Genomic DNA, 115,343 nt, shown 5'->3' on the forward strand with positions numbered 1-115,343 from the left:
GTGGTGGGCGGTACAAGACTCGAACTTGTGACCCATGCCTTGTAAGGGCATTGCTCTACCAACTGAGCTAACCGCCCCCGTTGAGAGGTGCGCATTCTACCGAATTCAGATGCCTTGTCAAACACTTTTATACAAACCGCACCCGTCGTCCACAAGTTGCTGATTTGTCTCGCAAATCACGCGCTAGCGGGTTATTTATTCCACCTCGCAACCAACGTTCATCAGGATCAGCTGTCTTCCGATAATGCCCGTCTGCAGCACGTTAGTTTTCTTCGGCGTTGCTGAGTAGAATGTGGCACCTTGTCCGCTCAATACTGTGTGGTGCTATGTCCAAGAACTCTCCAACCCTGTTGCCTGGGACCATCGCCTCGTTATTTTCCTGGATCGGCCATTATTTCAGGCCATGTGTCAGCCGGTCTTTCCTGGCCGGGTGCCTTTTCAGTGCCCTGCCCGGCGTCGCCCAACAGGCCAGCCCCGCCCCACAAGACAGCAGCGGTTACAGCAATATCTTGTGGCTGGTGATCACCTTGATGTTCCTGTTGCAAAGTTTGTTGATCATCGGTTTGCAACGCAGCCGCCTCAACAACAAGCGCGCCCGTAAAGCATTGAAGGAATCCCAGCGGGAGCTCGAGCACAAGATTGCCGAGCGCACCGAAAGCCTCCACCAGACCAACAACCGTTTACAGGATGAGATTGCACGGCATGAGGCAACGGTGTTGTTGCTGCGCGAAACCCAGGATTACTTGCACAGCATGATCAACTCCATGCCGTCGGTGTTGATCGGGGTTACCCACCAGGGTTATGTCACTCACTGGAATGCATCGGCGGCATTTAACACGGGTATCTCTCCCGATGAAGCCCTGCATCATCACCTGAACGAGGTGTATCCCAGCCTGCCGATCAGTGTGGCCACCATTAAAAAAACCATTGAAAGCGGCGTGCCTCTGGTCAACGAAAATATGCAACAGGGCCAGGGCAGCGAAGCACGCTACACCGACATGACTATTTACCCGTTAATTGCGGCCCAGGGCATTGGTGCGGTGATTCGTATTGATGACGTGACCATGCGTGTCAAGCTGGAACACAGGATGATCCAGAATGAAAAGATGTTGTCGCTCGGGGAATTGGCGGCGGGTATTGCCCACGAGATCAACAACCCTATCGGGGCAATCCTGCACAGCGTGCAAAATATCTATCGGCGCACCTCACCGGAGTTGGCGTCCAACCATGATGTGTCGAAAAATCTGGGCATCAGCGTAGAGCAAGTGCACGAGTATTTGCGCACACGCAATATCTACAGTTTTCTGGATGACATTAAAGAAGCCGGTGAACGGGCAGCCAAGATTGTCACCAACATGCTGGAGTTCTCCCACATCAGTAACCGCAATACCAGCCTGATGGATCTGAAAAGTGTCATTGATCACAGTGTTGAGTTAAGCATTAGCACGGGTGAATCCAAAGAACGTAAAGTTAAGCCTGCGAAAGTCATCAAGGAGATCAGCAAGGATTTACCCGGTGTGATGGGTTCGGCTCCTGAAATACAGCAGGTCATCCTGAATCTGCTACGCAATGCGCGGCAGGCGTTGGCCAGCGACCTGCAAAACAATGCCGAACCACAATTCAAGCCGACTATTACTATTCGCGCCTACACGGAAGCCTCCTACGTGGTTATTGAGGTGGAAGATAATGGCCCAGGCATGGAAGACAACGTTAAAAACCATATTTTTGAACCCTTCTACACGACCAAAGAAGTGGGCAAAGGTACGGGTCTGGGCTTATCGGTTTCCTATTTCATTATCACCGAGCACCACAAGGGCAAGATTGAGGTGGAGTCAACGCCGGGCAAGGGAACCTGCTTTACGATTCGTTTGCCCTTACCCGATAAAACCGCCTGACCCGGAAGCATCAGCATGAAAACAATAGAAAAATTCAGCACGAAAACACTAACTGCCCACCTCTTGTCCCCCCTGATCCTTGCCATCGCCCTGGTTTCCGGGTGTGCACAACAACCTGCCGTAACCCCCACAGAGGACCCGCGTCAATTGACTGACTTGGCAACTGATATCCTCACCAAGGCGGTCTATGTCAGCAGCTTATTTAACCAGTGCACGCCTTTGGGGGGCGAGGCTGAGCTTGAAGCCATTACGGTGCAACAGGATTGGATCGATAAAAACTGGCCGGCCATTATTGCCGCCGATCACTACTACACCAAGCAATTTGGTTCACAAGCTATCAGTTACAACGGCCAGCCTATTTCGTTAGCAGCGGTGTTGTTGGCCTATAACGCTAAAAAACGTGCGACGGATGAATTGAACCTCAAGCAACGGACCCTCACCAACCAGCAAAGAACCTGTGTGCGACGTATCCAGACCCTGGCACAGCAGGAGATGGACCTGGCTGCGAGCGAGCAGGCGCGTGCAGACCTGCTAGCCCTGCAACAACAATATACCGGTGATACCACCCGCGTTGTGCCGGTGCCCAGCCTCGCGGGAGACGTCACCACCGAGCGTGAGAATGGTCGCTCCTATTTTGTGTTATCTGAAGAATTTAAAAAGGAGTGTCCTGAAGGGCAATTTATTGTGCTGCACAACCAATGGCCCCGGGAAGCCTATGCGTCCTATTGCGGCGCAGTCCCTGTCTCGCTGGTGAGCTGCGAATGGGGCAAATGCACGACGCAACAACCCTGATGCAACCCTGGCGGCGGCGGGCTTTCCTGATCAATCTGGCGTATCATGGGCGGCGCTATGCCGCCTTGCGCGGTACCTCACCGTTATCATTGTTAGCCGAACATTGTTGACTAAACTATGCTCCACCCTCTCTTATGAATGACCTGCATGACTATTGATTCTTTCTCGCCCGAAGCCTACGAACAACAACTTGCCGACAAACTCAATCGCTTACAGCAGGATTTTGTTGAATTCTCATTGCCCGCCATCGACGTGTTTCGCTCGCCGATAAAACATTACCGCATGCGCGCAGAATTCAAGATGTGGCACGAGGGCGAAACGGTCAGTTACGCCATGTTCAAACCCGGTGAATATCGCAAGCCTTACCCGATCGAGAACTTTCCGGTCGGTTCAGAGCAGATTAACCACCTCATGCCGTTATTACTGGCTGCTATCCAGGGTACACCGGTATTGCGACAACGCCTGTTCCAGGTGGAGTTCCTGACAACGCTCAGCGGTCAGGCGCTGGTTACGCTCGTTTACCACAAAAAATTGAAAGACGACTGGCGGGAGGCCGCAACACAACTTCACCAGACGCTTGGCATCGCCATCGTCGGCCGCAGTCGCGGACAAAAAGAAGTGATTGATCGGGATTATGTAATTGAAACTCTCCAGGTCAACAATAAGATTTTTCACTACCAGCAAGTTGAAGCCAGCTTTACCCAACCCAACGCCAGGGTTTGCGAACATATGCTGGCGTGGGCGGTAAACAAAAGCCGTCACTTTGGCGGTGATCTGGTGGAGCTGTACTGTGGCAACGGCAATTTCACCTTGCCATTGGCGCAGAATTTTAACCGTGTACTGGCGACGGAAGTGGCGACCAGCTCAGTCAATTCCGCGCTTTACAATATCAACCTGAACCAGGCCACCAATGTCGCGGTGGCGCGTATGTCGAGTGAGGAATTTTCCCAGGCGTTGAATAAAGTGCGGGCGTTTTATCGCCTCAAAGATATCGACCTGGACAGCTATCACTTCAGTACAATCTTTGTCGATCCACCGCGCGCGGGTATGGACCCGCTCACCACCGATATTACCCAGGGCTTCGACAATATTATTTATATTTCCTGCAATCCCGACACGCTGCGGGAAAACCTGCAAACCATCACCAAAACCCACGACATCACCGACTTTGCGGTGTTTGATCAATTTCCCTATACCCACCATCTTGAGTGTGGTGCCATCCTGCGGCGCAAATAATAATTAAAATTCGCGCCCTTTAATGCGCACCGCCGCATCCAGCACAAAGTCGCGGTAACTGGCTTCGTGTTTCATGCGCTGCAAATCAAATTGCATCTGCTCCTTGCGGCTTAATTTTTTCCAGCCGTCCAGGATCGGGATGTGCTCGGTCAGGCTGCGCAATTGATAAAAGGCTGAGAACTCTTCGCGCACGTCATCGCCCACACCAAGACTGTCGAGTAATACTGAAATACGAATGCTGGCTTCGGTTAACGTTAAATCTTCGGATTGGGAAGCCTGGGCAAGGATCTGAATACTGCGATTGATATGCGCACGCTGCTCCCTGATTGCCTGTTCTTTCTCCGCCAGCAAGAGACGCTGCGCCTGGTTTTGTTTGCGCACTTTGTACAACAGCACCCCGGCAATCGCCGCCAGGATGCTCACAATAATCAAACCGATAATCAACAGGATGATTTCAAGACTCATGGGTAAACCTCTTATCAGATGGTGTCTTCCGGGCGTGGATCACTGTCGCTTTCGGTCGACTCATCCGGCAAGTCGTCCGGCAGTTCTTCAAGCAATTGCTCGTCGTCCAGCGGTGTGTCTTCGATCAATTCGCGATTGATACGCTTTTTGGTTTTCGCACCCAGACGGCGGATGTCGTCTACGCGCTTGACCAGGTTGCCGCGCCCGGTCTGCAAACGCTTGCGTGCGGTGTCGTAGGCTTCGCGGGTTTTGTCCAGATAGTTGCCGATGTTGTCGAGGGAATCCAGCAACAAAACAAACTGATCGTGCAGTGCACCGGCATCGCGGGCAATACGTTCGGCATTGCGATTTTGTTTTTCGTAGCGCCAGATATTTTCCACTGTACGCAGAATCGCCAGCAGATTGGTAGGGCTAACTAAGATGATGCGTCGATCATAAGCCTCATGAGACAAGCCCGGCTCATGTTGCAACGCGAGCAGAAAGGCCGCTTCAACCGGCACAAAGATAAACACAAAATCCAGTGACTTTACGCCATCGAGTTTTTCATAATCCTTGATGCTGAGTTGCTTGATGTGATTACGCAAGGACGCTACATGGGCCGTCAAATAGCGCTGGCGTTCCAGGTCATCGTCGGTATTACAGTATTTTTCGTAATCCACCAAAGAGACCTTGGCATCAATGATGATGTCTTTGTTCTCCGGCAGATGCACGATAACGTCGGGCATACGCCGGTTACCGGCTTCACTGGTGTAACTGATTTGGGTGTCGTATTCGCGGCCTTTTTGCAGGCCGGATTGCTCCAGCAACCGTTCCAACACCACCTCACCCCAATTACCCTGCACCTTGGAATTGCCTTTGAGGGCCTGGGCGAGGTTGATCGCATCTTCACCGATTTTCTGGGTTTGTTTTTGCAACTCCAGCACCTGGCCCGCCAGTCGGTTGCGATCAGCGGTTTCTTTTTCGTAGACGTCTTCTACCTTGCGGCGAAATTCGTTGAGTTGCAGGCGCAATGGGTCGAGCGTGGTTTCGAGCAGACTCTTGCTGCTGTTGGAAAATTGTTGCTGTTTGTGATCAAAGATTTTATTGGCGATATTTTCAAATTCTTTGCTCAAATCCAGTTTGGCATCCTGCAAGAGTTTGAGTTGTTCAGCAAAGTTGCGCCGTTCCTGTTCAAGCCGGGTTTTTAACTCCGTCAATTCATTATGCGCTGTGTGGGCCGCCTGCTCACTCTGACGCAACTGCTGTTGCACATCGCCCAGGAATTGCAATTTCTCACGCGCCGCCGCCAATTCCTGCCGCAGGTCGCCCAGTTGTTGTTGCTGTTGCGCGCGCAGATTTTCGCCCTCGCGCGCCAGGGATTTTAATTCATCTTGCTGGTTGCGCAGGTAATCGAGTTCGCGCGTCAGCCCCGCTTCACGCAGATCCCACGTGCTTTGGCGGTTCGCCAGTTCGGACTCGAGTTCACGGGTACGACTGAAGACGGCATCGTCGATGCGCCGACGCAACAGCAATACGCTGAGCAAAACGCCGATCAATAGCCCACCGAAGGTGGCGGCCAGCAAGATGATAGTGTGATTATCCAAAGGTCTTTCCTATTGCAGTTATCGGCCGGTGCCGGAATACTGGCCGTAATCCGGCCAGCGAGGCGCGCTTTGGTGCGGTAGTTCACTGAATCTGTGGATGCGCTTGTATACCGGGTGAATGGCCCAATACAATCGCCATCCCACGTATCCCTTGGTTCAAGGTATCATGTCTTCCACCGATCCCGCGCTCACCCGCAAGATCCGCCAGCTTTGTGCTGCCGGATACCAGCATTACGATGCCGGTGATTACAAGGCAGCGCTGCGGCTATTCTATCAAGCCTGGCTGCTTCTGCCCAAGCCGCAAACCGATTGGGTTGAAGCCGGCTGGGTATTGACGGCCATCGGCGATGGCTATTTTCGTTCCGGCCAATACCAGCCGGGCCGCGAAGCACTGCAATCCGCATTGTGTTGCCCGCAGATGGCGCAAGCGCCCTTTATCCACCTGCGTCTCGGCCAGTGCCTGTGGGAACTGGGTCTGTATGACAGTGCGCGCACGGCGCTGCTGCGCGCTTACGAGATCGCACGCATGGATATTTTTTCTGCCGAAGATCGCAAGTATTATTTTGCCATTGCCGGTTTGCTGTCCCGTCAGACATTAAACGAGCCATCGCCGGGTATCTCCAGTGAGCAGCACCAGAAACTTTTTAAAATCCAGGGAAATTAATCCGCTAAATGAACGCCATACAGCACAAGCCGCGCATCCTCGTCTTTGATTCCGGCGTGGGTGGCCTCAGTGTTATGCATGAAATTCAGCAACGCTTACCCCACTGCCAATACCTTTACGCCTCTGACAACGCCGCGTTTCCCTACGGCACAAAAGCTGAAAGCGAGTTAATTGCGCGCGTTGATCAGGTCCTGCACGCATTGTTGCAACATATTGAACAAGGTTATGGTCCGGTGGATATGATTGTGGTGGCCTGCAATACCGCCAGCACACTGACATTACCGCACATCCGCAGCCATTTCTCCCAACCGATTGTCGGTGTGGTGCCGGCAATTAAACCGGCCGCCTTACAATCGCGCAGCAAAGTCATTGGTTTGTTGGCCACACCGGCGACCGTGGCTCGACCGTATACCCATGACTTGATCAAAGAACACGCGGCACACTGCACGGTGATCTCTGTCGGCAGCAGTGAACTGGTGCAACTGGCCGAACAAAAATTGCGCGGTGAAATCGTTGCACCGGAAAAAATTGCCGCGATTGTAGCGCCTTTTTATACCGCACCACGCAGTACAGAACTGGACACCATTGTACTTGCCTGCACCCATTTTCCTTTGTTGAAAGATGAATTGCGCCACAGCTTGCCCGAGGGAATTCAATTGATCGATTCCGGCGAAGCCATCGCCCGGCGCGTGGAGTTTTTGTTGCAGCAACAACCGCCTGTTGCTCATACCGATGTTCGTCACGGTCATCTGGCATTGTTCACCAAGGCGACCCGCGATGTGGAATTATTACGTACAGCGTTGCGCGATTTTGCGCTGGAAAATATTGAGATTGTGGCCTGCTAAAAGCATCACAGGAAATTACCTGTGAGTGCTGACAGGCGTAGCCTTCGCCGGAGGGCGTAGCCATGGCAATAGTGCTGTGCGATGATAACGCCACTCCAATAATCGATGATTTGCACAGGTTCCGGCATGGTCGCTGCATTATTTGATATCACTCCCCTGCTCCCCGCCTTGCATGACGGCGACATTATTCTCACGGCCAATAATCGCCTGCGCAATCACATCCTGCGCGCTTATGGCGTGTATCAACAAACGCAGGGCAAAACGGTGTGGGCTGCGCCAGCTATTTATCCGCTGAATCAGTGGCTGCGGGAATGCTGGCACCAATTGCAGGATCAGGCGTACGCACCGAGCCAGGTGATGATTGCCAGCGCCTTGCAACGGCAATACCTGTGGGAAGAGGTCATCACGCATTCCAGTGTCAGCGACGCCTTGCTGCAACCGGAGCCCCTCGCCCAAAGCGCGGACAGTGCCTTGCGCAACCTCGCCTTGTGGCAATTAGGTGAGGCTGTTTTAACAGCATTTGAAAATCAGAATACCCTGCACTTCATGAGTTGGTCAGGAGATTTCAATACACGCCTTGCGCAGATGCAATTAATCACCGAAGAACAATCCTACGACATTATCGGCAACGCTTTTGCCGAGGGCGTGTTGTCACGTCCGCCGCGTATTTATCTGCAAGGTTTTGATGATATTCCGCCGTTGATCAATCACCTGTTACACCAGGCCACGCCGGAGATCCGTTTATTACCACCCCATCGCATTACAAATAATCGCATTGATCGCGTGAGCACGGTTGATGATGAAACGGAAATCGGCACGGCGGCGCTGTGGGCTAAACAAATACTGGAAGAAAATCCGGATGCTGTGATCGGAATCATCGTGCCCAACCTCGGACAATGTCGCGATCAGGTAGAGCGCTTGTTCACCGATGTCTTTGAACCGCTCGCAAAGATGCCGGACCAACCGCGTTACACCTTGCCGTTTAATTTTTCTGCCGGTACACCGCTCGCCGCCACGCCGATTATTCACGCCGCACTGGAATTACTCAACCTCACGCGCGGCCCCTGGGAATTGGACAGCGTGTGTGATCTGTTGCAATCACCTTTTTTTGGCGATGCCGAGAATGAATGGACGCTGCGTGCCGGAGTGTGTGACGCGTTACGCCGGCAAGGCAAGTTTATGATCAGTGCGACAGATTTGCGTTACCACTGTCGCAAACTGTCTGACGCGTTAAAAGTCACGGCGCCCGATAATGTTGCTGCGGGTTTGATCGCGTTGGAAAACCAGCGCCGCGGCAGTCTCGGCCAACATACCGCCGCCTACTGGGTGGATTTTTTTCAACAACAATTAACCTTGTTGAACTGGCCCGGCACACGTCGTCTTGATAGCCAGGAGTTTCAGCAAGTTAAACTCTGGCATCAGGTACTGGATGAATTTGCCACGCTCGACAGCACCGGTTTACGGCTCGATCACTACCACGCCTTGAAACAACTGCGCAACCTCGCCGGCAAGACGCCCTTCCAGGCGCAAACCCCGGACTCACCCATTCAAATCCTCGGTGCACTGGAAGGTGCCGGTTTGCGTTTCAGTCATTGCTGGGTGATGGGCCTGCATCATCGCCAGTGGCCGCCGGTCCCTGCACCCAATCCGTTGCTGCCGGTGTCGTTGCAACGGGATCACCAGATGCCTCATGCCAGCGCCGAGCGCGAATTAATCTTTGCCCAGGCGTTGACAGAAAATTATCGTCATTGTGCGGCGCAGGTGGTGTTCAGTTCTGCGCACAGCGATGCAGAAAATGAATTGCGGCCCAGCGCATTAATTCGCGATATACCTGAAACTGCGATCACGGCGCTGGTACCGGCGAGCCGCAATTGCACACAACAAAACGCACGCACCATTGCAGCGGTTAAACACTGGCAACTGGTGCACAGCGCTCACGGCCCGCGCCTGTTATTGAATGACCAACCCGTGCGCGGTGGCAGTAATCTATTCAAGCAACAGGCCGCCTGTCCGTTTAATGCGTTTGCGCGCCTGCGCCTCGGTGCTGAACAAATCAACGAACCCGTGGCAGGTTTTTCTGCCATTGAACGCGGCAACATGTTGCACGATGCCTTGGCTATTATCTGGCGCACGTTGGGTAATTCTCACCAGTTGCTTGCGCTGTCTGCCGATGAGTTACAACAGTTAATTAACACCGCCGCTGCCGAGGCCATACGCCCGGTGCAACAACACCGCCCGGCAGAACTGGGAAGCTTTTATTGCGCATTGGAGCAGGAACGGCTCGCGCGCTTGTTGAACGAGTGGCTGGAACAGGAAAAAACGCGTCCGCCGTTTAGCGTGATTGCCATAGAAGAAAAACACAGCGTGAATTTTGCCGGTTTGAACCTGCAACTGCGCATTGATCGCATCGATCAACTGGAAAACGGCGAACTGTTGTTGATTGATTACAAAACCGGTTCACCCAAATTAAAAAGCTGGCTCGGCGAACGCCCCGACGAACCGCAGCTGCCGCTTTATGCCGTGAGTCATCATACCCCGGTAGCCGCCATTGCCTTTGCACAAATCAATGCAAAAGCTGCACAGTGGATCGGCACCGGACAATTGTCGGTGGCTCATGACGGCATCCAGCCACCGCCACTCGAATGGCCGGAACAACTCGCTGAGTGGCAAACCTGCTTGCAGCAGCTCGCGCAGGATTTTATTGCGGGCGATGCACGCGTGGATTTTAAAGATCAGGCTGCCATGCAATACGCAACGGATTTAATACCACTCAACCGCGTGCTGGAGATGGACGCGGTCAGTGAACTGCTGGACGCGGGCCAGGTGCCCGTCGTAGAGGAGCAAGCATGAACCTCGAACACTTGCCCCACGCCAGTTTTGCACCCGACGCACCACCGGATATCGACGCACGCCGTGCCGCCCTTGATCCCACACAATCTTTTGCGGTCTCTGCACCCGCCGGCTCCGGCAAAACCGGCTTGTTGACACAACGGGTATTAACCTTGCTCGCCCATTGCGAGGCACCGGAAGAAGTGCTCGCCATTACCTTTACCCGCAAAGCAGCCGGCGAGATGCAGGACCGAATTCTGCAAGCTTTATGGCAGGCAGCGGAGCAACCGGAGCCGGACAATCCCCATGCACGCCTGACCTGGACCCTCGCACGCGCGGTGTTGCAACGCGACCGGGAATTACAATGGAATTTATTGTTCAGTCCGCAGCGCTTGCGTGTGCAAACCATCGACAGTTTATGCCGTTCGATCACCAAACAATTACCATTGGCCAGCGGCCTGGGTGCACAACCCGACACGCTGGATGACGCAGATAGTGCTTACCGTTTGGCTGTACGCGAATTTTTTAATTTGCTGGAACAGGATTCCCCGTTGCGCGACGACCTCGCACGTCTGTTGCGCCATCTCGACAACAACCTCGCCAGCATCGAAAACTTGCTCGTCGCGCTGCTCGCCAAACGCGAACAATGGCTGGAAGTGTTATTGCAGGCACGCCAACAACACGCGCGGGATTACCTTGAACAAACCCTGCATCAGGTTATTGTCGAGCACCTGCAACAGGTACAACACTGTTTGCAATTACATGCCAGCGAACTCTGTGCCATCGCTGATCAGGCTGCTACCAATCTGGAACAGGAAACACCACAAAAACATCGCATCCGTCATTTACTCGGCGTCACCGGCTTACCTTTGTGTGAACCGAAGGCGGTGGAACAATGGGTGGCGTTTACTGACCTGCTGTTAACCAACACCGGCAGCTATCGTGCGCGCCTGACCAAGAATGAGGGGTTTCCACCCGGCAAAGAAAGCGCCGCATTGAAAGAACGTTTTTCAGCTTTGATCGGCGCCTTGCAGGAAACCCAACCGGCGTGTGCCGAATTACTGCACGGCATTCGCGGTTTACCCACATCGGTTTACGAAGATGCGCAATGGCAATTGCTCGACAGCCTGACGCGCCTCTTACCCTTACTGGTTGCGCAATTAACCCTGGTGTTTAAACAACTCGGCGCTACCGATTACAGCGCAATTTCCCAGGCCGCTTTATTGGCCCTGGGTGACGACGATGCCCCCAGTGATATTGCGCTGCAACTGGATTACCGCATCCGTCATATCCTGGTGGATGAATTCCAGGATACCGCCAGCCCACAATTGCGCTTACTGGAAAAACTCACGGCGGGCTGGCAAGCCGACGATGGACGAACCTTATTTATTGTGGGCGACGGCATGCAATCCTGTTACGGTTTTCGTAACGCAAATGTCGGTTTATTTCTCGATGCGCGCCAGCGCGGGATTGGTACGGTGGATTTGCAGGCGTTGGATTTGCGTGTGAATTTCCGCTCACAAGCCGAGATCGTGAAGTGGGTAAACAGCACCTTTCATTGCGCTTTTCCAGCGCAGGATGATATCAGTCGCGGCGCGGTGAGATATTCACCGTCCATTGCATTCAATAAACCCTTGCCCGATACCGCAGTGACTTTTTTTGCCTGCACGTACACCAACGGTGACAAGAACGAAGACGACGAAGACAGTCTTCAAGGGAAACAGGACGCACAGCACAGCGAAGCACATCAGGTGGTGCAACTGGTGCAACAGGCGCGCCGCGATAATCCGGAGGGTACGGTTGCTATCCTGGTGCGCACCCGCACGCACCTCGCACAAATTTTACCGGCGCTAAGTGCGGCGGGGTTGCGCTGGCAAGCCACCGATATCGACAGTCTCGCCAGCCGCATGGCGATTGTGGACCTGATGTCGCTGACCCGTGCGCTCTTGCATCCCGAGGATCGTATCGCCTGGCTTGCATTGCTGCGCGCGCCCTGGTGCGGCTTGAATCTGCACGACCTCCATGCGCTGGCCAATGCCGATCTCGGCGAACTCAGCCCGCGTGTCAAGGAAAGTGGTTATCCGGTGATCTGGCAGCAACTGCAGCACCACCTTCATATCGACTCCTTAAGTGCTGCAGGAAAAAAATTACTCGCACGATTGATGACGGTTCTGCAATCCGCGTTGCGTCAACGGCGACGCAAGCCATTGCGCCAGTGGATCGAAGGCGTATGGTTGGCGCTGGGTGGGCCGGCGGTATTGCTCGACAGCAACGACAGTGAGAACGCGGCCAGTTATTTTGCGCTGCTTGAACGCCACGACGAAGGCGGCGGTATTCGCGATTGGCAGGCGTTCGACACAGCAGTGCAAAAACTCTTTGCCAAACCACGCGCCGACGCCGACCCGCGCTTGCAGGTGATGACCATCCACAAATCCAAAGGTCTGGAGTTTGATACGGTGATTATTCCGGGCCTGGATCGTTTGCCACGCCGCGACGACAACGAGTTGCTGATGTGGCAGGAACGCCTGGACGCCCAGGGCGAAAACCAGTTACTGCTCGGCCCGCTGGCCGCCACCGGTGAAGATCACAGCCCCATCTACCGGTTTATGCGCGCCGAAAAAGAAAAACAACAAGCTTACGAATCAACACGTCTGTTGTATGTTGGCTGTACCCGCGCGATACAACGTTTGCATTTATTGGCCTGTGTAAAACAAAAAGATGATGTCCTCGCAACGCCCAATAAAAACGCATTGTTGGCCAGTATCTGGGAACAGGTAAAAGCAGACGCGCAATTGTTATCGGTAAAGTCCCCACCACCCGCCCAGCAATTAACCCTGGCAATTGCGCAACCGGGTTTACAACACATCCTGCGTTTGACACCGGAATGGCAACTGCCTCAGCTCACCGATGTCAGCCTGCTCAAACAGTATCGCGGCCATGAGTACGATGATGATGAAAATCTGCCGGAACCGGAGACGCGCAGCAATCGCCTGGCTCGCCACACCGGCACGCTGATCCATCGCGCTCTGCAAGTGATCACCGAGCGCAATCAGGTACATGGATTAACTGAAGAAAATGTTACGCGTTATTTAAACAGCCAGACACCTTTCTGGCAGATTCAATTGCGTCAATCCGGCTGGATGGGTGCGGAATTGGCCCAGGCCATGGAACGTATTTATCAAGCGGTGCAGCACACTTTATACGACCCTAAAGGCCGGTGGCTGCTGGATCATTCCCACGAGCAAAGTGCTTGTGAGCTGGCGTTGTATCAACAGAGTGATCGTTTGCGTGAATCGATTATCGACCGCACGTTTATTGCTGAGGGTGTGCGGTGGATTGTGGATTACAAAAGCAGTGAACCCGTGCAAAACCAGACCGAAGCGGACTTTGTTGCGCAGGAAGTTGAGAGTTATCGCGAACAATTGGCGCGCTACCGTGAATGGTTTGCGGCGATGGATGGACGGGAGACGCGAACGGCTTTGTATTTTCCCGGGTTGAAGGAGAACCGGTGGGTTGAGGTGGAGTTGTGATAAGGGTGAGGACAATGTTGCAGAAAAATAAGTCGGATTGTAGGAGTCAATCCGACTTATTTTATAGTGTGGTGTCGGATTACGCTGCGCTAATCCGACCTACGGGATGACAACCACGGGTTATTAATAGGCCTGGGATTGTTTTTCCAGTTTTTCACGCAGCTTTTGTTCGTGTTCGGCGATCTCCGGGGTGACGTTATCACCGAAATCTTCCAGCTCATACACCGGGCGGATATCGATATCGGAATCTTCCAGCATGGGATTGGGGCAGCGTTTTACCCACTCGATAGCTTCTTCCATGGATTTTACTTGCCACATCCAGAAGCCGGCGATTAATTCTTTGGTTTCTAAAAAAGGACCGTCGGTCACGGTGCGGTTGTTACCGGAAAAATGTACGCGCACGGCTTTTGAGCTGGGCTGCAAGCCATCGCCGGACAGCATGATCCCGGCATTCACCAATTCTTCATTGTATTTTCCCATGGCTTCCAATAATTCGGTGCTGGGCATAATGCCGGCTTCAGAGCTGGGGGTTGCTTTGACGATAACCATCACTTTCATTGTGTTGTCCTCTTTCGTTTGATTATGGGGCTAATGTTAACGCGCTTCAGGCACGCAATGATAAAACTCATAACCTAGTCGAATGGTAGATGCTGGATTCGACAACCGGTAGGAAATTTTTTTAGGCGGAATGGGAATTTCCTGGAATGGCGTGGGAGTCGTCGGGATAGGAGGTGTGTTGGAGCAAGAGGTGTCGGATTACGCGGCTACGCCGCTAATCCGACCTACTGGTGAGAAAGACTGCCGTAGGTCGGGTTAGTGGCGCAGCCACGTAACCCGACACTAAAACGGTATTAAAACGAATACGTCACACTCGCACCAAACTCCTGCTCGGGATAACCCGCAATATCAAGGTAATCATTCACATAAGCCCGCACACGAAATTTTTCAAACAACCGCACATTGGCGTAGGCACTCAACCACTCCACATCATCGCCACCGGGAATGTAAGCTTGCTGGGTATTGGCACTGGCACCCAGGGTTAACCAGGGTGTGAATTTATAACCGCCGTCAACCGTGGCATAGGCGTAATTGTCGTAACCGTAATTAATCACTTCACCTTCTTCATCGCCCGGTTCCGAGTAAGCCACGCCTCCGGAAATCCATACATAACCCACCGCCACATAGCCCAACCAATTGCCTTGTAATCCACTCAAGGTGAAATCCAGGGTGGTATCGCGGGTGCCACTGCCGATCCCGGTATCTTCGTCGCCATTGTCCCATTTGTAACCCAGGCCGATGCTGCCCAGCCAAATGCCTGCATCATCCAATTGCGTGGTGCGGCGCGCGAACAGGGAGATATCGCTCATGCCCGACACCGAATCGCTCACCGCTTCCGGCTCTGTGGTTTGCTGGTCACAATAATCCAGTTGTTCACCAGTTACCCGGCCGCGATTGATCAACAGTTGCCGCTGCAAATCCGTCAGCGAACTTAACCGCTGGCAAATGCGCGATGGCGTCGGTTGAAAGCCGTTAACAAAATATTCACCTTCAATACTTTGCCAGGGCAGACTCAGGCTGATGTCCCATTTGCCCGCCTGCACATAGGGCTGCAGGCTGACGGTGTTCAGGTCGGCATCGCTGTTGTCGAAACTCTGGTGTTCGCGTTGTGCGCGCACGTCCATCCCCCAGTGTACGATGTCACCGCTTTGCGCCAGTGTCGGTGTGCTTACACAAACCAAACCCAAGGTTAAACAATATTTCCAGGAAGCAATTTTGTTATTCATGGTGAAACTCCTGTGTTACAGAAATTTTGAACAAAACTCGTCATCGGGAGTGAGCTTCACTCCCGAACATTCAATGTGGTTAAGGTTATTGCCGCAGACGCGGCAGGTTCAGTAAACGTTCGCGAGTCAATTGGCGCTGTTCGCGATTAAGATCACGAAAACGTTCGCGCAATTGATCACGTTGTTCCTGAGTCAGGGATTGCCAACGGTTACGCAAGGCATCCTGTTGTTCCACCGGCAAGGACTGGAACCATTGGAAACGCTTGCGCAAATCCTCCTGTTGTTCCGGTGACAAATTTTTAAAGGTTTCATAGCGTGTCCGCAGCGTCGCTTTTTCTTCATCCGACAATTGCTGCCAACGCTGGAAACGGTTCATGAGATTTTGGCGTTGTTCCGGTGACATAGTCTGGAATGTTTCCGCACGTACCAGCAATTGCTGACGCTGCTCAACCGGGAGCGAATCCCAGCGCGGTTGCATCGCCTGCAGCAATTGTTGCTGTTCTGCGCTCAGGTTTTTCCAGTCGGTATCCTCAGCCGCCCAGGCGCAGTTGATACCGGTTAACAAGATCATAATCAGCGTAAAAGTTTTCATGGCGATCATTCCTCCGCAGCGACTGATGAGTGCGGATTGCTGGTTGAAGAGTCTGCGGCTCGGGTTGCGTCCGCATTGTCCGGTAGTTGTTGCATTTGGGCGAACTCCATGGGGTCGATGACCTCCCCTTTTTCGTTGCTGAATTCCAGCATGTATTGCCAGAATTCGGCGGAAGGTGCTTGCACATCTGCCGCGTAAACGACGGAGCCGCTTAAGCACAAATAAAAACCGATATGCAGATAATTAGCTTTCAATGTCACTCTCCCCGATGGCTAATAACATCTCCATGTCGAGCAGCATTTGTGGATCTTCCTGCAAATAACTCATGTTGAGGTCCTGTGCATCCGGCTGGGGATTTGCCTGATCAAACTGGCCGACCATGGGTACAACAACCAACGCCGCCACACTGGCCGCGACTGCCAGGCCGCCCATCCATTCCCGTTTATAGGAGCGATGGGTGATCGCCGTGCGCCGCGCTCGCGCCAACTGCGCCAGGGTGTGCTCGTCCAGATCATCAAGACTGCGCTCCAGCGAGTCCGCCACCTGGCGACTGAGCTGCTCGTCGCGCTCGCTCGTGGGTTGATGAGGATCGTTAGTCATGGGTTTTCTCCGCCGGGGTTGTTCCGCTGTGATGGTTCATCGTCACTCAATGCGGCGCGCAAGCTGTGCAGCGCACGAAAATAATGGGTCTTCACACTGCCTTCGCTGCATTCCATTGCCTGCGCCGTCGCCGCCACATCAAAGCCCTCCCAGGCGCGCAGTGTGAAGGCTTGTCGCTGGCGCAGAGGCAAGGCTTCCAGCACCCGAATCACCCGCTCCACATCCCGCGCCCGGGCCAATAAATCGGCAGGATTGATCTCCTTTTCATCGGCGACTGCCAGCATGGGATCATCGGACTCATCATCGTCTGCCCTTGCTGACTGCCAAAACCATTTGCGCTGGCGTGTTTGCTGCCGGTGCCAATCCATGAGGCGGTTATTCAAAATCCGTTGAAACAGCAAGGGCCACTCTTCCTGCGGGCGAGCGCGGTAATGTTGCACCAGTTGCAACATCGCATCCTGCACAATATCGAGCGCATCTGCCGCGCGTCGGGTTGTCATCAATGCCGTGCGATATGCGCGTCGCTCTACCTGAGCGAGAAAACCATCCATGGTTTGCGGATGCCCTTCCGATTCAGCGGTTGCCGCATTGATGGGTGTGATTCTGGCAAGCATTCTGATTCCGTAAGTGAGATTGAACGAGCACCGTTTGTTGACCGACAGTTTAGCGACTATTTCTGTTGTACGCGCTGCACCGTTTCCCCCGGGTATCCGGGCACGACAGCTGCCTGCCGCGCCCGCGATATTTTACTCAGCCGCGCTGTCCACGCTACGCTCACGTTTGACGCTGGTGGTCGTGCTGGCCTGGCCATTGGGTCCGGACGCCGTCACCGATTTGGTCAAACTGCCCTCGTCTTTATTGACGCTGACATCAGCCGAGCGAGTGCGCGTATTGCCACTGGCGTCGGTATGACTGGACGTCCGGGTGAACCCGTCATCAGTACGCGCCAGCAAGCTATCGCCGGACACACTGGTGGTTTCTCCTTCACTATTGGTGCGCGTCGCTGACATCTCCTTGCTGATAGTCCCCGCCTCTTTATCGACGGTTAGCGAACCTGAACCGGAGCGGCTATTACCGGCAGAATCGCTGTAGTTGCTCACCCGCTCCAGGCCATTTTCCGTGCGGCTGATTACCCGCTCACCGGCATATGATGTGCCATCAAAGGCTATACCGGAGACTGTACGCGTGGCGACGCCGGCTTCATTGTCACGCACCATGGCGTTGCTGCGTGTGGTGGTTTCGCCTTGGGCGTTGGTGCGGGTGACTTCGCGGGTTGCGCCACTGTCGGTGGGACGGCGTTCGATCTGACGGGTGATGCTGCCATTAGCGGTGGCGTTGATAACGGTGCGGTCAAGAATATTACGTCGCTCAGCCTGGGCGCTGGTGGCGGCGACAGTGAGGACCAGTGCAATTGATAAGATGGACTTGTTCATGGTGATTCTCCTGATGGTTTCATTGGATGCGCGAGAGGTTTTTCGCGCTTTCAGGGGTATTAACGGGGTTGAGGGGAATCGGTTGACAGGGAAGTGACAAAAAATTTTATTTGGGTAGGAATATCGGGAACAGGGTCCGAGACACGCCGTGAATACTTCCGTGTAGGCTCAACGTCGGCATCCATGCCTCCGATGGTCTCGGACCCTGTTCCCGATATTCCTCTCTGCCAGCGAATAGGCAATGGGATATTTTTCTAAAAGTGTTGCGGAAAACCATGTACTAACACCAATTTTTACTATCAGCCCTTTAAATTCAATTGCCACACCCTATATATTCCATTGATAAAAACATCCACAATGAACGCCAGTTTTTCAGTAGAATAGCCGCGTACTTACCCTTTTCGACGGACGCATGTAATGACAGACGCACAAGTAGACGATCTCAACGTGGTATCTCAGGAATTGTTAATCTCGCCCGCTACACTCAAGCAGGAACTCCCTTTGAGCGATAAAGCCCGTGCCGTTGTGACCCAAGGCCGCGCTACTGTTCGCAATATTCTGGATCGCAAGGACCACCGTATTTTTGTGGTGATTGGCCCCTGCTCTATCCATGATGTTGAGGCGGCGAAAGATTATGCCCAACGTTTGCAAAAGCTCGCTGAGGAAGTCAGCGATACTATTTATATCGTCATGCGCGTCTATTTTGAGAAGCCTCGTACCACCGTGGGCTGGAAGGGTTTGATCAACGATCCGTATCTGAATGATTCGTTCAAGATTCAGGAAGGTTTGCATATCGGCCGCAAGTTGTTGCTGGATATTGCCGAGATTGGTTTGCCTACCGCTACCGAGGCGCTGGACCCGATTTCGCCGCAGTACTTGCAGGATTTGATCAGCTGGTCAGCTATCGGTGCGCGGACGACAGAGTCCCAGACGCACCGTGAGATGGCCAGTGGCCTGTCGTCGGCAGTGGGTTTCAAGAACGGTACCGATGGTGGCCTGACGGTGGCGATCAATGCATTGCAATCTGTGTCCAAGCCGCACCGTTTCCTGGGCATTAATACCGAAGGCCAGGTGTCGATCATTCACACCAAAGGTAATACCTACGGTCACGTGGTATTGCGCGGTGGGAATGGCAAGCCGAATTACGATTCGGTGAGCGTGGCGGTGTGTGAGCAGGAGCTGGCGAAGGCCAAACTGGTGCCGAATATTATGGTGGATTGCAGCCATGCCAACTCCAACAAGAACCACGAGTTACAGACCCTGGTGATGGAGAATGTGGCCAACCAGATTCTGGAAGGTAACCAGTCGATCATCGGTTTGATGGTGGAAAGTAATATCGGCGCGGGAAATCAAAGTATTCCGGCGGACTTGTGTGATCTGAAATACGGCGTATCGATTACCGATGCCTGTATCGATTGGGAAACCACCGAAAAAGCCGTGCGCAAGATGGGCGATACCATCAAGGATGCGTTAAAGAAACGTACCGGTGTGTGATGGGTAAAAGGTGATGAAAAAGCCCTCGCTTGTCGGGGGCTTTTTTTTGCCTCACAACATTGGGTTGTTTTGATGGGATTGGGTTTTGTTAATTTGATTACAACGGTTGCTTCGATTGGGTTGGGTGTCGGATTACGCTGCGCTAATCCGACCTACAGACAGGGGGCGTGCCAATATGTAGGTCGGATTAGCCAAAGGCGTAATCCGACATTCGCCGGCAAAATATAACGACAATTTATAAATTCACGTGGGCACCAAATTTCAATAACGTTCTGGTCAGCGCATCAAGCGCAAGCGCCACATCTTCCACCATCACCGATTCATCCGGATGATGGCTCACCCCGCCTTTACAACGAACAAAATACATCGCCACGTCAGTAATCTCGGCCATGGCCATGGCATCATGACCGGCGCCGCTCATCAGCCGCACCGGTTCGAGATTCATGTCTTCCAACACTTGAGCCTGCACACCCTGAATCCAGTCAGCGCATAGCACTGCCGGCGCGTTGTGAATTTCGGTCCAGTTACAACTGAGCTGCCGGCTTTTACAAATATCGGAAAATTCATGCTGAATTTTTGCGAGGGTTTCATCGCGCCGATCATCATCACCCGAGCGGATATCAATCGAAAAGCGCGCACGACCGGGAATCACATTTACTGCACCGGGCCAGACTTCCAATTGCCCGACCGTCGCTACCACACCGTTTTCGCGGGCAAGTCGTTCGATTAATTCCACACCCAATGCCGCACCTAATAACGCATCTTTGCGCATATGCATGGGTACCGTGCCTGCGTGGCCGGCATAGCCTTTTACATCAATATGAAAACGCCGCGCGCCGGCAATGGAGGTCACAATTCCCAGGGCATGGTCCGTGTCTTCCAGAACCGGCCCCTGTTCAATATGCACTTCAAGGTACGCGAGCAAATCCGCACTTTTTAACGCTGCCGTGCCGATGTGGTCCGGCTGTAAACCAAATTCCTTGAACGCATCTGCGAGTGAGATACCGTCGCGATCAGCGAGCGACCACCACGCCGGATTCCAGGTACCCGCCAGGGCGCGACTGCCCAACAAGGTACTGCCAAAACGTGTGCCCTCTTCATCACCGAAGCCGACAACTTCGATAGCAAACGGCAATTTGATATTGTCCGTGTGCAACTGTTCTACAGCCGCAATTGCTAACAACACACCAAGGATACCGTCGTAACGGCCGGCGTTGGGAATGGAATCCAGATGGGAGCCGAGCAACAAAATTTTTGCATCATCTGTTGCGCCGGCGTAATGCCCGAGCAAATTTCCCGCCGCATCCGTCCAGGTGGTCATGCCGGCCTGCTTCATCCACTCCGCTACTTGTTCATTGCAACGGCGATGCTCCGGCGTTAAATAAAAACGGCTGATGCCCTCCGGGCTCGCACTGATCGCGGCTAATTGATCGCACCAGTTCATAACCCGCGCAGCAAGGATATTGATATCAAGCATGAATTAACTCTTAATGCGTTACCGCATAATTCTGAAGCTGTTTAAGGAAGTGTGTTTTTTCAGCATCACTGATAAAACTGGCCGTAAAACTGTTATGGGCCAACTGCAATGCCTGGGCGCGCGTCATCGGAAACGCATCGGCCAGTGCAAAGAAATTATCATTCAGATAACCGCCAAAATAGGTGGGATCATCCGAGTTCACCATCACCCGCAACCCCGCATCCATCAAGGTAAATAGATTGTGATCCTGCATCTTGTCGTATACACATAAACGAACGTTAGACAGCGGACACACAGTCAACGGAATCTGCGTTTCGCGCAGATAGTTCATCAACGCCGGATCTTCATCCGAACGTACACCATGATCAATGCGATCCACCTTCAGCAAATTAATTGCCTCCCAAATATACGCCGGCGGCCCCTCCTCACCCGCATGAGCCACCACCCGAAACCCCTCTTCACGTGCACGGGAAAACACCTCAGTAAACTTACTCGGCGGATGCCCCATTTCAGAACTATCCAGCCCCACTGCAATAATCTTATCCTTCCACGGCAACGCCTGCTCCAGCGTCTGCATCGCGTTCTCCGCACTTAAATGCCGCAGAAAATCCATCACCAATTTAGAACTGATCCCCCACTCCTTCCGCGCATCCTCCATCGCCCGCAAAATCCCACTGATCACCGTATCGAAAGCAATACCACGCTCGGTGTGGGTTTGTGGATCAAACGACAGCTCGGTATGAACAACATTATCCTCTTTGCATTTGGCAAAATAATCCCGCGTCAGATCATAATAATCCTGTTCGTGCTTAAGTACCGAAGCACCTTGATATAACAGATCAAGAAAACTTTGCAGGTTAGTAAACTGATAGGCGGCTTCAATTTCTGCGACGGATTTGTAAGGTAGTTTGACGTGATTCCTTTCACCCAGCGCGAACATCATGGCTGGCGATAGCGCTCCATCAATATGCATATGCAGTTCTGCTTTTGGCATACCCGCCAAAAACTCTTTAGTGGCAATTTCTTCCAACCTGCCCACACCTTCAAAATCCGCACTTAAATTTTTCATTTCAATACTCCATTCTTGCCGACATGATTTCGGTACTTACCATGGTGACCATCAGCGACACGGATGTCGCTGTTGAGCCTACAGGGATGTATTTACGGCGTGTCACCATGGTAAGTACCGAATTCATGTTCACGCAAAAGTAAAAAAATTAGCACTTACAAAAACGGGTTTGTATATCTTAGGTAGTGTGTCAGGGAGTTCGGCATTTGTTATTGCGACACGCCGTGAATACTTCCCTGTAGGCTCATCAGCGGCATCCTTGCCGCTGATGGTCGCAATAACAAACACCGAACTCCCCCTAAGCTATTCCGCTGTAAGCGAGACAGAAAAAAGCAAAAGCGTTAAAGCCCTTCTTCAACATAAATAGCGAGCGCCCGATCCACACCCGCATTCGCCATCATCCCATGCCCCTGCCGCCGCAACACCGCCTCCAACGCCACCAACGTCTGCAACACCGCATCCTTCCGCGCGTTATAACCCATGGTCCCCACGCGCCAGATTTTTCCATGCAAAGGACCAAACGACGTACCAATCTCAATACCGAAATCATTTAACATTGAGCCGCGCACCGCCTCGCCCGCTACGCCATCCGGAATGTAAACACCCACCACGTTATGCATTTTGTGTGACTGATCACCGAAGAGTTTCATGTTCATAGCCGCCAAACCTTCGGTCATGGCGCGGCCGTGGATGCGGTGGCGTTCGATGGCGTTGTCGACGCCTTCTTCCAATAGAATGCGTGCGCATTCGCGGGCGCCGTACAGCATGGTGGTGGCTTCGGTGTGGTGGTTGAGGCGTTCTTCGCCCCAGTAGTCCATGATCATGCCCAGGTCAAAATAGTTGGAGGCGATGCGTAAGCCGCTGCCGTCTTTGTGGTGTTCGTTGCGAATGCCGGCTTCAACGTGGCGGCGTTTGCGAATGGTTTTTACGGCCTTGTCGCTTAAGGTTATGGGTGCGCTGCCGGAGGGGCCGCATAAACATTTTTGCAGACCAACGGAGACGGCGTCGAGTTTCCAGTCGTCGGTGAGGAATGGGTTACCGCCGATGGAAGCGGTGGCGTCTGAGTAAAATAACACGCCGTAACGCTCGCACATCTCGCCGAGGTGTTGCAGTGGTTGCAGCATGGTAGTGGAGGTGTCGCCTTGCACGACGGCCAATAGTTTGGGTTGTACATTTTTAATCGCGGCTTCAATTTCTTCCGGTGAAAAAACTTCGCCCCAGGTTTTTTCGATGCGATGTACTTCTGCGCCGCACCGTTCAGCAATTTCACAGAGCAGGTGACCGAAGCGACCGAAGATCGGCACCAGAACTTTGTCGCCCGGCTCAAGTAATGAAATCAATACGGCTTCAATACCTGCACGTGACGTACCGTCAATTAATAATGTCCACTGATTGTCTGTTTTAAAAACGCTGCGATACAACGCCATAGTGTCGTTCATGCATTGGGTCATGGCTGGGTCGTATTGGCCGACCAGTTGCGCGGACATGGCGCGCAGTACGCGCGGGTCGACAGTGATAGGGCCGGGACCCATCAAGAGTCGCGGTGGTGGAGAAAATGGCGTTAATAAACGAGCAGCAGGTTGAAAACGGTCGGACATGTCACACTCCAAAAAGCTGCATCAACATGCGACCGCCGCTGATGCAGAGAAAAATGGCGAATACTCTTTTTAACATCACCGCATCCAGTTTTGCGCCGAGCCAGGCGCCCACCGGTGCGAGTAAAACGGTCAGGGGAACAATCAGGGCAAAGCCCGGCAGGTTGACCATGCCGATCATGCCTTCCGGTGCATCCGCCGGTGTGTCGGCCAGAAGCATGGCGATAGCGCCGGGGATGGAGATCAATAATCCGAAGAAGGCTGCTGTGCCCACCGCACGATGGGATGGATAATTACAGGAAGTCAGTAGCGGAACGCCCAATGTGCCGCCGCCGACGCCCATCATTACCGAGAAGAAACCGACACTGCCCGCCATCACACCCTGCCCGGCCATGCCCGGCAGTTGTTGCGCGATGGGTGCGGCCTTGGCGCGAAACAGCATATTGGCCGCCACCAGCACCGCGACCACACCGAATACGCCGCTGACGATCTCGCCGTTGACACGCAAGGCGACCGTGCTGCCACAGATCACGCCAATCACCATAAACGGCCACCAGCGTTTTAGCAGCGCCCAGTCGACATTGCCACGTTTATGGTGTGCGCGCACCGATGAAATACTGGTCGGCACAATCACCAGCAAGGAGGTGCCGGTAGCGATCAGGATGGCGCTGGCGGGGCTGATGCCCAGCGTCTGCAATACAAAATAAAGCACCGGGACGATGACAATACCGCCGCCCACGCCGAGTAACCCGGCCAGGATACCCGCACAGGCACCGGTGGCGAGCATGGCAAGTATCAGGGGCAGCCACTCCCATAAAAATTCACTCATCCAGCCACTCCGACAGCCTCGCCCACTAACCCGGCGCCATTGCTGCGCGGATCACTGGCCGCGGCAACCCGGCCGTCGGCGGTGTGGACCACGGCACCGGCGTGACCCATTAATTCGCTGTGCGCAGGGACAGGTTTGATCATGTGTCCGCGCGCGCTCAGGGAATCCCCCAGAATATCCACCAAGTCCTGCTCCATCTTCAAATCGTGATTGTTGTCACCCCAGGTGCGCCCCAGTAGCCAGCGCCCGCGGCTGATGGCCTGCTCGAGAGACAGGCCGTCATACAGGTAGCGAGTCAGCAGTGCAGCCTGGGTTTGCGGCTGACCTTCGCCGCCCATGGTGCCGTAGCTGATACGGCGTCCGTCATTTAACAGCATCATCGCCGGGTTGAGGGTGTGGAAAGGTTTATAACCTGGCGCCAGCGCATTGGGGTGCTGCGGGTCCAGGCTGAAACTCACGCCGCGGTTGTTCCAGATCAAGCCCATCTCCGGAATAACCACGCCGGAGCCGAATTCCCAGTAAATACTCTGGATAAAGCTCACCATAACCCCGTTTTTATCCACGCAGCCCATCCACACGGTATCCCCCGGCGCAGCGGGTTGCGGCCAAGGTAAGGCTTGCAAACCCACCTGCCCCGCCAGTTGCTCAACGTGGCTGTCGGACAGCAGCTCAGGCCAGCGCTCGCTCAGGCGGCGCGGGTCAAGTACTTCGCGATCCCGTACCAGAAATGCCTGCTTGGTGGCTTCGATAAGTGCGTGGATGCGCACCGACTCATCCCAGCCCGGTTGAAACAACCGGTCGTAGATCGCCAGGATCAGCAATGACGCCAGCCCTTGGGTAGGCGCAGGCAAGTTAAAGCACTGACCGAGGCGGGTGGCTACTGACAGTGGCGCAACTTCCCGGGCGCGATAAGCTTGCAAATCGTCCAGCCGCAAGGGGCTACCGGCGGCCGTCAGCGCACGGGCGATGTCGTTAGCCAGTGCGCCGCGATAAAAATCGTCCAGACCGGCGTGAGCCAACTGCTCAATAAAGTCGCCCAGGTCCGGGTTGGTAAAGGTCTGGCCGGCTTCCAACAATTGGTTCCCTGGAGCGAATACCCGCTGAAACTCGTCCAAACGGGCCATCTCCATCATCACCTTGTGACTCGCAGCGGCCAGGCTGTCCGTCACGCGGATTCCGTGCTTCGCCAGGCTGATGGCTGGCGCCAGCAATTCAGGCAAAGGGATATTCGCCTGGGTTTCTGCGGCAATATCCCGCGCTCGCTGCCATCCGCCCAAAGTGCCGCAGACGGTCAGGGCGGCCAGCGGGCCGCGCCCCGGAATCGTCGTTTGCCGTTGATACTGGTACCACTCGATACTCGCCAGCCCCGCCGCCGGGCCGCAAGCATCAATGGCGCGCGGCGCTTCGCCGGGTTTATGGATCAGCCAGAAGCCATCACCGGCCAGGCTGTTCATGTGAGGATAAAGGACACTGATTGCCGCCGCAGCGGCAACCATGGCATCAATCGCACTGCCGCCGTCGCGCAGCACTGCCAGCCCTATTTCAGACGCTTGATAATGCGGTGCGGAAAATCCGATAGCTGTCATAGCATCACCTGTGCAATGCGCAACGAGGCCGCCCGATCCAGATGGGCGGCCAGCTCCAGTAAGGCTCGGTCAAAACCGGCCTGGCCCAATAGGGAAACGCCCGCTGGCGCCCCCGCCACACTGAGTACCGGTAGGTGGATCTGCGGCAAACCGGCCAGGCCAGCAGGCGCGGTGAGGCCCATCAACTGGCTGCGGTAGTTATCCATCCAGGTGGCATCGGCGCCCAGAAGCGGCGCGGGGCCCGGCGTGGTCGGCAACAACAATAAATCGACCCCTTCAAACCAATCCTGGATCTCAACCTGCAGCGCGAGGCGTTCGATCTGCGCTTCGCGTTCCTGGGCCGGGGTTAATTGGCTGCACCAGTCAAAGCGCGCACGGATGTCCGGCGCAAAATGCGGCTGGCGTTCGCTGATCCATTGACCGTGGGTCTGCCAGATGGCACGGCCCTGCAAGGTGCGAAAGCATTGGCTGGCCCGCGCCAGCCAGTCGGCGGACAAGCTCAGGCGTTTGAACACGCTAAGGCCCATCTGGTGGGTCAGCCAGGCTTCGTGATCCTCAGTCCACAGCGAAAAACCCTGAATCTCCGGCTCGATCACGCCCACCCGCAAGGGGCCTGTGGGCCACTGCGGCAGATCTTGCGGCAGCAATACCTTGCCTACGGCTTCCAGCAGCGTGCCATCGGCAGTCATCCAACCGACGGTATCGAACAGTGGTGCCAGGGGCACCATATGTTCCCGGCTCAATAAACCGTGAGTGGTGCGGATACCGAATAACCCGTTGTAACTAGCGGGCACACGGATCGAACCACCGGTATCCGTACCCAGCCCGATATCAATCTCCCCGGCGGCCACGGCCACGGCCGAGCCGCTGCTGGAACCGCCCGGCAGGCGATCAGGGCATTGGGGATTGAGGGGCGCGCCGTAATGGATATTCAGGCCGTTAAGGCTATAGGCCAACTCGTCCGTCTGGGTCTTGCCAACCAGCTCCGCACCGGCTTGCAAAAGATCAAACACAATGGGTGAAGTCTGTTGCGGCAGCGGATGGCTGGCGAGCCAATCCGGATTGCCTGCGCCGGTGGGTAGACCGGCAATATGAAATAGATCCTTGACGCCGAGCCGCAGCCCCGCAAGGCTGCCGGTCGCCAGGGTCGGCGCGGGAAAGTGACCGCGCCACGCATAGACGCGCTGATCAAACGACATCAAAACGTTTCCTGCCAGGGGGCCCTGCCCGATGCAGAGCCCACATTTTTACATCAGATCAACGCCAGTGGCGCCGACAAACAAACCGTTATTGCAGGTCCGCTGGAGTAGGAACCTTGTCTTTGTAGACATCCCAGTTGCCAAGGATCTTGTCCAGCACCGCCGTTCCTACAATATAGGCGGATTCGAGCGAGGCATCGAGCCCGGCGTAACCTTCGTTTTCCGCCAGCAAACTTTCAGCGGCGGTCACGCCCGGCGGCGGCATGGTGTAGTTGCTGCCGGTACGCAATACCATCACGCGGTTTTTATCCACCTTGCCGATGTTGTGCAAAAAACTGAGCGATAAAAACGTCCCCGTATCTTCCATTGCCGAGGTGACAAATTCGCCCTTACCTTCGCTCCAGTAATCCACCCACTTGTTGGCCCAGTCATTCATGATGGCGCCGTGCCAAAACGTCATCGCGGCCAACTGATCGCCCTTCAATACAAACGGCGGCTTTTGTGCGTTGGGATGTTCCGTGTAAAGCGCACGCGTATCCGCCAGGCCTGGCAAATCAGGCAAGCTGATGTCTTTGGTTAACTGGTACGCCCACTCGGTTAATTCCGGATTCAAACGCAGCATCTCACCCGTGGGTTCCGGTTTATTCGGGTCATAAGGTTTTTTCGTATGACGAGCAAAATAACCGGTTTCCCAATCTGCCGGAATTTCGCGCGCATCAATTTCGTGGGCAAGATCGCCATCCACCAGATATTCTGCCCAGGCCGCTGAACCGATGGACGCATCTTCCGGATCTATCCCGGCAATACCTGCCACCAGCCAATAGGCTTTGGATAAATCAAACCGCGGGTCCATCCCCAGCGCCATGGTGGCCGAGGTTGAATAGGCTGTACCGATACCTGTGACAATCGCTAACACACCGGTTTCCTCATTCATATAAATGTCATGAAAGGAATTGGGAAACGGAAATTTTTTGGTCAGCTTTTGCCGCTCTTTCCACAACTGGAATTCACCGGCTTTATCGCCTTCGTCTTCGCCGATTTCAAACATGGTCACTACCACAAACTTCACCGGGATGGGCGCTGGCTCTTTCGCCGATTGCGGTGCACAACCGGCCAGCAACAGGAACAACGACAGTATTACGGCAACAGAGAAACGCGGAGAGTTCATCATTCGTGATCCTTTTTCTTTTGCGAGGTCATTTCGGGGTGATTAATCAAGCCGTCGGACACACGGGGTTTACCCTGTAATGCCGCAACGCGTGGCAATGAGGCGAGGACGATGTCGAGGCTGAGCGGATTAATGCGCGGATACAATTCTTCCATCAGGGAAAAATCCCACTCACCCATACCTTCCGCCGGGTTGGAGATCACAATGATATTGGCGTAATTAATCCCGAGCATACGCGAATAGGTTATCTCAGTGCCAACACTCATGGTCACCATATCGCCGCCCCATTTTTGCATCATGTTAATTTCTGCAACGGTTTCAAAACGACCACCACGGGTTTGCACGATCACACCGCCATCGTGAACTTTTATGCCTTGGTATTGTTTGTCTTTTTTGGCTGACTTGACCGAGGCCACCGCCTTTTTGGTTTCATCCAGCAGGATGTTGCGGATATCAGTATCCATGGCCGGTACATAACGCGGCAGCGGAATGGCATTCGGGTCGCGATAGACTTCCGTAGGAATCCGCAAGGGACGGTCCACATTCATCTCAATAAAATCATCGGGAATAATGTAGTCGTATACACCCATTTTTTTATTGATCGCACCGGCCGTCGCACCGCCGATGGCTTCTTCTATGCCGAGGTCGTAAAGCGCTACCCAGGTTTCCAGCCATTTACCTTCGCCGTGAACATGCACGTAATAAAAGGGAATGCCCTGCCATTCGGCATAATAAATTTTGGGTGAGGTGCCGACTTTGGTTTCAATGGTGAATTCCTGTTTAATCAAGCCTTCACGGTGAAAAATAATATCGTTCAAAAAAGTACCGCCAAGCACCGCGATACGCGCTTTGGGTATATCCGCAGGAACAGCGGCATTGGCGGCGAACGGGAAGAACAGGGTGAGTGCCATAAGGGCCACAAAAGCTTTACATCGTGTTACCAGCATGGTTGGAGCCTTTTGATGAATAAATTTAAGGTGCGTTATTGCACGCTCGCCAATAATCAGGATTGGTTGCGAGTGATCCAGTTATGCTGGCGGCGCAAATCTTCGGCATATTTAAGCCAACTGCTCGCCTGCTTTTCCGTGTAGGCAAACGCGCGCGCTTTCTTGAAAGCGTCCATGCCCTGATCAAAACGGGTCTGCTCGGTCATGGCAATACCGAGGATTAACCAGGCTTTACCCGGCTCCTCCAATTTCATATCCAGCGCTTTGCGCAACGCCGCTTCAGCTTTTTTCCATTCCGCTTTTTCGATATAAATATTCGCAATGCGCAAATAGGGATCGCCTTCTTTCGTCAGCTGTGCCAACTCTTCGAAGGCAGTAATAGCCGGCGCATCTTCACGGGCAGCCAACCAAGCGTTCGCCAACAAATCAACATAGGTTTCGTCGTGTGGTAATGCTTCTTTTTGCAGCGCAGAATTCAGCAAGCGCGCACCATGCTCGGGAATACCCTGCGTCACCGCCAGTTGCACCATCGAGCGAATGGAATTTTCCTTTTGCAACACTCCCGCCTTCCAGGCCAGCTGCAAGGTCGCCAGCCCTTTAATTTCGTTGTCCATCAGCACATACACACTGGCTAATTGCTCCCAGTAATCTGCTTTTGTGGGCCACTTGCTTAAGGCACCTTTGAGCGCTTCGGCCGCTTGCGGATAATCTTTCAATTCAAAGTTGCAGGCGATCAACAATTGATACCAACTCTCGCGCGGTTCTTTGCCAGAGTCGATCGCCTGTTTCGCGTAGGGAATTGCTTGTTTGTATTTGCCGGTCTGCGCAAAAATATTCGCCATAAAAATCGCCTGATCCGGCGTAGGTGCTTCAAGTGTCTTAAACCACTCTTCCGCAAACACCAATGCCTCGTCATATTTTTCCTGCGCGGCATACAACTGGGCCACCATGTAACCGACGTTGTATTTGACGTTTTCTGGCAGACGGTTTAAGGCAAGGCTGCGTTTGAGATGGTCAATCGCCTGTTGATAATTGTTGCGGCCCATTTCGGTGTAGCCGAGCATTTGCAATACCAGCGCTTCGTCGAGGGAGTCTTTTTCGACTTCGCTGTGAAGTGTCTTGAGCGCTGTGAAGGCTTGATCGGTCTGGTTGGCGGAGATCATCTCCTGGATGCTGGTGAGTTCTTTGTAGGTTTTACTACTGACGGAGTTGGGGGCTGACCAGCTGTAGGCCGTTAATAGCAAGCCACCAATGAACAGGCTGAATTTTGCTGTGCGTTGGAGGCTGTTGGTGATTGATGTGAGTTTTTGATACATCTTTTATTCCCGAATAAATAAGTAAATGATGTGCTTACTTATAACTACAGAGTGTTTGTCCGGTGTGGGCAGGTATTGGGGAGCGGGGTGCGAGACACGCCGTGAATACATCCCTGTAGGCTCATCACCGGCATCCTTGCCGGTGATGGTCTCGCACCCCGCTCCCCAATCCCTGCTGTGCCATCTGATTTAAATTTTTCTGCTGAACAGTTAAAACTGCATTAAATTTTCCGACCATTTCCGCATATCCAATTAAGCACACAAACACATTCCAATATGGATCTATTTCTTTAAACAAGAGCGCTACAGATGTGAATTACTAATACGCTTTTCACTTCAAAGTCACGCGAAATACTTGCAGGAGGAATCCGGTGTTTTGTTCTGAGACCATCACCGGCAAGGATGCCGGTGATGGTCTCAGAACAAAACACCGGATTCCAAACACACCGCCCACTATTGCCCCAATTTAAACTCAATCGTCTGCCGCGCCCTCTGCGCCTCCGGCTTCCCGTTCACAATCTTCGGCCGAAACTTCCATCGCTGCATCGCCTGAATCGCCGCCTGATCAAACAAACGCGGCGGGTCAGACTCAATCACCGACACCTCAGCCACCGAACCATCCGGACGAATCGTCACCGCCATGGTCACCGAACCCTCAAGCTTCGCCTGCTTCGCCCGCTGCGGATACGCCGGCGGCACACGCACCACCGGAATCACATCCGTATCGAAACCCGCCATACCATCACCAGCCTGGAGCGTTCCCAAAAACGGACCCGAACCTTTGTTTACCGGTACACCGATCTTTGGCATATCCATGCTCAAATTGGTGTTCATGTTCATCATCTGGTTACTCAGGTCCGGGGCATCCGGCGGTGTCTCTGGTGGCGGTGGTGGATCGGGTAGACGACGGTCTTTGGTGTTGATGTCATCTTTTGAAGTATCCACCCGCACAAAATTTAAATAGGTGTGATTTTTATCCGGCTCTTCAAACAAACCGTCAGTCGCAATCAACACCTGCATCGCCACGAATATCACCAGGCTGAACAGTACCGCCGCGACCAGACTGGAGGAATATTTCGCTAGCATCAGTCATTCTCCGCCGCCACAGACACCGAGGTTGCGCCCGCCATGCGCGCCTGATCCATGACATCAATCAAGGTGCTGGTATTGGAATCCTGGTCGGCGACGATGATGACCGCTGCGCCGGGATTTTCTGCCAGGGATTTTTCCACGTTCGCACGAATCGCGCGTTTGTCGATCTGGCGTTTGTCCATAAAGATCTGGTTTGCGGCGCTGATGCCGATCTGGATGCTGTTGGATTCGGTTACCACAGCGGTTTCCGCTTCGGGCCGCGTCACGTCGACGCCTGATTCTTTTACAAAGGTGGAGGTGACGATAAAGAAGATCAGCATGATAAACACCACGTCCAGCATGGGTGTTAAATCGATTTGGCTTTCTTCTTCGTCATTGAGTAAAAAACGGTTGTCACTCATACATGTCTCACTTGTCGTTAAGGCGAAGGTTCGATATCGCTATCAGTGATACGTGGGCATCTCGGCAGCAGCGGTGCGCAGTTCGCGTTTGTAACGGCGATCCAGTTCGGTGGCAAAGGGAATCGCAAGCAGCGATATCACCATGCCTGCCATGGTTGGAATCGTCGCCGCGCTCACGCCATTGGCCATCGCGCGCGGGTTGCCCGAACCGAGGTAAGCCATCACTTCAAACACCTGGATCATCCCGGTTACGGTACCGAGCAGCCCGAGCATGGGCAGCAACGCAATCAATGCCGGAATCAATTTCAAATGCCGCAGCATCTGGCAATCCAGTTCCGATAACAGTTGACGACGATGCTGCTCGGCAAACCATGATGACTTATCGGCACGTGCCTGCCAGATGTCGATGTTGCGTTTACGCAGTGGTTGATACTCACGATAAAAAAACCAGTAGCGCTCGAAGATCACACACCACAACCAGAAGGACACAAAAAAGATCACCCACAATACATTGCCGCCGGTATTGAGAAAGTCGGTTAAGGAAGAAAATAGTTCCATGACGGCGACCTCCCCGATCAAGCCTTGGCTTTGGCGATATCAACGGCTTTATCAGCGATCATGCCGGATGCTTGTTCACCGATAACTTTGCTGAGTTGTTGCGCCCGGCTGCTAAGCATATTGCTCGACAGCAACAACGGAATCGCCACACACAAACCTTGCACAGTGGTAATCAACGCTTGCGAAATGCCGCCGGCCATTAATTTCGGATCGCCGGTACCAAATAATGTAATGGCCTGGAAAGTGCCGATCATGCCGGTCACGGTACCTAACAATCCCATCAAGGGCGCGATAGCGGCCATCACTTTAATCGTGGACAAACCTTTACGCAGTTCTGCCAGATCTTTAAAGATCACTTCGTCCAGTTTTTTGCCCAGCACATCGAGATCATTCAGGTGTTTGTTCTCAAAGTAAGCCTGCATCATGCGACCGAGAGGATTGTTGCTGGATGGGTGATCCATATCTTTTAACTGCGCATTCATGCGCTTTGAGATGCGTGACAACTTGATCATGCGTTCAATCACAATCAATATGCCGATAATGCCGAGCAGGATAATGGCATAGCCCACTTCCTGACCCTGTTGCACGCGTTCCATAAAGCTGGGTGATTGCACTAATAGCCCCAGCAAGGCACCCCGGGAAGGATCAAGTGCAAAACCGACATCGCCGCTGCTCGCTGAACTCAATGACGCAGCGGTTGAACGGACACTGCCACTTGGTTGGCGCGCCAGCTCAACCAATTGCTGACTGTCCGCCACATAGTTGAGGTATTTATCGTCAGTAACAATATTGAAGGTGCCTACGCGAGTCACCGGCGCGGTATAGGCTTCACCACTGGGTTTTACCACGCTGGCTTCAAAGCGCGTGACATTGGCTGATTCGGAAATCTCCTGCAGCATCAGCGTCCACAATTGCTGCATCTGTGGAATCGTTGGGACTTCTTTGGTATCGGCCAAAGCTTCGATCAGAGCCTTGCGTTCGGGGTATTCCACTGAGATCAATGAATCGAACAGCAACTGTTGCGTGTCGCCCGCCATTTGGCGAAACACACCGAAGAGTTCGCCCAGGTTGCCGGTGCGACGATCCAGTTGGGTAGTCAATTCACCCAGCTGAAGTTCGTTTGCATCGAACACCACTTTCATGTCATCGCGCAATTTTTCCTGCCGGGCCAGGTCGGCCTGTACTTCGGCCAGCAAGGCTTTTTGGTCGCTGGCAGCCGCGCGAAAACGCTGTTCACGTTCACTGTTATGTGCGGCTTCGGCACTAACTTCTTTACTGACTTGTTGATAGAGATTTTTCAGCGTATCGCTGGTTTGCGCAAAACTGATAACAGAAAAACCCAGCGCACAGATACTTAAACAACTACTGAAGGCAAATTTGACAATCGATTTCATAAACGGAATTCCTTACTGGGCAGGCGCGTTAACAGGAAGCGTCAGCAACTCCGGCGGAGTTTGCTTGCGCGCGATACGCAGACCGTCGCGCACGCTGGTGCGATAACCTGAGTCGAGTAATTCCCAGGCCCCACGGCTGTTATTCCAGCGGCCACTTTCGTTCCCATCCAGGGTTTGGTAAAACAGGCCAACGCGACCGATGCGCAAAAAATCTACCGTGCGCGCTTCGTTTTCAATCACCAGTTCACCGCGATAGGCTTCAATGGTGCGACCGTATTCCACTTCTACCAGATAGGCTTCCATGATGCGGCGATATTTTTCACCGGCGGTGACATCGGCGCGATCAATCAAGGTGCGCAGATTAGCCACACGATCCTGGCGCTCTTCTTTCAGAAAAGGCACATCCGCCGCTAACAATTGTTCAAGGGTTTCGGTCATCTTCAACATCAATGGCAGCGCACCGGTTTCGATGTTGTCAATTTCCGCCGTTTGTTTTTGAATGCTGGAAATCTCGGCTTTTTGCGAGGCAATCAGTTTTTCCATTTGTTGGTTATAGATCGTCAAGCTTTCCAAACGCTGTGACGCAATGCGGTAATTCTGTAAATCATCAGCCGTTTGATCAGCCAGGCTATCAATGCGTTTTTGACTCGTCACTGCACTTTTATCAATCGTTTCCTGTTGTTGCAGGCTATCTTCGACCGCCACCGCCGGCAGGGAAAACAGGGTAACTGCCATGAGCGCAGCCCCCAGGGGTTTACGAAAAACCATAATCGACCTCTGTTTAGTAGGGGGCCACAAACCTGAGGCCCCTTGACACGCAAACGGTTAGAACTTGAATGACGCGTTAGCGACGAAGTGACGCGGCAATTCAGGCAGTACGATGGTGCTGCCGAACAGGTCCGGGAAATTCGCGCGGAAGTATTTTTCGTCCGTCAGGTTTTTACCTTGCAAACTGATACTCCAGGTATCGGTGTTATAACTGATGCCGGCATTAAGCAAGGTGTATGAAGGTAGCTCCACTGCTTTGGAGAAACCGGAGTAGGTTGAATCGGCATGTACCGTGCTGGCGGTGATGCGATAGCCGTTACCGAAATCATATGCACCGGTCAGGCTGTACATATTTTCCGGGATACCGGATTTCAGCGCATCCGTTTCATTACCTACCAAGGTCAGACCTTGCATCACGTAGCCGTAAAACAGTGACGGATCAGTCACACCGGTCAGATCACCCGCACCCTGGAAACCAAACTGGGTGCCGCCATCCAATGCGGTGAGGTTGGTAATTTCCAGGTGAGTCATCGCTGCGGTGAGGGTGAAGTTACTAGTCACCAGGAAGCGAGTTTCAAATTCGTAACCCTCACTTTCGGTAGTGTTGTTACTCACCTGATCCTGCGCGCTGAAGTTGGTGCGGGTTTGGTTGAACCAGGCCGCGGAGAAATACAAACGGTCATCCAGGAAGCTGCCTTTGATACCCACTTCTTCCAATTCAGAATCGGCAATCGCATTACCGTCGGCAATCAGTCCGGGAGAAATCTCTGATCCCTGCCCCATCACAATGGTGGCCTGTTCAGACACAGTGACATAAGGCGTTAAACCAAACGGTAAGGTGTAGGACAAACTCGCTGTCCATGACACACCATCATCGGTTTCACTGGCTGTCACGCTGTCTGGTGTACCGCGAATTTTTTCACCGACTGATGTCGAGGTCATGTCGAGATAATCGTAACGTGCACCTACTAATAAACCCAGATTTTCAGCGATGGTGTAGTCCGCCAAAAATGCCAGACCGTAATCGGTATAATCACCCACCAGGTAATTGGAATAATCAGAATCAGTGACGGTTGCCAATAATTTGCGATCCAGCGCAGTGGAAGGGCCACTCAAATCGCGGCGGTCAAAGTATTCATAATCGAAATCGTCACCTTGTTGGAAATCGGTGTAACGAATACTGGGCGATATTTGATAACTGGCCTTTAACCAATCAGCGTGTTCTGCTTCAAAGGCGAAGATCAATTGATCTTCAAACGCGTAGCTGTCGACAAATTGCGAAAAGCCGTAGGCGTTTTCGTTGATGTTTTCCAGTTTTTCGTAGAAGGCTTTGTTGGTGATGGTAAAACTGTCGCTGACACTGTGAATCACATCGAAATACAAGGTGGTTACGGTGGTGACTAATTGATCTTCCGGTGAAACCAGGGTCTGGTTGCCTTTCAGTTTGGTGGTCCCTACGTTTTCCAACGCCCAGGCCGGGTCCATGTCGGCATTGGTGGCTGCACCGGCAGGTACAAAAAAGTTACTCGATCCTTCGGCAAAGGTTGCTTTCCAGGCATCGTATTCGTCTGGTGAATTGTAACCATCACCATCCAGATCCACTGCTTGTGCGGTACCGGTAATATAAGTGCCGTTATCAATCAGATCCTGGGTTAAACGGTTCCAGCCAGCCACCTGGTTGCCATCGTATTCGTGGTACATACCACCGAATTCAATGCGGGTGTTGTCAGAGAAATCCATATTAAAGGAAGCTTGCAGGATATTCTGGTCGGTACCGGAGTTGTCGTAGTAACTGCCAGAGTTTTCAGTTTCTGCATAGATGTAATAGCCGAGACTTTTTTCACCGATCGCACCGGGACCGCCCACTTCTGCTGACAATACATTTTTATCCCAGCTGCCGCGTGTAATGGAAATCTCACCGGCAGCTTTTTCCAGATATTGCCCGGTTTCAGCGCGCGCAGACTTGGGTTCGAAGTTCAGGTAACCACCGATCTTGGATGGGCCATAAATCGGCGAGGCGGGACCACGCACAATGTCGATACGATCTGTTGCACCAATCGGCGTGGGGTAGTTGCCGGGGTTGTTCACGCGACGCACACCACGGAAATACACCTCACCCGGTGTACCGCGCACATCAAGAGAACCGGCAACGCCGAAGAACGACTGGGTAAACGCACCGGGGGAAATTAATACCAGGTCATCAATATCGGTGATGTTGTAACTTTCCATCATGTCGGCACTGACCGAGGTCACACCGCGCGGTGTTTCGAGAATGGTTTTTCCAAAACCGAAAACCGACTTCACAGGCTCAGTTGGCATAACACCCATGGTGTCTTCCACCTGCCCTTCGGCAGTGTAGGTTTCCAGCTCGACAACTTCTTCCTGAGCCAGCGTAGCAGGTGCAGCGAGCACGCAACTGAGACTGATCAGCAGCGCGAGTTCTTTACGCTTGAAACAATTGTGTGTGGTCATAACGAGTGCACTCCAGAGGTCTAATAATATTTACTGTGACGCTGTTCAGGGTTTAGCAAGCCCCATGCCATTTCCTGTCTAACTGGTTACGTTTTTAAGATGGCAGATTTATTTCCTTTTAAATCAATCATCTGCAAGGCTTAAAATACAGTTCAATCGTTTATTAATCTAAAACTTCCGGATTTTTCAGCTCTCTCGTGGGTGAGCTGCCGGCCCTTGTTGAAGCATGATGCTGTGCCGTGCACCAAATCGTGGCTCGATTTTTTACACGGCGAACGGATTACTTAAATGTGCACACCTGATAGCGTTTGCAGGTAAAGCTGTAGGTCACCGGCGCAACATTTTTCAGGCCAGCAACACCACGCGCTTTAACGGTTTTTTCAAACTGGCTGATACGTTTGTTATAGGTATCGAGCAACCTGGCTTTTACCTCGTCTTCAACAAAACTGTATTGCAGGGAGTTACGACTGAGCAGCATCAACTCATCCCAGGACAGGTTAAATTCTTTCACTGCGACAAAAAATTCATCGGTAATATTGGAATCCCACATGCCGCGATCATCGGTTGATAACGCCACCGGAATGCCGAGACGCAAGTACTCCGGGAACGGGTGCTGGGAATATTTACTGACGTATTCCAGTAGGAGATTGGAGATGAGATTGATTTCGACCAGATAAGGACCGTGGCGCATTTGCCGCAGCAAATCGTTGTCGGTAATCAGGTTAACCCCGTGGCCGATTCGATCAGCCCCGAGCATTAAAGTGTCGCGGATATGGAAGTTAGGTTCATCCACCTCACCGGCATGCACGGACAAACGCACGTTGTTATATTTTTGGCGCAACTCGCGCAGGGTTTTGGTGAACCGCAGCGGATGGCCTTTATCATTGTCTTCCCGCCCGACCATATTGACTGCCAGATATAAATCGCGATTGCGCGATACAAAATCGTAGGCATTCACCAATTGTTGTTCAGCGTTGGGGGCAAAGCGCAGGATAGATTCCTGCAATCTGACTGTAACGCCAGTGGCTTTTGCGTCTGCCTGCGCAAGACGCTTGCGGTAAATATCGGCAACGTCATCAGCGGGAATCGGTGTGCCGTCCGGTTTGATAAAACCACCGGCCCCCATCATGGATTCGAGATAAATAAGTCCCTCATCACCAAAGGCTTTCATATTCAGGTACAGGATCTCGGCCATCATGTAAGGGCTGGCCATCAACTGGTCGAGGCGTTGCCAATGGGTCTGGAAAAATTCATCGCGCCCTTCGTGATCATGGGTCAAACGAATACTGTCCAACCACCCGGCTTTTTCGTCCGCACTCAGTTCTTCCAGGCGTTTGTATTCCTGCTTCTCACAATCCGGTAACTGGTCATAGGTGGATTCCAGCAGGTTGTTGAACAACAACAAATAAGGACGGCGACCAAATTCATTACCACCATAAGGGCGACAGTTGTTGATCTTGACTTTAGTGTAGAAACGATAGCCATGGGCTTTTTGGCTTAACGCCAGCTCATACCACCATTCGGAAAGGGCTGAACCACTCATGTGATTGTGCAAGTCGCCGCCCTTGGGCATTGCATATAAAAAGGTATAAAGCTCCTGATCAGACGCGCTTGATTTAAATTCTTCAAACCATGCATTATTTTTTGCCAAAGCAGCAGAGCTGGCCATGATCCATAAACAACCAACGAGCCAATGCACTGCCAGACTGTTTCTTAAAGACAGAGAAGATGACATAGGAAAATCCACACAAGAGAAGAGTTTTGGTTACAACAAAAAGAATGGAGAAATGCGAGGTGGGTTAATGCAATAGTGATACCAGATAGGTGATGCAGCGCCATTACTGCTATGGCGCGGGCAATTAGTTGTCCGAACGGTCGAGATTTGTCTAAAACTGGTGCATGGTTTGGCGAATTGCCCAGTAATATAGCGGGGACGTGCCTTTGGTTAAGGGAAATCCTGACCGTGACGCTGGCATAGAATTTGATTAGGTTGTGTAAGCGTTTTAGAGAGAGTGGTGTCGGATTACGCTGCGCTAATCCGACCTACGGGTAATATATAAACCACTCGGTTAACATGTAGGTCGGATTAGCGCAGCGTAATCCGACAAAGCACTCCAAAAGAATCACAAAAGCTACCAGTCAAACTGGTTCCTGATAAAACCCAACACAACGGAAATCTCATGAACGAAAAAACGCCCTACCCCCGCGATCTCATCGGCTACGGCGAACACCCACCTCACGCCAACTGGCCCGGCAGCGCGCGCATTGCGGTGCAATTTGTCATTAACTACGAGGAAGGTGGCGAGAATTGCGTGCTCCACGGTGACCCTGCCTCCGAGACATTCCTCTCGGAAATTATCGGCGCGCGCGCTTATGAAGCCCGTCATATGAGCATGGAGTCCATCTACGAATACGGCAGCCGCGCCGGCTTCTGGCGTTTGCATCGCCTGTTCAAAAAGTACCAGATGCCGGTTACCGTGTACGGCGTTGCCATGGCCCTTGAACGCAACCCCGACGCGGTTGCCGCCATGCTCGACGCAGATTGGGAAATCGCCAGCCATGCCTGGCGCTGGATAGACCATCAATTTATGCCGATAGACGTTGAACGTGAACAGATTCAAAAAGCGATAGACATTCACACCCGCGTGACCGGTTCCCGGCCGCTGGGTTGGTACACCGGTCGCGATAGCCCCAACACCCGTTCATTGATTATTGAACAGGGCGGATTTTTATATGATTCAGATTCCTATGCCGATGACCTGCCCTATTGGAACCACGACCATGGCCAGCCGCATTTAATTATTCCCTACACACTTGATGCAAACGATATGCGCTTTGCTTCGCTCCAGGGATTTAACTGCGGTGATCAGTTTTATACCTATTTAAAAGACAGCTTCGATGCGCTCTATGCCGAAGGTCACAGCACACCCAAGATGATGAGTGTCGGTTTGCATTGCCGCATTATCGGCCGACCCGGACGCGTCCAGGCACTGGAACGCTTCCTGCAATATATTTTGAAATTTCAGGACACCTGGGTTTGTCGGCGTGTTGATGTTGCGCGGCACTGGCATGAACAACACCCGCCGAAGCGCATTACCGAGTGAAGTAAATAATGAAAAAAAGATTGGTATAAAAGAGTAAACAGCCCGGCGACAGCCGGGCCGTATCCAGCGAATCAAGCAAACGCCAAATTAATCAAACTCTACATTAAGCAACCTGTCGCGCATGCTTCCCTTCGGCCAATTCCTCCAGCACTTTTTTATTGAACGCGTCCAGGTCTTTTGGTGTGCGGCTAGTGACCAGACCTTTATCCACAACAACCTCTTTATCTACCCATTTTGCGCCAGCATTACATAAATCATCTTTTACTGACGGATACGACGTCATGGTTCGACCGTCCACCACACCGGCACTGATCAACACCCAAGGCGCGTGACAGATAGCTGCCACTGGCTTGTGCTGTTCGAAAAAATCCCGCGTGAAGCGCAGCGCATCCTGATTGGTCCGCAAGCTGTCCGGATTATACAGACCGCCAGGGATAACCAGCATGTCGTAGTCTTCCGCTTTAACATCAGCCACTACTTTATCCACTGGGCAAGTACCGCTCCAGTCCTTATTGGACCAGCCGCGAATCTCACCTTTTTCCAACGACACCACATCCACCTTCACACCCGCTTCGGTCAATGCCGCTTGAGGTGACTTTAATTCCGATTCCTCAAAACCGTTAGTCGCAAGGATCGCCACGCGCTTACCTTCAACTTGCCTTTTCATAAAAACCTCCTATGAAAGTTATGTTGCGTATGTAAAGCGTGGGACAGAAGGTTGTGCTCATCGTTCACTGAAATAAGTGGATTGAAATGTCACAGTGTTTTAGCGAACCAATCCGTGGTGGACTGCAATACCAACTCCGGAATAGTCTGATCTTCCGCCAGAGTATTTTCATCGCTGTCTGCAAGAACATTAAACAGATGATCTGCGTTGTCAATCAACATTAACGAAGCACGTTCCGGACCGATGGTATTAACCAGGCGCGTTGAGGAGATCGGCGGAACCAGCGTGTCCTCCGTGCCTGCTACGGCCATAAGTTTTCCCTGATAATTTTTCATATCGGTAAAACTGGTATTACTGCTAACTTCGTTGAACCATTGCAAACCAAAATGCAAGGGCTCAGCACGCCATGGAAATGTCACCACCGCAAAACCATTTTCTTTGGCTTCGGCATAATATTTATCGAAGAAGGACTCAAATACCGTAACACCATCACCCACCACGCTGGACCAGGTCACCATGGCCTTGATGCGTTTATCTTCCGCAGCGACCAGCTGCGCAATCAAACCACCCTGACTGAAACCGATCAGCCCCATACGATCAAGATCGAATATTTCCTGGCGCACTAAATAATTCAGCGCGGTTTTGGTATCGTGTTTGGCAGTGGTTAGATTATACAGTTTGTAATCGGCCAGACTGTCACCGGTACCCGCAAAGTCGATACGCAATGATGCATAGCCGCGCCTGGCCAGCGACACCGCAAGGCGTTGGTATAAATTACCGACTTCATTTTTCTGTGAGGCGGTACCGTGCAACATGACAACAACCGGCATCTTTTGGCCGGCTTTGAGTTTTGGTTTGACGAGAATACCCGGCACATAGTACATACCGGCATTCAGTTGTACTTCCTGTTCGGTGTAGGCGTAGTTAGGCGTTTTCTCAACCGATGCGCAACTGACCAGCGCCAGTGCAACAATTCCCATTAACAGAGCAACTGCTTTTCTGATTTTCTTCATGGTTTGACTACTCGTAGCTGGATTGTTGATAGTGAAGATACCCGGGTGCCGATTCCTGATACAGGGAGTCCTTACGAGAATTGTTCGGGATGGGTAGATCGAGGAGTTGATTGCAAGAAGTATTCCTGAGATGGATGTGGCACTGAGCCTGATGGACTGATGTCCTTCTGAAACCCTCACGTCAAGGATGACGTGAGGGAGCTACAGGGATGTATTTATGCGTTTTCAGAAGGACATCAGTTTATCAGGCGGCCTTGTTGGTGCCACGATGGAGGAGATCCAGACCGAAGAGGGGTGCGAGACACGCCGTGAATACCTCCTTGTAGGCTCATCAGCGGCATCCATGCCGCTGATGGTCTCGCACCCCTCTTCGGCCTGGCTCTTTGTGCCATTTTTAAACTGTGTGAATTAAATATTTAAAAAAAGATCTAGCCAAAAAAATCCACACTGCCCTCAACAATAATCATATTAGCTGTAGCATATTGATTTCGTAAGGCATGAATCGGTGCATATTCAGCGCAGGTGGCCCAATAGTGGGCAGTTTCTTTATTGGGGAATTCCATCACCACCAAGCGTTTGGGTTGCCATGTCCCTGAAATAATTTGTGCATCGGCACCGCGAACAAGATAGCGACCACCGCAGGCTTTTACCGTCGGGGTAATTTGCGCAAGATAAGTGCGGTAGTTCTCATGATCGTGCACCTCGATATCGACAATTACATACGCAGCCACTTAGTGCTCCTCCAACCATAACAAGAGTGCATGACGCTCTTCATCTGTCATGGACGTGAAATTTCCAAGTGGCATATAGCCGGAGTTAATGGCTGGAATTGCTCGGGTTTTTACCACAGTTAAATGCTCCAATGTATCAATCAGCAAACCCGCCGGTGGAGCATTGAAGCCCGGTTGCGTGGGAGAAGAGGCATGGCAATTGGAGCAATGCGTGGTGAGAATGGTTTGAATCTGCATTTCGCGTGACTCAGTCAATTGTGGTTGTTCACCGGCAGATTCACGCGCTGTTGTATTTTTTGTAAAACCCATGACTATCGCAACCAAAACCATACCTGCAGCGGCGGAGATCAGAATGCCCGGTTTGATAATGTCGCGATGTTTCAGGTTAAAGAAATGGCGCCCCCAGGCCAACAAACTGCCGATAGCCACCAGAGCCAACCAGTTGTACGGATGACCGTAAACAAAGGGATAGTGATTGCTGATCATGCAAAAAATAACTGGCAGCGTCAGATAGTTGTTATGCGTGGAGCGGAGCTTGGCGAAGAGTGCAGTATTCACATCCGGTTCGCGGCTTTCACTCACGGCGGCGACGAATTTGCGTTGTGCGGGCATGATGCCCCAGAACACATTGCCGGCCATCCAGGTAGCTATCATGGCGCCGACATGTAAATACGCGGCGCGCGCCGAAAATAATTGGTGGGCGAGCCAACTGGCAAAGGTTATAAACACGACGAGGACTGCAGCAAAGGCCAGGTTTTTTTTGACCAGCGGTGTGCGCAGCAGTAATTCATAAATGATCTGGCCGACGGCAATAAATAACAGGCTTGCGACAATCGCACTGCCGGGTGATTGCAGCCAGGTATTGTGACCGACCAGGTAAGATTGCGCTTGCAGATAGTACATCAGGATCAGCAGGCCGGTGCCGCTTAACCAGGTACTGTAGGCCTCCCATTTGAACCAGTGCAATTGTTTCGGCATGGCTTCCGGGCGCAGGTGGTATTTGGCAATTTCATAAATGCCTCCTCCGTGGATTGCCCATAGATCACCCTTGATGCCTTTATCACTTTTCCACTGCGGCGGCTCGCGCAAACTCAAATCCAGCCAGATAAAATAAAAGGATGCCCCGATCCAGGCAATACCTGCCACCACATGAAACCAGCGAAACGCCAGGTTCAGCCACTCCAGTATCATTCCATCCATTGGAGATCTCCCTGAGCGCGAGACGAACGACGAAACGCCAGTTTACCCATCACATAGGTGCGGGCAATATTTTGCTCGTCGCCCAGCATCATTAGTGCAAACAGGGTTTCATTCAAATCTGTTGTTTTTTGTTGGCGATTTTGTTGTAACAAGGTGGGCGCCAGATCGAGCAAGATAAAATCTGCTTCTTTACCCGGCGCGAAGTTGCCAACATACGCGTCCAGTTGCAACGCGCGGGCATTACCCAGAGTCGCCATATAAAGCCCTTTTAATGGATGTAAATTCTGCCCTTGCAGTTGCAGCACCTTGTAGGCTTCTGCAAGGGTGCGCAACAGGGAAAAGCTGGTTCCACCGCCGACATCTGTCGCGATACTTAAACGCACACCGGCATCCTCAAGACGTTGGACGTCCAACAATCCACTGCCGAGAAATAAATTAGAGGTGGGGCAAAAGGCGATACCGGATTGGGTTTGCGCCAGGCGCGCTACCTCGCGATCACTTAAATGCAGGCCGTGGCCAAAGATACTGCGCTGGCCGAGCAAACCAAACCGATCATAAACATCCAGATAATCCGTTGCATCCGGATAGAGGGATTTTACCCAGGCAATTTCCTGCGGATTTTCCGACAAATGAGTTTGCATATACAGGCCGGGATAATCGCGATACAACTGGCCGGTAATCTTCAATTGCACCGGTGAACTGGTAGGCGCAAACCGCGGGGTCAAGGCGTAATGCAAACGTTTGGTGTGATGCCAGCCTTCAATCAAGGCGCGGCAATCGCGTTCACTGGTTTCCGGTGTATCCAATAATGTTTCGGGGGCGTTGCGATCCATCATCACCTTGCCGGCTATCATGCGCAGATTGCGTTTGGCCGCTGCTTTAAAAAACGCTTCTGTTGATTGGGCAAAGACAGTGGTATATACCATGGCACTGGTGGTGCCGTTTTCCAGCAATAACTTTAGAAACTGATCCGCCGCCTGCGCAGCAAATCCTTTATCGGCAAACTGCAGCTCGGTAGGAAAGGTGTAATCATTGAGCCAATCCAGCAGTTGTTCACCGTAAGAAGCAATCACGTCCGTTTGGGCATAATGAATATGGCTGTCAATAAAACCGGGCATCAATAAATGCTCGGGAAAATATTGGCATTGCGCCAGATCGAAGCCCTGTTCGATCATGGTTTCCACACTGGCAATAGACTTTACCCGTCCATGCTCAACCAGCAGTACACCATCTTCATAATAATCAACACCCCGGCCGGTAGCGGGATCTGGCACATCAGTAAAGTGTAAAATTCGCGCGCGAAACGCGCTGATATCCTGTGAACTCATAGAAGCCCTTAACAACGCCCAACTCAACTACCGCGATAGGTTGAATAACCAAAGGCATTCAATAACAGCGGAACATGGTAATGCTGATCAACATCGGCCACATGAAAGGTAATAAGAATTTCCGGATAAAAACAACCTTGCCCGCGTTTGGCAAACCAGTCACCCACCGCAAAGTGCAAGCGATAAAACCCCGTTGTTAACATAAATGCGTTATCCCATTGCAATACCCGGCCATCGGTGTCTGTCTTTGCACTGGCTAGTGGTGCAGCAGAATCCGGCTCGTACAGTGTTACTCCTACCTCAGCCGCCGGCTTGCCTGTTTCCAGATTGAGAATGTGTGTCGTAATCGGAGGTTTATTCATAACGTCTCACTGCAGTAATTGTTCAAGTCGCAAGCGGGTGATAGCCGCCTGTTCATGTGCACCGTTCATCAGCTCAATAACCCGGCCGTTGTCAATCCGCGCTTTCAATAACCCTAGCATGTCCTCGGCTGATTTCCCGGTAGCACAAACAATAAAAATAAAACCGTAACGTTGCTCATACTCGATATTCAATGCGTAAAGCTCGCGCAAAACCGACTCACTGGCATTCACCACCTGCCCTTGCTCCGCCGTCGCGCGCCCCGCGTAACGCGAACGCAACAACTCAATATCACCGATACGTGCGTGGCCTTTAAACGCCTCCAGGATTTCCTCTTCATCCGCGTCGCGCCACACATCATCCGCCGCACGCAACAACTGTTCCCTGCTGTCAAACGGACGCAAGGCTGCCACCCGTTGCGCCCAGTTCCGGCAATGACAACAGGTATACAACTGTGCAACAGCCTCGGCTTTGGGCAACTGATTAAATTGATCCAGATTCATTATTCGCTCTCACTGTGAATCGCCTGCCCCGGTTGCTGAAGAATATTCTTGATCTCGCGCCAGGACGTAGAACGGCCTGTTGTTGCCGGCTGATGCTGGTAATACAACGCCTGCAACTGTGCCGCAATCGACACCGCCACCTCCATCGGCAATTTGCCTTTCACCTCCGGCAAACCGATGGGACTGTAAATCTGCCGGATAACAACCTCATCAAACCCGGCATCCGCCAGGCGCTTACGAAACCGCAGCGCCTTGGTCGCCGAACCAATCAACCCCACATAGCGCCAACGATCCTGACGCAACAACTCACTGCACAATTGGAAATCCAAACCATGATCATGCGTAAACACCACAACCCACGCGTTATCAGCCAAAGACGCAACCGCCTCCACCGGATTCGCAAACACCTCAAAGCGACAATTAACCGGCAAGGGCATAACCAGCTGATCCGCACGGCTATCAACGATCCTCACCTGACACGGCAACCCCGCCAGGATCGCCACCAACGCCTGACTCACATGTCCCGCGCCAAACAGCACAACCTGCCAATCACGCGCCGCAAAACACTCCAGCATCACCGTTACATGACCGCCGCAACATTGCGCCGCCTCTGCCGCTAACGGAAACGGTCTGAGTACCTGACACGATTGATTTTTTTCCAACAACTCGCGCGCCTGCTGCACAATCAAAAATTCCAACTGTCCACCACCGATAGTGTCATAACTCCGCTCAGCATCCACCACCATCTTGCTACCACCATCGCGCGGGGTAGAACCCTGGGTGTTGATAATAGTGGCAATTACGTAACCACGGCCGGCTTGCTGGCAATGTTGAATCGCTGATGACCAATTGAGATGTTTCATATGCTGTTTCTCATGCATAAATAATTTCAGCTTTTTGCTTTTGCTTTTGCTTTTTAATCTCTATCAACACGCACAACGTTCAAAGAGCATGGTGATCTTGCTTCTGAGACCATCACCCGCACGGATGCGGGTGTTGAGCCTACAAGGATGTATTCACGGCGTGTCTCAGAAGCAAGATCACCATGCGACTCTCCATCCGTTTATAGATAAATACCTTCGCTCAGACAGCATGAATTGTGGAGTAGTTAGCGAGACTCGCCGTGAACCCGGCCCCTACGCGCTCCCGACGCTTCGGGACACTTCCCACATCCATGTGGGTCGTCCATGCGGGCGATGGTCTCGCTAACTACTCCACAACCCATGCCAGTGCCATCGAATAAACATTATTCAAATAATCTAAGAAAAACCTTTCTCAGAATTAAACCGCTCACATTCCCGAACGGCCCAAAATACCCTCTCAGGTGTCGCCGGCGTATCCAACCGCGGACTAAACCGATACCCCGCCACACTCGAACACGCATCCCGCAACGCCGCCCACACCGAAATCGCCAACATCAACGGCGGCTCACCCACTGCCTTCGACAGGTGGATCGTATTTTCATTGTTAGCTTCGTCGTACAACGCCACATTAAATACCGGCGGTACATCAAAAGCCGTCGGAATTTTATAATTTGCCGGACTGTTGGAAATGATTCTTCCGGTGTCGTCCCACAATAATTCTTCCGTCGTCAGCCAACCCATTCCCTGGATGAAACCGCCTTCGATTTGCCCGATGTCAATCGCCGGATTCAACGAGCGACCCACATCGTGGAGGATGTCCACACGGTTCACGCGATACTCGCCAGTCATGGTATCAATTGTGACTTCACTCACTGCCGCACCGTTAGCGAAGTATAAAAACGGCTGCCCTTTTGCGGTGTCGCGGTTGTAAAAAATCTTGGGGGTACGGTAATAACCGGTTGCAAATAATGGGATACGATTTAAATAGGCGAGTTTGATAAATGCTTCAAAGCTGTAGACGTCGTTATCCACCAGCACTTGATTATTGATAAACCGAATACGCTCTGCAGCTGTGTCGAAATGTTCGATAGCGAAATTGATTAAATCCGCTTTTACTTTATCGCAGGCGTCTTTCGCTGCCATACCATTCAAGTCGGTGCCGGAGGATGCGGCAGTGGGTGATGTATTGGGGACTTTATCTGTGCGTGTTGAGGTGACCATCACACGCTCAACAGACACACCGAACGCGCTGGCCACAATTTGTTGGATTTTGGTGTATAGCCCCTGCCCCATCTCGGTTCCGCCGTGATTGATCAGCAGAGTGCCGTCGGTATAGATGTGCAGCAAAGCGCCCGCTTGATTCAGGTGCTTGGCGGTAAAGGAAATGCCGAATTTTACCGGCGTCAAGGCAATGCCTTTTTTCAGGGTGGAATGGGTTTTATTGAACACGGTGATAGCGGTGCGACGTTCGCGATAGTGCGAGCTTTGCTCCAGGCGTTCAACCAAAACCGGCAGCATGTGTTGTTCAACTTTTTGTCCGTAGGGCGTTTCGTCGCGCCCCGGTTGATAGAGATTTGCCTTGCGTACATCCAACGGGTCCTTGCCGAGCTGACGGGCAATATCTTCCATCAAGGTTTCAACCGCCATCATGCCTTTTGGCCCGCCGAAGCCGCGAAAGGCGGTGTTGGATACCGTGTGGGTTTTGCAGCGCAACCCGAGGATGCTGGCGTTAGATAAAAAATAAGCGTTGTCTGCATGAAACATGGCGCGGTCGACAATACCTTCCGACAAATCCGGCGAAAAACCGCATTTGCCCGCAAGCACCATGTTCACGCCGAGCAAGCGTCCGTCGTCATCGAAACCGGCGTGCCAACGATTTAAAAAATCGTGGCGCTTGCCGGTTTGTACCATGTCGTCGCGACGCGGCATACGATAGCGCACCGGGCGTTTCAACCGCTGGGCAAAGACGGACGCCATACAAGCCAGGGGCGCGGCCTGACTTTCTTTACCACCGAATCCACCGCCCATGCGGCGTACTTCTGCCACAACACGATGCAAAGGAATGGCTAACACCTCTGCAACCAGTTTCTGAATTTCCGAGGGATGTTGTGAGGAGCTGATAACATGGATGCCGCCGTCTTCCGTTAATCGCGCTTCGCTGATTTGCCCTTCGAGATAAAAATGTTCCTGGCCGCGCACATAAATTTCGCCACTGAGTTGATGCGGTGCTTTTTCAATTGCGGCATCAGGATCGCCCATCAATAAGCGGTGCTGCGGCAGAACAAAACTTTGTGCCGCAAGCGCATCGTCTATCGTAAGTTGCGCGGGCAGGATTTCATAATCGATAACGGCCTGATTCACTGCCCGTTGCGCCGCCTCAAAACTGGTGGCAGCTACCGCAAATATCGGCTGGCCGATGTACTCTACAATATCGCCCGCCAGCAACGGATCGCCGCCGTACACCGGCGCCACATCCACTTTACCGGGAATATCCCCTTGCGTGATGACATCTACCACGCCGGAATAGTTTTTTACCTGCGTCAAATCCATGTGTTTGATGCGTGCATGGGGCACGGTGGATTGCCCGGTGGCGATAAAAACGGTGCCCGGCAGCAGCGGTAAATCATCGACATACTCTGCTGATCCGCTCACGTGCTTGCGCGCAGATTCATGGGCCACCGATTGCCCGACACCTGATTGGCTGGCATTTATTTCAAGCGCCTGATTTTGATGTGCCTGGCTTTGAAGCGCCTGTGTTTGTACCTGGGTCTCAATCAATTTACGCATGATCAAACACCCCCTCTGCTACCACCTGGCCATTTAACTGCGCAATGATTTCATTGCAGGCTTTTTTCAGTAGATTGCACGCCATTGCCATACGGTATTCGGCGGAGGCACGCACATCGCTCATCGGCGAAAATTCACTGCGTAACACATCGCAGGCCTGATCAAGTATGTGTGGCAACACCTGCCCGTCGCGATGCCAGGTCGTTTGATGGAGAAATTTTTCTGTGGCATGTGCACGCCGGGGAATTGCAGCCATGCCGCCAAATGCGATGCGCAGCTGTTGTTGGCCGTCGAACAGGAATGCACCCATTACCGCCGAAATATCGTCTTCGTAGCGTTTACTGATTTTGTAAAGTTTCACGGGATAATCCAGCGCCTCACGTTTAATACGAATTTTGGCGAGGTAGTCACCGGTGGCCAGCGTGGTTTGTTTATAGGCACGATAAAACTGACTGATCGGCTCACGACGATATTCTCCAGCGGCGTTGCCAATAAGCAATTCTGCATCCAGCACCAACAGGAAAGGTGGCGTGTCGGCAATGGGCGATGCATTGCAAATATTGCCGCCGAGTGTGCCGCGATTGCGAATCTGGCGCGACCCCAGGCGACCGAGAAATTGCACAAAGGCGGGGGAGATATCGCTCAACGCGCGCTCAAGCCGGGTATAGGTGACGGCAGCACCTATTTCGACATAGGCTTCCGCATTGTCCTGCACACCATCACGCTGGATCTCCACAGCCTGTAAACCGGACACCCGGTTAAGATCGATGAGTTGCGGCAGAGTTTTGTAGAACTGAGTCACCTCCAGCATGAGATCAGTGCCACCGGCGATCAGGTGGGCATCAGGGTATTGCTGCAACAGCGCCTGGAGTCCTGCCTCATCGGTTGGCTGCGCATAAAAACAGTCAGTTTCTTCCAACACCGGATTGCCCGCTAAAGGTGCATCAGCACTCCACTCCTGCACAATATTGATCATTTGGGCAGGTTTTTTAAACGCATGCAAACCGGCATCAATAATCGGCCGATAACCGGTACAGCGACAGAGGTTGCCTGAAATTGCATCAATTACCGCGTGACGCTGCTCTTCCATTGACCCGCTTCCCGCTACATCAGAGTTCATATGCAGGGCCGCCAGGGACATCACAAAACCGGGGGTACAAAAACCGCATTGAGACCCATGGCAGTCAACCATGGCCTGCTGTACAGGATGCAGTTGGCCTTGATCATTCAAGCCCTCTACGGTGATAACCCGCTGATTATCAACGCTTCCCAAAGGGCAGATACAGCTATTGATGGCGCGGTATACCCAACCTGTCGGGCCCTGACTACCAATCAACACGGTACAGGCACCGCAATCCCCTGAGGCGCAGCCTTCTTTGGTACCGGTCAGGTTTTGCTGGCCACGCAGGTAGCGTAGCAGCGTCATATCCGGCGCAATCGACTCCACCTTGACCGGGATATTGTTCAACACAAACTGCACTAGGATTCCCCCGTTCTGTCTACCACGATTAGCCCAATAAATTCTGCCTCTCTTCAAGCAAAGCAAAAGTCTGGCCAAATAGACAATTTTTTATAGAAGAATTTTCCAAAGTAGGCCACCAGAAGACTGTGGCATGCATATTGCTGTACCTTTTCTATCTTTTTTGTCCAGTTAGTCAGGTTTATGTCCGAGAAAAACAACACACGCCTTGAGTTAATGTCGGTCACCAAGGTGTACCCAGGCTGTATCGCTAATGACGCCGTGAGCCTGAGGGTGGCGCCGGGGGAAATCCACGCCCTGCTCGGCGAAAACGGTGCAGGCAAAAGCACGTTAATGAAGATTATCTATGGCGTAGTCAAGCCCGACGCAGGCCAGATGACATGGAATGATAAGGAGGTGTCTGTTACTGGTCCGGCTCACGCGCGCCAGTTGGGTATGGGTATGGTGTTTCAACATTTCTCACTCTTTGAAACCCTGACCGTTACCGAAAATATCGCTTTGTATCTCTCACCGGCCGAATACGGCAACCTTAAGACGTTGCGCGAACGCATTATCGCCGTGGCAGACGAATATGGTTTGGCCATTCACCCGGATCGGGTCGTGCACACCTTATCAGTGGGGGAGCAACAGCGCGTGGAAATTATTCGTTGCCTGTTGCAGGACATTCAATTACTTATCCTCGATGAACCGACCGCTGTGCTGACGCCACCGGAGGTCGAACAATTAATGGTGGTCCTTAAAACGCTTGCGCATAAAGGGTGCAGCATCCTGTTTATTTCGCATAAATTGCACGAAGTTAACGCGCTGTGCGATCGCGCAACAATCTTGCGTGGCGGAAAAGTGACTGGCTCCTGCATCCCTCGGGAAACCTCCGCCCGCGACATGGCGCGAATGATGTTAGGCGATGAACTCGAATTACAGGATGCCATGCCGCCGGGCACAGCCGGCGCGCCCACGCTGGTGATGCACGACATTAATGTGAAACCGCAAGACACGTTCGGCATTCACCTGAAAGATATCAATCTGTCGTTGCACAGCGGAGAAATTGTCGGCCTTGCCGGCGTTGCCGGAAATGGCCAGGACGAACTAGTTGATCTGATCAATGGCGAGCTTGCTCCCGATGCCGGCCGGTTAATTTTTCAGGAACAACCCATTCAGGCGTTCACGGTGCAGCAACGGCGTCGCCTTGGTATGTGTACCGTACCGGCTGACCGGATCGGACGGGGCGCGGTGGGAACCATGAGTTTGACCGAAAACAATTTATTGACCGGTTACGTGACCCACGGCGTTAAAAAAGGCTGGATCAATTGGCAAACCCTTCGCGCGCGCGCGACAGACATCATTGCGCGCTACAAGGTAAAAGCCAGCGGCATAGACAGCAGCGCCGGTAGCCTGTCCGGCGGTAATCTGCAAAAATTTATTATCGGCCGGGAGATTATGCAGAATCCGAAATTGTTGATTTGCTTTCATCCTACCTGGGGTGTTGATGTCGGCGCGGCCAATCTTATCCACCAACAGTTAATTCAATTGCGCGATGCCGGCGCTGCCATCCTGGTGATTACCGAGGACCTGGATGAGTTGTATTTACTCGCTGATCGCCTCGGTGCTATTTGCGGCGGCAGATTATCACCGGTGCACAAAAAGCAGGACGTGCCACTGGAGCGCCTCGGCCAATGGATGACCGGGAATTTTCAGGAGGAAGCAACCTGTGCACATTGAAAAACGCCTGCAAGATTCGCGTTCCATGCTGTACCTTTCGCCACTACTGGCACTGGTACTGACACTGTTATCCGGCGCCTTATTGTTTGCATTACTCGGCCGCCCGCCGTTACTCAGCCTGTACACATTTTTTATTGCGCCGGTCAGTGACCTGTATGGTGTGTCTGAGCTGGCCGTTAAAGTCACGCCGTTATTACTCTGCGCCATTGGTTTAACGCTGTGTTTCAAAGCCAAGATCTGGAACATTGGCGCGGAAGGACAATTTGTCTTCGGCGCGCTGATCGGTGGGGCAGTTTCCCTGCAACTGGCAGACAGTGAAGGTTTCTGGGTCCTGCCGGTGGTCATCATCAGCGGCGCCCTGGCCGGTCTGTTGTGGGCCGCCATTGCCGCCTTGTTGCTTACGCGCTTTCACGCCAATGAAATCCTCACGACCATCATGCTCAATTACATTGCCGTCAACTTGTTGTTGTGGGGCGTGCACGGTCCGCTTAAAGATCCCGACGGTTTTAATTTTCCCGAGTCCGCCCTTTTTGCACCGCAGACGTTATTGCCGATCGTGTTTGAGGGATACCGAATCAGCGTCGCATTATTTATTGCGCTGCTGATGCTGGTTGTCATCTGGGTCATATTGTCGCGCACGCTGCTGGGTTTCCAATTGCGCGTCATGGGCGAAAATCGCACTGCCGCAAGCTTTGCTGGCTTCAACAGTAAGGCGTTAATCTGGCTGCTATTGTTATTTAGTGGTGCCATGGCCGGCATGGCCGCCACCTCCGAAGTCAACGGCCCGGTCGGGCAGCTCATTCCGACACTCTCACTGGGCTACGGTTATGCAGCCATTATCGTCGTGTTTATGGGCCGCATGCACCCGCTGGGTATTTTACTCGCCAGCATGCTGTTGGGCCTCACCTACCTGGGCGGCGAGATGGCACAAATTGAATTGGGTTTACCAAAATCCATCACCGGTTTATTTCAGGGCATGTTGTTATTTTATCTATTGGCCTGCGATTTATTAATCAGTTATCGCGTGATATGGAACAGCAACTCACGCCATTTTTCCAGCACACCGGCAACCACGAACGAATAGGTTGTAATTTCTATGGATTTATTGTTGATCGAAAATATTCTCTTCGCGATGGTGCGTACCGGCACGCCTTTATTACTCGTCGCCTTGGGCGCGATGGTATCCGAACGCGCCGGTGTTTTAAATTTAGGCCAGGAAGGCATGATCCTCGTCGGCGCCGCCTGCGCCTTTATCGCCGCCTACGCTGCTGGCAACCTCGGCTGGGGCGTTGCGGCTGGCGTCGTGGCCGGCGCGCTGGTCTCACTCATTTTTGCGTTTATCGCGTTGACATTGATCTCCAATCAGGTAGCCACCGGTTTGGCCTTAACCATCTTCGGTACCGGATTAAGCGCTTTCCTTGGTGCAGGTTATGTCGGCCAATCTCTGACGGGTTTAGCGCCGGTAACTATTCCCTGGTTAACGCATTTGCCTCTTATCGGTAAAGCCCTGTTTGCACAGGATGTGTTGGTGTATCTCTCGTTTATTTTATTCGCCGCCATTTTCTATGTAATGCGCTACACCCGCCTGGGCTTAATCATCCGCGCCGTAGGTGAAAATCCGGAGGTCGCTCATGCCTTGGGTTACAAAGTCCTACTCGTGCGCTACAGCGCCGTCGTATTCGGCGGCGCCATGGCTGGCCTGGCGGGGGCGTATTTATCGTTGGTGTACACGCCGATGTGGTCCGAAGGTATTGCAGCGGGGCGCGGGTGGATTGCGCTTGCATTGGTCGTATTTGCAAGCTGGCGAACCGAGCGGGTTTTGTTAGGCGCCTGGTTGTTTGGGTTTGCGAGTATTCTGCACTTGTTGTTGCAGGGTTACGGTTATGAGATTTCGCCGAATTTACTGGCGATGTTGCCGTATGTGGTGACGATTGTGGTGTTGGTGATGATGATGCGGCGTAAACATGGGCAGGGGGTGGTTGCGCCTCGCTCTTTGGGGCGGCCTTATTATCCGGTTAGGTAGTTTTATTATCCGGTTAGGTATTTTTTTCTTAATTGAGATTGGAGTGGTAATTGGGTAAAGGTTTGTGAGACACGCCGTGAATACATCCTTGTAGGCTTGGCGCCGGCATCCATGCCGGCGACAGCCTCACAAACCTTTACCCAATTCCCTTTGACCAGTTGTGTTTTTTTCGAATGGTTAAAAAGCAGAATGAATTTAATTGCTCAGGATCTTTCGCTGCTAATGTTTCATAGCCTGGTTTACAAAAAAATGAAAAGCAATGCACATTAATTTTAGCTGCTATTTTTTGTGCTTTTAAAGCAGTTTAAATATACCACTGAACTCGCAGGTATGAGTCCGGTGTTGGTGTCGGAGACCATCGCCCGCATGGATGCGGGTGATGAGCCTACAGGGATGTATTCACGGCGTGTCTCCGACACCAACACCGGACTCAGGCCCAACCCCGAAACAAGTAAATACTCATTGCAATAAAGTTGAGGAAAAAAAATGAAACTACGTCACCTGTTGGGATTGGCAACCGCCACACTGATCAGCTGGAGCACCACCCTCTCCGCCGAACCACTCAAAGTCGGCTTCGTCTATGTCAGCCCCATCGGCGACGCCGGATGGACCTACATGCACGACGAAGCACGTAAAATTGTTGCCAGCGAATTCGGCGATAAAATTGAAACCTCCTATGTCGAAAGCGTCGCCGAAGGTGCCGATGCCGAGCGGGTGATTCGCAACATGGCCTCGCGCGGTTACGACCTTATTTTTACCACCTCATTCGGCTACATGAACCCCACCATCAAAGTGGGAAAAATGTTTCCCAAGGTAAAATTTGAACACGCCACCGGTTATAAAACGGCACCCAATGTCGGCAATTACCAAGCGCGGGACTACCAGGGTCGCTACCTCGCCGGTATGGTGGCTGGCGCCATGAGTAAGGATGGCGTGATCGGTTATGTCGGCGCCTTTCCGATTCCTGAAGTCATTCGCGGAATCAATTCCTTTATGCTCGGCGCCCAACAAATGAATCCGGATATTAAAATGAAAGTGGTGTGGGTGAATACCTGGCATGATCCTGCAAAGGAGCGTGAAGCGGCGGAAAGTTTGATCTTGCAAGGTGCCGATGTGTTGACGATGCACACTGATTCTGCCGCCGTGGTGCAGGCCGCAGCAGCGAAGAATGTGTATGCCGTGGGTTTTAATTCCGATATGACGGCGTATGGTCCTAAAGTCCATCTGACGTCCTCTACCCAACATTGGGAAAGTATTTACCGGGCCAAGATTCAGGCGATGCTGGATGGCACCTGGAAATCAGAATCGATCTGGCACGGTTTAAAAGAAGGCGTGGTGGATATCTCGCCAATCAATCCTGTTGTGCCGCAGGCAGTTGCGGATAAAGTCCAACAGTATAAGGCCGAGATTATCGCCGGGGAGCGCGATGTGTATCAGGGGCCAATCTATAACCAGGCCGGTGAACTCGTGGTGGCTGAAGGCAAGTTTCTGAATGATGAAGAATTGCACAAGCAAAACTGGTATGTGAAAGGCATTGAAGGCAAAATACCCCGGTAGTATTTATCGCGATGCTTGACGGGGAATTACCCGTCAAGCAGAAAGGACACACTAACATATCAGCGAGACACAATAACGATGGCCAACAAGATTTTGGAAAAAGCCCTGGACTTTGACCCTACCGAAACCCCGACCGGTAAATATAAACCGGGCAAGATCCGTGACCGCAACCTGACGAATATCATCAATGCGGCAGAAGAAGAATTTGTCCAGAACGGTTACCGCGGCACCAGTATTCAGGCGATAGCGGATCGCGCCGCTATCCCAAAAGCGAACGTGCATTATTATTTCAAAAGCAAATCCAATTTATATATTGCCGTACTGGATAATCTCATTCATTTATGGAACGATTTTTTTGATAACATCAAAGAAGATGATGATCCCGCTGTCGTACTCGATGAATTTATCCGCAAAAAAGTGGAGCTATCTTATACTCACCCACGCGCGTCAAAGTTATTTGCCATGGAGATGATTCAGGGCGCGCCCCATTTAAAAGACTACATCCGCACCGAGATGCGCCAATGGGTACGCACCAAAGCGCGGATTATCGAGAGCTGGATTGAACAGGGGCGCATGGCCAGGGTTGATCCGGTGCAGCTGATTTTTTTAATCTGGTCGTCTACGCAACATTATGCCGACTTCGATGTGCAAGTACTCACCATCATGAACCGCGCCGAATACGAGCCGGATATGGTGCGCGATATCTCCAATTTTCTCAGCGACATTATCCTCAAGGGTTGCGGCCTGGAGCCACCGGCGCGCGCACCTGCCATAAGCGACGCGCATCCATGACAACCCGCCCTGACCCTGGCATCGCAACCGATGCCACCTGGATTAAAAATCCGCTCGCCTGTTGGACCGGCAATACGCAGGATGCCAGCAACGGTATAGTGATTCGCGGCAACCGGATTATTGAACTGGTTGCCCGTGGCCAAACACCGCAAACAACGTATCAACACAGCTTTGATGCGTCCAATCATGTGGTATTGCCTGGCCTGATTAATTGCCATCATCATTTTTACCAGACGTTAACGCGTGCTTTGCCAGCAGCATTAAATAAAGAATTGTTTCCCTGGCTGCAAGCGCTCTACCCGGTGTGGGCAAACCTTGATGACGAGGCTATTTTTGCCTCCACGCAATTGGCGCTCAGTGAATTATTATTGTCCGGTTGCACCACCGCAGCGGATCATCATTATGTATTCAGCAGCATCATGCCCCATGCAATTGATGTACAGGTTGCTGCCGCCAGCGCAATCGGTAGTCGCGTCACCTTGACCCGGGGCTCTATGAGCCTCGGCCAATCCGCCGGCGGCCTGCCACCGGATTCTGTGGTGGAAACCGATGCGCGCATTTTATCCGAGAGTGCGCGCCTCATCAGAACGTATCACGATCCCGCTGAAGACTCCCTGTGCCAGATTGCACTTGCACCCTGCTCGCCTTTTTCTGTTACACCGGACCTGATGCGCGAGACGGCCCGACTTGCGCAACAAAACGATGTCTTGCTGCATACGCATCTCGGTGAAACCGAAGATGAAAATATCTTTTGCCTGAAAAAATTTGGGCAGCGGCCAGTGGATTACCTTGAGGATGTGGGCTGGCTGCACAATCGCGTCTGGTTGGCTCATGGCATTCATTTTAATGATGACGAAGTTCAACGCCTGGGCCATGCATGTACCGGTATTTGTCATTGCCCCTCGTCCAATATGTTGTTAGCGTCCGGCATGTGTCGCACGCTGGATTTACAGCGTGCCGGGGCACCGGTTGGTCTCGGTGTCGATGGCTCTGCATCCAACGACGGATCAAACATGATGCAGGAAGTCCGTCAAGCCATGTTGCTGCAAAAACTGCGTTACGGCGCTGCACAGTTTTCCCATCTCGATGCGCTGTCGATGGCCACGCAAGGTAGCGCGAGACTATTGCATCGAAACGAGCTGGGCGAAATCGGCGCAGGCAAGCAAGCTGATCTCGCTTTATTTCGCCTGGATGAGCCACGGTTTTCCGGCTATGGCGATGCCGTTGCAGCACTGGTCCTGTGCGGAGCCCAGCGCGCCGATTACGTGATGGTGGGCGGTCAATGGAAAGTCAAACACGGCATGCTCGTTGAGTATGATATCCAGGAAATTATCGCTCGCCACTCGCTTGCCGCCCAACATCTGACCCGCGAGTTGAATGGCTGAGTTTCCCGACGAATCTCCGCTTATGTTGGGGTTCGCACAGTCGCCCTCCATGGCCAACCGTAAAGTAAAGAAAAATTGCTACGGCTGATTGGACGAAGGGCTCATCACAAGTACGATAATTATTGATGACATTACGTCCCCTGCGCCTGACTATGTGGGATAACGTAATGATGGAAATGGATGTTAAACAACTGCGCGAGAATTTTGCGCGCACCCGGCAACTCAGTGAACATCTGTCAAATATGTTGACAACAGATGAACACATGCTGCAATCCATGCCAGATGCGAGCCCCACCAAATGGCATCTGGCACATACCTCCTGGTTTTTCGATACATTTATTCTAAAACCCCGTAACGCCAGCGCTGAATTTCCTGATTACTTTTCCTATTTATTTAATTCTTATTACAACGGTGTAGGTCCGCAATTTCGTCGGGCGCAGCGCGGTTTAATTGCACGACCCAGTCTCGACGAGGTCTGGAGTTATCGTTTCGCTGTTGAAGAAAAGCTCCAGCATCTCTGGAATGATTTCACATCCGACGAATTGGCGCTGGTTGAGTTGGGCATTCACCACGAACAACAACACCAGGAACTTATCGTCACCGACATCAAGCATGCGCTGTCATTTCATCCCCTGTTTCCCGCCATCATCCCCGTTGCGCATCCGGATACACCCACCGCCGCCGTCGGCATGCAATGGCAGGATTTTCCTGAGGGCGAATTTCGGGTCGGGTGCGATACAGGATTTTGTTTTGATAATGAGATGCCGCGTCACCTGACTCACATCAACGGTTTTCGGTTGGCGAACCGCTGCGTAACTAACGGCGAGTATCTGGCATTTATAGAAGATAAAGGTTACCAGCGAGCGACGCTTTGGTTGTCCGAGGGCTGGACATGGGTGAATGAGACGCGCGCAACAGCGCCCTTGTATTGGCACTGGCTGGACGGCGCCTGGCACGTTTACACCCTGGGTGGTTTGCAACCGCTGCGCCTGGATGAGCCTGTTTGTCATGTGAATTATTTTGAAGCAAATGCCTTTGCTGCCTGGTCCGGTAAACGTTTGCCCACCGAATATGAATGGGAAATTGCATCAACGACTGCCAGCAACAATAGCCATTTCCTGAATCCGACCCGCCTTCATCCACAAGCAGCAGAACGACAACCGGGCCTGCAGCAGATGTTCGGCGATGTCTGGGAGTGGACGCAAAGCGCTTACCTGCCCTACCCCGGTTATCGCCCAGCCGCCGGCGCCGTCGGTGAATACAATGGCAAATTTATGGTGAACCAGTGGGTGTTGCGCGGCGGTTCCTGTGCGACGCCGGCCGGGCATATCCGAGCCAGCTACCGTAATTTTTTTCCTGTTAACGCCAGTTGGCAATTTTCTGGAGTGAGGCTCGCTGATGAACTCGATTAATGCTGAAAAGATAACAGAAGGTGCCGCTTACTTCCGGGAAACGCAATTTTTACAGGACGTTATTCACGGCTTGAGCCAATCTCCAAAATCCTTGCCCTGCAAATATTTTTATGATGAGCGCGGCTCTATTTTATTTACCGAGATTTGTAAAACCGAAGAGTATTACATTACCAGCACTGAATTGACCCTGCTGGATGAAATACTGCCGGACATCGCCCGCCTGGTTGGGCGCAACGCCAACATTATTGAATACGGTAGCGGCGAAGGCCGCAAGATTCGTCACCTGCTGGCTGCACTGGATAATCCCAAGTCCTATACCCCCATCGATATCTCTGCGGAAATATTGTTGCGCTCAACCAGTCAATTAAAACGTGAATTTCCGCAGATCATCATTCATCCGGTGGTGGGGGATTACATGAGCCATATCCGGCTACCGGAAGTCGTCGCCTCAGACCGGATAAACCACCGCGTAGTATTTTTTCCCGGCTCCACCATCAGCAATTTCAGCCCCGATGAAGCACAGGCATTCCTTGGTCGCATCAATGCCCTGTTAAAACCGGGTGACGGTTTACTCCTGGGCGTGGATCTGTTGAAGTCCCCCAACCGGTTGCATGAAGCCTACAACGATAAAGAGGGCGTCACTGCGGATTTCAACCTCAATCTGTTACGCCGCATCAATAACGAACTCGGTGCTGATTTTGACCGCCATCAATTCGAACACTATGCTTTTTTCAACATGGAGCTGTCGCGCATTGAGATGCACCTGGTCAGTTTAAAAAACCAGACAGTGCATATTGCCGGCCACCGCTTCCATTTTAAATGCGGTGAGACGATCCACACTGAAAATTCCTATAAATACACCATTGAAGATGTGGCCAAACTGGGCATTGCCTGCGGCTTTAACCACATCAAAGCCTGGACAGATCACAACGCGTTATTCAGCATTCACTACTTAATGCGCGCGTGATGTTCCCTTACTGATTGATGACTTCGCGAAACCCGCGGAAGATCACTTCCGGGCGAGTCTTACGACACACTTTACCGGGCGGGTACCGATCATCCTTTATCAATGAGCCAGCCGTCCTGGCATCCAGATGTGAACGCTCTTTGCCATCCCATCGTTTGTCCGGCATGCCCATATCAGTCGTTTGTTTCCAGGGCTTATCCGTCGTCTGGTAAACAACCTTCAACGCTTGCCTGTCTCCCTCACACAGGCTGTTATCCAGTGCGATCATTACCGCAAGCGTATCCCAAAAATAATATTCGCCAGACGCAATAAACCAATCATTTTTATCCAGTACCTGATCCCAGAATTTTGCTGACGGGGTATTCGCTGCCTGCTTGAAATCTTTGGCAACCTGCTGTGTAACACGAACAGAATTGGTTACATCCAACCCCACCAGAATAATCGGCAGCCCGGACTGCAACACCTTGTCAGCCGCCAGTGGATCAATAAAGATATTCCACTCTGCCGTCGTGTTTGGATGGCCATCGGTAAAATTCGGCACGATGATATTGCCCGGTACATCAAGATTACCCCCCATAATGACAAGCTGCTCAACACGCGCCCTATCCTCCGGATAACGCTCCAGCCACTGCGCAATATTCGTCAGGGGCCCGGTGGCGATCAGCGTTACCGGTTTGGTAGATTCTTGCAGCGCCTTATGAATTACCTCAACCGCGTGCCCTTTGGAAGCTGTCCGTCGGCTTTTCTTTACCGGCACACCCGACAGCGTATCCGAATCCATTCGCCAGGCTTCGGGAAAGACAAAATACCCATCCAGCGGCCAATCATCACCGCAAGCCACCGGAATATCCCGCGTAACATCACCCGGAAGATCCAACAGCGAAAGCGTGTTAGCAATCCCCGGCTTACACCGGGTTTCACCGCTGGCAGAAATAGTAACCGCAATCACATCCGCCTCGGGATGATGCAACAAATACAACAACGCCGCCCAATCATCGATGGCCATGTCGTTATCAAAGATGATGGGTTTGGCTTGCGACAAGGGAGAAAAACAGCTGAGTAAAAACAAACAATACATTATCCAGTTTTGCTTCATAATTTTTCCGTTGAGAAATTTAGTGAATATGATTTTCTTCAACACACTTGAAGCTCACACAATTCGAGTTTGGCATTAGGCCGTTTGGTTTCGAAACCAAACGGCCTAATGCCAAACGAGCTACGAAGTGACCTATTAGATATCGATACTCACTTTCCACCCGGAATCGTCGTTTTATATTTATCCCAATCGCTCAACAACGCCTGCACCACCCGATTACCCAAACCATAAGCCGCCTCAATCGCAGGCATACCTTTATCCGGATACGGCGCCGTCGTACTCCACGCCGCCGTTTTACCCGGCGGCGGAAAACTATAATTACTGACCGTGCGCAACACCAACACCCGCTGTGTATCCACCAAACCGGTTTTAGCCAAGCGATGCAATGCCGTCAGCGAGCCATTGTCTTCCATATTCGTGGTCATAAAATTACTGTCTTTACCCGCGTGCAAATGCATCCAGTCATTGGCCCAGTTGTTGAGCAACTCACCATGCCAATAAGTGCTGGAGCCGATAGTATCGCCGATGGTGACAAACGGCGGGCGCAATGCCTGCTCAAAGCCTTTGTATTGCGCACGGAAACTTTTCATCGCCGGTGTATCCGCAACAGGATGATCTTTCGTAAGTTGATAGGCCCAATCCACCAACTGCGGATTCAGATGGTAAACAATTGTGTCCACGGTCCAACCCGTCGCTTCCTGATTCGGCTCTTTTGCGCCCAACGGAATCAAACCGTACTTCCATTCTTTGGGAATCTCGCGGCCATCAATTTCATAAAGCAAATCACCATCCACCACATGCTTCGCCCACACACCCGTACCTAGCGACACATCCAACGGATCACCACCACCAATACCGGCGATCACCCAATACGCGTTGGAAAGATCAAAACGCGGATCCAGCCCCAAGGCCATCACCGAGGCCGTAGCATTGGTCACACCACCGCCAGTGCACATTGCGAGCACACCTGCCTCATTCATGTGCAAATCGTAAACCCCCAGTGGAAACGGAAATACCTTGTCGAGCTTTTGCCGCTCAATCCACAACTGATACTCACCCGCCTGATCCCCGGTCACCTCACCGGTTTCAAACATACTCACCACCACCACTTTCACAGGAATCGCGGCACTTACGCCGATGCTGAGCAACAGGCCCAACACCAGCAAAAAGGTTTTACTGATTGAATTCAACACAACTTACCTCTGCTATCGATAGATTAAAAATTCGCACTGCCAGTACAGCACCCAAGCGGTATGCAAATATTTGACCAATTGGACAGAAAATAACGAAATGCGGAGACAGTATCTCGAAGAGCTCTCGATGCGGAGTTTGGCGTTAGGTGACTTGTTCCGAAACCCTCAATTCAAGGATGAATTGAGGGAGCTACAGGGACGATTCATTCGCCACATCCCTGTGGCTCACCCTACGGGCAGCTTCGCTGTGCAAATTGGCTTTCCTGCCAATTTGTTATGCGTTTTCGGAACAAGTCACCTAACGCCAAACGGGTTAAGAAACACCCAACCAGACTTAGATCCCATTTTGTGATTTTTAACCGCATCTACAACCAAGGATTGTTGGCGTTTAACCGATATGACTGCTAGATTTTCAAGGCTGCCCCGTCAGCATCAGAATAACGAGCAACGCCAGCAGCGTCTGGCCTCCCCTTCGGGATCTTTCAAAAAAACCAACAGGAGCCGAGGATGCCGACAAGTTCAACCGCCAGAACTGCCGTACCGCCTGCCCAGAGCAACCCCGCCACACCATCGGCTATCGACCTCAGCATGTTTGAGATCAGCGTCAGCCAGCTACTGGGCTTCGATTACGTCTTTCTTGGCGGACCCGCTGCTACCGCCTGCTTTAGCCAACTGTCGACGGCCCAAGGTGTTATTACCCAATTGATCAACACACTTGCCGTTGCACCCGAGCAAACCGTGTTTATCACCCTCGCCGGTCAAGACGGTGAGCTTCCCCGCTTTACCCGCCACGATGTCACCTGGAACCAGGGCCAGATCGAAGCCCTGAACCACACCCTGATTGAGCATCCCGAGCAGCAGGAATTTATCAATATGATCTGGCAGTGCAGCTCGGGTCAGACGACCTGAATTTACAACCTCTCCTCTCGGAAATCCTGTGCTAAAGTAAATTCATTAGTTATCGGCGCATCGGCACTCATCCAGGGAGACGGATAACAAGAATGCGGCGTTGGAGTTACCCAATAACGGGACGTAGATTCCCGAATCAACCACAGGAAACCAGCATGATTTTTCCTTCCAGAGCAATGCGTCTGGCGCTTAGCCTATGCATGAGTATTTTCTTGGGTGTTGTGCCCTTCTCTGCAAGCGCGCAAGAAAAAGCCATCACCATCAATATGAAATCCAATGTGCAAACCGATTATATGAACGGTTTGCTTAAGTTGGCCTTGGGCTACAGCGGCAAGGATTATGTTTATCACAGCACGAGCGAGGTCTATTCGCGCCCGCGCCTGATGGAATCAGTAAAGAATGGTAGCGTTTCGGTCATGTGGGGCGGCACGTCCGAGCAAATGGAAAAAGACTTTATCCCCATTCGCATCGATGCCTATCGCGGACTAATGAACCACCGGTTGTTATTTATTCGCGAAGGCGATCAGGCGCGCTTCGATCAGGTTAAAACCCTGGATGACCTGCGCAAGATTACGTTTGGCCAGGGGCGCAGCTGGCAAGACGCCGCAATTTTGGAACAGGCCGGCTTCACTGTGATAAAAGCCACCAAAAAACCCAGCTTGTATTACATGCTCGACGGTGGCCGCTTCGATGCGTTTCCGCGCGGTGCCAACGAAGTCTGGACGGAGTTATCGGCGTTCCCCGATTTGCCTTTAACAGTTGAAAAAAATCTTGTCATTATTTATCCGTTGCCCACGTATTTTTTCGTCAGCCCGGAAGACCCGGAACTAGCCACAGATCTGGAAAACGGCCTGGAAGCCGCCATTGCCGACGGTACTTTTGATCGCTATTTCTTTGCCAGCCCGGAAGTGAAGGAAGCATTAACCAAAGCCAACTTGAGCAAGCGCCGCGCGTTTCGGATTGATAATCCGTTTTTGCCCAAAGCGACGCCGTTAAACCGCAAGGAATTATTTCTGGATTTGACGAACATTCAGACTGAGGAAGAGTAGCTATCAGTAGGTCGGATTAGCGTAGCGTAATCCGACAGCGGGACTTGATATTAAAGTATTACCATTATGCGAATGTATTGTCGGATTACGCCTTTGGCTAATCCGACCTACAAAGCAGCAAAATTAATATTATGAAAGGCGGGTTTTAAAATCTTCGTAACCGAATTCGCGGATCACGCGCAGTTCATCCGTACGTGAATCCCACAAGGCAATCGAGGGCAAATTGATGCCGTTAAACGTTGTGGTTTTAACCATGGTGTAATGGGCCATATCGTCAAACATCAACCGCTGACCGGGATGCAGCGGTTCCGCAAAACTGTAATCACCGATCACATCTCCCGCCAGGCACGTCATACCACCCAGTCGATAGGTATAGGGGTATTCTTCCGGCATACCGGCGCCGAGAATTTCCGCACGATAAGGCATCTCCAAGACATCCGGCATATGACAGGTGGCTGAGGTGTCGAGGATCGCCTGGTGCATGCCGTTCCATAATACATCCAGTACTTCCGCCACCAGCACACCACTGTGGATAGCTACCGCTTCCCCCGGCTCCAGGTACACCTGAACATCGTAACGGCGAGAAAAATCTTTAACCATTTGAATCAATTCGTCGACTTGATAATCATCACGACTGATGTGATGGCCACCACCGAAATTAATCCATTCCATCTGTGCCAGATAGGGGCCGAACTTCTCTTCTACAGCAGCCAGCGTACGCTGGAGCGGTGGTAAATCCTGCTGGCACAGCGTATGGAAATGCAAACCGGAAATACCATCCAGTAAATCGGCGTTGAACTGCGATAAAGGGACACCCATCCGCGAACAAGGTGCGCAAGGGTCGTAAAGCGCTACCTCTCCCTCCGAGTGTTCAGGGTTGATACGAATACCGAAGTGCAATTGCGGACGCTCTTTTTTTGCCGCCATCGCCAGGGGCTTGAACCGTTGCCATTGTGAAAACGAGTTAAACACCACGTGATCAGCAACACGCAAAATCTCGATCAAATCCGCTTCTTTATACGCAGCAGAATAACAATGTACCTCTCCACCAAATTCCTCGCGCCCGAGACGCGCTTCATGCAGGCCGCTGGCGCAGGTACCCGACACATATTGCTTGAATAGCGGCGCCAGACTCCAGCAGGAAAACGCTTTTAAGGCTGCCAACACTTTTGCACCGCTCTCCCGTTGCACACGGTTGAGGATTTGCAGGTTCGCCTCAACCGCTGCCACATCCACCACAAAACAGGGTGAAGGTACGCGCGTGGCATCAAAACGGGAAAACGTCTGGCGCATAACGGAACTACGGCTCCATGGCTTCAATGTTGGTGGCTGACACATCGCCCACTTGCCAGGGCAAACCGTAGACGTTCAGGTCTTCCATAAAGGGATCAGGATCAAACTGTTCCATATTCCACACCCCGGGTTGTTTCCATTTACCCTGCAATATCATCTTGGCACCGATCATCGCCGGTACGCCGGTGGTGTAAGAAATCGCCTGGGATTTTACTTCGGCGTAACAGGCTTCGTGATCACACACGTTGTAGATAAACATGGTGCGCTCTACGCCGTCCTTGATACCGGTGGCCATACAACCAATGCACGTCTTGCCCTTGGTCAAAGGGCCAAGGCTGGCAGGATCGGGCAGCAAGGCTTTCAGGAATTGCAACGGAATAATTTCCTTGCCTTCAAACATGACCGGCTCAATGGAGGTCATACCAACATTGCCCAGCACTTCAAGGTGCTTCAGGTAATTGTCCGAAAATGTCATCCAGAAGCGCGCGCGTTTTATCTCGGGGAAATTTTTTGCAATGGATTCCAGCTCTTCGTGGTACATCAGATAAATTTTCTTGGGGCCGATCTCCGCCGGGAAGTCGTACACGCGATTCACAGACAGCGGATCGGTTTCACGCCATTCACCATTTTCCCAATAGCGACCTTTAGCGGTCACTTCGCGAATATTAATTTCCGGATTGAAGTTGGTAGCGAAAGGTTTGCCATGGTCGCCGGCATTACAATCGATGATGTCGAGATAATGGATCTCGTCAAAATAATGCTTTTTCAGATAAGCCGTGTAAACGTTGGTTACACCCGGATCAAAACCGGAACCCAACAACGCCATCAAGCCGGCGTTTTTGAATTTATCCTGATAATCCCACTGCCAGGAATATTCAAATTTGGCGGTCTCTGGCGGCTCGTAGTTGGCGGTGTCGAGATAGTCGACGCCCGCTTCGAGACAGGCGTCCATGATATGTAAATCCTGATATGGCAGGGCCACGTTGATAACCAGGTCCGGTTTTTCTTTGTTCAACAAAGCGACCAGTTCCGGCACATTGTCGGCGTCCACTTGTGCGGTTTTTATGGGGCGATCCAGTTGCGCTGCCAAGGCTTTGCATTTTGCTTCGTTACGGCTGGCCAACACGATCTCGGAAAATACGTCCGGCAGTTGCGCACATTTATGTACCACCACACCGCCGACACCACCGGCACCAATAATCAGGACTTTTGCCATCACTTTCTCCATTGACAGGAATTGCTGAAAATTTACGAAAAAATATTGATTGATTTTGATGAGTTGTTTGTCGGGTTACGCCCTTCGGGCTAACGCGACCTACGATTGGGTAGGTCGCGTTAGCGCAGCGTAACCCGACAATCATTCACTTAACGTTCGAAATAGGTGTACCCGCGCAGGCTATCGGTAAAGGCCGCCAGCATCTGCTGGCGATCCGCCACGCTGATACGCCCATCGCGCACGGCTTGTTCCGCGGTGGTGCGGAAAGATTGATACATGGCGTTGGGATCGTATTCCACGTAACTTAATACATCTGCGATGCTATCGCCGTGCAATTCATGCACAAACTCAATGCTGTTATCTGCATTGATGCGCACACTCGCCACATTGGTATCACCAAATAAATTGTGCAGGTCACCCAGCGTTTCCTGATATGCACCCACCAGGAATACACCCAGATAATATTCTTCGCCGGCTTTTACCGTGTGCAAAGGCAAGGTACTCGTCTCGCCTTCCGGGCCGGCAAACTTTTGCAACTTACCGTCACAGTCACAGGTTAAATCCGCAATGATGGCCTGGCGCGTCGGCTCTTCGTGCAGGCGATGGATCGGCATAACCGGAAATACCTGCTCAATGGCCCAGGAATCCGGCAGCGATTGAAACACGCTGAAGTTACCGTAATAAATATCCGCCAATTGTTGCGGCAAGGTTTCCAGCTCTTGCGGGATGCGTTTCATCTGCGGCAACAACTGCGCAATTTTTTGCAGGCCCGCCAGGTATAAATTTTCACCCAATGCGCGATGGCGCAATGAAATATCGCCACGGTGAAACAGATCGCGAATCTGGTCGCGATAATAAATCACGTCGTTGTAACACTCTTGCAAGGTGTTCGGTTTGATCACCGACAGCGAGTGCCACATGTTTTCAATCATCTCGTGAGAATCTGCCGGCAATTCTTCGGGCAAAGGCGCCGGCTCGAAATGCGTGACATCAAGGATATTGAACAATAGCACGGCGGTATGCGCCACCGTGGCGCGCCCGGATTCCGTCACGATAATAGGATGCGGAATCTCGTGTTCGTCCAGGGACTCCTGGATGGCTTCCACCACGTCGATACAATATTCCTGCACGGAATAGTTACGGCTGTGGCCGCTGGTGCTACAGGTGCCGTCGTAATCAATCGCCAGACCGCCGCCCAGGTCCATATAACCGAGCGGCGCACCCTCCCCGACTAATTCAATGTAATAACGACAGGCTTCCAACACCCCTGCACGAATACTGCGGATGTTGGGAATTTGGGAACCGAGATGAAAATGCAGTAACTGAAAACAATGTAATAAATCCGCTTCGCGCAGGCTATCAACCACCGATACCAGCTCGTTTGTATTCAACCCGAACAGGCTGCGATCGCCACTGTCTTCACTCCAGTGGCCTTCCACTTTGGTGGATAATTTCAAGCGCACACCAATCAAGGGATCAACCCCCAGCGCGCGACTGCGTTCAATCACGATAGGTACTTCGGCCAGGGTTTCCAACACAAAGAAACATTTAAAACCCAACTTGCGCGCCTGCAAACCCAGATCGATAAATTCTGCGTCCTTGTAGCCGTTGCAGATAATTACGCTTTCGCGATCTTTCAGGGTTGACAAGGCAATCATCAATTCCGCCTTGCTACCCGCCTCAAGGCCGTGATGGTAACGCTCGCCAAAGCGCGCAATTTCTGCAATCACGTGACTTTGTTGATTCACCTTGATGGGAAATGCGCCGCGGTATTGGCCTCGGTAACCACTGGCCTGGATGGCCGCCGCAAAAGAATCATTTAAGGTACTGATGCGCGTATCAACGAGGTTTTCGAGACGCAGCAACACCGGCATATCCAGCCCGCGCTGTTGTAGACCTTGGGCAATTTCCAATAACGAGATGGAAGATTCACCACCGTTGACCGGCACCCTGACAATAACCTCACCGGAATCGGAGACACCGAAATAGCCGTTACTCCATTCATCAATGCCGTAGAGTTCGGCGGATTTACGTGAGGTCCAGTTGGGAGGGATGTAGGATTTATTCAACGATTGGATACCTTAAGTTGAGTGATTGATGGAAAGGTCAGCTGACTGACGCCCGGCCAGATACCGGTAACCTCAATGACACCACAGCTTCGCCAAGTTCCTGTTATTTATACACAGGTATATCTATACAGAGGCACAAAAAACAAAACCGGTAATACAAGCGCTTGTGTTACATGCCTGTGCAAATTCGGGTTTGTGCGGATTCGGGCGCAATTGTCCACATTCTCATTCAAAAATAAAGCTTTTTCATGACGATAGCAGGTCACCGTAGATGAAAACCGCTCTCATTTAAATTGCGCCGGGCTATTCTGGCACCACACTTAAGAGAGTGACAAGTGCAGAATACAATTGTTACAACAAGAAAGAGGGTGGGATTAAACCATCAGCCTGCAACGAGGCAGCAACGACTAATGCTCGGACCAATTGGTGCGACGCCGATGAAGAATAAGCCCCAGCATTCCCACCGCAACCAGCATCAGCGTGGTGGGTTCCGGAAGCGAGGTGCGGCTGGCGGGCGTGGGCGCTGGTTCTACGTCTGCGGCAACCGGTAAACCGGCAGCACCCAACCAGGGTTCTCCTGGATCGGCTACATCACTCCGGGTGGCCACCGACGATACACTGGCAAAGAGTTCTCGCTCAAATACATCGAGATTGACCAGAAAATCCCTGCCGTACATTGGCGGTTCCCGGTAGATGAAGGTAACAAAGGATTTCAGTGAAAGGTCGCGGGCCGACTGCCCACCCAAAGCGAGGTCACGGGTAAACAATCGCCGGTCGCCTGCGGGTTCCAACTCGCTGCCCAACGACAACTGCATCGCCACAGTTTGACTAGGCACATCCATGTCAGCATGGTCAACAAATGGGTGCGCCTGCGCATTTGCTGCCCATAGATTTGCCATCACCAGACCCGCAACCATGCCAATGATATATCGTTGAATCGAATGCAATCCGGTTGTCGTAAAATGCCATTTCATATTCATGCGCCGACTCCTGTCTTCTGTTATTCACAGACTCGCTCAAGCAGCTTTTACACCAACCTGAAAAGATAACCGTGAATCAATCAGTTAAAACCTGACACATATTTTTTTCACAACACCTGCGTAAAAAATCTCGACTTGCTAATAATGCTTTATTGGATGCAACGGCACGGATTGTCGATGGATTTCGCGTGAGGGTCAGTGTGTTTAGTCACATATCACGCTGCGGTTGGACGAAAATAAATAACACGGTAAGTGAGCAACACACTGGCCACTGTCAAACCAACACACAATGCAATCCAGAAACCGGGAGCACCCATCGGCTCCACTAACCAGGGCGTAAAGGTGAGTACATAACCCAGCGGCAGACAAACTGCCCAGAACGACAACAGCATGATAAACATGGGGATGCGCGTATCGCGATAACCGCGCAAGGTGTTGATCATCGTGACTTGAATAACATCAGCAATTTGAAAAATGGCAGCGAACAAAAACAAACTCACGGCGACATCCAGTACAGCGGAATCGCTGGTGTAAAAACTGGCGATAAGGTCGCGACCGAACAATAAGACCGGTGCGTTGATCAGCGAAATACCCAGGGCCAACACCAGCGCACTGCGTGCCAATAATTGCGCACGTTCCGGCGCGTGTGCGCCCACTAAAAAACTGACGCGCAATGTCAGCGCCATACCAAGACTCAAGGGCACCATAAACAACAGCGAGATGGCATTAAGCACAATTTGATGCCCCGCTACCACCTTGGGTCCGAGCGGTGCGAGAAACAGCGCAATCACGGCAAACATACTGACTTCAACAAACATCGTAAAACCAATCGGCAGGCCGAGGCGCAATACATGCTTGATCTCCTGCCAATCCGGCATAACCCGATCAGCCAGCAAATGAAACGAATCATAGGTTTTGCTGCGATTGAGATACACCAGCAATGCCAACACCGCGATCCAGTTAGAAATGGCCGTCGCCCAGCCGCACCCGACACCACCCATCGCGGGCAAGCCAAGCTTGCCGTAAATAAAAATATAATTGAGCGGCAAATTGAACAGCGTACTCACCAGCGAGAACACCATGATCACACGGGTGTGGCCCAACCCATCGGTAAATCCGCGCAACGCTGCCAGCAACAGCAAGGCCGGCACGCCCCAGGCAAACGCATCGAGATAACCCTGGGAAATGGCGGCCGTACGCGTATCAAGCTGTAATAGATCCAGCACTGGCCGTGCGTTGATCAATAAGATAATCATCACCGCCGTGCAGACCGCCGCAATATACAACCCTTGCCAGGTCACCGGCATGATGCGCTGTAATTGTTGCGCGCCGCGATGCCCGGAAATAATCGGCTGTAATGCGTTCAGCACGCCCATAAAAAATAACAACACCGGCACCCACAAACTGGTACCGATACCGACGCCCGCCAGATCTTCTGCACTGGCGTGTCCTGCCATAACGGTATCGATGACACCGTTCGCCATCTGTGCCAGTTGCGCAACAAGGATCGGGCCACCGAGGAGCGCGAGGGTTTTCCATTCATCCAATACCTGCGTCAACCAGCCGGCTTTCAAGTCCGCCGGTTTAAGTTCGGGCATCGATACGTCGGGTGGCGAGGATACATCGGGTTCTTGCACGGATAGATTTCCTGATAACAGCAGAGAGAAACGCAATATTTTTATGAACGTGGAAAAATTAACAACCCATCATGATCATGAAAAGGCATACCAGAAGGGCACAATGGAAATCGCCAGGATAAATACAATCGCAATGACCTGCGCCATAAACCGTATGGGATGTGCGGCAATTTTTTTCGCCAGGGTCGGCGCTTCACCGCGCGCTTCCAATTCCGCGTAGGTTGCTTGCTGATCTTTCGTCCGTTGCTGTTGGTATTCCCCCAGCAATGCCTTGGCGTGTTCGTATTGCGCCTCATCAGACAACCAGATTGCATCTACCCCAACGCGCCAGCGGCCCGCATCAGTTTCGTAATAGTGAATTCCGTTGTCATCCAATAACTGGCGCACGTCCATTGCCTCGTCATCGGGTACATGGGTTAATCTGAATAATAAACGAGCCATATTGTCATCTTATTAAGCGGATAAATTCTGGAAGAATTTTATCTGTGAGTCGTTTGGAAGCATACCAGTTTCTCTTCCATACAGCCTGTTTCAATTCCGCAGCCAAGGCGCACTAACGCAGCGAAATCCGACCAACCCCAGCGAACGGTTGAATGGCGCACAGCCAAAACCGATCATTTCAGCTACATTTCAGCTATAAAGCCCGCGCAATTCTGACCATTGACTTACAATGTCAAAATCTTTCAGCACTTGCGCGATCCCCAACAGCCAGTAAAGATAGACTATGAATCTTGTTTTTCTCGGCACCTCCGCCGGCACCCCCACCAAACAACGCAACGTGACCGGCCTGGCACTCGAGCACGCCGAGGCAAAGACCTGGTACCTGTTTGACTGCGGAGAAGGTACACAACATCAGTTATTGCGCACACGCCATTCATTGGCCAGATTGGGTGCGATTTTTATTACCCATGTGCACGGCGATCACACGTTTGGATTACCGGGCCTGCTGGCCAGCGCCTCCATGGCAGGGCGCACCGAACCGCTTGCGATCATCGCCCCGGCACCACTAAAAACGTTTATTACATTGGCTCTGGAAACCACCCAGTCGCGCCTCTCTTATGAATTGCAATTTGTCGACGTGGGTGCCCCCGATTTTTCCTGGCAGGACAATACTATTCAGGTGACCACCGCCGAACTCTCACACCGCGTGCCCTGCTTTGCCTATACGATTACCGAAAAGCGCCTGGAAAAATCCCTGCTTATTGATCGACTCAATGCTGACGGTATACCTGCAGGTCCGTTGTGGGGACGCATTCACAAAGGTGAGGATGTGGTATTGGAAGATGGCCGACACATTCGCAGCGCGGACTATGTTGCGATAAAACGCCAACCGCGCCGGATTATTATCGGTGGGGATAACGACACACCGGAACTGCTGCGCAACACCTGCGCCGGCGCACATTTACTGGTGCACGAAGCGACCTACACGCAAGCGGTTTCACAACAGGTCGGCCCCGAACCGCAACACAGCTCTGCCGAACAGGTTGCGCGTTTTGCAGAATCGGTTGGACTACCCAACCTGATCCTCACCCACTTCAGTTCACGTTACCAATTCGCCCACAAAAGCGCGCCCTTGATTGATGAAATTGAACAGGAAGCCAAACAGTTTTATCGCGGAAATTTACAGCTCGCACGGGATTTTGCGGAGTTTGAATTGCGGAAGGACTTTAGTCTAATCGAGATTGATAGTGGCAATCCTGATGGTAACGAGGCTAATTAGCTATTCGACACTTGCACTAAAGATTGTGTTCTTGTCGGTTAAAAGAGCCCCGTTAACTCTGTTAATCAGCATCCTTTACCATTAACCGAATGCATTCTTCCAACGGTTGCAGATGCTGATTGATTACCGCTGTAACAGTATAGGGATCAATATTTCCCAAATAATTATGACAAGAATATTTCTAAAGCCACTGATTTCACGCCACGGTATAGTAGCGAAAGTCATTTTTTCTCTTCTGGAAGTGATTGAGTTGCTTCGGAAAGCGTCTGCAAATTTCGCAATGCAGCATCATAAAGCACATCATCCTCAACAATATCACCACGCGCTTGTATTCGCCTGATTTTTTCAATAGCGTCAAGAATATGCAGCGCATAAGGCCGCCAGGATTTACTCATAACTCCACGGCCTCTTTCATAACTTGATCGCGTATATGACGGCTAAGCTCATGCTCCGGAATCAGTTCTACTTTGCGATGCAGCAGATCACCCAATTTCTCTGCGAGAGGAATACGCTGGGCAAATAAATCGTATCCGAGAGGAAACTCCACAAGAAAGTCAACATCACTATCAAACCGCTCTTCACCCCTGGCAACTGAACCAAATACCCGAATATGCCGGGCACCGTATTGACTGCCCAAGGCTTCAATAACCGCTTTTTTATCTCTCAGTTCGTCCAGTAACATGACCTGCCCTCTCGAAAATCTGTTAGAAGCCGTCGTCGATTATTATTTGCTCTTTTATCGCGAAAACACCACCGTTTTATTGCCATTCAATAACACCCGGTGTTCCGCATGCCAGCGCAAGGCGCGGTTAAGCACGACAGCTTCAATATCGCGACCAATTTCGGCCATCTCTTCCGGCGAGTTGACGTGAGAGACACGTTCAACCGCCTGTTCAATGATCGGACCTTCATCCAGATCGGCGGTGACAAAATGCGCAGTGGCGCCGATCAGTTTTACGCCGCGCTCATACGCCTGGTGATAAGGCTTTGCGCCTTTGAAGCCGGGCAAAAAGGAATGATGGATATTGATCGCACGGCCGTTGAGTTTGCGGCACAAATCGTCCGACAGAATTTGCATGTAGCGCGCCAGCACCAGGCAATCGGCTTTTTGGTCTTCAATCAATTGCCAGATTCTTGCCTCCTGCTCGGTTTTGGTGTCGGCGGTCACCGGTAAATAATGGAATGGCAGTTCGTACCATTCGGTCAGATCCTGCATCACCGTATGGTTGGACACGACGCCGACAATATCAATGGGCAAGGTGCCGCTTTTCCAACTGTTGAGCAAGCTGTTAAGGCAATGGCCCCACTGCGATACCGCGATCAGTACGCGCGGTTTGCAATCGCTGTCGAAGATGTTCCAGTCCATCTTGTACTGCTCGCCCAAGGGCTGGAAGATGGCTTTGATTTGTTGCAGGCTGTAGCCGGGCGGACATTCAAATACCGTGCGCATAAAAAAGCGGCGGCGGTCGACGTCTTCAAATTGTGATGATTCTTTGATGTTGAATCCCAGGGTGGCGAAGAGTGTGGCCACGGCGGCCACAATGCCTTTGGAATCCTGACAGCTGAAGGTTAAAACGATTTCGTTAACGCCGGACATCGTGGTGGTTTCCCTGAATCATGTCACCGCAGATGCGGTGAGTAAAAATTGCTGCCAAGCCTACGGGATTGCACCCCGGCTGTTCAAGTAGTGGATTCGGGGGATTGGCCGTTGCGGGAGGCATGTCGGATTACGCCTTCGGCTAATTCGACCTACAATGTGTCCTTAATTCGCATTCGAGCGTATCCGACGCTATGGCCCGTAGGTCGCATTAGCGGCGCAGCCGCGTAATCCGACAACACCACGACGATACCCACGAACGCGTCAACCATACACCAACCCGGTAACCCAACACCTCTACCCAACAGAAATCCGCTATGCAAAATTCCCTGTTCGGCGATGACCCAACGCCCAAGCCCACCCTAAAATCCGGTAAAACGGTAGAGCCGGTTGCGCCGACACCGGCACTCATTGAACTGGGCAACACACTGCCGGCACATCTGCGCCTGGGGACATCCTCGTGGAATTACCCGGGGTGGAACGGCTTGGTGTGGGACGGGGATTACCCGGAAACGCGCCTGTCACGCGAAGGTTTGCGGGCCTACGCACAGCACCCATTGTTCCGCACGGTCAGCATCGACCGCTCATTTTATCGACCGCTAAACGTTGCGCAGTTTGCCGAGTATGCCTCCCAGGTGCCGGCGGATTTTCGGTTCGTGGTAAAAGCCCCGAGCCTGGTGACGGATGCGCTGGTGCGCGATGAGTCGGGCCGGGGCATGCGGCCGAACCTGCACTTTCTGGATGCAGCGCAGGCGGTGCAACTGTTTGTGGAACCGGCGCTGGAGGGATTGGGCACCAAATTGGGCGCACTGGTATTTCAGATAAGCCCGCTACCCGGTCATTGGCTGGTGCGCATGCCGGAATTGATCCAGCGTCTACACACCTTGTTGAAGGCTATTCCGGACCTCAGGTCCGTCGCACCTGAGGGCGTGGTCGCGGTAGAAGTGCGCGATCCGCAGTGGCTGACGCCAGCGTTCGTGAATGCCTTGCGCGATACCGGCGCTACCTATTGCATGGGGCTGCACGCCAAGATGCCGCGCATTGCCGAGCAGCTGCCGGTCCTGCGGGCGCTCTGGCCGGGGCCGCTGGTGTGCCGCTGGAATCTCAACCCGCTGCACGGCGCCTACGGTTATGAAGATGCGCAGCAGCAGTATTCTCCCTACGACAAGATTGTCGATCCCGACCCGGAAACGCGCGAGGCGCTGGCGCGCGTCATTACCGGCACCGCCAATGCGGGCCAGAATGTCTACGTTACCCTCAGCAACAAAGCCGAAGGCTCCGCACCACTGTCGGTGATCGAACTCGCCAAAGCTCTCCCGCTCAAGTAGGTCGGATTAGCGCCAGCGTAATCCGACAGGAGTAAACCGGGCGTTGTTTGTCGGATTACGGCGCTTTCGCGCCTAATGCGACCTACGGCTCAGCGCATGTAGATCGCATTAGCCGCAGGCGTAATCCGACACAAACCCGAGACTCACCTGGAATCACCGCCCTGTTTCCCGCTCGACACACTCTCGAAACGCCGCCTGTATTGCCGTAAAAAACGGGCCGGGACACTGCTCCAGCAATCGCCCATCGACACTGGCCACCGGAATTAACTCGGCCCCCGTGCCGGTCAAAAAGCATTCGTCGGCCACGAACACATGGCGAATGGCAGCGCGTCGGCTGGTGTGCCGCATCAGCCATGAAATTCTCCCGTGAGCGTGATATGGGCCTGCCCCGAAATATGCACGCGGTCATCCTGTAACCTCAGGTCCAGCAAACCGGTACGGGCCGAGGCTTGCAAGGCGCGCAAGCGCGTTTTGCCCAGGCGCTGGGCCCAGTAAACGGCCAGCAGACAATGCGCCGAGCCGGTCACCGGGTCCTCATTAATGCCGACCCGGGGCGCAAAGAAGCGAGACACCATATCGATTCCGGGCTCATCACCGGGCGCTGTCACGATCAGGCCGCGGGCGGGTAGCTCAGCCAGCTGCCGGGTATCCGGTCGCAGGCGGCGCACCTGCTCTGCCGATTCCATCACCGCCAGCCAATCCTCCCGCCCCTGCCCCAGCCAGAGCGGTTGCACACCGAGCGCATCGACCAATCCGGGCGGAGTACTCGCCATCGCCTCCGGCGGATCGGCAGGAAAATTCAGGGTAATGCCTTCCGCTTGCCGGCTGGCGCCCAACAGGCCGCTGCGGGTGTGAAACTCGATGAAATCTTCCGCTGCCCAGGCGCTGTGCCAGAGCACATGGGCAGCAGCCAGAGTCGCGTGGCCGCACAGATTCACTTCGGTAGTCGGCGTAAACCAACGCAGCACCCAACCCTGCCGACCCAGTCGGGGAAAGCGGGACACAAAGGCGGTTTCCGACAGATTCATCTCGGCGGCCACCTGTTGCATCCACTCAGCGGATTTTTCCTGCCGTAACAGGCACACCGCCGCCGGATTGCCGGTAAATGGGCCGGAGGCGAAGGCATCAACGATGTATAAAGGCTGGTTCATGACAGGTCTCTCAAGGCAAAAACGCCACTGTAGAGGTCAGCGACCAATAGATACAGTTGCAGAAAAAACAAAATTGGTACGGTACAGATAAGCTATCCTGTTTTCTGTGCCGGTTATAACGAGCGGCATCTGTACCTATCGCCCATACCGGCTTTATCGCCAGAATCGCCCCATGGAAACTTTGTATCAACAATTGGCCGAGGACCTGCGCACCTCGATTCAGCAAGGCGGCTTTCAGCCCGGCGACCGCTTGCCCGGCGTGCGGCAACTGAGCCGGCAGCGCAACCTGAGCATCGCCACTGTCATCTCTGCCTACCGCCTGCTGGAAGACCAGGGTGTGCTGGAAAGCCGCCAGCGTTCAGGCTTTTATGTACGGCCGCACATCAACACGCAGATTCCCCAGCCCCGGCTGGTAATGGACACGCCGCGCCCGGCCCCGGTAACCGGTCAGGACATGGTGTTGCAGTTGATCAAGGCCGCCAACAACCCGTCTGTCGTACAGCTTGGCGCCGCCGTGCCAGCGCCGGAGTTCCTCCCGACCCGCGCGATTGAACAGGCGCTGATCCGCTGCGCCCGTCAACACCGGGTACGCTCCGCCAACTATGAATTCTCCCCCGGTTCAGTGGAGTTGCGCCGGCAGCTAGCGCGACGGATGGCGGAAGCTGGCTGCGCGGTCAACCCGGACAACCTCGTCATCACCAATGGCGGGCAGGAAGCACTGAGCATCGCCCTGCGCGCCGTCACCAAACCCGGCGATGTGGTGGCCATTGAATCGCCTGCATTTTATGGGCTGTTACAGGTACTGGAATCCCTCGGGCTGGAAGCGCTGGAGATTCCCACCCATCCGCTCACCGGCATCTCCATCGAAGCCCTGGAACTGGCAGTCAGCCGCTGGCCCGTCAAAGCCTGCGTAGTGGTGCCCAACTTCAGCAACCCGCTCGGCGCCTGTATGCCGGTGGAACACAAGCAGCGGCTGGTAACGCTGCTCGACCAACAGCAGATCGTGCTGATTGAGGACGACATCTACGGCGATCTTTCCTTCTCCGGCCAGCGTCCGCCCTTGTGCATGGGCATGACCAACAGCGGCAACGTCATCCTGTGTAGCTCGGTTTCCAAAACCCTGTCGCCGGGGCTGCGGGTCGGCTGGATTGCACCGGGACGCTTTCAGCAGCGGGTGGAATACATGAAGTACGTGCTCAACCTCGCCACCCCCACCATTCCGCAACTCGCTGTGGCCGACCTGCTCGAAAGCGGTGTCTATGAACGTCACCTGCGCAAGGTACGCGGCGAATACGCGCAAGCGGTAGCACGCATGACCCAGGCGGTATCGGATTACTTTCCGGAAGGCACGCGGGTAACTCGCCCCCAGGGCGGGTTTGTAATCTGGCTGGAACTGCCCGGCGCCATCGACGCCTTCGACCTCGCCCGCCGCTCCCTTGAAAACGGCATCAGTATTGCGCCGGGGCCGATCTTTTCGCCGAGTAAGAAATATCAGAACTTTATTCGGCTGTCGTGTGCGTGTGTGTGGAATAGTCGGGTGGAGAAAGCGTTGGTGCGGTTGGCGGGGATGATTATTAGATACTAACCTAACAATGAAGATAAATAGCTTTTATCATCTTTGATTCATAAATATTAAAGACGCCAGGAGGCTCGAATGACACCAGCGATACAATTTAAAACCAGATTACTTTCCTTTGTATTTTTGGTTACCTTGTTTCTTATAGGCTGTGCATCTCATCCCGATTATCCACCTTTAAGTGAATCCGATCTTTCCGGTTCATTCGATTGTCCTGATAATTTCGATTTAGATAGTAAAAATTATCACCTTCTTAGAACCAATAGGGACGGTTTGCTAATCGACCCAATGGCTAAAAGCGAATCAATGAGTGTCGCACTCCGGCCTTTGGACGGCGTGAAAAAAATGGCCTTGATCCTATGCAGAGCGGAAGACACCGCAAAGAAAAACAACTGGGATACTGTAAATGTATTGGTTTATGTACATGGAGGACTCAACACTTTTCACTCACCCGAAAAAAGAATCAAGAAAGCCTCTCAAATAATTTCCGACCAACAATTTCCTGTACATCTAGCATGGCCATCAGGAGCCCTAACCACATGGAGCGAACACCTACTCAGAGTTCGGGAAGGCAAGAAAACCAATGTAGTTACAGGAGCCATTACTGCTCCGTTTGTCCTCGTATCTGACATACTGACCAGCATCGGGAATTTTCCTTCAACAACCATGTATCAAATCGCAAATGAAAAAGACAGAGCAGCCTCAAAAATTTATTCCAATTGGCTATCCAACTCTTGGAAAGATGCGCACTTGGTTTTTTGCGATGAATTAGAACAACCTTATGAATCATGTAATAAAATTATTAATACGAAAAACGAAATACAGGCAAATTATAGTTACTACTACGGCACCACAGGAAATACGTTATTAAGAGGATCAAGCCAGCTGCTCACTCTCCCCATCAGATATACTGCCGGAAGCCTATGGCATAGCGGCATATCGAGCGCGGCGTGGGCAAATATGAAACGTCGTGCAGTCAATATCACCTATCCCACCCACGAATTTGACACCAGATATATCAGCGGTGTAAATACTGGAATATTTTTCAAGCTATTGCTCAAACGTGCTGATTTTTATAGTAAAAAGCATAATAAAGATTACGCAATAACACTTATGGGCCACAGCATGGGTTCCATCGTAATTAATAATGTACTTGAACGATATCAAACAGATTGGGCATCAACTGCTTTCCTAAAGAATATCGTGTATATGGCAGGGGCTGCCACGATAGGTGACACATTAAATGCATTAAAGCCGGTTCTTGTAGAAAGGCCCATCAACAACTCGGGTGTTAAGCGATTCACGCCAAATTTTTACAACCTGACACTGAATCGAGTAGCCGAAGTTAGCGAAATGCATTATGGCGGAGTTATCCCTACTGGCTCATTACTCGTATCTATAGACCAACATCACGACAAGCCTGATCATCCTTTGAATCGCACTATTGGTTCAGAAACAAACGTTCTATCTTCAATAAAAATTATTGACGAAGCCTTGGCTACATCCAAGGGAGTTAAAGTATTTAAATCTTTTGACAGGTTGCTCGGGGAAAAACCATCAAAACACGGAGATTTCGGGGATTTGCCTTATTGGAAACCAGAAACATGGCAAATTGCTACCAAACAATGATTGGATGAATCATAAAATTAGAATCTCACTACAAAACCACCATCAACAAAAACGGCAAAGTCACAAACGCTACCAAGGTAGAAATCACCACCATCGCCGCAATCTCCTGGGGGTTGCGGTTGTAGCGTAGCGCTAGTAAATAATTAAACACTGCCACCGGCATGGCGGACTGCAGCAGCACCACGCTGCGCGAAACGCCTTCCACATTCAGCAGCCAACAACTCAACCAGCCCAGGGCAAGGCCACCGAAGATCCGGGCAATACTGAAACCGAAACTGCGGCACCAGGTGCCGATTTTGAGGGTTGCGAGAGATACCCCGAGGGTAATCGTCATCAACGGAATCGCGAAACCGCCGATGAGCGTCACGGTGTTATCAATCCAGCGCGGCAAATGGGTGCCGGTCACCAGCATCGCCAGCGCAATGATCATGGAATGGATCACCGGCTGACGCGCCATATCTTTAAAACGATCACCCCAACCGCCCTCCGAAACCAGCAGCAGCCCAACAGTAAACGTGGCGATCATCATCACCATAAACGAACCGAGCGCCAGCGCGAGGCCGAGTTGACCAAAGGCAAACAGGCACAAGGGTAAACCCATGTTGCCGTTGTTGGGGAAGATCAGCGGCGGCAGGTAAGTGGGAATATCCAGTTTGAAACTGCGGAGTATTATCCACCCCAATACACCCATTGCCGCCATAGCGACCGCCGTGGCCAGCATCACCTCGCCCATCACCGCTGCATCCACTTCGACCTTGCTCATCACCGAAATAATCAAACAAGGCGTGCCCACATACATGACGATACGCGAGACGAAGTCCGCCGGGTAAGCTGTGCCGGAGCGTCCCCAGATAAAACCGATCAGTACGCTGATGACGATGGGAGCAAGGATAGCGAAGAGTTCGCTGAGCATAATTCAACCTTGAAACAGCCGGGTAAGAAGGTCATGCATCTTAACAGGCAAACGAGCAGCAGGGTTTTGGAATAGCAGAAATAGGTTGTCATCAAAGCTTCGTCATTTTGTCGCAGAACTGCCATATGCATGGCGTTTAATTCGCTGGTTAATAAATTCAAACAACGCAACCGTCCAGCCGGAGTCCGAGCCTCATGACCGAAAAAAACACCCCGCTTGTGATCGACAACAGTGGTGATGAACCACTATCCAATTTCTCTGACAACCCCACATTTGCGGCCATTCTGGACGCCCGCCAACAGCGCCGCGCCTTCCTGAAAGGCGGCGTCGGTGCCGCTGTTGCCACCTTTATGGGTATCGGCCTGGTCGGGTGTGGCAGCGATGACGATGACGACAATAACGCCAGCTCCTCTTCCTCGTCGTCTTCCAGCACCGCCAGCAGTTCTAGCAGCTCCTCCTCTTCATCCGCTGCGCCACTGTTAGGTTTTACTGCTATTGCTGCTGCTCGCCCAGACACCGTTCTTGTTCCAGAAGGTTATACCGCCACGGCTTTTGTACCCTGGGGTACGCCATTGACCGGCAGCTTGCCTGAATATAAAGATGACGGCACCAATACCGGTGCCGATCAGGAGCAACAGGTTGGCGCGCATCATGATGGCATTTTCTTCCTGCCGATGGATGCCAAAGCTGGAGGCACCAACTCCAATGAAGGTTTGTTGGTGATGAACCACGAGTACTTCGATCCTAATGTTTTCCATGCCAATGGCCCCACCAGTATTGATGGCAAGCGTCCAACCGATGAGGTCCGCAAAGAAGTTGCTGGCCATGGTGTCAGCGTCATCCACATTCGCAAAACCGATAATGCGTGGGGCGTAGTGGAAGGTAGCGTGTTCAACCGCCGTATCACTGGCGCAACGCCCATGGATATTCGCGGCCCCGCCATGGCATCAGCCAAACTGTCTACCAAATACAGCCCCAATGGCACCGAAACCCGCGGCACGCTTAATAATTGCGGCAGCGGCCTGACCCCCTGGCACACCTACCTCGCCGCCGAAGAAAACTGGGCAGGCTACTTTGTTAATAAAGACTCCATCCAGCCACGCGAACACGAACGCTATGGCGTACCGGACGATCACAGCCGCTTTTATTGGGAAACAGCAGAATCTGGTGAAGATTTGTATGCCCGTTTTGACGCGAGCACGCTGGGCGCAACCGCAGCGGATGACTACCGCAACGAACCCAACACCTTTGGTTGGATGGTAGAGATCGATCCATTTGACCCGGAAAGCAAACCGCAAAAACGTACAGCCTTGGGTCGTTTCGGCCATGAGGGCGTGATCTTTGCCCCGGCGGAAGAAGGTAAGCCCATCGTGTGCTATTCCGGCGATGACTCTACTAACGAATACATTTACAAATATGTATCAGCGGACAATTACTACGCGGCGATTGCTGGCGGTTACCTGCTGAATAACGGCACGCTGTATGTAGCCAAATTCAACGAAGACGGTACCGGTGACTGGTTGCCATTGGATATCAACAACCCCGACTTTATCGCCAAAGCGGCCGAAGCTGAGGTGACTTTTGCTGATCAGGCCGATGTTCTCATCAACACCCGTCTCGCGGCTGATGTGATGGGCGCAACCAAGATGGACCGCCCGGAATGGGGTGCAGTACATCCAGACACCGGCGAGGTTTACTTCACACTGACCAACAACAGTGGCCGCACCGTTACCGACGCCGCTAACCCACGCGCGGAAAACCGTACTGGTCATATCATTCGCTGGCGCGAAAACGCTGATGCGAATACCTTTGAATGGGACATTTTCCTGTTGGGTGGTGATGTAGGTACAGCAACAGGTGACATTAGCTTAACCGCCGATAATCATTTTGCCAGCCCCGATGGTTTATGGATCGACCCACGCGGTGTGCTCTGGATTCAAACCGATATGAGTGGTTCCCAACAAGGTGACGGCCCATTCGGCAACAACCAGATGCTCGCTGCTGACCCGGTGACCAAAGAGACCAAACGCTTCCTGGTTGGCCCGATGGATTGCGAAGTCACAGGAGTTCACGCCACACCGGATCTCAAGACCTTATTCGTCAATATCCAGCACCCCGGTGATCGTTCAGCAGTAGGTGATTTCACCAGCCATTGGCCAGGTGGCGGTTCTTCACGCCCCCGTTCTGCCACGGTCATCGTGACCAAAAACGATGGCGGAATGATCGGCAGTTAATGCTCTTCTTTAGAAGGGATTGATAAGGGAAATATGGCATGGAAGCTGATAAGGACGACATGTAAATTCACAACCAATGACCGACGTGTGGGCTGATGGATCAGCCCTTTTTATTTGTATCTATCCTGCTCTACCCACATTCCCCCATCGCCGCTTTAAACGCATCGCGATAGCGCCGCGACAGCGTTAACTCCTCCCCCGTATGCAAAAACACACAGTAATCTCCCGCCTCCGTGGGTTGAATATGGTTGATGCTGCCGAGGTTAACAATCAGCGAGCGATGTATCCGGATAAACATCTCCCGCGGCAGTAAAGATTCCAGGCGGGCAAGTGTGATTCGCATGGGGTAAACACTGTCTTTTACATGCAAATTAGCGTAATTGCCGGAGGCTTCAACCCAGCGGATATCGGATACGGCCACCAGAAACTCCTTACCCAGCTTTTTGACCAACAAGCGATCCGGTAGCGGCGTGGATGATGTTTCGCTTTCATCCATATAGCTCGCCTCGCCTTGCAAGCGTCGGACGATAAATTGATAGCTGGTGCCCACCAATAAAATAATCAGGTAGGTCATGGCATCCTTGCGGTATTCGTACAGCAACTCGTAACCCAGATCGCCAAAGTGGTAATCAGAACCCGCCATCCAATACGCCAGCTCGCGCAGCCCCACCATGCCCGATACATGAATAAGGGAAAACGGCAGGGTCAAGAGCGCATGAACAATCAATAGGCCAGCCAAACCCAAACGTGCCTGGAGCCAGGCGTGGATGCGCAGTATCGGCCCGATACTCAGCAGGATGATAAGGGTGCTGGACGCCTCCCAACAAAAGGGTTCCCACGCGGCAATATTGCTGTCGTGACGGCGAATCTCCATCAATGACGTGGTGGCAAGCAGCAGCGTGTTCAGAAATCCCCATACCACCAACAGCCCCGGTTGCCAGAGGTGCTGGTGGGTGAGGAAGTGGTTTTTCAACCGTGTGGTGGTGTTGTCGCTGGTGTTCACTCTAGATACCCAACCTTCGCATAAAAACGCTCCGCCGTTTGCCCCGGCTGGCTGCCGCTTATCACAACCCTTTGTCATTCAATCACTTACCGGAATGATCCCAGTTTGGTTGCGCGCACACTGTGCGTCTTGAGCCCAGCAATTGTGCGGGCACCCCATCGTCCTCTGTCGGAGATTATTCATGACTATTGCCCTACCGCAAACCCCGGTTCATTGGTCTCAGCAACGACGTCATGCACTGGATTGGCTGCGTGTGCTGGCCTTTGGGCTGCTGATTGGGTATCACCTGGGTATGGCTTACGTGGCCGACTGGGGCTGGCATATTAAAAGCCTGTACCAGAGCGAGTTTCTGCAGTACCCGATGCTCTGGTCCAACCAGTGGCGTATGTCGTTGCTGTTTCTGATCAGCGGCGCGGCGGTATCCTACCAGCTCCACCGATATCAGGGCGGGAGATTTATCCTTGTCAGCATGCGTAAGTTGCTATTGCCTCTGGTCGTGGGCAGTCTGGTGATTGTGGCACCCCAGGCGTTTGTGGAGTCCAGAATGGCCGGTGCCATTCCTGGCATGGGTTACCTGGAGTTCTGGCGCCACTACCTGGGCTTTCCCTTCGGGTTCGGTGATGCGTTACCGCCGGCCTATCTCCGATTCTCCGGCTCCAATGTCATCTGGAATCATCTCTGGTATCTGCCTTACCTGTTTGTGTATGTGTTGCTAACCTGGGTGATTTATCCGGTTTTCACTCGTCCCGCGGTATTAAACCAGGCACACCGTTTGGCAAACCGGCTGCCACTGAGCCTGCTTTACGTGCTCCCCGCGCTGATGTTCTTCGGCATTGGTGAATGGCTATGGGAGCGGTTTCCCACCACGCACAAGCTGGTGGACGATTGGTTCAACCACGCCCGCTACTTTGCCGTTTTTCTTATTGGCTTTGGATTGGTGCGCAACGCCAGGTTATGGGAAGCCTTGGGTAAATTGCGCCTGTGGTCGTTGAGCCTTGCGCTTTTTAGCTACGCAGCCATCGTATTTTATATTCGTGGAGGCGAGCTCAGCCCCTACTGGGCAGCACTGGCGGTCATAGAAGCGCCCGTGCGTGGGCTGATCTGGTCCGCCAATAGTTGGTTGTGGATTATGGCTATTGTGGGTTATGCCCAGGTGTGGCTGAACTACCCCTCGCCAAAGGTTCGCTATGCCAATCAAGCCGTCTACTGTTGGTACATCCTTCATCAAACTTTTATTGTGTTAGGTGCTTATTGGTTGCGCACTTACTTTCCTGACTCGCCCCTCGGTCCGGTGATGGAGCCCATAGCCGTGGCGGCTTTTACCTGCTTCGGCTGCTGGCTAGGCTATACCCTGATAAAACAGGTGCCGGGTGTGCGTGCTGCCTTTGGTGTTTTCGCGCAACCCACAAGGAATCAGACGTCAGACACCCGTGTTGCGCTTTCTTGATGGCACGCGGGTTGTTATTTCACCGCCGTAAAATTTTAGGTAATAACTGACGATTTTGAGCATAAAGAAAAAGTCTACACCGGGCAGACATCGGGCATGTCTACCCAATGCCCGTTATGACGCGGCCCGCAGGAATTACCCACACTTTATCCACAACCCTTCCCCAGTTTTCTCCGCTTGCATTAAACAAAAAACCGCATTATCTTGTAGCGCACATGTGAAACACCCCTATATATAGGGTTTAGTGTGGCGCAGCCACCCAGGCTCCCACAATTGATTCACAGCAATTATTGCGTGTAAACCGGTCCTCCCTATTGAACTACTGGATCAGGTGCACGTGGTTTTTTTGAGTTGTATTAACCGCTTAGCACCCAAGACTTCATGCACTACGTGAACATTGTGCATGGGCATAAAGATACGCCGACAGCACCATCCGGCGTGCCAGTAGTACGCAATAGACGGATCTGCACCGAACAACTCATGTAGTGGTTTCCAGTCCACAGTTATGACACGGCTAAAACACGGCTAAAGAGGTATCAGCCATGACCGCGAAACCCGGCAATTAACGCTATTCAAGCGCGAACTGATTTAACAACTATTGATCCAGACGTTATTGACTCAACAGCTGTTGCTTAATCATTTATACACAACACGAACTTACAACATTCACTCCTCGACGGAATCAGGCGGAGCCATATATGCACACAGAAACCGACATTACCCCGGCCACCGGCAGCAAACCCCAACAAGACCCCCACCACTCCAACAACCTGTCGGCCACTGCGCCGGGTCAGTTGCGCGTTATCAAGCGCAACGGAACGGTGGTGCCGTTTGATGCCAGTAAGATTGCCGTGGCCATGACCAAGGCGTTTTTGGCCGTGGAAGGCGGCACCGCCGCTGCGTCGAGTCGTGTGCATGAAACCGTCGACAACCTCACCAAGCAAATCACCGCCACCTTCAAGCGTCGTATGCCGTCCGGCGGCACCATCCATATCGAAGAAATCCAGGACCAGGTTGAACTGATCCTGATGCGTTCCGGTGAGCAGAAAGTGGCACGCGACTACGTGCTGTACCGTGAAGAACACGCGCGTATGCGTGCGCAAAAACGCGCCCAGGCGGTGTCCGCTGATCCGGATTACCCGAGCATCAATGTGGTATTGGAAGATGGCAGCCGCGCGCCCCTGGATATCGCCCGTATGCGCACCATCGTCAGCGAAGCCTGTGTGGGCCTGACCGGGGTGGATGAAAAAGCCATCCTCGACGAAGCCATGCGTAACCTCTACGACGGCGTCAGCATCAAAGACGTCAACACCTCGCTGGTGATCACCGCCCGCACCCTGGTGGAAAAAGAACCCAACTACACCTTCGCCACCGCGCGCCTCCTGCTCGACAAGCTGCGCGCCGAAGCCCTGGGTTTCCTTGGCGTGGCCACCCAAGCCACCCAATCCGATATGGAGCTGTACTACGCCCGCGCCCTGCCGGTGTACATCCAGAAAGGTGTAGAGCTGGAACTGCTGTCCCCGGAGCTGCTGAATTTTGACCTGGACGTGCTGGGCAAAGCACTGATCGCCGACCGCGACCTGCAATTTACCTACCTCGGCCTGCAAACCCTGTACGACCGCTACTTTATCCACAGCAATGACGTGCGCATCGAATTGCCGCAGGTGTTCTTTATGCGTGTGGCCATGGGCCTGGCGATTCAGGAAGACAACCGCGAAGAGCGCGCCATTGAGTTTTATCGCCTGCTGTCGTCCTTTGACTACATGAGCTCTACGCCGACCCTGTTCAACGCCGGCACCCTGCGTTCGCAGCTGTCCTCCTGCTACCTGACCACCGTGCCCGATGACCTGCACGGAATCTACGGCGCCATTCAGGACAACGCCATGCTCAGCAAATTTGCCGGCGGCCTGGGTAACGACTGGACCCCGGTGCGTGCACTGGGCGCTTACATCAAAGGCACTAACGGTAAATCCCAGGGTGTTGTGCCCTTCCTGAAAGTGGCTAACGACACCGCTGTGGCAGTGAACCAGGGCGGCAAGCGCAAAGGCGCTGTGTGTGCCTACCTGGAAACCTGGCATATGGATGTCGAGGAATTCCTCGAACTGCGCAAAAACACCGGTGACGACCGCCGCCGCACCCACGACATGAACACCGCCAACTGGATTCCCGACCTGTTCATGAAGCGTGTGTTTGACGACAAGAGCTGGACCCTGTTCTCGCCCAACGACGTGCCCGACCTGCACGACCTCTACGGCAAGGCATTTGAAGAACGCTACGAGCATTACGAACAACTGGCGGCCCAAGGCAAGATCAAGGTCCACAAGACCGTGCGTGCGCTGGACCTGTGGCGCAAGATGCTGGGCATGCTGTTTGAAACTGGCCACCCGTGGATGACCTTCAAGGACCCGTGCAACCTGCGCAGCCCGCAGCAACACGTGGGCGTGGTGCACTCATCCAACCTGTGCACCGAGATCACCCTGAACACCAAGGCCAATGAAGAAATCGCTGTGTGTAACCTGGGTTCAGTGAACCTGGCGCAACACATCGTGGACGGCAAGCTGGACCAGGCCAAACTGGAAAGCACCGTGAAGACCGCGATCCGTATGCTCGACAACGTGATCGACATTAACTACTACGCCGTGGCCACCTCCAAGGCCTCCAACCTGCGCCACCGTCCGATCGGCCTGGGCCTGATGGGCTTCCAGGATGCGCTGTACCTGCAACGTATTGCCTATGGTTCTGAGGACGCGGTGAAATTTGCCGATACCTCTATGGAAGCCATCAGCTACTACGCCATCAAGGCATCGTGCGAGCTGGCGCAAGAACGCGGCAAGTACTCAACCTTCGACGGTTCCTTGTGGAGCAAGGGCACACTGCCCATCGACTCTATCGACCTGCTGGTGCAAAACCGGGGTGAAAACTACATCAAGGTAGACCGCAGCCAGACCTTCGACTGGGATACCCTCCGCGAGGAAGTGAAGACCAAAGGTATGCGTAACTCCAATGTGATGGCGATTGCGCCGACGGCGACCATCTCCAACATCACCGGTGTGACGCAATCCATCGAGCCGACCTACCAGAACCTGTACGTGAAATCCAACCTGTCCGGCGAGTTCACCGTGGTCAATCCGCACCTGGTGCACGACCTGAAAGAACGCGGCCTGTGGGACAGCGTGATGGTCAACGACCTCAAGTACTACGAAGGCTCAGTGCAGAAGATCGACCGCATCCCGGCCGACCTGAAAGCCATCTACGCCACCGCGTTTGAAGTTGAACCGCGCTGGATTGTGGAAGCCGCCAGCCGTCGCCAGAAGTGGATCGACCAGGCCCAAAGCCTCAACCTGTATATCGCGGGTGCTAACGGCAAGAAGCTCGATATCACCTACCGTATGGCCTGGTTCAGTGGTTTGAAAACCACCTATTACCTCCGTGCGCTGGCTGCAACCACCACCGAGAAATCCACCATTAACACCGGCTCGCTCAACGCAGTCTCCGCCGGTGGTAGCAGCAGTGGCGTGACCGCCGCACCCGCCAAGGACACCAGCAGCTTCACCGAAGCCGCCCCGGTGCCCAAAGCCTGCTCCATCGACAATCCCGACTGCGAAGCATGCCAATAACCGGCGGATCACCACGATCCCCGTAGGTCGGATTAGCCGCACAGCGGCGTAATCCGACAAGCAACACCCATTACCGTAGGTCGAATTAGCCAAAGGCGTAATCCGACAAAAGAGGCCGGACACAATGATCCGGCCAATAACACTAGCAACCAGGCCCAGACCCTGGCGACTTAAAACCCTCAACAGAAAGGACCAAACCCATGCTGAGTTGGGACGATTTCAACAACGAAGAAACCCCCAAAGCAAAGCCGGCCCCCGCCTACCGCGAGCCGCAAGCCCCTGCACGCCCGGCAGACACTGAAGCCCAGACTGCCGCACCGGCAAACAACCCCAACGAAAAAGTCAGCCCCGAACTGGCCAAAGCCCGCGCCGCCCTGGCCGACCTGGACCCAACCCCCGGACTGGAAGAGCTGGAGATGGGCGCCGCACGTATCCAGGTTGACGACAAGCAAATGATCAACTGCCGCGCCGACCTCAACCAGCTCGTTCCTTTCAAGTACGACTGGGCCTGGCAAAAATACCTGGACGGCTGCTCCAACCACTGGATGCCGCAAGAAGTGAACATGACCGCCGACATCGCCCTGTGGCGCAGCAAAGACGGCCTCACCGAAGACGAACGCCGCCTGGTCATGCGCAGCCTCGGCTACTTCTCCACCGCCGACTCACTGGTCGCCAACAACCTCGCGCTGGCGATCTACCGTTTGATCACCAACCCCGAGTGCCGCCAGTACATATTGCGCCAGGCGTTTGAAGAAGCGATCCACACCCACGCCTACCAATACTGCATCGAATCCCTGGGCATGGACGAAGGCGAAGTCTTCAACATGTACCGCGAATTACCCAGCGTTGCCAACAAAGCCGCGTGGAGCCTCAAGCACACCCAAAGCCTCGGCAACCCCACCTTCAAAACCGGCACCCCGGAAAACGACCAGGAATTGCTGCGCAACCTTGTGGCGTTCTACGTGGTCACCGAAGGTATCTTCTTCTACTGCGGGTTTACCCAGATCCTCAGCATGGGCCGCCGCAACAAGATGACCGGCGTCGCCGAGCAGTTCCAATACATCCTGCGCGATGAATCCATGCACTTGAACTTCGGTATCGACGTGATCAACCAGATCAAACTGGAAAACCCACACCTGTGGACGCAAGAATTCCAGCAAGAAGTTATCCAGATGATCCTGCAAGGCACCGAACTCGAAATCGCCTACGCCCGCGACTCCATGCCCCGCGGCGTCCTCGGCATGAACGCCGCCATGATGGAAGAGTATTTGCACTTCATCGCCAACCGCCGCTGCTCGCAAGTTGGTTTGAAAGAGCAGTATCCAGGTGCGCAGAATCCATTCCCGTGGATGAGTGAGATTATGGATTTGCGGAAGGAGAAGAATTTCTTTGAGACGCGGGTTATTGAGTATCAGACTGGTGGGGCGTTGAGTTGGGATTGATCCCGATGATGATGATTCGAACATAATTTGGTCAGCCATACCCGCTTGATGACACAAAGCACAGGAACTGCTATTGAACAATAAAGCCGCTACTGATTTAGTCACGAATAATGACTAGGCTTAGTAGCGGCTTTTTATTTTACTGTCCTGCTACCCCCTCTAAAAAACAGAGCGCAATAAAAAAATGGCCGGATCAACAATTTACGAAGGCAACGGAAAAACAGCAAAAATCTTGAACCCAAGAAAAATAAAACCTAACGAATGCTTAGATTTGGCGCTCTGCGGTAAAGACGCATGGAATGAGTGGCAAGAAGAATTTTCTGACGAAAAAAATTTAGCAGATTTTTCAAACGTTAACTTTCAGAATTATCCTTTTATATTTCAAAATTTCATCTTTAAATGCAAAGTAAAATTTGTTGGCGCGACTTTTGGGCTGGATTCAGCCAATTTCAACAAGGCAAGATTTCATCAAGAAGCAAATTTCTCAAACGCTCGCTTTACGGGAATGGCAGAATTTAATGAAACCATTTTTGATAAAGATGTCAACTTTGATGGCTCCGAATTTTCTTCGGCAACAAATTTTAATGATTCCATATTTAATGGTAACGGCAATTTTTCTAAAGTCATTTTTTTTACATCAGGAATTTTTTGGCGAGCAAAATTCTCAGGCGCAGCCTTTTTTCGTGAAACTTGCTTTGAGGAAAACGCCGTTTTTAGAGGCGCAAGCTTTCACAAAGGAGCATACTTTGAGAAAGCCATTTTTAAGAAAATGGCTTTTTTTCCTGCCTCCCAATTTTTTGAAGCAGCTAATTTTTCACACACTGAATTTGGCGGCAATGCATTTTATAATGGCTCTCAATTCAGTCTTCGCACTCTCAATGAGCTAGACTCCATTAAAGAGAACATAGACTTTTCTGGCGCAAAATTTCATGGATCAGCTGATTTTTCAGCCAGCGACTGGAAGGCGTTGACGCGTTATTATCAGAGCAATTTTGAAACCAGAAAAAAACAGGCTATCGAAGAGGGACTCGATCCAGGCTCAATTAGCGCCGCGTCTTTTAGGGGAGCAAATTTTTCAAAAAGTGTGATTTTTAACGGACGCGTTTTTACAGGACCAGTAGACTTTGGCCCCTTAGACGAGAGCTCTGATAGGGATGTGTCTCATAAAAATTCAAAAGCCACTGTTTTTAAATCTGCACCACATTTTTATGAATGCAAAATTCACCAAAATAGCAGCTTCTACAAAGCTCAGTTCCCTCCACCCAGCGGAGATCATCAGGCTGCCGGCGCCTACTGCGCTTTAAAGTTAGCTTTTTCTCAGAAGCAAGATTTGCGAATGGAACAACTTTTCTTCAAATTGGAGATGCAGGAAGAAGCTCTTCTGAACAAACGCCAATATTGGCTATATAGATTGTATACAGTTACCAGTGATTATGGTTTTAGCACATCAAGACCTCTTTTGCTATTGATTCTTACACCTTGGATTTTGGCATCTATATCCTATGCATTTATGGCTGATCTAAGTCCCTGCGTACCTGGATCGAATGGATGTGACATGCTCGGTGTCTTATTTCAATTTTCATTAATATCAATCCCCGGCTTTGAAAAAATAGCATGGGAAGCAAAAGACGCACTGTTTTCTGGAAATATGGGAATTTCAGTGTATTTAGTGATTTTGATTCAGAAAATACTAACGCTAATGGGTTTATTTTTAACCGGGCTGTCATTGCGAAACTTATTTAAAATGAAATAACAGACAGCCTTTTTGAGAAACATTAGTTTCCAACTTAAAAGGAGAGAATCTTGAAATTGGATTTTTATTGGGATCTTTATGATGACCCACTAGAACTGAAATATGCACTCAAAGATATTATCGCAGATGAAAGGGTAATCAACGAGGCTATAAAAAATTATCTTCTAGGAAGAGAACAAGATATTCTCTATGTTGAACAAGCTCATGCCAAGGGCGGGACATTCTCCTCTGTTGAAAAAGTCATAAGCACTAACATTAAAAAAAGAGCTGCTGCCAGAAAAGAATTTAGCAGTAAGTTAAGGAAGGCTCTGGTTAAATCCCAAGGTCTTCCCGATGCAAAATATAACTACCACGCCCACCATATAGTGGCTAAAAACTGCCATCGCGCAAGAAAAGCCGCCCAAATATTGCAGGCGTTGGGCATCGATCTGGATGATCCGGCCAATGGGGTATTTCTCCCAGCCGATGAAATATCCAAGAAAAAAGGTGTTCTGAAGCAGGCTTACATTCACAACCCGGTTCATACCAAGCCATATTACGCCAATGTAAATTATCAAATCATTCAGGCATACGAGCAGAATGCCGACAAAGAGGATATGAAACGCCTATTAAAAGACATCGCAAATGAGTTAAAGCGAGGTGTCTATCCGATATACCACTACCTTCCTGGTGCAGAGAGATTCTAAGCAATGATATATCTACTTTCAGTAATGCCCGAGGGCTTCAAGGAACTGGATCTTCCTGAAGGGAAAGATTATATGGCTTTCAACTGTATGCGTTGGAATGGAGAATCCAAACTTAACCAGTGGAAATCGCCAGAAGTCGTATGGGTTGAAGATGAATTCACGTCACCAAATGATCAAGTGGCTGATCTCACCAAATTCATGGGCGGAGCAATAGCCTTATCAGAAAAAGCTTACCATGTCTTGCAACCCGTTATTGGAGCGCAAGCTGAGTTCCTTCCCGTAGTTAGAGACCATGAACAATGGTACCTGCTAAATGTGCTCAACGTGCAAGACCTTATGGATAAAGGGCGATCAAAATTCAAAATCTACGAAGACGGTCATATAGGGCCATGCACTCACGCTTACATTCAAGAACCTGATGACACTGATAACCTAATTTTTCTAGTGAAGGGCTACTTTCCGAATATATTTATTAGCGCAACGCTTAAAACTGAAATCGAACGGGCCAGGTTAACAGGCGGTTTGATTCGCGAATATGTAAATCCTAAATGAATATGAAGATCTACAAAATTCTCCGCGATAGCGAACACTACATGGAATTTACAACTGATCTTGAAGAAATGCTAGATGAAATAGGTCCCGAAGTTGGTGATCTGGAATTCATGCAATTTAGTCGCCACAACTTGCGACTGGCCGATCATTGGAAAAATTTCTTTGGCACTTTCAAAAAAATTCAATCCGAAGCCACCGCCATACATGATATCACCTGCTGGCGCGGTGCAACATTGGTTCTATCGGAGTCTGCTTCAAACTCTCTCAAACATATACTCCAGCCCAACGGTGAATTGCTCCCGATAACCTGTAATGGCGAGAACTACTATATATTCAACTGCCTATCACGTGCAGAGATCGACAAGAGCAAAAGCAAACAACTCAATTTGAAGGAAGGCCTGATTGAGTTTGAGAACATCAAATTTGAAGAGAGCAGCATACAAGGAAAAGCTTTATTTAAGTCTAAAGACGAAGGATGCACCGCGACCTTCTGCACAAATGAATTTGTTGATCTCGTGATGAACTTGGGAATGAAGGGAGTTAGATTCTCCGAAAACCTAACTGAGATTTTTAGGATGTCGCCTTATCGTCTAATTAATGACATTTTCACCTATCATGAAGCTTTCGTAGACTTCAAAGCGCTACGTCGGCAGTTCAATGATGTGAAGGTATGGCTTCCACAAGAAAATGCCAGTCTCCTCGATGAGCTAAAAGCCGAATGGATTCCCGTTAATGTTAAATTCGAATCCGACAGCAAGAAAAATATTTTCCCTGATTTATCGGTATAGGATCTTTAGTGTTTGGTTTTGAGCAGCAAAGCCTATAATGAAGAATCTACAATATGATTATCTTCAACAGACACCCTCATGTGCGCGACTTAATTATTCACTATGCAAATTTCCTACATGAGAATCAAATTCTGAGCATTATGAATAGTGATGTTAACAACGCTACCGAAGCCACAGCGATGGCCAAATTCATCTGGCAAATGGCTGATCAAATGGCCACTGACAACGAGAACAGTACTGTGGTTTTAGGAAGAACAGATAACAGCGATATCATGCCTGACGTGGACTATGAAATTAGCCTGTATTTGAGCAACAAAGGGTATGGCGAGATCTGGGATAAAGTGTGCGACGAGAGTTGAATGCCTAACTAATGTTCCATTAGTTTTAATTGAGAAGAAATGTGCGGCAAACATGGACAATCCCAAAACCATTTCACTGGTGCTAATCCCCGGCTTCATGCTGGATGAAACACTATGGGACGACTTCTGCCCTCTCCTGCCCGACCACTGGAAGGTCTCGCGGGCCAAGCTTACCGGTGGAAATGTAATAAAAGAAATCGCGCAACACATTGCCGAGCAGTCCCCTGAGCGTTTCGTACTGATTGGCTTCTCGCTGGGCGGGTATGTTGCCAGACAATTAGCGGCCGATTACACCGAGAGAGTGAGCGCGCTCGTGCTCATCGCCAGTTCATTGCGCGAGGATACCGAGCAGCAAGCGAAGGCAAAATTGGAAGCTGTGCGTGCGCTATCTACATCCACGTTCAGCGGATTAAGTTCCAGGTCCATTGCGGCATCACTACATCCCCGTCACGCATCGGATATACATTTGATTTCGCGGATCAGAGTTATGGGAAGTCGTTTGGGTTATGAGGCCTTTGCAACTCAATCCGGGTTACGCAGAGCGGATGTTCCTAGGGATTCGATACATTGCCCGACATTGATTGTTGCAAGTACTCATGACGCGTTGCGCTCAATGGAAGAAACGAACGAACTGGTCGGTGCGATACCCGGCGCTTCACTTGAATTATTTCATGACAGCGGTCATATGATTCCGCTCGAACAACCACAAGATCTTGCGGCCGTTGTGATTGATTGGTTGAATAGCATTGGAATTTATTGATTCAATGGCTCCAACCTTTCACTTATCGAATCAATGTGTCACCCTCTGCCGTGTGCCTCACAACAAGAGGAACATTTTTTGAAGATCGAGGCTCCACACAGTATCATTTATAACTCATCACCTGCACATTTGTAACTGCATAAACCTGTGCTTCCGCCAGGCCTGGCTTCCCAGGCCTGCGAATGGACATCGACTATGAGGTTCGCCATGCATCGTATTCTGATTTTTTTCACCTGCCTGCTCTTTTCCCTGCCTTGCTTCGCCCAATCTGACGAGAGCGCACCGCTCATTATCGGGACCAAAGTAGCGCCACCGTTTGTAATAAAAGAGGAGGATGGCACATTCTCGGGAATCAGCATTGAATTATGGCAGCGCATTGCGGAAGAGATGGGGTTGCAGTATGAATTTCGCGAGACGACCTTGTCGGGGCTTATCAGTGGCTTGCAGGATGGCACCCTGGACGTTTCTGTGGCGGCATTGACAGTCACAGCAAAGCGCGAACAGCAAATCGATTTTACTCACCCTTTTCACACGACTGGGCTGGCTATTGCGGTTGCGCGCAAAGAGAGTTCCGTCTTCGATATGTTTCAGCGTCTCTTTTCATGGAAATTCCTATTGGTTATCGCTGCGTTATGTGGACTGTTACTCCTGGTAGGGGTGTTACTTTGGGTTGCTGAGCGGCGTCGAAATCAGGCGATGTTTGGTGGCTCGCCAGCAGAGGGCATTGGTTCAAGTTTTTGGTGGGCAGCCGTGACAATGACGACGGTGGGCTATGGCGATAAAGCACCGATTACGCCTGCAGGAAGGATTGTGGGGCTTGTATGGATGTTTGCTGGCCTGATTATTGTGTCGAGCTTTACCGCCGCAATTACCACCAGCCTGACAGTCAGTCAGCTGGATTCTCGCGTACGCGGTCTGGAGGATTTACCGAACGTCCGAGTGGCAACCGTGAATAATTCTGTAAGCGCTGAATTTTTACGTAACAACGGGATCGGTTTTTCCACCCAACCCAATTTGGTGGCCGCAACTGAAGGGCTCGCTAACGGGCAATTTCAAGCGGTCGTATACGACCGACCAATATTGCTGCATTTGTCTCATCAACAGTATCCGAAACGCACTGATGTATTGGCCGAGACATTCGAACGACAGGATTATGCCATTGCAGTCTCACAGGACAGTCCTCTGCGCGGCCCCTTGAATCTGGCCCTGCTACGTGTCATTGCTGATGACGAATGGCAGACTGTGTTAACACGATATTTAGGTAATGATCATCATTAATGGAGGGAGGATTGCCAAGGAATTATGTGCCGGGAATGAGGCTCTGGATTAATCGCACACCACTTGATCACGACCATTCACTTTGGCTTGATAAAGTGCTTTATCCGCCCGCGCAATTAAGCTCTCCAGAGTGTCATCCTCCCGGCGTGATGTTGCGCCACAGGAAGCGGTTAGCTTGCCAACGGGCGGGAATGAATAGCTGTTGATAGCATTGCGCAATCGTTCTGCCACGGTAACGATATCCCGCTCTGCAATACCGCGAATCACGATTAAAAATTCTTCGCCGCCCCAGCGAATCAGATAACCGTCACTGCGAAGCGCGCTGCTCACGCGCATGGCAAATTGTTGTAACACGCTATCACCCGTCTGATGGCCGTGGGTGTCGTTAATGTGTTTGAAATGATCTATGTCGAGCATCATGACGCTACCGGCAACGCCGCTACGCATAAAATCATCAAGCAGCCGTTGGCCGCCCCATCGATTGTATTGCCGCGTTAGCTCATCGCGTTCGGCCAGTTTGTGCATATGGGAATTATCGTGCTGCAGGCGTTCAATTTGCAGGCGCGCCCGCGACTGAAAGGGTAATAAAACCAATAGCAATAAAATGGCCAGGCCGTAACTCATAAACATTTCCTGACCGCGCGATGACCATAATTCTTCTCTATGCGTCAGCAAATAACCGAGAACCGGTAACGCGCTTAAAACCCAGGCGACAATCATGATAGGAAAGGCACGGCGCGGCGGCAGTATGACCATCACCAGCACAATCAGAATAATCAGGAAGGAGGATATCGGCGGGAAGATATCAATCAGCAGCACCTCGGCAAACTGGTACGCACGCAGGCTGTAATACCAGGCGGGCAAGGAGAGCGCGACAATGGCCACCGCAAAGGCGGAATATACTACCTGCAACAAACGCTTCGGCCGGTATATCAACCAAATGGTCAGCGCAAGGTTTGCAATGGAAACCAGAGGCGGGATAACCAGGTCCATCAACTCCGGTTCCGGCTCCAGGTAGTGCAAAATACTGGTTGCCAGGCCCACACTTCCGGTTATCCCTAGCAGCACCAGTACTCCCCGATAAAAAGCACGTTCATCAATAGGCGGGTTCTGCATGCTGTACCTGTTAAACCGTCGAGTTGAAAATTGGATTACATTGCGTATAGTTGGAAACCGGCAGGCTGACGCTGAGCATCTTATCGCCTCAAGGTAAAATGACAAGTGATACGGCGGGAAAAAGATGACCTGGATACTAGCAATCAGGTGCTATAACACCACCAAAAGAATTTTATTGGGGGAATCTCTTATTTTTTGTAGAATTCCGCTATCTAACCAACAAGACGCTGAGCAGATACCGTTATTATGAACATTCATTCCATAACACCGGATACTGAACAATCGATCTGCTCAATACTTCGCGATGCACTCTCGAATGCGCTGGGCATCTATGTGTTTGGTAGTCGCGCCCAAGATACTGCAAACGCAGACAGCGATCTGGATCTCGCGGTTCTTATAGAAGGCTATGCTGATCCGTTAGTGCTTTGGGATCTGGCCAATCAAATCGCCGAAAAGCTGGGTTTTCACGTGGATTTGTTGGACTTACGTGCCGCCTCAACCGTTATGCAGTATCAAATTATCACAACGGGGCGATGTATGTGGGCGAAGGATGTTCAAGCAGGGCTATACGAAGCATTTATCCTTAGCGAAAAAACTAGCCTGGATACAGCCAGAGCGGAATTGTTGCAAGAAATAAGAGAAGACGGGGCGGTTTATGGTAAATGACGTTCTCATTAACAAAGCCGCCAGTATTGAACGGTGTATCAAAAGAGTACGCGAGGAATACGCAAAAGCAGGTTCCAAGTTTGCCAGTGACTACAATCGCGCAATGAATAAAGAATAAAATTTACAACTGACGATCATTGCACCTAAAAATAACAGGATGACTATCATGAGTAAAAACCAGAAGATTGGCTGGGGTTTTGTGGCTTTCGGCTTATTGATCATTCCCTTGTGTTACTTTCTTTTCAGCCGTGAGGCGTTTGTGATCGCCACCTGCGTCGGGTTGATGGCGATGGTGTTCGGCGGTTTTCAATTGCTGATTAATAAGCCCTATGTTCCCCAAACAACAGCGGGTTCCAAAGCCCGTAAAGTTAGCCGCCGCCGTTGAGGCTAAGCCACACTAAAGGAATTCAGCATGAAATTTCTCTGTCTCGCCTATGAAGACGAAGCCATCTTCCACGAGATGCCGCACACTGAGTGGTTAGCACTGCGCGATGAAACCCTGGCTTATGTGGATAGCCTGCGGCAGAGCGGTAAGCTGATTATGACCGAGCCACTGCAAAGCGCGCGCAAAGCCAATACGGTGCAGATTCGCAATGGTATATCCTCTGTGACCGATGGCCCTTTTGCAGAAACCAAGGAGCAGTTGGGCGGATTTTTTCTGATTGATGTGAAGGACCAGGATGAGGCTGTGCAAATTGCATTGAACTGGCCGTCTGCACGTTTAGGCAAAATTGAGGTGCGGCCCATCGAACCGGGGTTGAGCACCGACACGCGGTATAACGCCTTATAACCAATAGTTTGTTTAAAGGGAATTAAACAACTTGCGCATTAAACGTCCAAGGGTAATATATGCGCCACAGCACCGGTGCTGTGAATCTTTACATGGATAACTAAGGATGATCTTATGATTAAATTTCCTGGATTATTGGCAATTGCGTTTCTCTCGCTGCCCTTGTCGGTCAATGCGGCGATTATCGATATCGAATATTCCGGTTATGTGTCAGGCACTGAGGGTAATGGCCTCGGTTTTAACCCGGGTGACACCGTCAACGGCACCCTGCGGATTGATACCAGTTATTCGTCTGGCGATGTGTGGAGTGAAACAGATAAGGCACGCTACGAAGCGGGGCCGGATCAGTATGATCTGGTGTCTGGCTACCACACCAGCAATACCGGCAGTTCGGTCGATTTTGTTGAGATCTATAACGACTCCCGCGATAACTTCATGGGCGGCTTTGAAGATTTCCTGTCGATCTCGGATTCCAACTCAGCATTTTTCTTCATCTCCGACAATACCTACACCTCGGATTTCTTTTCCATTCAATTGCAGTTTGCTTTCCAGGGTATCGATTGGATTACCAGCGAGTCGTTGGACAATGTAAATATTCTGGTGAATGATTTGGTCACCATGGGACCGTCCTGGGGCGTTATGACCAACAGCTACGGCTCTGGTGATTTCAGTGGTAATTATTCTGCGTATAGCGATACCGCATTTTTGAATTTCACCAGCGTGAACATCAAGTCGATTGATGTTCCTGCACCGGGCTCTTTAATGCTGTTGTTGATTGGTGTGGCGGGATTGTTGCTGTGTCGCCGCAAGGTCTAAATTAGCCGTGTGTCTCCTGTAAAAGAGCCCGCCTACCGGGCTCTTTTATATCAAGCGTTATAAGTCCGCTTCGAACTGGATCTCCTGCCCTTCCACCAACCGGTCGCTTTCGATGGTCAGCACAGGCTGGCTTCCACCGGCATTGATCTCTACCTCAAGCGATTCATCGGGTAGTAAACCTTTTAATGATTGACCGGAACGTACATCATTGATCGTCACGTAGGCGTCATAATAAATCGGCGCAATGCCCCGGTTTTCGACTGTCACTACCGCATGGTTTGCAGAGGCCTTAAACGCGGTGATGTGAAACTTATAACCGTTGGCCATGCCGGCTTGCTTGATGCGTTCAGGGTTTTGGTATTCCGGCTGATCGTTGCCAATCATGTAGGTGATGTTGAATTCCCGACTTAATTGTTCGTAGGTTCGGCCGTACATGCCGTCAACATTCAGCGCGTTTTCCTGGTCGTAATCGGAGTAATAACTGAGTTCGCCACCGTGTGGCGAGTGCGCGTAGCGCGTGGTGTGACCAAACACCTGCCACATATCCGCGTTGTATTCCGCGTGCGCGCTGTGCATAAACGAATCATCAAAGTTCCCGAACTGTAGCGCACGCAATCCGGCATCATTGGCTATCGGGGTGTTGCCGCTGTCGCCTGCGTCAATAGAGATACTCCAATGCAGCTCGTCGAATACGTCATCAAGGTGTTGCAAGAAGGTTTTCTGAAACACTTTGGAAGGAAAGTTTTCTCCCAGGCGAACCTCAGGGTCATAGATATGGTACTCGCCCCACAAGCCAAAGCCGACCTGCAAGAATGCGATGCGCGGATCATCATCGTAGCGCGCGGCAAACGCGGTGTAAAAATCCAGGTGGGCTTGCTGTAACTCAGGGTGCGACCAATCCGGAAAACCGGTTGCCTGACCTTCGCTGGATTCCGTGGTTTCGTGGTAGTCGCTATAGTCTTTGATGTAGTCCGGCACCGCCGTCTCACGCCCCGGATACACGTAGTACCACCGCAAGATTAATTGCTTGCCGCGCCCGCTCACCTGCGCCAGCAAATTGTCCAGCATGCTCCAGTCATACAGGTTATCCCCAATCACCACATCACTGGGCCGAACATAGGCGTATTCGAGTTGAACATAATCGTCCTGGGTTTTTAAGGCGCTGCTATTGTGCGAATCCGCCCATAGCACTATGCCCGTCATGGGTTGTACTTTGGTGATCTGACTTTGCAGCGGGATATCGTATAGCGTATTGTCCGCCGAGCTGAGCGAACTGCTGCTAGATATCGATGTGGATGATGCGCTACTGGTAACACTGGATGAAACTGAACTCGACGAAGCAGGGATCGAAGAAACCGGGCTTGATGAATCTGAGCTTGATGAAACGGGAGTTGATGAAGCGGCGCTTGATAAAGACGAAGCACTGGATAATGCGCCAGTGGATGAGGTTGACGAGGTATCGCCCGGCGATGAGCTGCCGCCACCACACGCAACCAATGCCGATATACACACTACGCCGATCAAACGAGTAATTGTTGAATACATGTTAATTCCTGTTATAAAAAGCGGTAGTCGATTAAGCTAGGCGCAGTGTTTCAAATTCCGGCTCTTGTTGCTATGAACTGATCAACAACACCCAAGGAATTTTTGTATACCGCTGGCGTCAATAAACCGATAGCCTTAACGCCTGTGATGTCCATCATTGCCGCCAACAAAACCGACAATTATTGATAAGAGGTTTGCACAATGAAGCTGCTTGCATCGTCACGAATGTCCGTCCTTGTCAGTGCCTTAATTTTTTCCTGTGCTGCCGCCGCTGAAACGCCGAGCCAACCCGCCCCCAGCGAACAAGCCACCGCCAAAAGCCAGGCAGCCGTTAACAAGCAAGTCTCGATTACGGAATGGACAGTACCTTGGGAAAAATCGCTTCCGCGTGATCCCTGGGTGGGCTCGCAGGACACCATCTGGTTCGTCGGCCAAAACAGTGACTATGTCGCCACGCTCGATCCCACGAATGGCGAGTTCAAACAATACCCACTGGATGACAACGCCGGACCGCATACGGTTATCGCGGATAAACGCGGTGCCTGGTATGCCGGTAATCGCTCGCAACATATCGGCCTGGTGAATCCGGAGACCGGTGCAATTGAAAAGTTTATGCTCCCCGGCGAAGGTCCGCGCGATGTTCACACCATGGACTTTGCCCGCAACGGTGACATCTGGTTTACGGTGCAGGGCGGCAATCAAATTGGTGTGTTAAAAGCCGCGAGCATGAACATTAAACTGTTCGATGTTCCCACCAAAAATGCTCGCCCTTACGGCTTGCTGGTAGACAAGGATGGCAAGCCCTGGGTTACGCTTTTTGGCACCAATAAACTTGCCACCATTGAAGACAACAAAGTGGTGGAGATCACCCTGCCCCGCGCGGAAAATCGTCCCCGTCGCCTGGCCATCACTCCCGATGGCATGGTGTGGTATGTGGATTATGCAGAGGGTCACCTCGGACGTTACAACCCCACCACCGGCGCAATTGATGAATGGCGCACACCGGCGCAGGAAAAATCCCGGCCTTACGCGGTGGCGGCCGATAAACAGGGGCGTGTCTGGTTTTTTGAAACCGGCGTGCACCCCAATCGCCTGGTAAGTTTTGATCCGGCCACCAATAAGTTTAGTACACCGGTTGAGCTTGAAAGTGGCGGCGGCACCGTGCGTCACATGGTGTACGATGAAAAAGAAAATGCGCTCTGGTTTGGCACCGACACCAATACCATTGGCCGCGCACAACTGCCCTGAGGCATTGCCGTCAGCGATTTTTTCGGCAACGGAAACAGGCTATGTCCACCGCTCTGAAACATAAGCTTTACGTCATCATCTTTGGCACCGACACACCGGCAGGCAAGCTCTTTGATGTGGTATTGATTTATACCATCCTGCTCAGTGTGTTGGTGTTAGTGCTGGATTCCATCGAGTCTGTCGCAGCGCAATTTGGCAGTTTGCTGCTGGCCGCCGAGTGGTTCTTTACGATTGTGTTTACCATTGAGTATGGCCTGCGCATTTACTGCTCGCCGGGCCGCTGGCAATACATTCGCAGTTTTTATGGCATCTGCGATCTGGTCTCCATATTGCCGACTTACCTCACCATCTTTTTTCCGGGTGCCAATTATCTTTTGGTAGTTAGGTTATTGCGGGTGCTGCGCATATTCCGTGTGTTGAAGCTTGTGCGTTATATGTCTGAAGCGAACCTGTTGATCAATGCCATGTTGCATGCGCGCCGTAAGATTTTTGTTTTCTTTGTGGCTGTGCTTATTTTGTCAGTTATCTTTGGCTCGATCATGTATCTGGTCGAGGGACCGAGCAATGGCTTCACCAGCATTCCCAAAAGTATTTACTGGACTATCGTCACCATCACCACCGTCGGCTATGGCGATATCACACCGCAATCGGTTTTGGGCCAGATTGTGGCTGCTGCGGTTATGCTGACGGGTTATTCAATTATTGCGATTCCTACCGGCATCCTCACTGCCGAGCTGGCACAGGAGATGGCACGAGAACGGAGCGCTATCTCCTGTGGTGAATGTCGCACCTCAGGTCACGATAATGACGCGACCTACTGCAAAGCTTGCGGAAAAAAATTGAACAGGCCGTAACAAAAAGCGTAACGCTATGAACGCTACGTCCGCCTATAAGATTTACAATAAAATGTAATTTTTTTCCGGCACAGGCCAAATAAGACACCTAACACTTCATAAACTCTGTTTTAAAAGACACTTTGTTGTAGTCAGGTGTCATTCGTACTCTGGCACGGGCAATGCAATATCCATATTGAACACATCATTTATTTTTTTGCCTGATGAGGAGATACACGATGAAAAAGCTACCCCTGATATTAGCAAGCGTTTTACTGACGTCATCCGCTTTGGTTAGTGCGCAAACCGGTACACGCGATACCAGTAATCAAACCGGCACGGGAACCTACTCTACATCCAGTTCGGTGTCATCAATGGATCATAGAACTCGTACCGACGGAGATTACAGAAATCGTACCGACGGTACGTCTACCGGGCGTGATCGGGACGGTACCACCGGAACCGAAAATCGCGGAGCAACCGGATCTGGCACAGGTAACACAGGCTCAGGTACTGGAGTACGTTCAGGTACGGGCAGCGGCACAGGCACAGATACTGATCGCGGAACAGACACGACGCGGTAGAGGCACATCTGGAAGGGACTCACAGAGTCCCTTGTTTTTGCTAACAATTTTCCATTGATTACCCCAATTCATCTGATTCACTTCATACCCCACAAATAATCACTTTGCCTTCCTGCCACGCACTCCTGCTTGTCAGGTATTCAGCTATACTCGAACCCGGAAACGCTGCCCCCCTATTAAATAATGCTAGTGAACGGAGAGTGTTTGGCTATGACATTGAGCCTGGGCGTATTTATTGTTGTGGTGCTTATTTTTGCTATCCAGGGTTTACGCAAAGGTTTTTTTGGCGCCCTGGGCGGGATTCTCAGTTTGGTTGCCGGTTACGCGGCGGCGATCTATGGTCTTAAACCCCTGGCGAAACTGCTCAAGGATATGACCGGGCTCGACGGCTTACTCCTGTATTTTTCCGCCGGATTAATCGCCTTTATTGTCGCAAGCCTGGTGGTGGGTATTGTGTTCAGTTTTCTGGAGCGCGCCATCTCTGCCACTGCCGGTTTATCCGGCATGTCGCGACTGGGCGGTATGTTGGTGGGCACCGGCGTCGGCTGTATCCTGGGTTTGCTGGTGGTGTACGGCATCAGTATTTATCAGGAACTACAACACCCTGATAAATTTGATAATGATACTTTCCTTGCGCAAAAAACCCGTGGCCTGATGAGTCACGCTACCGCCAGTATTCTGGAACACACCTATCCGGAAGCAAAGTCTTTGGCCGTTGCCTTTGTGGAAGATCCGGTGGAGATGGGCGAACACCTCAATCAGGTGCTCAGCAACGATGCGTTCAAACAGTTATTGCAAGACCCGCAATTTCAATTACAACTTGAACAGGGCAATACGCCGGCACTCTTGCAAAACCCGGACTTTCAACAACTTGCCCGGGACGAACACCTGCAACAACTGTTGCAACACAGCGACATTGCCCATACCGAAAATACTGACGAAGTCCTGGCCACGCATATGAGCAATGTCTGGCAAAAAGTGCAACGCAAAAAAAATGATGAACGGGTGCAAGCCATCCTGAAGGATCCGGCCTTGCAACAAAAACTCCAGAACAATGACCGCATGGCATTGTTGCGCGACCCACAATTACTGGAACTGATGGAACTCCTGTTTACTGAGGAGTCTACTGGCAAAGAGTGAGGTTCCGCTAAACCATCGGGTAAACCTGTGATAGAAAAACACCCCTTCCCGTATTTTTTACCGCCGTTCGCGCAGCGCCTAATCGTCGGCAGTTTTCCCTGCTTTAATGGCCGGGATTACGGCGAGTGGTTTTACAGCGGCAGCGGACGCAATGAATTCTGGCGGCTACTGAGTGATGTGTTTAACATGCCGGCACAGACATTGAACGAGAGAAAAATATTGTGCGAACACCACGGCATCGCGCTCACCGACATTGCGTATTGCATTGAACGAAAAGCCAATAACTGTGCGGATGCTAATTTGCGTATCCTTGAGATCAACCATACCGGTATAACCACCTGCCTCGCGGCGCAACCCCGCATTATTTATTTCACCAGCCGCTTTGTTGAACGGCATTTTTTAAAACATTATCCGCAACCCCACCGTGAAACCCGCGTGCTGCTATCTCCCTCACCCGCCGCCAACCGGCACTTGGCAAGCCTGGTGGAATATAAACAATTACGTGCAGCCCAACGTATAAATTCACCCTACGAGTACCGGCGCCTTAAATATCGCCAGGCGCTGCTGGATGATCCGCACAACGCTTGATTCCCTACTTCGGCGAGTGTGTTAAAACTGAACTTATGTCGCGAACGACAAACCAAGCTATTGCAGGATACCCACCGCTACGCCACTATACCCGGCAGTTTTTCAGATTCTCATCTTGCCATCCACGGGAGCGTTATGACCACGGCAAAAAAATTGATTTCCCTGTTGTTGCTCGGCCACATGTATAACGCGGCAGCAGCAGCTCCAACCACAGCAGAAAACACGCTGTCCCCCGAAGCATTTACCCAGTGTTTAATACGCCTTGGTGAGCGCGCAAAAACAGAAGGAATTTCAGACGCCACCATCAAACAAAGTTTACTCAAGGCCAACTTCAATACGCGCGTCATTGAGCTGGACAGACAGCAACCGGAATTTACCACTACTTTTGCGGATTATCTGAACCGTCGCGTTACCGACCAACGTGTTAGCCAGGGCCGGGAGTTATTGGCCAAGCACCGCGCCTTGTTGTCCCGCGTGACGCGGGACTATGGGGTACCCGCACACTACCTGGTCGCTTTCTGGGGATTGGAAACCAACTACGGCAGTTTCTTCGGCAAGATGTCGGTGGTGGATTCGTTGAGCACACTCGCGTGCGACGAACGCCGTAGCGATTATTTTGCCGGCGAACTTATGGCCGCCTTGCGTATCCTGGATGAAGGCGCAATAGCGCCAGAAAAGATGGAAGGCTCTTGGGCCGGCGCCATGGGCCACACACAATTTATGCCCTCTGCCTTTCTACGTTACGCAGTTGATTACGATGGCGACAACAAGCGCGACCTGTGGAATAGCACGCCGGACGCTATGGCCTCGGCAGCCAAGTTTTTACAAAGCCTCGGATGGCAGCAAGTGGATCGCTGGGGCCGTGAGGTGAAACTTCCTGTCGATTTTCCTTACCTCGAAGCCGGATTAAATCAGCGTAAATCACTGGCTGAATGGCAAAATCTGGGCGTCCGCCAGACAAATGGTTCTGCGTTGCCCAACGTGGATATGCAAGCCTCGCTATTGGTACCGGCGGGACATCGCGGGCCGGCTTTTCTGGTTTACGATAATTTCCATGTCATCATGCGCTGGAACCGCTCGGAGTATTACGCTTTGGCGGTGGGTTATCTTGCTGACCGCATCGCCGGTACTGGCAAACTGATGCAACCACCACCGGAAGATGCACCGCGGTTAAATCGCGCTCAAGTGATGGCCATGCAAGAACAACTCAACAAAAAAGGTTTCGATACCGGCACACCCGACGGCATCCTCGGCCCCGGCACTCGCCGCGCCGTCAGTCAATTTCAGCATCAACAAGGTATGATCGCCGATGGTTTTGTGGATAACGGTATTCTTGGTTTGTTGGGTGTTGAGCGTTAACAATTTTTGTTTGCCGGCTTCAAACATTTAAACCGATATAAAAAAACGCCGCGAGAAAATTCTCGCGGCGTTTTTTATTGAACCGCCGTCCTCACGAACGACGGTGGTATCAAACGATTAACAACCCAGGTTATTACCCGGTGTTCCGCCCAATATCTGGATGAAACTTTGGTACGAGTTGATCCGGCTTTGCACTTGACCCGGGTTACCGCCATTACATTCCAGTGAACCATTGATGGTGCGAATGGTTTCGCCGAAGCCGTAACCGCCGGTGATGGATGAGTGAGCCGGACGGTAACCCGCACCGCTTTGCGTCATCCAGAACCACAGCGCTGTGCGCCAGGCCGTCGTCGGGTTTTGCGATACCTGATCAGGATTAGCCCACAAATCCAGCCCCAATGCTTGACCAGCGGTGCAGTAGTTATAGTTCCAGCTCAACTGGATTGGGCCACGGCCATAGTAGCGCTTGCCGGGTGCACACACGCCGCAGGGCGTTGCGCCACCAGAGCAGTATTCACCTTGGGCAATCTCGTTGATGTAAACCAAACCACCGGTTTCATGGGAGAAGTTCGCCAAGGCTGCAGCGGCTTCACGTTTTCTCACCTGGATATCGCCCGTGTTGGCAAATGCCGGGAAGGTATTGGCCGCCGCCACCAGACCACTGTAGGTGTAGAACGAATTGCGATTCGGGAACATCTGATTGAATTGCGCTTCGCTCACAATGGCTGCAAAACCACTGCCCGTGCCTGTTGATGAAGAAGAACTCGAATTGTTGTTGCCACCGGGACAAGCGGCGACCGGCTCCCAGAACCAGGTGCTGATGGTGGGATCGTAACCGGGGTTATCATGTTCGGCCATGTAGTAGGAACCGTTGAAGACCACCACATTACCGGCGTAGTAATTGGTCCCGGCTGACCACTGCGGGCAAGAGCCGCCGTTGTTGCCGCTGGAGCTGGATGAACTGGAATTGGTGCCACCCGGACAGGATGCAACCGGCTCCCAGAACCAGGTGCTCACGACAGGATCGTATCCCGGGTTAGCATTCTTCGCACGGTAATAAGCGTTGTTGTAACGCACCACAACACCGACATTGTAGTAAGTGCCAGCTGTCCAATTCGGGCAGGAGCCACCATTGTTATTGTTGTTGCCGGAAGAAGAGCTGGATGAGCTGGATGGACCACCCGTACTGCCACAGGCACCGAGACTGGTCCAGGCATTATCCCAGGCCCAACCGGCGCCCGGCGCGTAGGGCCCGCCCACACTGCACCAGCCACCGACAGTACACCGATACGCCACACCGAGATTTTGCACGATGCTGCCATTGCTGTAACTGGCACCATCAGAATACTGAGCCACACCGGAACAGTTATACGCATAGACGTGACCAGCAAATAGCATAGTCGCCAATAACCCTAGAGCTTTTTTTATATTCATCATCTTTTAGTCCTTCGTGTTTCCCGTCTGCGCGGGAGAAAAGTTGAATCAACTGTGAATCGCATCAATAACTCACGATTCATCATGGTCACAGCCATACGATTATTTTTCAGTCCTGTGCAGAAAGCTCCGTGCGGAATATAGCCCAACTAAAACGTACTACATGGCTGCGCGAAGATGTGACTTGCTAATTGACCGAATACCACACAAGACACAACAAGCAGGTAAGTCACCTTACCGTCAACGACATTAAACCCGGAGGACAACGTTGTCAACGAAAAGCCAGCCAGGCTGACTTTTCGTTTTTCACGTGTTATCCGGTTAATTACAACTGCGCAGATAACTCCACGCATTTGTCCATGCCCAACCTACACCGGGCTCATACGGACCACCGATGGTGCACCAGCCACCGACCGTACATTGATATTCACTACCCGCATTGCGTACCTTCGCTCCCGTTGCATAGGTAGCGCCTTGTACAAACTGCGGCGAGGTGCAATTGCCACCGCCAGTTGAAGAACTGGATGAACTATTCACTACAGATGAGCGGCTGGACGAAGAAGGACCACTGCCACCGCAACTGCCCTGATTAATCCACACATAGTTGGAGCCCGTGCCCGCCGACGGGTTATCGCCTTGCGTCCACCATTGCGCCTGATAACGGATATTGTTCAACTTGACTTGCTGGCCACCGGTATAAATGCTGTTGGCATTCCAGGTCGGCAAGTTAGTGCAGATGTTGGTGGGTGTGCTGCTGGAGCTCGAGGACACGCTGGAGTTACTGGAGACGCTGGAATTATTTCCGCCACTGAATACCACGTCAGAACAGGCATAAAACGCTTCAGGGCTGTCGGAGCGTTGCCATACACCGTAGATCACATGACGACCACTGCGCGCGGGAATATTGCATGTATGAGCAGGATTATTTAAAGCACCTTCCGGTGGTGTTTCGCAAATCAGGCTTAAATCACTCCAACGTAACGGCGTGGTGGGATTGTAGCCGTTGTTGGTAATGTAATAACGATAGTAAAGCGTTTTGTGCGCGGCTGAATTATTCCAGCGAAACGTGTAACTGCCCGCCGAGATATTTGTAGCGGTCCAGTCGTTACGCGCAAGATCCTGGCCTTTGAAATAGTTGGGGTCACCACCGCTACACAATTGGCCATTCGGAACTTTTGATTGATGATTGCCGTTAGCATCACCTTGGCGAATACCGTTCCAGTCGTACAAACTGGAGGCACCACCAGCGGCTGAAATTGCCTGGCAACCGGCCGATTGTGGTGTTTGGGGTCCTTCCTGATAGCAGCGCCAGATTCTGCTCGCCGGCGCCGTCATGGTGCCATGTGCCAGTACAGTTTGGGTGGAGCTGAGAAACAATCCGCCGACGCAACCCGCCAACAACAGGCTTCGATTCAGCGATTGTAATAACGATGTATTTTTCATCTTACAATCTCCTGTTAATTTATCATTCGCCTCAACTTGTACAGCTACCGCATCACATGCACAGCTACGCATTACACTCTGTCGTGCAACAACAATCTGGAGCAAACCTACGCCCGATGGACAACGTTGTCAATTTAACTATTTGATACACTGCTCAAAATAATAAAAAGATGTGCGTCTTGTTTGCTTTACAACATCAACATGTGAAATCCGACACCAGGCCAAATATCAGAAAACCTGGCATAGTTCGCACCGAGAGATTTTGTATTCAATCCGCATGCCAAAACCAGCAAAAAAACCTATGGAAATGCAGCATTTCTTCCGTTATGTCTGTTTTCAATTAAAACACGAGATAATTTATTTCATAAAATTATTTATAAAATGATAGTTTATACCACGCCATAAAAATGAAACCTGCGCCACACCACTTTGACAACGTTGTCGAAATTCGAGGAAAAACAGCGCATTAGCTTGGGGGGTTCAGGTAAGGAATCAGCGCGTAAATGGCAAGGGACTTCAGGAACGAGCGATAATGTACGTGGCGCCCGAAGGCCATGACATGAAAACGATACTGCCTTGCCACCAGCGACGAAAAGCACAGTAAATGTGCAACGCGCTGGAAAATCCGGGGCGTTGCACATAAAAGTTACATTGGTAACGGGAAATTTGGTAACAGTGCAAGGTGAAGTGGTGCCAAACATCTCGCGCAACACTATAGTTATTCACAGTTTTAAACGCAGGCTTCCTCTATCCTGCTGTTCCCCTAAACTTCCTCAAGGAACTGAACTCATGAAGAGATTTTTTACCTCGCTATTATTGGGTTGCCTTTGTTTCAGCGCCCAGGCCAACACCGAGCATCCATTGATTAGCGCTTATCCTGAAGCCAGGTTGCGCAAGCAACTAAGCTACGATTACGAAACCTTCCGCTTTCCCACGACGGTAGTCAGCGAAAGTCAGAGCTATGACGTAATGGATGCGACCGGCGATCTGTATCAGTACTTTTATACAATCAAGGGAGCCTCAACGCTGAAGGTTTATGAAAATTATGCGGCGGCTTTAAAAGCACTGGATTTCACGATTATTTTTTCTTGCCTGCGTGAAGCCTGCGGCACCGAACAGACGAGCAAAGTATTAGGCGAACATTTGTCGCCGGAGGGTGCTGTCTATAATTATTATCACAAGCCTTACTACCTGCTTGCGAAAAAAAATACGCCCAAGGGTAAGGTCATCGGAGCCTGGTTTATCGGCGGCTACGAAGATGAAACAGCGGTGCAACAAGTCATCGTTGAAACCGAACCATTGGAAAATACGCTTATCAAGGTGGATGCCGCCTATCTGTCGAATAAACCACAGGCGACCTCCCCCACCGAAACAGCCGATGCCAAAGAGTTAAGCAAAGACCACAAACTCTTTGCCCGTTATCCCGGCGCAGCGCTGCGTAACCACGAAACGGTTGATTACGAAACCATGACCTTACCGGCGGCACCAGGCTCCCAGGGTCAGCAGCCCCTTAAGTTGAGCGGCGACTTGGCGCGGCATTTTTATATCATCAAAGATACCTCGACGCTGAAGATCTACGAAAACTATAAACAGGCACTGGACAGCGCCGGTTTCAGCATCCTGTCTCACTGTGAATTGGAGGCGTGTGGCAAAGAGGCTCAGCAATTAGGAAATAGCATTTCCGTTGAGAACGCCGTCTACAACTATTACCGGAAGCCTTACTATCTGGTGGCGAAAAAAGCTGTTGATGAGCGTGAGGTTTATGTGGCCTTGTTTATCGGCGCCTACGAAAGTGAAGCGGCGGTGCAACAAGTGATTATTGAAACGGAAACCCTGGCCACAGATTTAATCAAGGTTGATGCGGACTCACTGAAGCAACAACTTGAGGCCACCGGAAAAGCACTTATTTACGGTATTTATTTTGATACCGGCAAAGCCGTGGTTAAACCGGAATCCAGAGATACCCTGAAAGCCATTGCCACCTTATTAACGCGCAACCCCGCGCTGTTGCTTTACGTTGTCGGCCATACCGATGATACCGGCACCCGGGAAAATAATGTGACCTTATCCCAACAACGCGCAGCGGCTGTTGTGGATAATCTGGTGAAACAACACGGGATTGCACCGACACGTTTGCTGGCCCAAGGCGTAGGCCCTTTTGCACCAGCGGCGTCAAATGACAGCGACACAGGAAGGGAAAAAAATCGGCGGGTGGAGTTGGTTAAACGCTTGCAATAGTGAACAGTGTTAGCTGATCGGGCCAGGAAAAATTTCCTAGCCCGTATCATCGTTGGTTTCCAGATCAATATCAGCAACCAGATTTTTTATTGCCAGCACTTTGTCGATACGCATTCCATCCATATCGACAATCTCCAAGGTCCAGGGCTCCAAAATGACTTTGTCCGTGGTCATCGGTACGCGGCCCAATAAATACATAAACAAGCCATTCAGGGTTTCATACTCACGGGTTTTTTCACCGGGCAACTCACTGAGCCCCAAACAATCCTTTAATTCAGGCGCTGATAACAAGCCATCGAGTAATAAGGAACCATCCTCGCGTTGAATCACCATCAGGTCGTCACCATGGGGCGGACTAAATTCGCCGGTTAATGCCTCCAGCAGATCCTGCAGAGTCACAATACCTTTCAGGTCTCCATATTCATCGACCACAAAAACCATCTGGGTATTAGTCGCACGAAAATGCTCCAGCAATGCCATGCCGGTAAAACTTTCTGCAATAAAATGACACGGCTGCGCCAGGGCTTTTATATCGATCTCCTGGCCGGAGATGGCCTGGGCAAACAATTGTTTGGCGTTAACCACGCCAATTAACTCATCCATATGCCGGTGGCACACCGGAAACCGCGAGTGGGGCGATTCCATAATGCGTTGTAAATTTTGTTCAAGCGTCAGTGCGGTATCCAGAAAGACGATGTCCGTACGCGGCACCATCATTGACGACACCGGCCGTTCATCCAGGCGAAACACATTGCGCACCATGG

At 51.8% G+C, this 115,343-nt stretch carries 102 protein-coding genes and 1 tRNA gene (1 of these 103 running past the window's edge); 47 read left to right on the forward strand and 56 right to left on the reverse strand.

Annotated elements, in window-relative coordinates; all coding sequences use genetic code 11:
- Position 1 precedes the first annotated feature (1 nt).
- Positions 2 to 77: transfer RNA gene (locus ACSV5M_RS13260), tRNA-Val, on the reverse strand.
- A 249-nt stretch (positions 78 to 326) separates the two neighbouring features.
- Between ACSV5M_RS13260 and ACSV5M_RS13265 the strand changes: the two genes are divergently transcribed.
- The 3 genes from ACSV5M_RS13265 (at position 327) to trmA (ending at position 3,923) form a co-directional block, all read left to right on the forward strand.
- A complete protein-coding gene (locus ACSV5M_RS13265; RefSeq protein WP_439176717.1) occupies positions 327 to 1,895 on the forward strand; it encodes a two-component system sensor histidine kinase NtrB in 1,569 nt (522 codons plus the stop codon).
- A 15-nt stretch (positions 1,896 to 1,910) separates the two neighbouring features.
- On the forward strand, positions 1,911 to 2,687 hold the full coding sequence (locus tag ACSV5M_RS13270) for a hypothetical protein (protein WP_439176718.1): 777 nt from the start codon (positions 1,911 to 1,913) through the stop codon (positions 2,685 to 2,687).
- Between the two features lie 147 nt (positions 2,688 to 2,834).
- On the forward strand, positions 2,835 to 3,923 hold the full coding sequence (trmA, locus tag ACSV5M_RS13275) for a tRNA (uridine(54)-C5)-methyltransferase TrmA (RefSeq protein ID WP_439176719.1): 1,089 nt from the start codon (positions 2,835 to 2,837) through the stop codon (positions 3,921 to 3,923).
- Positions 3,924 to 3,926: 3 nt separating this feature from the next.
- Here trmA and ACSV5M_RS13280 read toward each other — a convergent pair whose 3' ends face one another.
- Together ACSV5M_RS13280 and rmuC are read right to left on the reverse strand one after the other, a co-directional pair.
- Positions 3,927 to 4,388: a DUF2489 domain-containing protein gene (locus tag ACSV5M_RS13280; RefSeq protein WP_439176720.1), complete on the reverse strand. Its 462-nt coding sequence runs from the start codon at positions 4,386 to 4,388 to the stop codon at positions 3,927 to 3,929.
- A gap of 14 nt (positions 4,389 to 4,402) precedes the next feature.
- A complete protein-coding gene (gene rmuC, locus ACSV5M_RS13285) occupies positions 4,403 to 5,971 on the reverse strand; it encodes a DNA recombination protein RmuC (RefSeq protein ID WP_439176721.1) in 1,569 nt (522 codons plus the stop codon).
- A gap of 166 nt (positions 5,972 to 6,137) precedes the next feature.
- Here rmuC and ACSV5M_RS13290 point away from each other — a divergent pair, with 166 nt between their 5' ends.
- The 4 genes from ACSV5M_RS13290 (at position 6,138) to ACSV5M_RS13305 (ending at position 13,839) form a co-directional block, all read left to right on the forward strand.
- Positions 6,138 to 6,635, forward strand: a complete 498-nt coding sequence (locus ACSV5M_RS13290) for a tetratricopeptide repeat protein (RefSeq protein ID WP_439176722.1) — start codon at positions 6,138 to 6,140, stop codon at positions 6,633 to 6,635.
- Between the two features lie 8 nt (positions 6,636 to 6,643).
- The gene (gene murI, locus ACSV5M_RS13295; RefSeq protein WP_439176723.1) at positions 6,644 to 7,480 is read left to right on the forward strand and encodes a glutamate racemase; all 837 of its coding nucleotides are present in this window, start codon (positions 6,644 to 6,646) and stop codon (positions 7,478 to 7,480) included.
- Between the two features lie 126 nt (positions 7,481 to 7,606).
- A complete protein-coding gene (locus ACSV5M_RS13300; RefSeq protein ID WP_439176724.1) occupies positions 7,607 to 10,330 on the forward strand; it encodes a PD-(D/E)XK nuclease family protein in 2,724 nt (907 codons plus the stop codon).
- A complete protein-coding gene (locus ACSV5M_RS13305) occupies positions 10,327 to 13,839 on the forward strand; it encodes a UvrD-helicase domain-containing protein (protein WP_439176725.1) in 3,513 nt (1,170 codons plus the stop codon). Before ACSV5M_RS13300 ends, ACSV5M_RS13305 begins: the two co-directional genes overlap by 4 nt.
- A 123-nt stretch (positions 13,840 to 13,962) precedes the next feature.
- On the opposite strand, the gene ACSV5M_RS13310 is transcribed toward ACSV5M_RS13305, so the two are convergent.
- The 7 genes from ACSV5M_RS13310 to ACSV5M_RS13340 form a co-directional block, all read right to left on the reverse strand.
- Positions 13,963 to 14,397: a YciI family protein gene (locus ACSV5M_RS13310; RefSeq protein ID WP_439176726.1), complete on the reverse strand. Its 435-nt coding sequence runs from the start codon at positions 14,395 to 14,397 to the stop codon at positions 13,963 to 13,965.
- Positions 14,398 to 14,690: 293 nt separating this feature from the next.
- Complete coding sequence (locus tag ACSV5M_RS13315; protein ID WP_439176727.1) at positions 14,691 to 15,623, reverse strand: hypothetical protein; 933 nt, start codon at positions 15,621 to 15,623, stop codon at positions 14,691 to 14,693.
- A gap of 85 nt (positions 15,624 to 15,708) precedes the next feature.
- Positions 15,709 to 16,215, reverse strand: coding sequence for a DUF3106 domain-containing protein (locus tag ACSV5M_RS13320; RefSeq protein WP_439176728.1), 507 nt, complete (start codon positions 16,213 to 16,215; stop codon positions 15,709 to 15,711).
- A 5-nt stretch (positions 16,216 to 16,220) separates the two neighbouring features.
- Positions 16,221 to 16,469, reverse strand: coding sequence for a hypothetical protein (locus ACSV5M_RS13325; protein ID WP_439176729.1), 249 nt, complete (start codon positions 16,467 to 16,469; stop codon positions 16,221 to 16,223).
- Positions 16,459 to 16,815, reverse strand: a complete 357-nt coding sequence (locus tag ACSV5M_RS13330) for a hypothetical protein (protein WP_439176730.1) — start codon at positions 16,813 to 16,815, stop codon at positions 16,459 to 16,461. The genes ACSV5M_RS13325 and ACSV5M_RS13330 overlap by 11 nt, the downstream gene beginning before the upstream one ends.
- Positions 16,812 to 17,429, reverse strand: coding sequence for an RNA polymerase sigma factor (locus ACSV5M_RS13335; protein WP_439176731.1), 618 nt, complete (start codon positions 17,427 to 17,429; stop codon positions 16,812 to 16,814). Before ACSV5M_RS13335 ends, ACSV5M_RS13330 begins: the two co-directional genes overlap by 4 nt.
- 132 nt (positions 17,430 to 17,561) lie before the next feature.
- Positions 17,562 to 18,248, reverse strand: coding sequence for a hypothetical protein (locus tag ACSV5M_RS13340; RefSeq protein ID WP_439176732.1), 687 nt, complete (start codon positions 18,246 to 18,248; stop codon positions 17,562 to 17,564).
- Positions 18,249 to 18,665: 417 nt separating this feature from the next.
- Between ACSV5M_RS13340 and ACSV5M_RS13345 the strand changes: the two genes are divergently transcribed.
- Positions 18,666 to 19,742 (forward strand): 3-deoxy-7-phosphoheptulonate synthase, encoded by a 1,077-nt coding sequence (locus ACSV5M_RS13345; RefSeq protein WP_439176733.1) that lies wholly within the window; start codon positions 18,666 to 18,668, stop codon positions 19,740 to 19,742.
- A gap of 235 nt (positions 19,743 to 19,977) precedes the next feature.
- On the opposite strand, the gene ACSV5M_RS13350 is transcribed toward ACSV5M_RS13345, so the two are convergent.
- From ACSV5M_RS13350 to ACSV5M_RS13425, 16 genes are all read right to left on the reverse strand, one after another.
- Complete coding sequence (locus ACSV5M_RS13350; protein WP_439176734.1) at positions 19,978 to 21,219, reverse strand: allantoate amidohydrolase; 1,242 nt, start codon at positions 21,217 to 21,219, stop codon at positions 19,978 to 19,980.
- A 10-nt stretch (positions 21,220 to 21,229) separates the two neighbouring features.
- Positions 21,230 to 22,288, reverse strand: a complete 1,059-nt coding sequence (locus tag ACSV5M_RS13355; protein WP_439176735.1) for an adenosine deaminase — start codon at positions 22,286 to 22,288, stop codon at positions 21,230 to 21,232.
- Positions 22,289 to 22,629: 341 nt separating this feature from the next.
- Positions 22,630 to 23,886: a pyridoxal-phosphate-dependent aminotransferase family protein gene (locus tag ACSV5M_RS13360; protein WP_439176736.1), complete on the reverse strand. Its 1,257-nt coding sequence runs from the start codon at positions 23,884 to 23,886 to the stop codon at positions 22,630 to 22,632.
- Between the two features lies 1 nt (position 23,887).
- On the reverse strand, positions 23,888 to 24,712 hold the full coding sequence (locus ACSV5M_RS13365; RefSeq protein WP_439176737.1) for a sulfite exporter TauE/SafE family protein: 825 nt from the start codon (positions 24,710 to 24,712) through the stop codon (positions 23,888 to 23,890).
- Positions 24,709 to 26,298: a gamma-glutamyltransferase family protein gene (locus ACSV5M_RS13370; protein WP_439176738.1), complete on the reverse strand. Its 1,590-nt coding sequence runs from the start codon at positions 26,296 to 26,298 to the stop codon at positions 24,709 to 24,711. Before ACSV5M_RS13370 ends, ACSV5M_RS13365 begins: the two co-directional genes overlap by 4 nt.
- Positions 26,295 to 27,497 (reverse strand): amidase, encoded by a 1,203-nt coding sequence (locus tag ACSV5M_RS13375; protein ID WP_439176739.1) that lies wholly within the window; start codon positions 27,495 to 27,497, stop codon positions 26,295 to 26,297. The genes ACSV5M_RS13370 and ACSV5M_RS13375 overlap by 4 nt, the downstream gene beginning before the upstream one ends.
- 88 nt (positions 27,498 to 27,585) lie before the next feature.
- The gene (locus ACSV5M_RS13380; RefSeq protein WP_439176874.1) at positions 27,586 to 28,665 is read right to left on the reverse strand and encodes a purine nucleoside permease; all 1,080 of its coding nucleotides are present in this window, start codon (positions 28,663 to 28,665) and stop codon (positions 27,586 to 27,588) included.
- The gene (locus tag ACSV5M_RS13385) at positions 28,665 to 29,612 is read right to left on the reverse strand and encodes a phosphorylase family protein (protein WP_439176740.1); all 948 of its coding nucleotides are present in this window, start codon (positions 29,610 to 29,612) and stop codon (positions 28,665 to 28,667) included. The genes ACSV5M_RS13380 and ACSV5M_RS13385 overlap by 1 nt, the downstream gene beginning before the upstream one ends.
- A gap of 56 nt (positions 29,613 to 29,668) precedes the next feature.
- Positions 29,669 to 30,928: a tetratricopeptide repeat protein gene (locus tag ACSV5M_RS13390; protein ID WP_439176741.1), complete on the reverse strand. Its 1,260-nt coding sequence runs from the start codon at positions 30,926 to 30,928 to the stop codon at positions 29,669 to 29,671.
- A gap of 453 nt (positions 30,929 to 31,381) precedes the next feature.
- Positions 31,382 to 32,014: an energy transducer TonB gene (locus ACSV5M_RS13395; RefSeq protein ID WP_439176742.1), complete on the reverse strand. Its 633-nt coding sequence runs from the start codon at positions 32,012 to 32,014 to the stop codon at positions 31,382 to 31,384.
- On the reverse strand, positions 32,014 to 32,421 hold the full coding sequence (locus ACSV5M_RS13400; protein ID WP_087465229.1) for an ExbD/TolR family protein: 408 nt from the start codon (positions 32,419 to 32,421) through the stop codon (positions 32,014 to 32,016). Before ACSV5M_RS13400 ends, ACSV5M_RS13395 begins: the two co-directional genes overlap by 1 nt.
- 42 nt (positions 32,422 to 32,463) lie before the next feature.
- Entirely contained in the window at positions 32,464 to 32,979 is a 516-nt protein-coding gene (locus tag ACSV5M_RS13405; protein WP_439176743.1) for a MotA/TolQ/ExbB proton channel family protein, read from the reverse strand.
- Between the two features lie 17 nt (positions 32,980 to 32,996).
- Entirely contained in the window at positions 32,997 to 34,373 is a 1,377-nt protein-coding gene (locus tag ACSV5M_RS13410; protein WP_439176744.1) for a MotA/TolQ/ExbB proton channel family protein, read from the reverse strand.
- Positions 34,374 to 34,385: 12 nt separating this feature from the next.
- Positions 34,386 to 35,141, reverse strand: coding sequence for a DUF3450 domain-containing protein (locus ACSV5M_RS13415; protein WP_439176745.1), 756 nt, complete (start codon positions 35,139 to 35,141; stop codon positions 34,386 to 34,388).
- Positions 35,142 to 35,198: 57 nt separating this feature from the next.
- Complete coding sequence (locus ACSV5M_RS13420; protein WP_439176746.1) at positions 35,199 to 37,613, reverse strand: TonB-dependent siderophore receptor; 2,415 nt, start codon at positions 37,611 to 37,613, stop codon at positions 35,199 to 35,201.
- A 280-nt stretch (positions 37,614 to 37,893) separates the two neighbouring features.
- Entirely contained in the window at positions 37,894 to 39,348 is a 1,455-nt protein-coding gene (locus tag ACSV5M_RS13425; RefSeq protein ID WP_439176747.1) for an adenosine deaminase family protein, read from the reverse strand.
- Positions 39,349 to 39,793: 445 nt separating this feature from the next.
- Here ACSV5M_RS13425 and puuE point away from each other — a divergent pair, with 445 nt between their 5' ends.
- Positions 39,794 to 40,717, forward strand: a complete 924-nt coding sequence (puuE, locus tag ACSV5M_RS13430; protein WP_439176748.1) for an allantoinase PuuE — start codon at positions 39,794 to 39,796, stop codon at positions 40,715 to 40,717.
- Positions 40,718 to 40,820: 103 nt separating this feature from the next.
- Here the strand turns inward: puuE and ACSV5M_RS13435 are convergent, their stop codons facing one another.
- Positions 40,821 to 41,384, reverse strand: a complete 564-nt coding sequence (locus tag ACSV5M_RS13435) for a type 1 glutamine amidotransferase domain-containing protein (protein WP_439176749.1) — start codon at positions 41,382 to 41,384, stop codon at positions 40,821 to 40,823.
- An 89-nt stretch (positions 41,385 to 41,473) separates the two neighbouring features.
- The gene (locus ACSV5M_RS13440) at positions 41,474 to 42,397 is read right to left on the reverse strand and encodes an alpha/beta hydrolase family protein (RefSeq protein ID WP_439176750.1); all 924 of its coding nucleotides are present in this window, start codon (positions 42,395 to 42,397) and stop codon (positions 41,474 to 41,476) included.
- Positions 42,398 to 42,614: 217 nt separating this feature from the next.
- Here ACSV5M_RS13440 and ACSV5M_RS13445 point away from each other — a divergent pair, with 217 nt between their 5' ends.
- Positions 42,615 to 42,809, forward strand: coding sequence for a hypothetical protein (locus tag ACSV5M_RS13445; RefSeq protein WP_439176751.1), 195 nt, complete (start codon positions 42,615 to 42,617; stop codon positions 42,807 to 42,809).
- Positions 42,810 to 42,825: 16 nt separating this feature from the next.
- Here the strand turns inward: ACSV5M_RS13445 and ACSV5M_RS13450 are convergent, their stop codons facing one another.
- From ACSV5M_RS13450 to xdhA, 8 genes are all read right to left on the reverse strand, one after another.
- Positions 42,826 to 43,128, reverse strand: a complete 303-nt coding sequence (locus ACSV5M_RS13450) for a DUF1330 domain-containing protein (protein WP_439176752.1) — start codon at positions 43,126 to 43,128, stop codon at positions 42,826 to 42,828.
- Positions 43,129 to 44,328, reverse strand: coding sequence for a urate hydroxylase PuuD (locus ACSV5M_RS13455; RefSeq protein ID WP_439176753.1), 1,200 nt, complete (start codon positions 44,326 to 44,328; stop codon positions 43,129 to 43,131).
- The gene (gene guaD, locus ACSV5M_RS13460; RefSeq protein ID WP_439176754.1) at positions 44,316 to 45,656 is read right to left on the reverse strand and encodes a guanine deaminase; all 1,341 of its coding nucleotides are present in this window, start codon (positions 45,654 to 45,656) and stop codon (positions 44,316 to 44,318) included. Before guaD ends, ACSV5M_RS13455 begins: the two co-directional genes overlap by 13 nt.
- A 23-nt stretch (positions 45,657 to 45,679) precedes the next feature.
- The gene (gene uraH, locus ACSV5M_RS13465) at positions 45,680 to 46,018 is read right to left on the reverse strand and encodes a hydroxyisourate hydrolase (protein WP_439176755.1); all 339 of its coding nucleotides are present in this window, start codon (positions 46,016 to 46,018) and stop codon (positions 45,680 to 45,682) included.
- A gap of 6 nt (positions 46,019 to 46,024) precedes the next feature.
- Complete coding sequence (gene uraD / locus ACSV5M_RS13470; RefSeq protein WP_439176756.1) at positions 46,025 to 46,519, reverse strand: 2-oxo-4-hydroxy-4-carboxy-5-ureidoimidazoline decarboxylase; 495 nt, start codon at positions 46,517 to 46,519, stop codon at positions 46,025 to 46,027.
- Entirely contained in the window at positions 46,519 to 47,382 is an 864-nt protein-coding gene (gene xdhC / locus ACSV5M_RS13475; protein WP_439176757.1) for a xanthine dehydrogenase accessory protein XdhC, read from the reverse strand. The genes uraD and xdhC overlap by 1 nt, the downstream gene beginning before the upstream one ends.
- Before the next feature lie 396 nt (positions 47,383 to 47,778).
- A complete protein-coding gene (xdhB, locus tag ACSV5M_RS13480) occupies positions 47,779 to 50,169 on the reverse strand; it encodes a xanthine dehydrogenase molybdopterin binding subunit (protein ID WP_439176758.1) in 2,391 nt (796 codons plus the stop codon).
- Positions 50,162 to 51,640 (reverse strand): xanthine dehydrogenase small subunit, encoded by a 1,479-nt coding sequence (gene xdhA / locus ACSV5M_RS13485; protein ID WP_439176759.1) that lies wholly within the window; start codon positions 51,638 to 51,640, stop codon positions 50,162 to 50,164. Before xdhA ends, xdhB begins: the two co-directional genes overlap by 8 nt.
- Before the next feature lie 192 nt (positions 51,641 to 51,832).
- Between xdhA and ACSV5M_RS13490 the strand changes: the two genes are divergently transcribed.
- The 8 genes from ACSV5M_RS13490 to egtD all read left to right on the forward strand — a co-directional run bounded on the left by ACSV5M_RS13490 (position 51,833) and on the right by egtD (position 61,504).
- Positions 51,833 to 53,368, forward strand: a complete 1,536-nt coding sequence (locus ACSV5M_RS13490; protein WP_439176760.1) for an ABC transporter ATP-binding protein — start codon at positions 51,833 to 51,835, stop codon at positions 53,366 to 53,368.
- Positions 53,358 to 54,452 carry an ABC transporter permease gene (locus ACSV5M_RS13495; protein WP_439176761.1) on the forward strand — a complete coding sequence of 365 codons (1,095 nt, stop codon included), beginning with the start codon at positions 53,358 to 53,360 and terminating at the stop codon, positions 54,450 to 54,452. The genes ACSV5M_RS13490 and ACSV5M_RS13495 overlap by 11 nt, the downstream gene beginning before the upstream one ends.
- Before the next feature lie 12 nt (positions 54,453 to 54,464).
- Positions 54,465 to 55,391, forward strand: coding sequence for an ABC transporter permease (locus ACSV5M_RS13500; RefSeq protein ID WP_439176762.1), 927 nt, complete (start codon positions 54,465 to 54,467; stop codon positions 55,389 to 55,391).
- A 486-nt stretch (positions 55,392 to 55,877) separates the two neighbouring features.
- A complete protein-coding gene (locus tag ACSV5M_RS13505; RefSeq protein ID WP_439176763.1) occupies positions 55,878 to 56,948 on the forward strand; it encodes a BMP family ABC transporter substrate-binding protein in 1,071 nt (356 codons plus the stop codon).
- 78 nt (positions 56,949 to 57,026) lie between these two features.
- The gene (locus ACSV5M_RS13510; protein ID WP_439176764.1) at positions 57,027 to 57,740 is read left to right on the forward strand and encodes a TetR/AcrR family transcriptional regulator; all 714 of its coding nucleotides are present in this window, start codon (positions 57,027 to 57,029) and stop codon (positions 57,738 to 57,740) included.
- Entirely contained in the window at positions 57,737 to 59,125 is a 1,389-nt protein-coding gene (locus tag ACSV5M_RS13515; protein ID WP_439176765.1) for an 8-oxoguanine deaminase, read from the forward strand. Before ACSV5M_RS13510 ends, ACSV5M_RS13515 begins: the two co-directional genes overlap by 4 nt.
- 125 nt (positions 59,126 to 59,250) lie before the next feature.
- Positions 59,251 to 60,537: an ergothioneine biosynthesis protein EgtB gene (egtB, locus tag ACSV5M_RS13520; protein ID WP_439176766.1), complete on the forward strand. Its 1,287-nt coding sequence runs from the start codon at positions 59,251 to 59,253 to the stop codon at positions 60,535 to 60,537.
- Entirely contained in the window at positions 60,524 to 61,504 is a 981-nt protein-coding gene (gene egtD / locus ACSV5M_RS13525) for an L-histidine N(alpha)-methyltransferase (RefSeq protein WP_439176767.1), read from the forward strand. Before egtB ends, egtD begins: the two co-directional genes overlap by 14 nt.
- 7 nt (positions 61,505 to 61,511) lie before the next feature.
- On the opposite strand, the gene ACSV5M_RS13530 is transcribed toward egtD, so the two are convergent.
- Both ACSV5M_RS13530 and ACSV5M_RS13535 read right to left on the reverse strand, forming a co-directional pair.
- The gene (locus tag ACSV5M_RS13530) at positions 61,512 to 62,600 is read right to left on the reverse strand and encodes a nucleoside hydrolase (protein ID WP_439176768.1); all 1,089 of its coding nucleotides are present in this window, start codon (positions 62,598 to 62,600) and stop codon (positions 61,512 to 61,514) included.
- 149 nt (positions 62,601 to 62,749) lie between these two features.
- A complete protein-coding gene (locus ACSV5M_RS13535) occupies positions 62,750 to 63,793 on the reverse strand; it encodes a purine nucleoside permease (protein WP_439176769.1) in 1,044 nt (347 codons plus the stop codon).
- A 507-nt stretch (positions 63,794 to 64,300) separates the two neighbouring features.
- Between ACSV5M_RS13535 and ACSV5M_RS13540 the strand changes: the two genes are divergently transcribed.
- Positions 64,301 to 64,702, forward strand: coding sequence for a hypothetical protein (locus tag ACSV5M_RS13540; protein WP_439176770.1), 402 nt, complete (start codon positions 64,301 to 64,303; stop codon positions 64,700 to 64,702).
- 155 nt (positions 64,703 to 64,857) lie between these two features.
- Entirely contained in the window at positions 64,858 to 65,751 is an 894-nt protein-coding gene (locus ACSV5M_RS13545; protein ID WP_439176771.1) for a diguanylate cyclase, read from the forward strand.
- A gap of 129 nt (positions 65,752 to 65,880) precedes the next feature.
- On the opposite strand, the gene nspC is transcribed toward ACSV5M_RS13545, so the two are convergent.
- The 6 genes from nspC to ACSV5M_RS13575 all read right to left on the reverse strand — a co-directional run bounded on the left by nspC (position 65,881) and on the right by ACSV5M_RS13575 (position 73,387).
- The gene (gene nspC, locus ACSV5M_RS13550) at positions 65,881 to 67,044 is read right to left on the reverse strand and encodes a carboxynorspermidine decarboxylase (RefSeq protein WP_439176772.1); all 1,164 of its coding nucleotides are present in this window, start codon (positions 67,042 to 67,044) and stop codon (positions 65,881 to 65,883) included.
- 7 nt (positions 67,045 to 67,051) lie between these two features.
- Positions 67,052 to 68,260 (reverse strand): saccharopine dehydrogenase family protein, encoded by a 1,209-nt coding sequence (locus ACSV5M_RS13555; RefSeq protein WP_439176773.1) that lies wholly within the window; start codon positions 68,258 to 68,260, stop codon positions 67,052 to 67,054.
- Positions 68,261 to 68,409: 149 nt separating this feature from the next.
- Positions 68,410 to 70,329, reverse strand: a complete 1,920-nt coding sequence (gene speA, locus ACSV5M_RS13560) for a biosynthetic arginine decarboxylase (protein ID WP_439176774.1) — start codon at positions 70,327 to 70,329, stop codon at positions 68,410 to 68,412.
- Positions 70,330 to 70,736: 407 nt separating this feature from the next.
- On the reverse strand, positions 70,737 to 71,309 hold the full coding sequence (locus ACSV5M_RS13565) for a PEP-CTERM sorting domain-containing protein (protein WP_439176775.1): 573 nt from the start codon (positions 71,307 to 71,309) through the stop codon (positions 70,737 to 70,739).
- 215 nt (positions 71,310 to 71,524) lie between these two features.
- Positions 71,525 to 72,946, reverse strand: coding sequence for an MATE family efflux transporter (locus ACSV5M_RS13570; protein ID WP_439176776.1), 1,422 nt, complete (start codon positions 72,944 to 72,946; stop codon positions 71,525 to 71,527).
- A gap of 75 nt (positions 72,947 to 73,021) precedes the next feature.
- A complete protein-coding gene (locus ACSV5M_RS13575; protein ID WP_439176777.1) occupies positions 73,022 to 73,387 on the reverse strand; it encodes a DUF6164 family protein in 366 nt (121 codons plus the stop codon).
- A gap of 283 nt (positions 73,388 to 73,670) precedes the next feature.
- On the opposite strand from ACSV5M_RS13575, the gene ACSV5M_RS13580 reads away from it, so the two are divergent.
- Entirely contained in the window at positions 73,671 to 74,666 is a 996-nt protein-coding gene (locus ACSV5M_RS13580; RefSeq protein WP_439176778.1) for a ribonuclease Z, read from the forward strand.
- A 221-nt stretch (positions 74,667 to 74,887) separates the two neighbouring features.
- Here ACSV5M_RS13580 and ACSV5M_RS13585 read toward each other — a convergent pair whose 3' ends face one another.
- The 3 genes from ACSV5M_RS13585 to purU are packed head-to-tail and all read right to left on the reverse strand — an operon-like array spanning position 74,888 to position 76,263.
- Positions 74,888 to 75,061 carry a HepT-like ribonuclease domain-containing protein gene (locus tag ACSV5M_RS13585; protein ID WP_439176779.1) on the reverse strand — a complete coding sequence of 58 codons (174 nt, stop codon included), beginning with the start codon at positions 75,059 to 75,061 and terminating at the stop codon, positions 74,888 to 74,890.
- A complete protein-coding gene (locus ACSV5M_RS13590; protein ID WP_439176780.1) occupies positions 75,058 to 75,348 on the reverse strand; it encodes a nucleotidyltransferase family protein in 291 nt (96 codons plus the stop codon). The genes ACSV5M_RS13585 and ACSV5M_RS13590 overlap by 4 nt, the downstream gene beginning before the upstream one ends.
- Before the next feature lie 54 nt (positions 75,349 to 75,402).
- The gene (gene purU / locus ACSV5M_RS13595) at positions 75,403 to 76,263 is read right to left on the reverse strand and encodes a formyltetrahydrofolate deformylase (RefSeq protein WP_439176781.1); all 861 of its coding nucleotides are present in this window, start codon (positions 76,261 to 76,263) and stop codon (positions 75,403 to 75,405) included.
- A 317-nt stretch (positions 76,264 to 76,580) separates the two neighbouring features.
- On the opposite strand from purU, the gene ACSV5M_RS13600 reads away from it, so the two are divergent.
- Positions 76,581 to 77,591, forward strand: coding sequence for a DUF72 domain-containing protein (locus tag ACSV5M_RS13600; RefSeq protein WP_439176782.1), 1,011 nt, complete (start codon positions 76,581 to 76,583; stop codon positions 77,589 to 77,591).
- 153 nt (positions 77,592 to 77,744) lie between these two features.
- Here ACSV5M_RS13600 and ACSV5M_RS13605 read toward each other — a convergent pair whose 3' ends face one another.
- Together ACSV5M_RS13605 and ACSV5M_RS13610 are read right to left on the reverse strand one after the other, a co-directional pair.
- The gene (locus tag ACSV5M_RS13605) at positions 77,745 to 77,939 is read right to left on the reverse strand and encodes a hypothetical protein (protein ID WP_439176783.1); all 195 of its coding nucleotides are present in this window, start codon (positions 77,937 to 77,939) and stop codon (positions 77,745 to 77,747) included.
- Positions 77,939 to 78,742, reverse strand: a complete 804-nt coding sequence (locus tag ACSV5M_RS13610) for a PhzF family phenazine biosynthesis protein (RefSeq protein WP_439176784.1) — start codon at positions 78,740 to 78,742, stop codon at positions 77,939 to 77,941. Before ACSV5M_RS13610 ends, ACSV5M_RS13605 begins: the two co-directional genes overlap by 1 nt.
- Positions 78,743 to 78,914: 172 nt before the next feature.
- On the opposite strand from ACSV5M_RS13610, the gene ACSV5M_RS13615 reads away from it, so the two are divergent.
- Positions 78,915 to 80,327 carry a PLP-dependent aminotransferase family protein gene (locus ACSV5M_RS13615; RefSeq protein ID WP_439176785.1) on the forward strand — a complete coding sequence of 471 codons (1,413 nt, stop codon included), beginning with the start codon at positions 78,915 to 78,917 and terminating at the stop codon, positions 80,325 to 80,327.
- Positions 80,328 to 80,396: 69 nt separating this feature from the next.
- A complete protein-coding gene (locus ACSV5M_RS13620) occupies positions 80,397 to 81,947 on the forward strand; it encodes a hypothetical protein (protein WP_439176786.1) in 1,551 nt (516 codons plus the stop codon).
- Between the two features lie 28 nt (positions 81,948 to 81,975).
- Here ACSV5M_RS13620 and ACSV5M_RS13625 read toward each other — a convergent pair whose 3' ends face one another.
- Positions 81,976 to 82,860: an AEC family transporter gene (locus tag ACSV5M_RS13625; RefSeq protein WP_439176787.1), complete on the reverse strand. Its 885-nt coding sequence runs from the start codon at positions 82,858 to 82,860 to the stop codon at positions 81,976 to 81,978.
- Between the two features lie 194 nt (positions 82,861 to 83,054).
- On the opposite strand from ACSV5M_RS13625, the gene ACSV5M_RS13630 reads away from it, so the two are divergent.
- Positions 83,055 to 85,094: a PhoX family protein gene (locus ACSV5M_RS13630; protein ID WP_439176788.1), complete on the forward strand. Its 2,040-nt coding sequence runs from the start codon at positions 83,055 to 83,057 to the stop codon at positions 85,092 to 85,094.
- A gap of 130 nt (positions 85,095 to 85,224) precedes the next feature.
- Here ACSV5M_RS13630 and ACSV5M_RS13635 read toward each other — a convergent pair whose 3' ends face one another.
- Positions 85,225 to 86,097, reverse strand: a complete 873-nt coding sequence (locus tag ACSV5M_RS13635; RefSeq protein ID WP_439176789.1) for a LytR/AlgR family response regulator transcription factor — start codon at positions 86,095 to 86,097, stop codon at positions 85,225 to 85,227.
- A 181-nt stretch (positions 86,098 to 86,278) separates the two neighbouring features.
- Here ACSV5M_RS13635 and ACSV5M_RS13640 point away from each other — a divergent pair, with 181 nt between their 5' ends.
- From ACSV5M_RS13640 to ACSV5M_RS13685, 10 genes are all read left to right on the forward strand, one after another.
- Complete coding sequence (locus tag ACSV5M_RS13640; RefSeq protein WP_439176790.1) at positions 86,279 to 87,544, forward strand: acyltransferase family protein; 1,266 nt, start codon at positions 86,279 to 86,281, stop codon at positions 87,542 to 87,544.
- A gap of 698 nt (positions 87,545 to 88,242) precedes the next feature.
- Positions 88,243 to 91,161, forward strand: coding sequence for a ribonucleoside-diphosphate reductase subunit alpha (locus ACSV5M_RS13645; RefSeq protein WP_439176791.1), 2,919 nt, complete (start codon positions 88,243 to 88,245; stop codon positions 91,159 to 91,161).
- A gap of 200 nt (positions 91,162 to 91,361) precedes the next feature.
- The gene (locus ACSV5M_RS13650; RefSeq protein WP_439176792.1) at positions 91,362 to 92,603 is read left to right on the forward strand and encodes a ribonucleotide-diphosphate reductase subunit beta; all 1,242 of its coding nucleotides are present in this window, start codon (positions 91,362 to 91,364) and stop codon (positions 92,601 to 92,603) included.
- A 184-nt stretch (positions 92,604 to 92,787) separates the two neighbouring features.
- On the forward strand, positions 92,788 to 94,356 hold the full coding sequence (locus ACSV5M_RS13655; RefSeq protein ID WP_439176793.1) for a pentapeptide repeat-containing protein: 1,569 nt from the start codon (positions 92,788 to 92,790) through the stop codon (positions 94,354 to 94,356).
- 50 nt (positions 94,357 to 94,406) lie between these two features.
- The gene (locus tag ACSV5M_RS13660) at positions 94,407 to 95,042 is read left to right on the forward strand and encodes an AHH domain-containing protein (RefSeq protein ID WP_439176794.1); all 636 of its coding nucleotides are present in this window, start codon (positions 94,407 to 94,409) and stop codon (positions 95,040 to 95,042) included.
- A gap of 3 nt (positions 95,043 to 95,045) precedes the next feature.
- A complete protein-coding gene (locus tag ACSV5M_RS13665; RefSeq protein WP_439176795.1) occupies positions 95,046 to 95,594 on the forward strand; it encodes a hypothetical protein in 549 nt (182 codons plus the stop codon).
- Positions 95,595 to 95,635: 41 nt separating this feature from the next.
- On the forward strand, positions 95,636 to 96,382 hold the full coding sequence (locus ACSV5M_RS13670) for a hypothetical protein (protein WP_439176796.1): 747 nt from the start codon (positions 95,636 to 95,638) through the stop codon (positions 96,380 to 96,382).
- 140 nt (positions 96,383 to 96,522) lie between these two features.
- Positions 96,523 to 96,741 (forward strand): hypothetical protein, encoded by a 219-nt coding sequence (locus ACSV5M_RS13675; RefSeq protein ID WP_439176797.1) that lies wholly within the window; start codon positions 96,523 to 96,525, stop codon positions 96,739 to 96,741.
- 52 nt (positions 96,742 to 96,793) lie between these two features.
- Positions 96,794 to 97,501, forward strand: a complete 708-nt coding sequence (locus ACSV5M_RS13680) for an alpha/beta fold hydrolase (protein WP_439176798.1) — start codon at positions 96,794 to 96,796, stop codon at positions 97,499 to 97,501.
- Between the two features lie 207 nt (positions 97,502 to 97,708).
- A complete protein-coding gene (locus ACSV5M_RS13685) occupies positions 97,709 to 98,779 on the forward strand; it encodes a transporter substrate-binding domain-containing protein (protein WP_439176799.1) in 1,071 nt (356 codons plus the stop codon).
- 48 nt (positions 98,780 to 98,827) lie between these two features.
- Here ACSV5M_RS13685 and ACSV5M_RS13690 read toward each other — a convergent pair whose 3' ends face one another.
- Positions 98,828 to 99,895, reverse strand: coding sequence for a GGDEF domain-containing protein (locus tag ACSV5M_RS13690; RefSeq protein ID WP_439176800.1), 1,068 nt, complete (start codon positions 99,893 to 99,895; stop codon positions 98,828 to 98,830).
- 246 nt (positions 99,896 to 100,141) lie between these two features.
- Here ACSV5M_RS13690 and mntA point away from each other — a divergent pair, with 246 nt between their 5' ends.
- The 4 genes from mntA (at position 100,142) to ACSV5M_RS13710 (ending at position 102,167) form a co-directional block, all read left to right on the forward strand.
- Positions 100,142 to 100,561, forward strand: coding sequence for a type VII toxin-antitoxin system MntA family adenylyltransferase antitoxin (mntA, locus tag ACSV5M_RS13695; protein ID WP_439176801.1), 420 nt, complete (start codon positions 100,142 to 100,144; stop codon positions 100,559 to 100,561).
- Between the two features lie 166 nt (positions 100,562 to 100,727).
- A complete protein-coding gene (locus ACSV5M_RS13700; protein WP_439176802.1) occupies positions 100,728 to 100,946 on the forward strand; it encodes a hypothetical protein in 219 nt (72 codons plus the stop codon).
- A gap of 27 nt (positions 100,947 to 100,973) precedes the next feature.
- The gene (locus tag ACSV5M_RS13705; protein WP_439176803.1) at positions 100,974 to 101,351 is read left to right on the forward strand and encodes a YciI family protein; all 378 of its coding nucleotides are present in this window, start codon (positions 100,974 to 100,976) and stop codon (positions 101,349 to 101,351) included.
- A 114-nt stretch (positions 101,352 to 101,465) separates the two neighbouring features.
- Complete coding sequence (locus ACSV5M_RS13710; protein ID WP_439176804.1) at positions 101,466 to 102,167, forward strand: PEP-CTERM sorting domain-containing protein; 702 nt, start codon at positions 101,466 to 101,468, stop codon at positions 102,165 to 102,167.
- A gap of 57 nt (positions 102,168 to 102,224) precedes the next feature.
- Here ACSV5M_RS13710 and ACSV5M_RS13715 read toward each other — a convergent pair whose 3' ends face one another.
- The gene (locus ACSV5M_RS13715; RefSeq protein ID WP_439176805.1) at positions 102,225 to 103,370 is read right to left on the reverse strand and encodes a hypothetical protein; all 1,146 of its coding nucleotides are present in this window, start codon (positions 103,368 to 103,370) and stop codon (positions 102,225 to 102,227) included.
- Between the two features lie 49 nt (positions 103,371 to 103,419).
- Between ACSV5M_RS13715 and ACSV5M_RS13720 the strand changes: the two genes are divergently transcribed.
- The 7 genes from ACSV5M_RS13720 to ACSV5M_RS13750 all read left to right on the forward strand — a co-directional run bounded on the left by ACSV5M_RS13720 (position 103,420) and on the right by ACSV5M_RS13750 (position 109,464).
- Complete coding sequence (locus ACSV5M_RS13720) at positions 103,420 to 103,752, forward strand: hypothetical protein (RefSeq protein ID WP_439176806.1); 333 nt, start codon at positions 103,420 to 103,422, stop codon at positions 103,750 to 103,752.
- A gap of 161 nt (positions 103,753 to 103,913) precedes the next feature.
- Entirely contained in the window at positions 103,914 to 104,960 is a 1,047-nt protein-coding gene (locus ACSV5M_RS13725; protein WP_439176807.1) for a Vgb family protein, read from the forward strand.
- Between the two features lie 41 nt (positions 104,961 to 105,001).
- Positions 105,002 to 105,814 carry an ion transporter gene (locus tag ACSV5M_RS13730; RefSeq protein WP_439176808.1) on the forward strand — a complete coding sequence of 271 codons (813 nt, stop codon included), beginning with the start codon at positions 105,002 to 105,004 and terminating at the stop codon, positions 105,812 to 105,814.
- Positions 105,815 to 106,032: 218 nt separating this feature from the next.
- Positions 106,033 to 106,377 (forward strand): hypothetical protein, encoded by a 345-nt coding sequence (locus tag ACSV5M_RS13735; protein WP_439176809.1) that lies wholly within the window; start codon positions 106,033 to 106,035, stop codon positions 106,375 to 106,377.
- 210 nt (positions 106,378 to 106,587) lie between these two features.
- The gene (locus ACSV5M_RS13740) at positions 106,588 to 107,517 is read left to right on the forward strand and encodes a CvpA family protein (protein ID WP_439176875.1); all 930 of its coding nucleotides are present in this window, start codon (positions 106,588 to 106,590) and stop codon (positions 107,515 to 107,517) included.
- A gap of 27 nt (positions 107,518 to 107,544) precedes the next feature.
- Positions 107,545 to 108,105: a uracil-DNA glycosylase family protein gene (locus tag ACSV5M_RS13745; protein ID WP_439176810.1), complete on the forward strand. Its 561-nt coding sequence runs from the start codon at positions 107,545 to 107,547 to the stop codon at positions 108,103 to 108,105.
- 135 nt (positions 108,106 to 108,240) lie between these two features.
- Complete coding sequence (locus tag ACSV5M_RS13750; protein ID WP_439176811.1) at positions 108,241 to 109,464, forward strand: lytic murein transglycosylase; 1,224 nt, start codon at positions 108,241 to 108,243, stop codon at positions 109,462 to 109,464.
- 117 nt (positions 109,465 to 109,581) lie between these two features.
- Here ACSV5M_RS13750 and ACSV5M_RS13755 read toward each other — a convergent pair whose 3' ends face one another.
- Positions 109,582 to 110,901 (reverse strand): glycoside hydrolase family 19 protein, encoded by a 1,320-nt coding sequence (locus tag ACSV5M_RS13755; protein ID WP_439176812.1) that lies wholly within the window; start codon positions 110,899 to 110,901, stop codon positions 109,582 to 109,584.
- A gap of 318 nt (positions 110,902 to 111,219) precedes the next feature.
- Positions 111,220 to 112,341, reverse strand: a complete 1,122-nt coding sequence (locus tag ACSV5M_RS13760) for a lytic polysaccharide monooxygenase auxiliary activity family 9 protein (RefSeq protein WP_439176813.1) — start codon at positions 112,339 to 112,341, stop codon at positions 111,220 to 111,222.
- A 789-nt stretch (positions 112,342 to 113,130) separates the two neighbouring features.
- Between ACSV5M_RS13760 and ACSV5M_RS13765 the strand changes: the two genes are divergently transcribed.
- Positions 113,131 to 114,579 carry an OmpA family protein gene (locus ACSV5M_RS13765; protein ID WP_439176814.1) on the forward strand — a complete coding sequence of 483 codons (1,449 nt, stop codon included), beginning with the start codon at positions 113,131 to 113,133 and terminating at the stop codon, positions 114,577 to 114,579.
- Positions 114,580 to 114,615: 36 nt separating this feature from the next.
- On the opposite strand, the gene ACSV5M_RS13770 is transcribed toward ACSV5M_RS13765, so the two are convergent.
- Positions 114,616 to 115,343 carry the 3' portion of a hemolysin family protein gene (locus tag ACSV5M_RS13770; protein ID WP_439176815.1) on the reverse strand. 592 nt of this gene lie beyond the right edge of the window, so the window shows 728 of its 1,320 coding nt (coding positions 593-1,320); its start codon lies off the right edge, out of view; the stop codon is at positions 114,616 to 114,618.

It is taken from the genome of Cellvibrio sp. ARAG 10.3 (assembly GCF_051846955.1).
Taxonomy (GTDB): Bacteria; Pseudomonadota; Gammaproteobacteria; order Pseudomonadales; family Cellvibrionaceae; genus Cellvibrio.

Coding starts and splice junctions, on each gene's coding strand:
- ACSV5M_RS13555 (WP_439176773.1), bottom strand. CDS start 68,260: ATGGCAAAAGTCCTGATTATTGGTGCCGGTGGTGTCGGCGGTGTGGTG.
- ACSV5M_RS13605 (WP_439176783.1), bottom strand. CDS start 77,939: ATGCGGCACACCAGCCGACGCGCTGCCATTCGCCATGTGTTCGTGGCC.
- ACSV5M_RS13515 (WP_439176765.1), top strand. CDS start 57,737: ATGACAACCCGCCCTGACCCTGGCATCGCAACCGATGCCACCTGGATT.
- ACSV5M_RS13645 (WP_439176791.1), top strand. CDS start 88,243: ATGCACACAGAAACCGACATTACCCCGGCCACCGGCAGCAAACCCCAA.
- guaD (WP_439176754.1), bottom strand. CDS start 45,656: ATGAGTTCACAGGATATCAGCGCGTTTCGCGCGCGAATTTTACACTTT.
- puuE (WP_439176748.1), top strand. CDS start 39,794: ATGAACGAAAAAACGCCCTACCCCCGCGATCTCATCGGCTACGGCGAA.
- ACSV5M_RS13280 (WP_439176720.1), bottom strand. CDS start 4,388: ATGAGTCTTGAAATCATCCTGTTGATTATCGGTTTGATTATTGTGAGC.
- ACSV5M_RS13680 (WP_439176798.1), top strand. CDS start 96,794: ATGGACAATCCCAAAACCATTTCACTGGTGCTAATCCCCGGCTTCATG.
- ACSV5M_RS13505 (WP_439176763.1), top strand. CDS start 55,878: ATGAAACTACGTCACCTGTTGGGATTGGCAACCGCCACACTGATCAGC.
- ACSV5M_RS13575 (WP_439176777.1), bottom strand. CDS start 73,387: ATGGCTCGTTTATTATTCAGATTAACCCATGTACCCGATGACGAGGCA.
- trmA (WP_439176719.1), top strand. CDS start 2,835: ATGACTATTGATTCTTTCTCGCCCGAAGCCTACGAACAACAACTTGCC.
- ACSV5M_RS13435 (WP_439176749.1), bottom strand. CDS start 41,384: ATGAAAAGGCAAGTTGAAGGTAAGCGCGTGGCGATCCTTGCGACTAAC.
- uraD (WP_439176756.1), bottom strand. CDS start 46,519: ATGAATCTGGATCAATTTAATCAGTTGCCCAAAGCCGAGGCTGTTGCA.
- ACSV5M_RS13685 (WP_439176799.1), top strand. CDS start 97,709: ATGCATCGTATTCTGATTTTTTTCACCTGCCTGCTCTTTTCCCTGCCT.
- ACSV5M_RS13670 (WP_439176796.1), top strand. CDS start 95,636: ATGGAATTTACAACTGATCTTGAAGAAATGCTAGATGAAATAGGTCCC.
- ACSV5M_RS13530 (WP_439176768.1), bottom strand. CDS start 62,600: ATGAAGCAAAACTGGATAATGTATTGTTTGTTTTTACTCAGCTGTTTT.
- ACSV5M_RS13490 (WP_439176760.1), top strand. CDS start 51,833: ATGTCCGAGAAAAACAACACACGCCTTGAGTTAATGTCGGTCACCAAG.
- ACSV5M_RS13400 (WP_087465229.1), bottom strand. CDS start 32,421: ATGAGTGACAACCGTTTTTTACTCAATGACGAAGAAGAAAGCCAAATC.
- ACSV5M_RS13395 (WP_439176742.1), bottom strand. CDS start 32,014: ATGCTAGCGAAATATTCCTCCAGTCTGGTCGCGGCGGTACTGTTCAGC.
- ACSV5M_RS13420 (WP_439176746.1), bottom strand. CDS start 37,613: ATGACCACACACAATTGTTTCAAGCGTAAAGAACTCGCGCTGCTGATC.
- ACSV5M_RS13410 (WP_439176744.1), bottom strand. CDS start 34,373: ATGAAATCGATTGTCAAATTTGCCTTCAGTAGTTGTTTAAGTATCTGT.
- ACSV5M_RS13620 (WP_439176786.1), top strand. CDS start 80,397: ATGACACCAGCGATACAATTTAAAACCAGATTACTTTCCTTTGTATTT.
- ACSV5M_RS13310 (WP_439176726.1), bottom strand. CDS start 14,397: ATGAAAGTGATGGTTATCGTCAAAGCAACCCCCAGCTCTGAAGCCGGC.
- ACSV5M_RS13585 (WP_439176779.1), bottom strand. CDS start 75,061: ATGAGTAAATCCTGGCGGCCTTATGCGCTGCATATTCTTGACGCTATT.
- ACSV5M_RS13615 (WP_439176785.1), top strand. CDS start 78,915: ATGGAAACTTTGTATCAACAATTGGCCGAGGACCTGCGCACCTCGATT.
- ACSV5M_RS13540 (WP_439176770.1), top strand. CDS start 64,301: ATGCCGACAAGTTCAACCGCCAGAACTGCCGTACCGCCTGCCCAGAGC.
- ACSV5M_RS13370 (WP_439176738.1), bottom strand. CDS start 26,298: ATGACAGCTATCGGATTTTCCGCACCGCATTATCAAGCGTCTGAAATA.
- xdhC (WP_439176757.1), bottom strand. CDS start 47,382: ATGAAACATCTCAATTGGTCATCAGCGATTCAACATTGCCAGCAAGCC.
- ACSV5M_RS13425 (WP_439176747.1), bottom strand. CDS start 39,348: ATGTCATCTTCTCTGTCTTTAAGAAACAGTCTGGCAGTGCATTGGCTC.
- ACSV5M_RS13690 (WP_439176800.1), bottom strand. CDS start 99,895: ATGCAGAACCCGCCTATTGATGAACGTGCTTTTTATCGGGGAGTACTG.
- ACSV5M_RS13510 (WP_439176764.1), top strand. CDS start 57,027: ATGGCCAACAAGATTTTGGAAAAAGCCCTGGACTTTGACCCTACCGAA.
- ACSV5M_RS13590 (WP_439176780.1), bottom strand. CDS start 75,348: ATGTTACTGGACGAACTGAGAGATAAAAAAGCGGTTATTGAAGCCTTG.
- ACSV5M_RS13385 (WP_439176740.1), bottom strand. CDS start 29,612: ATGCTGGTAACACGATGTAAAGCTTTTGTGGCCCTTATGGCACTCACC.
- nspC (WP_439176772.1), bottom strand. CDS start 67,044: ATGCGCCAGACGTTTTCCCGTTTTGATGCCACGCGCGTACCTTCACCC.
- ACSV5M_RS13270 (WP_439176718.1), top strand. CDS start 1,911: ATGAAAACAATAGAAAAATTCAGCACGAAAACACTAACTGCCCACCTC.
- ACSV5M_RS13750 (WP_439176811.1), top strand. CDS start 108,241: ATGACCACGGCAAAAAAATTGATTTCCCTGTTGTTGCTCGGCCACATG.
- ACSV5M_RS13725 (WP_439176807.1), top strand. CDS start 103,914: ATGAAGCTGCTTGCATCGTCACGAATGTCCGTCCTTGTCAGTGCCTTA.
- ACSV5M_RS13445 (WP_439176751.1), top strand. CDS start 42,615: ATGCGTTTTCAGAAGGACATCAGTTTATCAGGCGGCCTTGTTGGTGCC.
- ACSV5M_RS13380 (WP_439176874.1), bottom strand. CDS start 28,665: ATGAACTCTCCGCGTTTCTCTGTTGCCGTAATACTGTCGTTGTTCCTG.
- ACSV5M_RS13580 (WP_439176778.1), top strand. CDS start 73,671: ATGAATCTTGTTTTTCTCGGCACCTCCGCCGGCACCCCCACCAAACAA.
- ACSV5M_RS13650 (WP_439176792.1), top strand. CDS start 91,362: ATGCTGAGTTGGGACGATTTCAACAACGAAGAAACCCCCAAAGCAAAG.
- ACSV5M_RS13675 (WP_439176797.1), top strand. CDS start 96,523: ATGAATAGTGATGTTAACAACGCTACCGAAGCCACAGCGATGGCCAAA.
- ACSV5M_RS13655 (WP_439176793.1), top strand. CDS start 92,788: ATGGCCGGATCAACAATTTACGAAGGCAACGGAAAAACAGCAAAAATC.
- ACSV5M_RS13320 (WP_439176728.1), bottom strand. CDS start 16,215: ATGAAAACTTTTACGCTGATTATGATCTTGTTAACCGGTATCAACTGC.
- ACSV5M_RS13500 (WP_439176762.1), top strand. CDS start 54,465: ATGGATTTATTGTTGATCGAAAATATTCTCTTCGCGATGGTGCGTACC.
- ACSV5M_RS13355 (WP_439176735.1), bottom strand. CDS start 22,288: ATGAAAAATTTAAGTGCGGATTTTGAAGGTGTGGGCAGGTTGGAAGAA.
- ACSV5M_RS13740 (WP_439176875.1), top strand. CDS start 106,588: ATGACATTGAGCCTGGGCGTATTTATTGTTGTGGTGCTTATTTTTGCT.
- ACSV5M_RS13705 (WP_439176803.1), top strand. CDS start 100,974: ATGAAATTTCTCTGTCTCGCCTATGAAGACGAAGCCATCTTCCACGAG.
- mntA (WP_439176801.1), top strand. CDS start 100,142: ATGAACATTCATTCCATAACACCGGATACTGAACAATCGATCTGCTCA.
- ACSV5M_RS13600 (WP_439176782.1), top strand. CDS start 76,581: ATGCAAAATTCCCTGTTCGGCGATGACCCAACGCCCAAGCCCACCCTA.
- ACSV5M_RS13300 (WP_439176724.1), top strand. CDS start 7,607: ATGGTCGCTGCATTATTTGATATCACTCCCCTGCTCCCCGCCTTGCAT.
- ACSV5M_RS13340 (WP_439176732.1), bottom strand. CDS start 18,248: ATGAACAAGTCCATCTTATCAATTGCACTGGTCCTCACTGTCGCCGCC.
- ACSV5M_RS13700 (WP_439176802.1), top strand. CDS start 100,728: ATGAGTAAAAACCAGAAGATTGGCTGGGGTTTTGTGGCTTTCGGCTTA.
- ACSV5M_RS13730 (WP_439176808.1), top strand. CDS start 105,002: ATGTCCACCGCTCTGAAACATAAGCTTTACGTCATCATCTTTGGCACC.
- ACSV5M_RS13610 (WP_439176784.1), bottom strand. CDS start 78,742: ATGAACCAGCCTTTATACATCGTTGATGCCTTCGCCTCCGGCCCATTT.
- ACSV5M_RS13455 (WP_439176753.1), bottom strand. CDS start 44,328: ATGGATGGAATGATACTGGAGTGGCTGAACCTGGCGTTTCGCTGGTTT.
- ACSV5M_RS13765 (WP_439176814.1), top strand. CDS start 113,131: ATGAAGAGATTTTTTACCTCGCTATTATTGGGTTGCCTTTGTTTCAGC.
- ACSV5M_RS13375 (WP_439176739.1), bottom strand. CDS start 27,497: ATGTCGTTTGATCAGCGCGTCTATGCGTGGCGCGGTCACTTTCCCGCG.
- ACSV5M_RS13545 (WP_439176771.1), top strand. CDS start 64,858: ATGATTTTTCCTTCCAGAGCAATGCGTCTGGCGCTTAGCCTATGCATG.
- egtD (WP_439176767.1), top strand. CDS start 60,524: ATGAACTCGATTAATGCTGAAAAGATAACAGAAGGTGCCGCTTACTTC.
- ACSV5M_RS13665 (WP_439176795.1), top strand. CDS start 95,046: ATGATATATCTACTTTCAGTAATGCCCGAGGGCTTCAAGGAACTGGAT.
- ACSV5M_RS13710 (WP_439176804.1), top strand. CDS start 101,466: ATGATTAAATTTCCTGGATTATTGGCAATTGCGTTTCTCTCGCTGCCC.
- ACSV5M_RS13715 (WP_439176805.1), bottom strand. CDS start 103,370: ATGACGGGCATAGTGCTATGGGCGGATTCGCACAATAGCAGCGCCTTA.
- ACSV5M_RS13335 (WP_439176731.1), bottom strand. CDS start 17,429: ATGCTTGCCAGAATCACACCCATCAATGCGGCAACCGCTGAATCGGAA.
- xdhB (WP_439176758.1), bottom strand. CDS start 50,169: ATGCGTAAATTGATTGAGACCCAGGTACAAACACAGGCGCTTCAAAGC.
- ACSV5M_RS13630 (WP_439176788.1), top strand. CDS start 83,055: ATGACCGAAAAAAACACCCCGCTTGTGATCGACAACAGTGGTGATGAA.
- ACSV5M_RS13755 (WP_439176812.1), bottom strand. CDS start 110,901: ATGATGAATATAAAAAAAGCTCTAGGGTTATTGGCGACTATGCTATTT.
- ACSV5M_RS13330 (WP_439176730.1), bottom strand. CDS start 16,815: ATGACTAACGATCCTCATCAACCCACGAGCGAGCGCGACGAGCAGCTC.
- ACSV5M_RS13440 (WP_439176750.1), bottom strand. CDS start 42,397: ATGAAGAAAATCAGAAAAGCAGTTGCTCTGTTAATGGGAATTGTTGCA.
- ACSV5M_RS13565 (WP_439176775.1), bottom strand. CDS start 71,309: ATGAATATGAAATGGCATTTTACGACAACCGGATTGCATTCGATTCAA.
- purU (WP_439176781.1), bottom strand. CDS start 76,263: ATGTCCGGCGTTAACGAAATCGTTTTAACCTTCAGCTGTCAGGATTCC.
- ACSV5M_RS13405 (WP_439176743.1), bottom strand. CDS start 32,979: ATGGAACTATTTTCTTCCTTAACCGACTTTCTCAATACCGGCGGCAAT.
- ACSV5M_RS13305 (WP_439176725.1), top strand. CDS start 10,327: ATGAACCTCGAACACTTGCCCCACGCCAGTTTTGCACCCGACGCACCA.
- ACSV5M_RS13640 (WP_439176790.1), top strand. CDS start 86,279: ATGACTATTGCCCTACCGCAAACCCCGGTTCATTGGTCTCAGCAACGA.
- ACSV5M_RS13350 (WP_439176734.1), bottom strand. CDS start 21,219: ATGCTTGATATCAATATCCTTGCTGCGCGGGTTATGAACTGGTGCGAT.
- ACSV5M_RS13345 (WP_439176733.1), top strand. CDS start 18,666: ATGACAGACGCACAAGTAGACGATCTCAACGTGGTATCTCAGGAATTG.
- ACSV5M_RS13390 (WP_439176741.1), bottom strand. CDS start 30,928: ATGTATCAAAAACTCACATCAATCACCAACAGCCTCCAACGCACAGCA.
- ACSV5M_RS13625 (WP_439176787.1), bottom strand. CDS start 82,860: ATGCTCAGCGAACTCTTCGCTATCCTTGCTCCCATCGTCATCAGCGTA.
- ACSV5M_RS13415 (WP_439176745.1), bottom strand. CDS start 35,141: ATGGTTTTTCGTAAACCCCTGGGGGCTGCGCTCATGGCAGTTACCCTG.
- egtB (WP_439176766.1), top strand. CDS start 59,251: ATGACATTACGTCCCCTGCGCCTGACTATGTGGGATAACGTAATGATG.
- ACSV5M_RS13360 (WP_439176736.1), bottom strand. CDS start 23,886: ATGTCCGACCGTTTTCAACCTGCTGCTCGTTTATTAACGCCATTTTCT.
- ACSV5M_RS13265 (WP_439176717.1), top strand. CDS start 327: ATGTCCAAGAACTCTCCAACCCTGTTGCCTGGGACCATCGCCTCGTTA.
- ACSV5M_RS13315 (WP_439176727.1), bottom strand. CDS start 15,623: ATGAATAACAAAATTGCTTCCTGGAAATATTGTTTAACCTTGGGTTTG.
- ACSV5M_RS13760 (WP_439176813.1), bottom strand. CDS start 112,341: ATGAAAAATACATCGTTATTACAATCGCTGAATCGAAGCCTGTTGTTG.
- ACSV5M_RS13735 (WP_439176809.1), top strand. CDS start 106,033: ATGAAAAAGCTACCCCTGATATTAGCAAGCGTTTTACTGACGTCATCC.
- murI (WP_439176723.1), top strand. CDS start 6,644: ATGAACGCCATACAGCACAAGCCGCGCATCCTCGTCTTTGATTCCGGC.
- uraH (WP_439176755.1), bottom strand. CDS start 46,018: ATGAATAAACCTCCGATTACGACACACATTCTCAATCTGGAAACAGGC.
- ACSV5M_RS13290 (WP_439176722.1), top strand. CDS start 6,138: ATGTCTTCCACCGATCCCGCGCTCACCCGCAAGATCCGCCAGCTTTGT.
- ACSV5M_RS13365 (WP_439176737.1), bottom strand. CDS start 24,712: ATGAGTGAATTTTTATGGGAGTGGCTGCCCCTGATACTTGCCATGCTC.